Source organism: Xanthomonas sp. CFBP 8443, from assembly GCF_025666195.1.
Taxonomy (GTDB): Bacteria; Pseudomonadota; Gammaproteobacteria; order Xanthomonadales; family Xanthomonadaceae; genus Xanthomonas_A.
In genome coordinates this window covers 1770829-1886171 of sequence record NZ_CP102592.1, presented here as the reverse complement: position 1 = coordinate 1886171, position 115343 = coordinate 1770829, and the positions used below count along the sequence as shown (strand labels likewise).

The 115343-nt window shown below is 70.3% G+C and carries 96 protein-coding genes and 2 pseudogenes (1 of these 98 running past the window's edge); 56 read left to right on the top strand and 42 right to left on the bottom strand.

Annotated elements, in window-relative coordinates; translation table 11 throughout:
* Positions 1–18: 18 nt before the first annotated feature.
* The 4 genes and pseudogenes from NUG20_RS08110 to NUG20_RS08095 all read left to right on the top strand — a co-directional run.
* Positions 19–672, top strand: a complete 654-nt coding sequence (locus NUG20_RS08110) for an SCO family protein (RefSeq protein ID WP_263397850.1) — start codon at positions 19–21, stop codon at positions 670–672.
* A complete protein-coding gene (gene asd / locus NUG20_RS08105; protein ID WP_263397849.1) occupies positions 669–1517 on the top strand; it encodes an archaetidylserine decarboxylase in 849 nt (282 codons plus the stop codon). The genes NUG20_RS08110 and asd overlap by 4 nt, the downstream gene beginning before the upstream one ends.
* A 50-nt stretch (positions 1518–1567) precedes the next feature.
* Positions 1568–1696 (top strand): annotated as a pseudogene (locus NUG20_RS08100) (phosphatidylserine decarboxylase); the annotation flags it as partial.
* 50 nt (positions 1697–1746) lie between these two features.
* Positions 1747–1875, top strand: a pseudogene (locus NUG20_RS08095) (phosphatidylserine decarboxylase); the annotation flags it as partial.
* A gap of 259 nt (positions 1876–2134) precedes the next feature.
* Here NUG20_RS08095 and NUG20_RS08090 read toward each other — a convergent pair.
* Complete coding sequence (locus NUG20_RS08090; protein ID WP_263397848.1) at positions 2135–3733, bottom strand: transglycosylase SLT domain-containing protein; 1599 nt, start codon at positions 3731–3733, stop codon at positions 2135–2137.
* A gap of 197 nt (positions 3734–3930) precedes the next feature.
* Between NUG20_RS08090 and NUG20_RS08085 the strand changes: the two genes are divergently transcribed.
* Together NUG20_RS08085 and NUG20_RS08080 are read left to right on the top strand one after the other, a co-directional pair.
* Positions 3931–5436 carry a helicase HerA-like domain-containing protein gene (locus NUG20_RS08085; RefSeq protein WP_263397847.1) on the top strand — a complete coding sequence of 502 codons (1506 nt, stop codon included), beginning with the start codon at positions 3931–3933 and terminating at the stop codon, positions 5434–5436.
* Between the two features lie 30 nt (positions 5437–5466).
* Positions 5467–5985 (top strand): hypothetical protein, encoded by a 519-nt coding sequence (locus NUG20_RS08080; protein ID WP_263397846.1) that lies wholly within the window; start codon positions 5467–5469, stop codon positions 5983–5985.
* Between the two features lie 150 nt (positions 5986–6135).
* Here the strand turns inward: NUG20_RS08080 and nudK are convergent, their stop codons facing one another.
* Entirely contained in the window at positions 6136–6735 is a 600-nt protein-coding gene (nudK, locus tag NUG20_RS08075) for a GDP-mannose pyrophosphatase NudK (RefSeq protein WP_263397845.1), read from the bottom strand.
* A 352-nt stretch (positions 6736–7087) separates the two neighbouring features.
* Here nudK and NUG20_RS08070 point away from each other — a divergent pair, with 352 nt between their 5' ends.
* A complete protein-coding gene (locus tag NUG20_RS08070; RefSeq protein ID WP_263397844.1) occupies positions 7088–8365 on the top strand; it encodes a hypothetical protein in 1278 nt (425 codons plus the stop codon).
* Positions 8366–8410: 45 nt separating this feature from the next.
* On the opposite strand, the gene NUG20_RS08065 is transcribed toward NUG20_RS08070, so the two are convergent.
* Positions 8411–9865, bottom strand: coding sequence for a rhomboid family intramembrane serine protease (locus NUG20_RS08065; protein ID WP_263397843.1), 1455 nt, complete (start codon positions 9863–9865; stop codon positions 8411–8413).
* A gap of 126 nt (positions 9866–9991) precedes the next feature.
* Between NUG20_RS08065 and greB the strand changes: the two genes are divergently transcribed.
* From greB to NUG20_RS08045, 4 genes are all read left to right on the top strand, one after another.
* A complete protein-coding gene (greB, locus tag NUG20_RS08060; RefSeq protein WP_263397842.1) occupies positions 9992–10498 on the top strand; it encodes a transcription elongation factor GreB in 507 nt (168 codons plus the stop codon).
* Between the two features lie 358 nt (positions 10499–10856).
* Positions 10857–11519, top strand: coding sequence for a dienelactone hydrolase family protein (locus NUG20_RS08055; protein ID WP_263397841.1), 663 nt, complete (start codon positions 10857–10859; stop codon positions 11517–11519).
* Between the two features lie 9 nt (positions 11520–11528).
* Positions 11529–11936: an HIT domain-containing protein gene (locus NUG20_RS08050; protein ID WP_263397840.1), complete on the top strand. Its 408-nt coding sequence runs from the start codon at positions 11529–11531 to the stop codon at positions 11934–11936.
* 28 nt (positions 11937–11964) lie between these two features.
* The gene (locus tag NUG20_RS08045) at positions 11965–12132 is read left to right on the top strand and encodes a LiaI-LiaF-like domain-containing protein (RefSeq protein ID WP_003467495.1); all 168 of its coding nucleotides are present in this window, start codon (positions 11965–11967) and stop codon (positions 12130–12132) included.
* Positions 12133–12231: 99 nt separating this feature from the next.
* Here NUG20_RS08045 and NUG20_RS08040 read toward each other — a convergent pair whose 3' ends face one another.
* From NUG20_RS08040 to apbC, 3 genes are all read right to left on the bottom strand, one after another.
* A complete protein-coding gene (locus tag NUG20_RS08040; protein ID WP_263397839.1) occupies positions 12232–12759 on the bottom strand; it encodes an RDD family protein in 528 nt (175 codons plus the stop codon).
* Positions 12760–12787: 28 nt separating this feature from the next.
* The gene (dcd, locus tag NUG20_RS08035; protein WP_053834874.1) at positions 12788–13360 is read right to left on the bottom strand and encodes a dCTP deaminase; all 573 of its coding nucleotides are present in this window, start codon (positions 13358–13360) and stop codon (positions 12788–12790) included.
* A 130-nt stretch (positions 13361–13490) separates the two neighbouring features.
* Positions 13491–14342: an iron-sulfur cluster carrier protein ApbC gene (gene apbC, locus NUG20_RS08030; protein ID WP_263397838.1), complete on the bottom strand. Its 852-nt coding sequence runs from the start codon at positions 14340–14342 to the stop codon at positions 13491–13493.
* A gap of 782 nt (positions 14343–15124) precedes the next feature.
* Here apbC and NUG20_RS08025 point away from each other — a divergent pair.
* Positions 15125–17872, top strand: a complete 2748-nt coding sequence (locus tag NUG20_RS08025) for a TonB-dependent receptor domain-containing protein (RefSeq protein WP_263398419.1) — start codon at positions 15125–15127, stop codon at positions 17870–17872.
* A gap of 189 nt (positions 17873–18061) precedes the next feature.
* Here the strand turns inward: NUG20_RS08025 and NUG20_RS08020 are convergent, their stop codons facing one another.
* Together NUG20_RS08020 and NUG20_RS08015 are read right to left on the bottom strand one after the other, a co-directional pair.
* Entirely contained in the window at positions 18062–19651 is a 1590-nt protein-coding gene (locus tag NUG20_RS08020) for a tetratricopeptide repeat-containing sulfotransferase family protein (RefSeq protein WP_263397837.1), read from the bottom strand.
* Between the two features lie 228 nt (positions 19652–19879).
* Positions 19880–21472, bottom strand: a complete 1593-nt coding sequence (locus tag NUG20_RS08015; protein WP_263397836.1) for a phytoene desaturase family protein — start codon at positions 21470–21472, stop codon at positions 19880–19882.
* A 212-nt stretch (positions 21473–21684) separates the two neighbouring features.
* Here NUG20_RS08015 and NUG20_RS08010 point away from each other — a divergent pair, with 212 nt between their 5' ends.
* The gene (locus NUG20_RS08010) at positions 21685–23826 is read left to right on the top strand and encodes a M13 family metallopeptidase (protein ID WP_263398418.1); all 2142 of its coding nucleotides are present in this window, start codon (positions 21685–21687) and stop codon (positions 23824–23826) included.
* Positions 23827–24119: 293 nt separating this feature from the next.
* Positions 24120–26129, top strand: coding sequence for a M13 family metallopeptidase (locus NUG20_RS08005; RefSeq protein WP_263397835.1), 2010 nt, complete (start codon positions 24120–24122; stop codon positions 26127–26129).
* Positions 26130–26506: 377 nt separating this feature from the next.
* On the opposite strand, the gene NUG20_RS08000 is transcribed toward NUG20_RS08005, so the two are convergent.
* The 6 genes from NUG20_RS08000 to NUG20_RS07975 all read right to left on the bottom strand — a co-directional run bounded on the left by NUG20_RS08000 (position 26507) and on the right by NUG20_RS07975 (position 32374).
* Positions 26507–27163: a rhomboid family intramembrane serine protease gene (locus NUG20_RS08000; RefSeq protein WP_263397834.1), complete on the bottom strand. Its 657-nt coding sequence runs from the start codon at positions 27161–27163 to the stop codon at positions 26507–26509.
* Between the two features lie 40 nt (positions 27164–27203).
* Positions 27204–27569 (bottom strand): MGMT family protein, encoded by a 366-nt coding sequence (locus NUG20_RS07995; protein ID WP_263397833.1) that lies wholly within the window; start codon positions 27567–27569, stop codon positions 27204–27206.
* Complete coding sequence (locus NUG20_RS07990) at positions 27566–28501, bottom strand: DMT family transporter (RefSeq protein WP_263397832.1); 936 nt, start codon at positions 28499–28501, stop codon at positions 27566–27568. The genes NUG20_RS07995 and NUG20_RS07990 overlap by 4 nt, the downstream gene beginning before the upstream one ends.
* Positions 28502–28832: 331 nt before the next feature.
* Positions 28833–30191: a glutathione-disulfide reductase gene (gene gorA / locus NUG20_RS07985; RefSeq protein ID WP_263397831.1), complete on the bottom strand. Its 1359-nt coding sequence runs from the start codon at positions 30189–30191 to the stop codon at positions 28833–28835.
* Between the two features lie 262 nt (positions 30192–30453).
* Positions 30454–31731 (bottom strand): DUF418 domain-containing protein, encoded by a 1278-nt coding sequence (locus tag NUG20_RS07980; RefSeq protein ID WP_263397830.1) that lies wholly within the window; start codon positions 31729–31731, stop codon positions 30454–30456.
* Between the two features lie 163 nt (positions 31732–31894).
* The gene (locus NUG20_RS07975) at positions 31895–32374 is read right to left on the bottom strand and encodes an FKBP-type peptidyl-prolyl cis-trans isomerase (RefSeq protein ID WP_263397829.1); all 480 of its coding nucleotides are present in this window, start codon (positions 32372–32374) and stop codon (positions 31895–31897) included.
* A gap of 110 nt (positions 32375–32484) precedes the next feature.
* Between NUG20_RS07975 and NUG20_RS07970 the strand changes: the two genes are divergently transcribed.
* Both NUG20_RS07970 and NUG20_RS07965 read left to right on the top strand, forming a co-directional pair.
* Positions 32485–33027 carry a C40 family peptidase gene (locus NUG20_RS07970; RefSeq protein ID WP_263397828.1) on the top strand — a complete coding sequence of 181 codons (543 nt, stop codon included), beginning with the start codon at positions 32485–32487 and terminating at the stop codon, positions 33025–33027.
* A 107-nt stretch (positions 33028–33134) separates the two neighbouring features.
* Entirely contained in the window at positions 33135–33959 is an 825-nt protein-coding gene (locus tag NUG20_RS07965) for a C40 family peptidase (protein WP_263397827.1), read from the top strand.
* Between the two features lie 97 nt (positions 33960–34056).
* Here NUG20_RS07965 and NUG20_RS07960 read toward each other — a convergent pair whose 3' ends face one another.
* The 3 genes from NUG20_RS07960 to NUG20_RS07950 form a co-directional block, all read right to left on the bottom strand.
* Positions 34057–34536 (bottom strand): acyl-CoA thioesterase, encoded by a 480-nt coding sequence (locus NUG20_RS07960; protein ID WP_263109976.1) that lies wholly within the window; start codon positions 34534–34536, stop codon positions 34057–34059.
* Positions 34537–34710: 174 nt separating this feature from the next.
* Positions 34711–35547 carry a class I SAM-dependent methyltransferase gene (locus NUG20_RS07955; RefSeq protein ID WP_263397826.1) on the bottom strand — a complete coding sequence of 279 codons (837 nt, stop codon included), beginning with the start codon at positions 35545–35547 and terminating at the stop codon, positions 34711–34713.
* Between the two features lie 7 nt (positions 35548–35554).
* Positions 35555–36895, bottom strand: a complete 1341-nt coding sequence (locus NUG20_RS07950; protein ID WP_263397825.1) for a dicarboxylate/amino acid:cation symporter — start codon at positions 36893–36895, stop codon at positions 35555–35557.
* A 151-nt stretch (positions 36896–37046) separates the two neighbouring features.
* Here NUG20_RS07950 and NUG20_RS07945 point away from each other — a divergent pair, with 151 nt between their 5' ends.
* From NUG20_RS07945 to NUG20_RS07925, 5 genes are all read left to right on the top strand, one after another.
* Positions 37047–38750, top strand: coding sequence for an alkaline phosphatase family protein (locus NUG20_RS07945; RefSeq protein ID WP_263397824.1), 1704 nt, complete (start codon positions 37047–37049; stop codon positions 38748–38750).
* Entirely contained in the window at positions 38747–39310 is a 564-nt protein-coding gene (locus tag NUG20_RS07940) for a WG repeat-containing protein (protein WP_263397823.1), read from the top strand. The genes NUG20_RS07945 and NUG20_RS07940 overlap by 4 nt, the downstream gene beginning before the upstream one ends.
* Positions 39311–39930: 620 nt before the next feature.
* Positions 39931–41241, top strand: a complete 1311-nt coding sequence (tilS, locus tag NUG20_RS07935; RefSeq protein WP_263397822.1) for a tRNA lysidine(34) synthetase TilS — start codon at positions 39931–39933, stop codon at positions 41239–41241.
* A gap of 31 nt (positions 41242–41272) precedes the next feature.
* Positions 41273–41536 (top strand): exodeoxyribonuclease VII small subunit, encoded by a 264-nt coding sequence (locus NUG20_RS07930; RefSeq protein ID WP_263397821.1) that lies wholly within the window; start codon positions 41273–41275, stop codon positions 41534–41536.
* Positions 41526–42407, top strand: a complete 882-nt coding sequence (locus NUG20_RS07925) for a polyprenyl synthetase family protein (RefSeq protein ID WP_263397820.1) — start codon at positions 41526–41528, stop codon at positions 42405–42407. The genes NUG20_RS07930 and NUG20_RS07925 overlap by 11 nt, the downstream gene beginning before the upstream one ends.
* Before the next feature lie 131 nt (positions 42408–42538).
* On the opposite strand, the gene NUG20_RS07920 is transcribed toward NUG20_RS07925, so the two are convergent.
* On the bottom strand, positions 42539–44092 hold the full coding sequence (locus NUG20_RS07920; protein WP_263397819.1) for a GH39 family glycosyl hydrolase: 1554 nt from the start codon (positions 44090–44092) through the stop codon (positions 42539–42541).
* 287 nt (positions 44093–44379) lie between these two features.
* Here NUG20_RS07920 and NUG20_RS07915 point away from each other — a divergent pair, with 287 nt between their 5' ends.
* Positions 44380–45471, top strand: coding sequence for a M35 family metalloendopeptidase (locus NUG20_RS07915; RefSeq protein ID WP_263397818.1), 1092 nt, complete (start codon positions 44380–44382; stop codon positions 45469–45471).
* A 172-nt stretch (positions 45472–45643) separates the two neighbouring features.
* Here NUG20_RS07915 and NUG20_RS07910 read toward each other — a convergent pair whose 3' ends face one another.
* From NUG20_RS07910 to pmbA, 4 genes are all read right to left on the bottom strand, one after another.
* Entirely contained in the window at positions 45644–46783 is a 1140-nt protein-coding gene (locus NUG20_RS07910; RefSeq protein WP_263397817.1) for a DUF1501 domain-containing protein, read from the bottom strand.
* A 34-nt stretch (positions 46784–46817) separates the two neighbouring features.
* A complete protein-coding gene (locus NUG20_RS07905; RefSeq protein WP_263397816.1) occupies positions 46818–48239 on the bottom strand; it encodes a DUF1800 domain-containing protein in 1422 nt (473 codons plus the stop codon).
* Between the two features lie 238 nt (positions 48240–48477).
* The gene (locus tag NUG20_RS07900) at positions 48478–48855 is read right to left on the bottom strand and encodes a DUF4870 domain-containing protein (RefSeq protein ID WP_263397815.1); all 378 of its coding nucleotides are present in this window, start codon (positions 48853–48855) and stop codon (positions 48478–48480) included.
* 264 nt (positions 48856–49119) lie between these two features.
* Positions 49120–50484, bottom strand: a complete 1365-nt coding sequence (pmbA, locus tag NUG20_RS07895) for a metalloprotease PmbA (protein WP_263397814.1) — start codon at positions 50482–50484, stop codon at positions 49120–49122.
* A 97-nt stretch (positions 50485–50581) separates the two neighbouring features.
* Between pmbA and yjgA the strand changes: the two genes are divergently transcribed.
* Entirely contained in the window at positions 50582–51187 is a 606-nt protein-coding gene (yjgA, locus tag NUG20_RS07890; protein WP_263397813.1) for a ribosome biogenesis factor YjgA, read from the top strand.
* A 138-nt stretch (positions 51188–51325) separates the two neighbouring features.
* On the opposite strand, the gene tldD is transcribed toward yjgA, so the two are convergent.
* The 4 genes from tldD to NUG20_RS07870 all read right to left on the bottom strand — a co-directional run bounded on the left by tldD (position 51326) and on the right by NUG20_RS07870 (position 58937).
* Positions 51326–52768, bottom strand: a complete 1443-nt coding sequence (tldD, locus tag NUG20_RS07885; protein WP_263397812.1) for a metalloprotease TldD — start codon at positions 52766–52768, stop codon at positions 51326–51328.
* 63 nt (positions 52769–52831) lie between these two features.
* Positions 52832–56734, bottom strand: coding sequence for a YhdP family protein (locus NUG20_RS07880; RefSeq protein ID WP_263397811.1), 3903 nt, complete (start codon positions 56732–56734; stop codon positions 52832–52834).
* A 146-nt stretch (positions 56735–56880) separates the two neighbouring features.
* On the bottom strand, positions 56881–58371 hold the full coding sequence (gene rng / locus NUG20_RS07875; protein ID WP_263397810.1) for a ribonuclease G: 1491 nt from the start codon (positions 58369–58371) through the stop codon (positions 56881–56883).
* Complete coding sequence (locus NUG20_RS07870; protein WP_263397809.1) at positions 58371–58937, bottom strand: Maf family nucleotide pyrophosphatase; 567 nt, start codon at positions 58935–58937, stop codon at positions 58371–58373. The genes rng and NUG20_RS07870 overlap by 1 nt, the downstream gene beginning before the upstream one ends.
* A gap of 131 nt (positions 58938–59068) precedes the next feature.
* Here NUG20_RS07870 and NUG20_RS07865 point away from each other — a divergent pair, with 131 nt between their 5' ends.
* The 3 genes from NUG20_RS07865 (at position 59069) to NUG20_RS07855 (ending at position 63695) form a co-directional block, all read left to right on the top strand.
* Positions 59069–59806 carry an SIMPL domain-containing protein gene (locus NUG20_RS07865; RefSeq protein ID WP_263397808.1) on the top strand — a complete coding sequence of 246 codons (738 nt, stop codon included), beginning with the start codon at positions 59069–59071 and terminating at the stop codon, positions 59804–59806.
* A gap of 283 nt (positions 59807–60089) precedes the next feature.
* Positions 60090–60761 carry an energy transducer TonB gene (locus NUG20_RS07860; protein ID WP_263397807.1) on the top strand — a complete coding sequence of 224 codons (672 nt, stop codon included), beginning with the start codon at positions 60090–60092 and terminating at the stop codon, positions 60759–60761.
* Between the two features lie 216 nt (positions 60762–60977).
* A complete protein-coding gene (locus NUG20_RS07855; protein WP_263397806.1) occupies positions 60978–63695 on the top strand; it encodes a TonB-dependent receptor in 2718 nt (905 codons plus the stop codon).
* 259 nt (positions 63696–63954) lie between these two features.
* Here the strand turns inward: NUG20_RS07855 and rlmH are convergent, their stop codons facing one another.
* Positions 63955–64425, bottom strand: coding sequence for a 23S rRNA (pseudouridine(1915)-N(3))-methyltransferase RlmH (rlmH, locus tag NUG20_RS07850; RefSeq protein WP_263110001.1), 471 nt, complete (start codon positions 64423–64425; stop codon positions 63955–63957).
* A gap of 205 nt (positions 64426–64630) precedes the next feature.
* Here rlmH and NUG20_RS07845 point away from each other — a divergent pair, with 205 nt between their 5' ends.
* Positions 64631–66172, top strand: a complete 1542-nt coding sequence (locus NUG20_RS07845; RefSeq protein WP_263398417.1) for an alkaline phosphatase PhoX — start codon at positions 64631–64633, stop codon at positions 66170–66172.
* Positions 66173–66523: 351 nt separating this feature from the next.
* On the opposite strand, the gene NUG20_RS07840 is transcribed toward NUG20_RS07845, so the two are convergent.
* The 7 genes from NUG20_RS07840 to NUG20_RS07810 form a co-directional block, all read right to left on the bottom strand.
* On the bottom strand, positions 66524–67690 hold the full coding sequence (locus tag NUG20_RS07840) for a J domain-containing protein (protein ID WP_263397805.1): 1167 nt from the start codon (positions 67688–67690) through the stop codon (positions 66524–66526).
* Positions 67683–68099: a ribosome silencing factor gene (gene rsfS, locus NUG20_RS07835; RefSeq protein ID WP_263397804.1), complete on the bottom strand. Its 417-nt coding sequence runs from the start codon at positions 68097–68099 to the stop codon at positions 67683–67685. The genes NUG20_RS07840 and rsfS overlap by 8 nt, the downstream gene beginning before the upstream one ends.
* A 56-nt stretch (positions 68100–68155) precedes the next feature.
* Positions 68156–68893: a nicotinate-nucleotide adenylyltransferase gene (nadD, locus tag NUG20_RS07830; protein ID WP_263397803.1), complete on the bottom strand. Its 738-nt coding sequence runs from the start codon at positions 68891–68893 to the stop codon at positions 68156–68158.
* A gap of 50 nt (positions 68894–68943) precedes the next feature.
* On the bottom strand, positions 68944–69978 hold the full coding sequence (gene holA, locus NUG20_RS07825; protein ID WP_185823949.1) for a DNA polymerase III subunit delta: 1035 nt from the start codon (positions 69976–69978) through the stop codon (positions 68944–68946).
* A 185-nt stretch (positions 69979–70163) separates the two neighbouring features.
* Positions 70164–70748 (bottom strand): LPS-assembly lipoprotein LptE, encoded by a 585-nt coding sequence (lptE, locus tag NUG20_RS07820; RefSeq protein WP_263397802.1) that lies wholly within the window; start codon positions 70746–70748, stop codon positions 70164–70166.
* 151 nt (positions 70749–70899) lie between these two features.
* A complete protein-coding gene (gene leuS, locus NUG20_RS07815; protein ID WP_263397801.1) occupies positions 70900–73542 on the bottom strand; it encodes a leucine--tRNA ligase in 2643 nt (880 codons plus the stop codon).
* 267 nt (positions 73543–73809) lie between these two features.
* Positions 73810–74382, bottom strand: coding sequence for a DUF998 domain-containing protein (locus tag NUG20_RS07810; protein WP_263398416.1), 573 nt, complete (start codon positions 74380–74382; stop codon positions 73810–73812).
* A gap of 285 nt (positions 74383–74667) precedes the next feature.
* On the opposite strand from NUG20_RS07810, the gene trxA reads away from it, so the two are divergent.
* From trxA to NUG20_RS07680, 26 genes are all read left to right on the top strand, one after another.
* Positions 74668–75531 carry a thioredoxin gene (gene trxA, locus NUG20_RS07805; RefSeq protein ID WP_263397800.1) on the top strand — a complete coding sequence of 288 codons (864 nt, stop codon included), beginning with the start codon at positions 74668–74670 and terminating at the stop codon, positions 75529–75531.
* 160 nt (positions 75532–75691) lie between these two features.
* Positions 75692–77371 carry a FecR family protein gene (locus NUG20_RS07800; RefSeq protein WP_263397799.1) on the top strand — a complete coding sequence of 560 codons (1680 nt, stop codon included), beginning with the start codon at positions 75692–75694 and terminating at the stop codon, positions 77369–77371.
* On the top strand, positions 77368–79020 hold the full coding sequence (locus NUG20_RS07795; protein ID WP_263397798.1) for a CHASE2 domain-containing protein: 1653 nt from the start codon (positions 77368–77370) through the stop codon (positions 79018–79020). Before NUG20_RS07800 ends, NUG20_RS07795 begins: the two co-directional genes overlap by 4 nt.
* 200 nt (positions 79021–79220) lie before the next feature.
* Entirely contained in the window at positions 79221–79670 is a 450-nt protein-coding gene (locus NUG20_RS07790; protein WP_263397797.1) for a DUF4442 domain-containing protein, read from the top strand.
* Between the two features lie 333 nt (positions 79671–80003).
* Complete coding sequence (locus NUG20_RS07785; protein ID WP_263397796.1) at positions 80004–80681, top strand: DUF502 domain-containing protein; 678 nt, start codon at positions 80004–80006, stop codon at positions 80679–80681.
* A gap of 10 nt (positions 80682–80691) precedes the next feature.
* On the top strand, positions 80692–81465 hold the full coding sequence (locus tag NUG20_RS07780; RefSeq protein ID WP_263397795.1) for a queuosine precursor transporter: 774 nt from the start codon (positions 80692–80694) through the stop codon (positions 81463–81465).
* Positions 81466–81759: 294 nt separating this feature from the next.
* Positions 81760–83637, top strand: coding sequence for a DUF885 domain-containing protein (locus NUG20_RS07775; protein ID WP_263397794.1), 1878 nt, complete (start codon positions 81760–81762; stop codon positions 83635–83637).
* A gap of 236 nt (positions 83638–83873) precedes the next feature.
* Positions 83874–84239 carry a VOC family protein gene (locus NUG20_RS07770; RefSeq protein WP_263397793.1) on the top strand — a complete coding sequence of 122 codons (366 nt, stop codon included), beginning with the start codon at positions 83874–83876 and terminating at the stop codon, positions 84237–84239.
* On the top strand, positions 84236–84631 hold the full coding sequence (locus NUG20_RS07765; RefSeq protein ID WP_263397792.1) for an SMU1112c/YaeR family gloxylase I-like metalloprotein: 396 nt from the start codon (positions 84236–84238) through the stop codon (positions 84629–84631). The genes NUG20_RS07770 and NUG20_RS07765 overlap by 4 nt, the downstream gene beginning before the upstream one ends.
* Before the next feature lie 152 nt (positions 84632–84783).
* The gene (locus NUG20_RS07760; protein ID WP_263397791.1) at positions 84784–85677 is read left to right on the top strand and encodes an ABC transporter ATP-binding protein; all 894 of its coding nucleotides are present in this window, start codon (positions 84784–84786) and stop codon (positions 85675–85677) included.
* 13 nt (positions 85678–85690) lie between these two features.
* Positions 85691–89296 (top strand): ABC transporter permease/M1 family aminopeptidase, encoded by a 3606-nt coding sequence (locus tag NUG20_RS07755; protein ID WP_263397790.1) that lies wholly within the window; start codon positions 85691–85693, stop codon positions 89294–89296.
* Between the two features lie 198 nt (positions 89297–89494).
* A complete protein-coding gene (locus NUG20_RS07750; protein ID WP_263397789.1) occupies positions 89495–89947 on the top strand; it encodes a DUF2147 domain-containing protein in 453 nt (150 codons plus the stop codon).
* Between the two features lie 205 nt (positions 89948–90152).
* Positions 90153–92222 (top strand): methionine--tRNA ligase, encoded by a 2070-nt coding sequence (gene metG / locus NUG20_RS07745; protein WP_263397788.1) that lies wholly within the window; start codon positions 90153–90155, stop codon positions 92220–92222.
* A gap of 96 nt (positions 92223–92318) precedes the next feature.
* On the top strand, positions 92319–92921 hold the full coding sequence (locus NUG20_RS07740) for an HAD family hydrolase (protein ID WP_263397787.1): 603 nt from the start codon (positions 92319–92321) through the stop codon (positions 92919–92921).
* A 49-nt stretch (positions 92922–92970) separates the two neighbouring features.
* On the top strand, positions 92971–93381 hold the full coding sequence (rnfB, locus tag NUG20_RS07735) for an Rnf electron transport complex subunit RnfB (protein WP_263397786.1): 411 nt from the start codon (positions 92971–92973) through the stop codon (positions 93379–93381).
* 92 nt (positions 93382–93473) lie between these two features.
* Complete coding sequence (locus NUG20_RS07730) at positions 93474–94259, top strand: hypothetical protein (RefSeq protein ID WP_263397785.1); 786 nt, start codon at positions 93474–93476, stop codon at positions 94257–94259.
* Between the two features lie 72 nt (positions 94260–94331).
* The gene (locus tag NUG20_RS07725; protein WP_263397784.1) at positions 94332–94703 is read left to right on the top strand and encodes a DUF4345 domain-containing protein; all 372 of its coding nucleotides are present in this window, start codon (positions 94332–94334) and stop codon (positions 94701–94703) included.
* Between the two features lie 58 nt (positions 94704–94761).
* Positions 94762–95319 carry a sigma-70 family RNA polymerase sigma factor gene (locus tag NUG20_RS07720; RefSeq protein WP_263397783.1) on the top strand — a complete coding sequence of 186 codons (558 nt, stop codon included), beginning with the start codon at positions 94762–94764 and terminating at the stop codon, positions 95317–95319.
* On the top strand, positions 95316–96098 hold the full coding sequence (locus NUG20_RS07715) for an anti-sigma factor (RefSeq protein ID WP_263397782.1): 783 nt from the start codon (positions 95316–95318) through the stop codon (positions 96096–96098). Before NUG20_RS07720 ends, NUG20_RS07715 begins: the two co-directional genes overlap by 4 nt.
* Before the next feature lie 928 nt (positions 96099–97026).
* Complete coding sequence (locus tag NUG20_RS07710) at positions 97027–97968, top strand: acyl-CoA desaturase (RefSeq protein WP_263397781.1); 942 nt, start codon at positions 97027–97029, stop codon at positions 97966–97968.
* Positions 97965–99215 carry an NAD(P)/FAD-dependent oxidoreductase gene (locus NUG20_RS07705; protein ID WP_263397780.1) on the top strand — a complete coding sequence of 417 codons (1251 nt, stop codon included), beginning with the start codon at positions 97965–97967 and terminating at the stop codon, positions 99213–99215. Before NUG20_RS07710 ends, NUG20_RS07705 begins: the two co-directional genes overlap by 4 nt.
* Positions 99212–100075, top strand: coding sequence for a DUF1365 domain-containing protein (locus tag NUG20_RS07700; protein ID WP_263397779.1), 864 nt, complete (start codon positions 99212–99214; stop codon positions 100073–100075). The genes NUG20_RS07705 and NUG20_RS07700 overlap by 4 nt, the downstream gene beginning before the upstream one ends.
* The gene (locus NUG20_RS07695) at positions 100072–101388 is read left to right on the top strand and encodes an SAM-dependent methyltransferase (protein WP_263397778.1); all 1317 of its coding nucleotides are present in this window, start codon (positions 100072–100074) and stop codon (positions 101386–101388) included. Before NUG20_RS07700 ends, NUG20_RS07695 begins: the two co-directional genes overlap by 4 nt.
* Entirely contained in the window at positions 101385–101936 is a 552-nt protein-coding gene (locus NUG20_RS07690) for a DUF2878 domain-containing protein (RefSeq protein WP_263397777.1), read from the top strand. Before NUG20_RS07695 ends, NUG20_RS07690 begins: the two co-directional genes overlap by 4 nt.
* Entirely contained in the window at positions 101933–102715 is a 783-nt protein-coding gene (locus tag NUG20_RS07685) for a DUF1295 domain-containing protein (protein WP_263397776.1), read from the top strand. Before NUG20_RS07690 ends, NUG20_RS07685 begins: the two co-directional genes overlap by 4 nt.
* A 23-nt stretch (positions 102716–102738) precedes the next feature.
* Positions 102739–103815, top strand: a complete 1077-nt coding sequence (locus NUG20_RS07680; RefSeq protein ID WP_263397775.1) for an SAM-dependent methyltransferase — start codon at positions 102739–102741, stop codon at positions 103813–103815.
* A 161-nt stretch (positions 103816–103976) separates the two neighbouring features.
* Here NUG20_RS07680 and NUG20_RS07675 read toward each other — a convergent pair whose 3' ends face one another.
* Both NUG20_RS07675 and NUG20_RS07670 read right to left on the bottom strand, forming a co-directional pair.
* A complete protein-coding gene (locus NUG20_RS07675) occupies positions 103977–104321 on the bottom strand; it encodes a RidA family protein (protein WP_263397774.1) in 345 nt (114 codons plus the stop codon).
* Positions 104318–105004, bottom strand: coding sequence for a DUF998 domain-containing protein (locus tag NUG20_RS07670; protein ID WP_263397773.1), 687 nt, complete (start codon positions 105002–105004; stop codon positions 104318–104320). Before NUG20_RS07670 ends, NUG20_RS07675 begins: the two co-directional genes overlap by 4 nt.
* Positions 105005–105528: 524 nt before the next feature.
* Between NUG20_RS07670 and mprF the strand changes: the two genes are divergently transcribed.
* A complete protein-coding gene (gene mprF, locus NUG20_RS07665) occupies positions 105529–108096 on the top strand; it encodes a bifunctional lysylphosphatidylglycerol flippase/synthetase MprF (RefSeq protein WP_263397772.1) in 2568 nt (855 codons plus the stop codon).
* A gap of 54 nt (positions 108097–108150) precedes the next feature.
* On the opposite strand, the gene NUG20_RS07660 is transcribed toward mprF, so the two are convergent.
* The 5 genes from NUG20_RS07660 to NUG20_RS07640 form a co-directional block, all read right to left on the bottom strand.
* Entirely contained in the window at positions 108151–109611 is a 1461-nt protein-coding gene (locus tag NUG20_RS07660) for a virulence factor family protein (RefSeq protein WP_263397771.1), read from the bottom strand.
* 166 nt (positions 109612–109777) lie between these two features.
* Positions 109778–109972, bottom strand: a complete 195-nt coding sequence (locus tag NUG20_RS07655; RefSeq protein ID WP_263397770.1) for an oxidoreductase-like domain-containing protein — start codon at positions 109970–109972, stop codon at positions 109778–109780.
* Positions 109973–110040: 68 nt separating this feature from the next.
* Complete coding sequence (locus NUG20_RS07650) at positions 110041–110643, bottom strand: HD domain-containing protein (RefSeq protein ID WP_263398415.1); 603 nt, start codon at positions 110641–110643, stop codon at positions 110041–110043.
* 8 nt (positions 110644–110651) lie between these two features.
* Complete coding sequence (locus NUG20_RS07645) at positions 110652–111290, bottom strand: 2'-5' RNA ligase family protein (protein ID WP_263397769.1); 639 nt, start codon at positions 111288–111290, stop codon at positions 110652–110654.
* Between the two features lie 243 nt (positions 111291–111533).
* Positions 111534–111989, bottom strand: coding sequence for a PA2169 family four-helix-bundle protein (locus tag NUG20_RS07640; RefSeq protein WP_263397768.1), 456 nt, complete (start codon positions 111987–111989; stop codon positions 111534–111536).
* Positions 111990–112448: 459 nt separating this feature from the next.
* Between NUG20_RS07640 and NUG20_RS07635 the strand changes: the two genes are divergently transcribed.
* Positions 112449–113528, top strand: coding sequence for a tetratricopeptide repeat protein (locus NUG20_RS07635; RefSeq protein ID WP_263397767.1), 1080 nt, complete (start codon positions 112449–112451; stop codon positions 113526–113528).
* A gap of 99 nt (positions 113529–113627) precedes the next feature.
* Here NUG20_RS07635 and NUG20_RS07630 read toward each other — a convergent pair whose 3' ends face one another.
* A complete protein-coding gene (locus tag NUG20_RS07630) occupies positions 113628–114833 on the bottom strand; it encodes an MFS transporter (protein ID WP_263397766.1) in 1206 nt (401 codons plus the stop codon).
* A 267-nt stretch (positions 114834–115100) separates the two neighbouring features.
* Between NUG20_RS07630 and NUG20_RS07625 the strand changes: the two genes are divergently transcribed.
* Positions 115101–115343 carry the beginning of an alkene reductase gene (locus NUG20_RS07625; RefSeq protein WP_263397765.1) on the top strand. Its footprint extends 846 nt past the window's final position, so 243 of the gene's 1089 nt are visible here — the first part of the coding sequence; the start codon lies at positions 115101–115103; the stop codon falls past the right edge of the window.

Here is a 115343-nt window from a genome sequence, read left to right as displayed (position 1 = left end):
GTTGCATGGGAAATCAGTATGTTCAACCGCAACTTCGGCATCGTTCTGGTGGTCGCGCTGGCCGCCGGCCTGGGCTTGCTGCTGGCCCAGAAGTATTTCGGCGGCAGCGCCGCCGTCCCGGCCTGGCCGGAGACGCGCGCGGTGCGCCTGTACCCGCAGCCTCGCACCCTGCCCGACTTCCACCTGCGCCAGTCCGACGGCACGCCGCTGGTCCCGGGCGAGCTGAAAGGCCACTGGACGCTGGTGTTCCTGGGCTTCACCGCCTGTCCGGACGTGTGCCCGACCACCCTGGCCGACCTGGCCCGGGCGCAGAAACAGTGGGAAGCGATTCCGGAGACGCTGCGCCCGCGGGTGCTGTTCGTCTCGGTCGATCCGCAGCGCGACACCCCGGCGCGGCTGGGCGACTATGCGCATGGCTTCCACAAGGACACCCTCGCCGCCACCGCCGACGTGCCGGAGCTGGAGCGCTTCGCCACCGCGCTGGGCTTCGTGTTCCAGAAGGTGCCCGGCACGCGTTTCCAAGAGAACCCCAACGACTACAGCATGGACCACTCCGCCGCGATCGCCGTGCTCGACCCGCAGGGCCGCCAGACCGGGCTGATCCGTCCGCCGTTCGAGCCGGCGGCGATCGCCGCCGACCTGCAGGCGCTGACCGAGGCGACCGCGCCGTGAGCCTGGTGACCTCGCTGACCTATGTGCTGCCGCACCGGCTGCTGTCCTCGCTGGCGCGGCGCCTGGCGTATTCGTCGCGGCCGGGCCTGAAGCAATGGCTGATCGACACCGTGGTGCGCCGCTTCGGGGTGAACCTGGCCGAAGCCGCCGAACCCGACCCGCGCGCCTATCCGACCTTCAATGCGTTCTTCACCCGCGCGTTGAAGCCCGGCGCGCGCGTCGCCGATCCCGACCCGCAGGCGCTGCTGATGCCGGCCGACGGGCGCATCAGCCAACTCGGCCCGATCCAGGACGGGCGCATCTTCCAGGCCAAGGGCCAGTCGTTCACCGCCGCCGAACTGCTCGGCGACGACGCCGCGGCGGCGCCGTTCGCCAATGGCGTGTACGCCACCGTGTACCTGTCGCCACGCGACTACCACCGCGTGCACATGCCCTGGACCGGCACCTTGCGCGAGACCGTGCATGTGCCGGGACGTCTGTTCAGCGTCGGCCCGGACGCGGTGCGCGCCGTGCCGCGGCTGTTCGCGCGCAACGAGCGCCTGGTCTGCCATTTCGACACCGAGTTCGGCCCGATGGCCTCGGTGATGGTCGGGGCGCTGCTGGTCTCCGGCGTGGAAACGGTGTGGAACGGCGTGGAGATCCCGCGCTACGGCGACCGCATCACCCGCAAGGACTGGCGCGGCAAGGGCATCGTGCTGGAGCGGTTCGCGGAGATGGCGCGCTTCAACTACGGCTCCACCGTGATCGTGTTGTTGCCACCGGGCGTGGCGACGCTCGATCCGGCACTCGCCGCGGAAACGCCGGTCCGGCTCGGCCAAGCCCTGGCACGGCGGTTGGATCGCTGACGCGCGGCGGCGCGCCAAGCTGACGGGCGCACCACATCCACTGCGGCGCGGCGCGCTTCAACTACGACTCCACCGTGATCGTGCTGTTGCCACCGGGCGTGGCGACGCTCGATCCGGCACTGGCGGCGGAAACGCCGGTGCGACTCGGCCAGGCCCTGGCATGGCGGTTGGATCGCTGACGCGCGGCGGCGCGCCAACCTGACGGGCGCACCGCATCCACTGCGGCGCGGCCCGCTTCAACTACGGTTCCACCGTGATCGTGCTGTTGCCACCTGGCGTGACGCAGCTCGATCCGGCACTGACCGCGGAAACGCCGGTCCGGCTCGGCCAGGCGCTGGCGCGGCGGCTGCAAGGCTGACGCACGTAAGCGTCAGCCAAGCATTGCGGACGACGCGGCGCTTTTTGCAGGAGGGGCTTCAGCCCCGACTGGACGTTACCGGCAATGCCCGGTCGGGGCTGAAGCCCCTCCTACAAACAAAAGAACCTACTCCTTGTGGGAGGGACTTCAGTCCCGACGCATTGCCGCCAGTCCCGCGCCAACACCAAGCGCCGGCTATGCGGGAGGCGAAACGCGGACAGCGTCGCGTCGACGCCGCTTTCCAACGACCTGCAAGCCGTCACTTATCGCACCCGGTCATCTTCAGCGACTGCCCCGGCTTCAACGCATAGCCCGGCGCGCGCAGGCCGTTGGCCTTGGCCAGTTGCTTGATGTCGCAGTTGTAGCGGTCAGAAATGCGGCCCAGCGTGTCGCCCTTGGCCACGCGGTAGCTGCGCACCTGCTTGGGCTTGGGCTTGACCGGCGCCGGGCGCCCGGTGGCGACCGTGGTCGGCACGCCGGCCACCGGGGTCACGTCGCCCACCGCCACGTTGCCGGTGGGATCGGCCAGCACCGGCGTGCTGCTGCGGATCGCGGCGTTGACGTCGGCGGTGATCAGTGCGCGCGCCAGGTCGGCGCGCGGGCCGCTGACGCAGTAGCGGTTGTACAGGCCGACGATCTTGGTGGTGGCGTTGAGGGTGACCCCGGCCGGGATCCAGCCATCCGGCTCGTAGCGCGGGTTGAGGTTGCGCAGCGCGCGCATGTAGCCGTCGCGGGTGCCGTCGCTGCCCAGGCAGATGGTCAGTTCGTAGATCGTGGTCGACTTGGCCAGGCGCAGCGTCGCCGGCTGCGCGTTGATCTTCGGGAACGCCACGCCGTACTGCTGCGGGTGCAGGAAGATCCACGCCGCGGCGATCACCATCGGCACGTAGTCCTTGGTCTCGGCCGGGAACTGGTTATACACCGAGGCATCCCAGAAACCGCGCCCCTGCATCTGGTTGTACACGCGCGCGGCGCGGCCCTCGCCGCCGTTGTAGCCGGCCAGCGACAGCTCGATGCTGCGGTTGAGCCCGGCCATACGCTCGTTGATGTACACCGCGCTGGCCTCGGCGGCGCTGCGCGCGTCGTAGCGGGTATCGAAGCCGGTGCCGTCCGGGCCCAGCCCGAAGCGGCGCCCGGTGGCCGGCATGAACTGCATCAGCCCTGCCGCGCCGACCCGCGAATTGGCGTGCACGCGGCCGTTGGATTCCTTGGCCATGATGCCGAACAGCAGCGCCTCCGGCAGCCCGCGCTTTTCCCATTCCGGCCACATCACCGCACGCAGGTTCTGGTAGTTCTCGTAGCTGTTCATCAGCGACGGGCGCATGTCGGTGAGCCAGCGGCGGATGCCGGCCTGTACCGCCGGGTTGTATTCGACCATCGCGTCGAAGGCATGGCGCTGGTCGTTGAGCAGGCTGGCCGCGCGCGCGGCTTCCGGCACGTTGGCCGCCAGCGGGCTGATGTGGTCGGGATCGGCCTGCAGCGGCGCGGCGCCGTCGTCGACCGCATCGGCATCGGTTGCCGCATCCTGCGCGTCGGCCTTGGCCTTGAGCAGGCGCTTGTAGGCGCTCAGGTAGGTGCCGACCTGGCAGCCGCGCTGCTTGATGCAGGCATCGACCACGTCCTCGATGTCCTCCAGCGCCGCGTCGCTTTCCTGGGTGCCCTTGGGGTCGCTGTTGCCGACCAGCACCATCGCGTCGTTGTAGCGCTTCTCGGCCGCCGCCAGGCGCTGGTCGAGGACGGCGATGGCGGCCTTGTCGCGCGTGGAGACGCGTTCGGCGTGGGCGGCGGGCGCGGCGCAGGCCAGCGCCAGGGCAGCCACGGCGGGCCATCCATGGGTGATACGGAACGAAAGGGGCATGATGGGACGCGACGACGGAAAGGCCGCAGGGTAGCCGCCGCTGTCACATCGCGGCAAGGTCGGGCCAGCGCCGGCACCGCGCCGGCGGGGCATTCGTTCATCGCTGCGGCCCGGCAAATCAGGCCATTGACGCCTCCGCGGCGAGCGGGCGCCGGCGCGAACGCCTAGAATCCGCCCACCTCACCGCGGAGCTGTTCATGGACCCGATCCTGCTGGGCAAAGGCGTGACCGACGACATCGCGGTGCTGCTGCAGCCGCGCCTGGGCAATCGCCACGGGCTGGTCGCCGGGGCCACCGGCACCGGCAAGACTGTGACCCTGATGACCCTGGCCGAAGGCTTCTCGCGGATCGGCGTGCCGGTGTTCATGGCCGACGTGAAGGGCGACGTGGCCGGGCTGGCGGTGGCCGGCGACGGCAGCGAGAAAGTGCTGCAGCGCGCCAAGGACATCGGCGTGGCCGACTACGCCCCGGCGGCCAACCCGGTGGTGTTCTGGGACCTGTACGGCCAGCTCGGGCACCCGGTGCGCACCACCGTCAGCGAAATGGGGCCGACCCTGCTGGCGCGGATCCTGGAACTCAACGACACCCAGGCCGGGGTGCTCGACATCGTGTTCAAGCTGGCCGACGACCGCGGCCTGCTGCTGCTCGACCTGGACGACCTGCGCGCGCTGCTGGCGCTGGTGGTGGAGCAGCGCAAGGACATCTCCACCGAATACGGCCTGGTCGGCGCGCCGTCGGTGGCGGCGATCCAGCGCGCGCTGCTGCGCCTGGCGCAGGACGGCGGCGAAGGCTTCTTCGGCGAACCGGCGCTGGACCTGGCCGAGCTGATGCGGGTCGGCAGCGACGGCCGCGGCGTGATCGGCATCCTCGCCGCCGCACAACTGGTGCTCAAGCCACGCCTGTACTCGACCTTCCTGCTGTGGCTGCTGTCGGAGCTGTTCGAACGGCTGCCGGAAGTGGGCGACCTGGACAAGCCCAAGCTGGTGTTCGTGTTCGACGAGGCGCATTTGTTGTTCGACGACGCGCCGCCGGCGCTGGTGCAGCGCATCGAGCAGGTGGTGCGGCTGATCCGCTCCAAGGGCGTGGGCGTGTACTTCTGCTCGCAGTTCCCGGACGACGTGCCGGACAACATCCTCGGCCAGCTCGGCAACCGCGTGCAGCACGCGCTGCGCGCCTATACCCCGCGCGACCAGAAGGCGGTGCGCACCGCCGCCGAGACCTTCGTTGCCAATCCCAAACTGGACGTGGCCAAGACCATCTCCCAACTCGGCACCGGCGAAGCCCTGGTGTCGACCCTGCAGGACAAGGGCGTGCCGTCGCCGGTGCAGCAGACCCTGATCGCCCCGCCGCGCTGCCGGATGGGCGCGATTACCGACGCCGAGCGCGCGCAGGTGCGCGCCGGCAGCGTGGTCGGCAGCCGCTACGATACCGCGGTCAACCGCGACTCGGCGGCGGAGATGCTGGCGCGCCGGGTCGAGCAGGTGGCCGAGAAGACGGCGGCGCCGGCGGCGCGCACGCGCGAGCAGGACGACGCGCAGGACAGCGGCTTCGGCCAGGCGGTCAAGGACGCGGTGTTCGGCACCAAGCGCCGCCAGGGCATGCTGGAAACGATGGCCAAGCAGACCTCGCGCACCGTCGGCAACCGCATCGGCCAGCAGATCGTGCGCGGCATCTTCGGCAGCATCTTCGGCGGCAAGCGCTGAGCGCAGCCGACCACCACAAGGAGCTCCACCATGAACAAGGAAGCGATGAGCGCCCTGCTGCTCGGCTTGGCGGCCGCCACAGCCGCAATGGCCGCCGATTCCCCGCAACCGGCGTCGGGCGATGACTGGCCGCCGCAACGGCAGAAACTGCTGGCCGGCCGCTACGTCGGCAAACTCCAGGGATACACGCGGGATTGCGAGACCGTTCGCGCCGATCTCAGGCTCGAGGTGGGAGCGGCGAGCGAGACGGTCCATCGCTATACGCTGACGACCACCTGCATCACCGGAGCCGGGCGGCAGGTCGCGCCCAGGACCATCACCGGCGTGTGGGGAATCGACCAGATGGCCAGCAGTTGCCTGACGCTCGGCTTCGAGGACCCCGACGATCCGCAGGTGGGGCCCAACATCTACGGGTTCCGTGTCGAAGAGGCCCAGGCGCGCGGCCGCCGCGCCGCTGCCGCCGACTACGATCTGGCCCAGGACGGCATCAATTGCCATAGCGGCATGCCGCCGGAGCATGCCGACAAGCGCCTGCGGCGCGTGCGCTGACCCGATCGGCGCAGCGCGCCCAAAACCAGGGCCACGCGGCGCGGGTCACGCTGCGGCGCAGGTGCGTGTACAGCTCGCGCCGACAGGCACGGCAGGCCACCTTCGATCCAGGCGTTGCCACGCGCAGATACAAAAACCGACAGCACTCCGCTAGGCCAGCAACCCCTTCAGCTTTGCGTATTGGAGCAACATGATCGTCTTGCCGTCGGCGATCTCGCCCGTCTCGATCATCGCCAGCGCCGCGTCGAGCGCCAGCTCCAGCACCTCGATCTCTTCGCCTTCGGCCGCCACGCCGCCGCCGGCGCCCACCTTGTCGCGATCGGAATACTCGCCCACGAAGAAGTACAGCCGTTCGGTGACCGAACCCGGGCTCATGAACGCCTCGAACACCTTGCGCACGTTATCGACCCGGTAGCCGGTCTCCTCTTCGGTCTCCTTGCGGATGCAGGTCTGCGGATCGTGCTGGTCCAGCAGCCCGGCGCAGGCTTCGATCAGCATGCCGTCGGGGTTGCCGTTGAGCAGGGTCGGCAGCCTGAACTGCCGGGTCAGCAGCACCGTCTGCTTGGCGCGGCTGTAGAGCAGGATGGTGGCGCCGTTGCCGCGGTCGTAGGCCTCGCGCGACAGCGTCTGCCAGCTGCCGTCGTTGCGCTGGAAATCGAAGGTGACCTTGCGCAGCACATACCAGTTGTCGGACAGCACCTCGACCTTGCCGAGACGCACCCGCGGATTGCCTGTGGCGGATGGATTCAAGCGACACTCCATGCGATGAAAGGACAGCGGCGGCGGCAACAGCAGCCAAGCGCAGAATTCGCCGCCGACCAGACATTCTAGAGGCCCGTGCTGCGTGCCCCGCCAGAACCGCGCGCAATGCGCAGTACCGCACGCAGCCCATCCGGTCGCAACCCCAGCCGCCGTTGCGCCGGCGCCGCGTCTTGTACACGCCGGCCACGCCGGCACCAGCACGACAGCCGCCAATAACCGGAAGAACGCCGCAGGAGGCCTCCCCGCACGGCCGCGCCTGCCAGTGCATGCGCTTTCGCGCCCGATTGCGCGCACGCCTGCCCCGCCGCACAATCGGCGCACATTGAACGCAGGGGGCGTCATGGAAGACCGTCATCGCGCCGGCGCAAGCCGCGCGCGCCGCAACACACCCGAACCTTTCTGGGCGCGCACCCGCGCCATCGCGCTGTACCCGCTGCGCGGCGGCGCGCTGTTCGCGCTGATCGCGCTGACCCTGTGCCGCCTGCTGGGAATGCTGCCCGGCATCGGCTGGATCCTCGGCATCGTTACCACGCTGGCGATCTACAAATACGCCTTCGAGATCCTGCGGCATACCGCCGACGGACACATGGATGCGCCCGAGCGCGGCTTCGACATCGGCGATGGGGTGGTGCTGCGGCTGCTGGCGCTGATGATCGTGCTCGGCATGGTGGTCGCCGCCGCGGCGCTGCTCGCCGGCCCGGTCGCCGGTTTGCTGATGTTGCTGGCAGTGGTGCTGCTGCAGCCCGGCTTCCTGATCTCGCTGGCCATCGACGGCAGCCTGCGCCGCGCCCTGAATCCGGCCGTGTCGATCGGCCTGGCACTGCGCATCGGCTGGCCGTACCTGGCCGCGTTCGGCCTGCTGTTCGTGATCCAGGCCAGCGCGCTGACCGCGGCCCGTTGGCTGCAGCACTACCTGCCGCCGTTGGCCAGCGATCTGGCGGTCGGCGTGGTGACGATCTGGGGCCTGTTCGCCACCTTCCACCTGATGGGCTATCTGGTCTACCAGTACCACGAAGTGCTGGGCTACGAACCGGCCAGCATCGACGACGGCGCGCGCCGCCACGATCCGGACCAGCGCGTGCTCGACGAGGCCGAGCAGTTCGTGCGCGATGGGCATACCGCCGAAGCGCTGCAGCTGCTGCGCGGCGAAGTGCGCACGCGCGCGGTGAGCCTGGCGGTGCACGAGCTGTACCAGCGCCTGCTGCGCACCGGCGGCCGCGCCGACGACCTGCGCGAGCACACCCGCCAGTACATCAACCGCCTGCTGCAGGAGAAGCAGGAACGGCGCGCGCTGGCGCTGCTGCGCGAGGCGCTGGACGCCGATCCCGACTTCGTCCCGTCGCTGCCGGAGCAAGCCACCTTGATGACCGAGCGCGCGCAACTGGCGGGGCAGTCCAAGCTCGCGCTCGACGGCTTGCTGGCCGCACTGCGCGCCTGGCCGAAGGCGGCCGAATTCGGCGCCTGGTCGCTGAGCGCGGCGTTGCTGCTCGCCGAGCGCTACGGCGACGACGCGCAGGCGCGCGCGTTGCTGCAGGACGCGCTCGCGCATTGCCAGGACGACGCGCAGCGCAGCAAGCTGGAGGCGGCGCTGAAGGCAGTGACGATCGCGCCGGCCTAGCGGCTGGCGGCGCGATCGGGCCGACCGCACCGCCGCGGCCGCCGCTCAGGCGTTGGCGAGCAGGAATCGCGCCTTGTCCGCCTGCGGCAGGTCCGGGTAGCGCTCGATCACCGCGAGCAGCAGGCGCCGCCATTCGGACGCGGCGTGTCGCTCGCCGTGGCCCAGCGCCAGCCGGAACCAGTGCTGCGCCTGTTCGCTGCGCGGCAGCGCGGCGGCATCCTGCGCCAGCAGCGCTTCGGCATCGCGCAGCCGCCCCAGCGCCAGCCAGCGGTCGAACAACAGCGCTCGCGTCGCCGCGTCCACGGCGATGGCGCCGGCAGCGCAGTCGCCAAGCAACGCCGCCTGCGCTCGCGTCTCCTGCTCCGTGGCCGCCGGCAGGCGCAGCAGCTCGATCGCGCGCGCCTGCGCGGCACGCGCGTCGCCGGCATTGCGCGCGACCCGGTAGCGCGCCTGCGCCACGTCGAAGCGGCGCGGCTGCTCGGCGGCGAGTTCGTCGAGCAGCCGCGCCGCCTCCCGGTTCTCCAGCCGCCCCAGGTGCCGCTGCGCGCGCTCCCAGCGATCGTCGGCGGCGACCGTGGCCTCGTCGCACATGAACGCCTCGCGGGTCTGCCGCGCCGCCACCAGCGCCGCGCCGAGCAGCGCACCGACCACGATGCCGCCGGCATGCGCATCGAAGCCGACCCCGGCATCGCCGTTGGCCAGCAGGTTGTACAGCTCCCAGCCCAGCCACACCGGCAACAAGGCGATCGCCGGGCCGCGCACGTAGTCGAACACCACCGCGAACCAGTAGAAGAAGCGCACCGGCCGCCGTCCCCAGACCACGCAGAACGCTCCCATCAGCGCGGCGATGGCACCGGACGCGCCCAGCCCGCCGCCGGCCTCGCCCCAGCGCCACCACAGGCTGACCGCGCTCGCCCCGAACCCGCCGAGCAGGTAGACCAGCAGGAACCGCCAGCGGCCGATCGCGCCTTCCAGCAAGGTGCCGAGCACGACCAGGAACAGCATGTTGCCGAACAGGTGCAGCGCATCGCCGTGCAGGAACGTCGCCGACAGCATCCGCGCCGGCGACCACTCCGAGCTGCGCTGGACATGGCGCAGAGTGAACACGCGGTCCAGCAGCGCGTCATAGCGGGCGCGCAGCGGCGCCCAGGCCTGCTGCGCGTCCGGGTCCGCGAACGCCTCGCCGCTGCGCAGCGCCTGCACGAAGCGCACGTCGTTCAAGCTGGCGGTGCCGACGAACTGCGCCCGCTGCGCCGCCGGCACGCGCTCGAACTGGACCAGCGCGTCCTTGCGTCCGCCGCGCTGCAGGTAGCGCGCATAGGCCGGCGCTTCGTAGTCAGCGAGTCCGGAATCAAGGTAGTAGCGTTGCGCCTGTTGCAGCGGCGCCACGTCCTGGCGCTGCCAGCCGAAATAGACCGCCGCATTGAGCAGCACCAGCAGCAGCGTGACCAGCGGAAAATTCTCCCGCGACAGCGGCTTGTGCAACGGCAGGATCAGCATCGAACAACGTCCGTGTGGATGGCCGCGCCAGCTTCGGCGATCGCCCGCGGGTGCGCAAGCCGGGCGCACGCGCTAGCATCGCCACCCCGCTCCACCGCAGTGCCCCAATCCGATGAACAGCTCCCGATGAGCCGCTGGCGTCCCCCTGCCGAGAAAAGCACCGCCCTGATCACCGCCGAAGGCCACGCCCGGCTCAAGGCCGAGCTGGAGGAGCTGTGGCGCGTGCGCCGCCCGGAGGTGGTCAAGGCGCTGGCCGCCGCGGCGGCCGAGGGCGACCGTTCGGAAAACGCCGAGTACACCTACCGCAAGAAGCAGCTGGGCGAGATCGACCGCCGCGTGCGCTACCTGAGCAAGCGCCTGGAAGCGCTGCGCGTGGTCGACACCGCGCCATCCGATCCGCAGGCCGTGTTCTTCGGCGCCGTGGTCGAACTGGAGGACGCCGACAGCGGCGAGCTGGTGCGCTACCGCATCGTCGGCCCGGACGAGACCGATGCCGGCCGCGGCTGGATCAGCATCGATTCGCCGCTGGCGCGGGCGCTGCTGAAGAAGCGCATCGACGACGACGTCGAGGCGCAGTTGCCCGGCGGCCGCCACAGCTTCGTGGTGGTGTCGGTGGACTACACGGCGCGCTGAGCGCCTCCATCGCGTCGACCACTGCCGATCGATGCAGCCCCGGCCGCAACGCGGCTGGGCACGATCGCATGGCGCTCTACGCGCAGTTGGTGAGGGGACGTTCCGACCTGGCCGCGCAGTGGACGCAGCCAGCTGGCGAAGCCAGACCTCGAGGTTCGCCAGTGGCATGCAGGACCTGGATCCAAGGGCCCTGGAGAAACTCCGCGGATCAGGGGTCAACCTGGCCGATAAGTTCAGCCTGCAATGCGACCGGCGAGCGGCGTGCCCCAGCACGGAGTGAACTGCCCGGATCTGTTAACCGGCCTTCGCAGCCAGCGTGGATAATCGGCGCCTCTCTCTTCCGCTGCAGGAACCCCCCATGGGCCATTGGACTACCCTCGATACCGCTCACGGCCAAGTCTCCGCCTGGCATGCCCTGCCGGAGGGCGTCCCGCGCGGCGGGCTGGTGATCATCCAGGAGATCTTCGGCGTCAACGCCTACATCCAGCAGGTCGCCGACGGCTACGCGGCGCAAGGCTATGAAGTGCTGGCCCCGGGCCTGTTCGACCTGGTGGAGAAGGACGTGCAACTGGAGTACGGCCAGGACGGCGTGCGCAAGGGCCTGGAGCTGGTCGGCGCGCTCGGCTTCGACAAGGCGCTGGACGTCGTGCAGGCCGCGGCGCAGGCGCTGGCGCCGGCCGGCAAGGTCGGCACCGTCGGCTATTGCTGGGGCGGCAGCGTCGCATTGCTGGCGGCGCTGCGGCTGGGCCTGCCGTCGGTGAGCTACTACGGCGGGCGCAACACCCAGTTCCTCGACGAGACGCCGAAGGCGCCGGTGCTGTTCCACTTCGGCGCGCAGGACAGCAGCATCCCGCCGGAGGCGGTGCAGCAGCATCGCGAGAAGCTGCCGCAGATGCAGACCTACGTGTATCCGGCCGGACACGGTTTCGACCGCCATGTCGATCCGAACCACCACGACGCCGACAGCGCCGACAGCGCGCGCCAGCGCAGCCTCGCCTTCCTCGCCGAACACCTGCGCTGAGCCGCGGCGATGGCCGACTTCGTACTCGACCCGCGGCTGCAGGCCGACAGCGCGTTCGTCGCCGACGGTCCGCTGTCGCAGGTGCGGCTGATGGACGACGCGCGTTTCCCCTGGCTGCTGCTGGTGCCGCGCGTCGCCGACGCTAGCGAATGGATCGACCTGGACGGGGGCCAGCAGCGCCTGCTGCTGGCCGAGATCAACCAGCTCTCGCAGTTGCTGCGCAACGAGCCGGGCGTGCGCAAACTCAATCTCGGCGCGCTGGGCAACATCGTGCGGCAACTGCACGTGCACGTGATCGGGCGCCACGAAGGCGATGCGGCCTGGCCCGGGCCGGTATGGGGCAGCGGCCCGGCGCAGCGGCTGGACGCCGATGTCCTGCAGACCCGTGTTGCGGCGTGGCGGCAACGGCTACGATAGGCGCCCTTTTAGCGGAACCCGCGTGCCCATGAAATCCAATGTGATCGCCGCCATCGTGCTGATCGTGATCGGCCTGGTGTTCCTGGCCAACAACCTGGGCTGGACCAACCTCAGCCTGGGCCGGTTGATCGCCACCTGGTGGCCGGCGATCCTGGTCGCGGTCGGCGTGGGCATGCTGTTCGGCCGCGGCAAGTAGTAACTGCCGGGATTGGGGATTCGGGATTGGGGTTTGGATCCGGCGATCTCCACCCCCCTGGCTGCCGGCCGCCGATGCGCGGCGGCCGGCACGTCCGCATCAACGGCGGACGTTGACCACCTGGGTGCCGGCGATCAGGTCGTGCAGGCAGCGCTTGTCCTGGCGGAAGATGAACAGCGCATCGATCAGCGCATAGAAGTTGCCTACGACCGGCACCAGCGACAGCAATTGGGTCGGCAGGTAACGCAGCACGATCAGCCGCCACAGCGGCGGCTGCGCGCCGTCCAGATCGACGATACGGATCCACAGCAGTTTCTTGCCCCAGGTCTGCCCGGTCTTGGCCAGCGGATAGCCCTGCACCACCACGAACGTCGCGAACGCCAACGCCACGTAGCCGGCCATGGTCAGGAACGACATCGCCTCGCCGCCGCGCGCCGCATCCATGACCTTGCCGAAATAGCCGGTGACCGCGGCCAGCGGCAGGAAGGTCGCCAGCGCGATCACGCCGTCGATCAGCGATGCGCCCAGGCGCTCGCCGCGGCCGGCCAGCACGTCGGCGCCGTCCAGCGCCAGCGGCGCCGACGGCAGCGGCGCGTCGGGCGCCTGGTAGGGATTGGGATCGTTCATTGCGCGCTCCGTGTGCTGTAGGGAAAAGTCAGGTTCTGGGCAGGGTCACGCCGGTCTGGCCCTGGTACTTGCCGCCGCGGTCCTTGTAGCTGGTCTCGCAGACGTCGTCGGCATCGGACTGGAAGAACAGCATCTGCGCCACGCCTTCGTTGGCGTAGATGCGCGCCGGCAGCGGCGTGGTGTTGCTGAATTCCAGGGTGACGTGGCCTTCCCACTCCGGCTCCAGTGGCGTGACATTGACGATGATGCCGCAGCGCGCATAGGTGCTCTTGCCCAGGCAGACCACCAGCGTGTCGCGCGGGATGCGGAAGAATTCCACCGTGCGCGCCAGGGCGAAGCTGTTGGGCGGGATGATGCATTCGTCGGCCTCGATGTCCACGAAGCTCTTCGGATCGAAGCGCTTGGGATCGACGATGGTCGAGTTGATGTTGGTGAACACCTTGAACTCGCGCGAGCAGCGCACGTCGTAGCCGTAGCTGGAGGTGCCGTAGCTGACGATGCGCTCGCCGTTGACCTGCTTCACCTGGCCCGGCTCGTAGGGCGCGATCATGCCGTGCTGCTCGGACATGCGGCGGATCCAGCGGTCGCTCTTGATGCTCATGCGTATTCCTGATGCCTGTGGCGGCAGGCCGAAAAACCCGCCTGCCGGGAGCGCGGCCGACGCCGGAGCGGGCCGCATTGACCGGCGATTCTAGCCGGTCGCGGAGCGTTCGCGGCAGCCGCGGCCCCGCTCACAGCAGCGAGGCGGAAATCGGGATCGATGCCCGCGGGCGCTTGCGCAGCTCCTCGGTCAGGCGCTGGGCGGTCGCCAGATAGGCCTGCGCGGCGGCCGAATCCGGGGCCGCGGCCACGATCGGGGTGCCGGCGTCGCCCTGCTCGCGGATCGCGATCGCCAGCGGCAGCGAGCCCAGCAGCGGCACGCCGTACTGCTGCGCCATGCGCTGGCCGCCGCCTTCGCCGAACAGGTGCTCGACATGGCCGCACTGCGTGCAGGTATGCACCGCCATGTTCTCGACGATGCCCAGCACCGGCACCTCGACCTTCTCGAACATTTTCAGCGCCTTTTTCGCATCCAGCGTGGCGATGTCCTGCGGCGTGGTGACGATCACCGCGCCGGCCACCGGGATCTTCTGCGCCAGGGTCAGCTGGATGTCGCCGGTGCCCGGCGGCAGGTCGATCAGCAGGTAGTCCAGGTCGTCCCACAGCGTATCGGTGAACAGCTGGGTCAGCGCCGAGGTCGCCATCGGCCCGCGCCAGATCATCGGCGTGTCCTGGTCCACCAGCAGCCCGATCGACATCGCCTCGATGCCGAACGCGCGCATCGGCTCGATCGACTTGTTGTCGGGGCTGTCCGGGCGTCCGCTCAGGCCGAGCATGGCCGGCACGCTGGGGCCATAGACATCGGCGTCCAGCACCCCGACCCGCGCGCCCTGGCGCTGCAGCGCCAGCGCCAGGTTCACCGCGGTGGTGGACTTGCCCACCCCGCCCTTGCCGGAACCGATGGCGATGACATTGCGGATCCGCGGCAACGGCGAAAGGTTGGGCTGGACGGCGTGGGCGGGAATGCGGGGGCGGTCGGTCATCGGAAAACTCGCAGAGGAAACGCCACAGCGCGCCGGGCGCGCGGCAGGAACAGGGATGGCAGCGGCGAGCGCCGCCTGTCGGGAGGGCGTCGCAGCGGATCGAATTGGGGCATGACTATACAAGTGCGGCGTGCCGTCCATGTCGGTGGAGCCGCCAGGCAGGCGCGCGAAGTCGGGCCAGCGCAGTCCTGTCCCGGCAGCGCGCAATCGCGGCCTCGGCCAGCGAGCCGGCAACCCAGGCATGGCCATCGGTCTTCTGCCAGGACGGTAGCGTCGGTCGGCAAGCGCGCCGCGATATGACCATTCGTTACCGATCAGGCGCCCCATTATGGCGAAGCGTACTCACCGAATTGGTGCGGGAGACCACCATCACTTGCAAGCCGTGCTCGGTCGCCGGATGCCCGGCTTGTCGCCCTTTCGGCCAATTGCCGCGCTATCACAAATGCCTATTCAGTTATAGGGCCGATGCCACGCCCCCGAATGGTGCAAAGCAGCGTGGAAGCTGTCGCGCCGGGCACGCAACGCCACATTTGGCGGGTGTTTACTGCCAGATCGCCGCAGATCCACCCTGTAGACGAAAAAGGTGACACGGCTGTACAAATGGCGTTAAGTTCATGTTACGTTTGGGTTGCTCGCATGGATGCGGAACCGATTTCAAGGCATATGTCGTGGCACGACGCCCCTCGCCTTTTCTTTATTGTTTTATGGGGATAGAGAGAATGACTGCTCGTCAGACACGTAGTTTCAAGCACAGCCGCCTGAGCGCGGCGCTGGTGACCGCCATGGTCGTGCCGGCCGCGTTCAGCGCCTTCGCGCAGGACAGCACCGACACCAAGGCGACCGACCTGGAAAAGATCACCGTCACCGGCTCGCTGATCCCGCAGACCGAGATCGAGACCGCCACGCCGGTCACCACGATCACCGCTGAGGACATCAAGGCCCGCGGCTTCAATTCGGTGGCCGATGTGTTGCAGAAGAGTTCGTTCGCGACCGGCGCGGTCCAGGGCGGCCAGACCTCCGGCTCCTTCACCCAGGGCGCGAAGACGGTCAGCCTGTTCGGCCTGTCGCCGGGCTACGTGAAGTACCTGATCGACGGCCGGCCGATGTCGAACTACCCGGCGCTGTACAACGGCAGCGACACTTTCAACAACATCAGCGGCATTCCGATCGACCTGGTCGACCGCATCGAGATCCTGCCGGGCGGCCAGTCGTCGCTGTACGGCTCCGACGCGATCGCCGGCGTGATCAACGTCATCCTCAAGAAGAAGATGGACGGCGCGGTGTTCAGCATCCGCGGCGGCGGCTTCTCCGAAGGCGGCGGCAGCAACTTCCGCGCCACCTTCGCCGATGGCTGGACCTCCGCCGACGGCCGCACCTCCGTGCTCGGCGGCGTGCAGTACGAAGAGAAGGACCCGATCTGGGCCTACGACCGCGGCCTGACCAGGCAATACAACACGCAGGGCTATAGCGCGCCGCTGATCAGCCGCGACTTCCTGGTGTACAGCCCGTTCACCAGCTACAAGTTCCTCGACCCGGCCAACTGCGGCAACGTCTCCGGCCTGTTCGGCGGCACCATGGCCCTGCAGCAGCGCCCGGGCTTCGGCGACGAGTACTACTGCGGCTCCAAGTACACCCCGGGCTACCGCACCCTGGACAACGGCCAGAAGTCGCTGCAGGCGTACGTGCACGGCACCTTCGACCTCAACGACAACGTGCAGTTGTACGGCGACGTGCTCTACAGCAAGGACCAGGTCAAGTACAACTCCGGCGGCAATTATCTGTGGTGGGGCACCGCTTCCGACTTCGGCTACTACTACGACCCGAACCTGGACGACCTGGTCAACCTGCAGCGCTCGTTCGCGCCTGAGGAAGTCGGCCCGAACGGCTTCAACGACACGATGAGCCGCGACACCAGCGAATCGGTGCGCGTGACCTTCGGCGCGCAGGGTACGCTCGGCCAGTCCAACTGGGACTACGACGCCGGCGTCACCTACACCCAGTACGAACTGGAAGAGCGCAACTTCGTCCGCCTCAAGGACCCGATCGACCAGTTCTTCATCAACAAGGTGCTCGGACCGCAGCAGGGCCTGGATCCGTACTACGACGCCTATCCGGTCTATACCCCCAACTACGCGGCGTTCTATTCGCCGATCACTCCGGAAGAATTCGCCAGCTTCACCGGCCACGCCACCAACAAGAGCAAGACCTCCGACGGCATGCTGCGCCTGCAGGCCACCAACGCCAAGCTGTTCTCCCTGCCCGGCGGCGACGCGGGCCTGGCGGTGGTCGCCGAGTACGGCAAGCAGAAGTGGAGCTACGATCCGGCGCCGGAAATCCTCAACGGCGAGGTCTGGGGCCTGACCTCGGTGGCCGGCGGCGGCGACCGCGACCGCTATGCGGTGACGTCGGAACTGCGCATGCCGGTGTTCGATCCGCTGACCATCACCCTGGCCGGCCGCTACGACGCGTTCAAGGCCAGCGGCACCACCGTCGACAAGCCGACCTACAGCGTCGCGCTGGAATACCGTCCGTTCCAGTCGCTGCTGCTGCGCGGCAAGTACGGCACCGCGTTCCGCGCACCGACCCTGTCCGACCAGTACCAGGGCGAGAGCGGCTACTACAACTCGGTGGTCGACTACTACCAGTGCGCGCAGCGCGGCTACCTGCCCGGCAACACCGACAACTGCCCGGCCGCCTACTCCAGCCGCCAGTTCTTCGGTACGCAGTCCGGCAACCTCGGCCTGAAGCCGATCAACGCCGATGTGTGGAGCGCAGGCTTCGTGTGGTCGCCGGTCGACCGCATGGCGCTGACCGTCGACTACCTCAACTGGGACATCAGCGATGAAGTCACCCAGCAGAGCGCCGACGCGCTGAGCCTGCAGGATTACCGTTGCCGCGCCGGCATCGACGACATCAGTTCGGCACTGTGCACCAGCGCGATGGCGCAGGTCACCCGCAACGCAGCGGGTCAGATCACGGAGATCTATACGCCGAAGATCAACGTCTCCAACCAGAAGCTGGAAATGGCCGTGGCCTCGTTCCGCTATGGCTACGACTTCGGACGTTGGGGCGACCTCAGCATGATCGCCAGCTACACGCAGAAGATCAGCCACGAGTACACGCAGTATGCCGGTGACGAACCGGTCGACCTGCTCAACAATCCGTACTGGAGCGTGGACCCGAAGCGCAAGGCCGACGCCTCGCTGACCTGGGAGATCGGCGACTTCTCGACCACCTGGTACGCCAGCTGGTTCGACAAGACCCCGAACTATGCGGCGAATCTCGCCGTCGCCGGCTACGATGCGCCGCGCGCCGGCAAGCTGCCGTCGCACATCACCCACAACGCCAGCATCACCTACACGGCGTTCGAGGGCATGGAGCTGTCGCTGATGGTCAACAACGTGTTCAACAAGATGCCGCCCTTCGACGCGTCCTACCCGGGCAGCGCGAGCTCGCCGTACAACTCGTACAACTTCGACGTGTACGGCCGCGCGTACTACCTGGAAATGCGTTACGCGTTCGGCAAGTAATCGAGCCTCAAGCGACACCAAAGCCCACCCGCGAGGGTGGGCTTTTTTTATGCGTGGCGCGTGCTGGCGGGATCTATGCGACAGCGGCTGCAAGTGCCCGTTTTGGCGTCCACAATGACCCACGGCCGCACGCGCAATGGTGCGGCCTTTGGCGTTCGGCCAGTTCGCTATCGGAAGATACGTGCCGCCTCAGCGGCTGCCTTGCTCCGTCGCTTCGAGCGATTGCGTATCGAGCAGCCGTTTCAGCTCGGCGAGATCCTCGCCGTAGCGCTGCCAACGCCCCATGTAGGCGCGGGTCATCGAGGTGCGCACCTGGACCACGCTGGCGGTGGCCACCGGCGCCTGATTCTGCTCGAAACGCAGGCAGGCCTCGTCCCACGGCAAGCCGCAGAACTCCAGCAAGCGGCGCGTGGTCGGCTCCTGCTCCAGCACCAGGTCTGCGTAGTCGATTTCCAGCAGACGCTGCGGGAACAGCGCGCGCCAATGCGCCATCAAACGCTCGAACATCAGGTAGTAGCGGCCGACGTCCATCAGGTCGAAGGAATAGTCGTAGTACGGCGAGGACAGCGCGAACAGCTGGCGGAAGTTGCTCAGGCAGGTGTCCATCGGGTCGCGCCGCAGGCAGACGATGCGCGCGTTCGGCAGCGCGCGCGCAATATGCCCCACGTACAGAAAATTGTGCGGCAGCTTGTCCACGAAACGCGGCTTGGCTGCGGTGCCGGGACGGGTGGACTCGACGTAGGCGCGGCCGAGTTCGCGCCAGTCCAGCCCCTGCAACCGGGTCAGCGTGGCCACGTCCAGGATCGCCGGCGATGGCGTGCGCACCAGGCGCTTGAGCGCCACCGAGAAATTCTGCAGCTCTCCCGCCGAATGCACCTGCGGATGGCTGGACAGGATTCGGTCCACCAGGGTGGTGCCGCTGCGCGGCATGCCGACCACGAAGATCGGCTCCTGGCTGTCGAAGCCGGACGCAGGCGCAGCGTCGGCGCGGAAGGCCTGCTGCAATGCCTCGAACAGCACCGCATCGCGTTCGGACGTATAGCCGCGCGCGCGCTTCTGCACCGCCTTGCCCTGCACGTAGCCACGGAACGCGGCATGGTAGTCGCCGAGATCCTCGTGTTCCTTGGCCAGTGCCAGGTTGAGATACAGCACCGCTTCCGGCGCGTCGCCGGCCGAAGCCAGCGCCTGCTCCAGCAAGGCCAGGTTGTTCTCGTCCGCGCTCCACTTGCGCAACTGCGACAGCGACAGATAGACCTTCCAGTAGCGCGGTTCCAGGGCCAGACAAGCCCGGTATTCCTGCTCGGCTTCCTGCAGCCGCCCGGAGAACAGCAGCGAGGTGCCTAGGTTGTAATGGAAGCTGGCGTGCTGCGGCGCGAGTTGCACCGCCTGGGTGAACGCCTCCAGCGCCGCGGCATGCTCGTTGACCTGGGTATAGACCACCCCCAGCGTATCCAGCGTATGCGCGTCGGTCGGCCGCAGCGCCATCGCCTTGTCGGCGAAGTGCTGCGCCTCCTGCATGAACCGCCCCATCGCCAGCACCTTGGCCAGCTGCGTGGCGTAGTCCGCGCGTTGCGGATTCAACGTCGTCGCCTGGTACAGATGCGCCGCGGCGGGCTGCATCTGCTTCAACTCCAGCGCGGCCACGCCGGCCACGAAATGCACGCCCGGATGCTGCGGCAACGACTGCAGCAGGTGCTGTGCGAGTCGCTGCGCCAGGCTCCAGTCGCGCTGGTTGAGCGCGGCGACGGCCTGGTTGTAGAGCTGAACCTGTTCGGTCATGGATGCGCCTGATGTCCGGAGTCGCCGGTCGTGAGCAGCCTCGCATTATGCCCGGCACGGACTTACCCGTAGGCGCGCCCGCCGTACATATCGCGCCTGTAGCTCGACAGTGCGAACGCCAAGGGTTGGGCCAGTGGTCTCGTCCCGATGTCCGTCCGCGTGCGCTCCAAACACCTCAGGGCCATTGCGACGCCGCGTCGCGCTGCGCGACCCGGCGCGCGCTCGACCTCACTTTCCCAGCAACGCCATCGCCGCATTGTGCCCGGGCGCACCGGTCACGCCGCCGCCCGGATGGGTGCCGGAACCGCACAGGTACAGCCCGGGAATCGCCCCGCGGTAGTTGGCCTGACCGAGCATCGGGCGTGCGCTGAACAGTTGGTTGAGGCTCAACGCGCCGTGGAAGATGTCGCCGCCGACCAGGCCGAAGGTACGTTCCAGATCCAGCGGGGTCAGCGCCTGCCGGCCCAGCACCGAGACCGCGAAACCCGGCGCGTAGCGTTCGACGGTGGCGATCATCAGGTCGGCGACCTCGTCGCGATGCGCGTCCCAGCTGCGCCCATCCGGCAGCTGCGGCGCCACGTGCTGGCAGAACAGGCTGGCCACGTGCTGGCCGGGCGGCGCCAGCGAGTCGTCCAGCGTGCTGGGGATCAGCAGTTCGACGATGGGGTCGCGCGACCAGCCGTGGTCGCGCGCATCGCGGTAGGCGCGGTCCATGTAGTCCAGGCTCGGCGCCAGGATGATGCCGGCGGTGAGATGGTCGCCCTGCCCCGGCAATGCGCGGAACTGCGGCAACCGCGACAGCGCCACGTTCATCCGGAACGTGCCCGAGCCGCAGCGCCAGTGCGCCATGCGCTCGCGGGTGGCGGCCGGCACGTGCGCCGGGTCGAGCAGGCGTTCGTACAGCAGCTTGGGATTGACGTTGGCGACGACGCGGCGCGCGTAGAGCCGCTCGCCATGTTCGGTGACCACGCCGACCGCGCGCCCGTCCTCGACCAGGATCTCGCGCACGCCGGCGTCGGTGCGGATCTGCGCGCCGGCCGCGATCGCCGCCTTGGCCATCGCCTGGGTGATCGCGCCCATGCCGCCGAGCGCGTGGCCCCAGGCGCCCTTGACCCCGTTGCTCTCGCCGAACACGTGGTGCAGCAGCACATACGCCGAGCCCGGCGTGTAGGGGCTGGCATAGTTGCCGACGATGCCGTCGAAGCCGAACAAGGCCTTGACCGGGTCGCTCTCGAACCAGCGCTCCAGGTACTCGGCGGCGGAGATCGTGAACAGGTCCAGCAGCTCCTGGCGCAGGCCGGGACCCAGCGCATGCAGGCGGCGGCCAAGGCGGCCGGCGCGCAGCAGTTCCGGCAGCGCCTGCCGCCAGCCACCATCGGTGACGTTCGGCGGCGGCTGCAACGCCAGCGCGCGCAGCACGTCGGCGATGCGTTCCAGTTGCGCTTCGTAGGCCGGCAGGCGTTCGGCGTCGCGGGCGGAGAATTTCGCCACCTGCGCCTGGGTGATGCCGGCGCCGGCCAGCAGGTAGCGATCGTCGGGCAGCGGCACGAAGTTGTTGCAGCGGCGCGGCACGATGCGCAGGCCATGCGCGGCCAGGTCCAGATCGGCGATCACCTTCGGCTGCAGCAGCGACACCGTGTAGGACGCCACCGAATTGCGGAAGCCGGGGTGGAACTCCTCGGTGACCGCGGCGCCGCCGACCACGCCGCGCCGCTCCAACACGGTGACCTTCCAGCCGGCGCGCGCCAGGTAGGCGGCGCAGACCAGGCCGTTGTGGCCGGCGCCGACGATCAGGGCATCGCAGGACGGTTCGCGCTTCATGCCGGCAATACTATGCGAGTTATATGCGAGTCCGTCGCAACAACCGGCCAGCGCAGCGCGGATTCAACGACGTGGTGCATGCGACCTGGCGGCAGCGACTGTCCCATCCAGCCCTGCGCTGGCTGACCGTCGCGCCCGGCCCATGACCTTCGACACCCCTGAAACCCGGGACAGCGGCGTACAGTCTCGCCACGGCCTGCGGGCCATCCCATATCACGGCTTGGAGCTTCCTTGTGACCTTTCGCAATCCCCAACTGCTGCTGTTGACCCTGGCCGTAAGCGCCGCGCTGAGCGGCTGCAACAAGCCCGACGCGGCAGCGCCCGCCGCCGACACCGCCAAGACCGAAGCCGCCGCATCGGCGCCCGCCGCGGCGCCGGCCGAGCTGAAGCTCGACGCCAGCAAGCTGCCGGCCTACAACGCGTTCAACGCCAACGACCTGGATCCGGCCAAGGACGCCTGCGGCGATTTCGCCGGCTACGTCAACGGCAAGTGGCTGGCCGCCAACGAGATCCCCAAGGACCGCAGCAGCTGGGGCGCGTTCTCGATCCTGGACGAGCGCTCGGTCGCCGTGCAGCACCAGCTGGCCAAGCAGGCCGCCGCCGCCAACGCGCAGGGCGTGGACAAGATCGTCGGCGACTTCTGGGCCTCGGGCATGGACGAAGCCAAGGTCAACGCGCAGGGCATCGAGCCGCTGAAGGCCGACCTGGCCGCGATCGACGGACTCAAGGACGGCCCGGCGGTGGCCGAATACCTGCGTCAGAGCGCGGCCAAGGGCGAAAACGGCCTGTTCGGCTTCGGCGCCGAGGCCGACTTCAAGAACTCGTCGATGAACATCGCCTACGCGATGCAGGCTGGCCTGGGCCTGCCGGACCGCGGCTACTATTTCGACGCCGACAAGAAGGACAAGCTCAAGGCCTACCAGGCGCACGTGGCCAAGGTGCTGGAGCTGTCCGGCGTGCCGGCGGCCGATGCGGCCAAGCAGGCGCAGGACGTGATCGCGCTGGAAACTCGCCTGGCCAAGGTCTCCAAGTCCAGCGAAGAGATGTCGCGCGACGCCGAGCTGGCCTACAACCCGATCAGCCCGGCCGAGGCCGACAAGCTGGCCCCGAACTTCCCGTGGACCAAGTTCTTCGAGTCGCAGGGCGTGGCGGTGCCGGAGAAGTTCTCGCTGGCGATCCCGGCGTTCCACCAGGAAGTGAGCAAGGCGCTGGGCGACGCCGATCCGTCGGTGTGGCGCGCCTACCTGCGCTTCCACACCGTCGACAGCGCCTCGCCGTACCTGAGCGATGCGTTCGCGCAGGAGAATTTCGCGTTCTACGGCAAGGAACTCAACGGCCAGGCCGAGATGAAGCCGCGCTGGAAGCGCGTGCTCGGCAGCATCGAGGACGGCGCCGGCGAGGCGATGGGCCAGATGTACGTCAAGGTCGCCTTCTCGCCTGACGCCAAGGCCAAGATGCAGCAGCTGGTCGACAACCTGCGCCAGGCGCTGAAGGGGCGCATCGAGCACCTGAGCTGGATGAGCGACGAGACCAAGGCCAAGGCGATCGCCAAGTGGGAGACCTTCACCCCGAAGATCGGCTACCCGGACAAGTGGCGCGACTACAGCGGCCTGAGCACGCAGCGCGACAGCTACCTGGACAACGTGCGCGCCGCCACCGCGTTCAACTACAAGTACAACCTGGGCAAGATCGGCAAGCCGGTGGACAAGACCGAATGGGGCATGACCCCGCAGACGGTCAACGCCTACTACAACCCGCTGCAGAACGAGATCGTGTTCCCGGCCGCGATCCTGCAGCCGCCGTTCTTCGATCCCAACGCCGACGACGCGTTCAACTACGGCGGCATCGGCGCGGTGATCGGCCACGAAATGACCCACGGCTACGACGACCAGGGCGCGCGCTTCGGGCCCAGCGGCAACTTCGAGAACTGGTGGACGCCGGCCGATGCCAAGAACTTCGCCGCGCTCACCGGCAAGCTGGTCAAGCAGTTCGACGAGTACAAGGTCGACGGCAAGCCGGTCAACGGCAAGCTGACCCTGGGCGAGAACATCGCCGACCTGGGCGGCCTGTCCACCGCCTACGACGCGTTGAAGAAGGCCACCGAGGGCAAGGACGATCCGAAGGTCGGCGGCATGACCCGCGACCAGAACTTCTTCCTCAATTGGGCCACCGTGTGGCGCACCAAGTACACCCCGCAGAACGCGATGGTGCGCCTGACCACCGACCCGCACGCCCCGGCGCAGTTCCGCGCGATGGGCGCGCCGTCGAACCTGCCGGCCTTCGCCGCCGCGTTCCAGTGCAAGGCCGGCTCGCCGATGGTCCGCGCCGGCGATCGGCAGGTCGTGATCTGGTAAGCACGCCGTAGCGACGCGACACGGAAAGGCCCGGCATGTCCGGGCCTTTTCTTTGGCGATGCGCGCGGACGGCGGTCCGGTCCGATGCCAAGCGTCCGCTGCGCCGCCGTCACTGCCGCACGGGCGGCGGCGGCCGCAGCGGCGCGGCCGATCGGCGATCCGGACGGCCGCCGGTCTTCCCCCTACCCGCCCATCTGAACAGATCAGGGATCAGGCGCGCCGCACCCGGACACAGCTGCGTGCCGCAGCTTGTTAAACTCCGCCGACTTTAATCCTGACCGGATTCGCTCCCGATGCTCAACGCCCGTCCGCTTGCCCTCGCTGTCGCCCTCGGCCTGATCGCCCTGGCGTCCACCGCCGATGCCGCGCCCAAGAAGAAGCGCGCCGCCGCCAAGGCGCCCGTCGTCAGCGCCGCCTGCACCGATTTCTACGACTACGCCAATGCCGACTGGCTGAAGAGCAACCCGCTGCCGCAGACCGGCGCGGTGACCGCGCTGGGCCAGTTGTCCGCGCGCGCGCAGCAACAGCAGCGCGACCTGCTCGACGCGTCGATGCGCGCGCCGCAGAACGACGTGCAGAAGGCGCTGGGCGATTTCTGGGCCAGCGGCCTGGACGAAGCGGCGGTGGAGAAGGACGGCTCCAACCCGATCGCGCCGCTGCTCAGCCGCATCGACGCGATCAAGAAGGCCAAGGACGTGCCGGCCTCGATCGCCGCGCTGCACCAGATCGGCATCCCGGTGGCCTTCAACTTCGGCGCCGACGTCGACCTGAAGGCGCTGGACCGCCACATCGGCTACTTCATGCAGGGCGGCACGGGCCTGCCCGACCCGGCCTTCTACACCCGCACCGATGCCGACACCGTGGCGCTGATGGGCCGCTATCGCGCCTACGTCAAGCAGATCCTGACCCTGACCGGTACCCCGGCCGCCAAGCTCGAGGCCGACGTCCAGTCGGTGCTGCAGATCGAGACCGCGCTGGCGCGCAGCGCCAAGTCGCTGTCCGGCATCAACAACCCGTTCAACAACTACGCGCCGATCTCCACCAAGGAGTTGAACAAGCAATACCGCAACCTGAAGCTGGACGCGTTCCTGAAGGCGCAGGGCGTCAACGACGACCTGGTGTCGCTGGCCGATCCGGAGATGTTCAAGCAGCTGGACGGCATGATCGCCAGCATCAAGCCCGAGCAGTGGAAGGCCTACCTGCGCTGGCGCGTGGGCGATGCGATGGCGCCGTACCTGTCCAAGAGCTTCCGCGACGCCAGCTTCGAGTTCCGCGGCCGCGTGCTGGAAGGCCAGACCCTGCCGCCGCAGCGCTGGACGCAGGTGCTGGACGCGATCAACGTCGCCGCCGGCCCGATGCTGGGCCGCGAGTACGTCGGCCGCTATCTCAGCGCCGACGCCCGCCGCCAGGCCGAGAGCATCGCCGACCAAGTGCGCGAGACGCAGATCGCCGCGATCAAGCGCAACACCTGGCTGAGCGAGCCGGCCCGCGCCGAAGCGCAGGCCAAGCTGGCCGCGCTGAAGATCGAGGTCGGCGCGCCGCGCCGCGACCTGGACTACAGCGTGCAGCCAATGGGCCGCGGCAGCTTCGGCGGCAACATGCTGATCGCCTCCACCTGGCGCCACCGCGAGGAAATGAAGCGCATCGGCAAGGGCAACGCCGATCGCCGCTGGGACGTGCTGCCGCAACAGCCGGCGCTGACCTACGACCTGGCCCAGAACCGCCTGATCGTCACCGCCGCGGTGCTGCAGCCGCCGGTGTTCGTCGCCGGCGGCGATGCTGCCGCGCTGTACGGCGGCTACGGCGCGCTGGTCGCGCACGAGCTGATCGGCGCGATCGACAGCAAGGGCAGCCAGGTCGACGCCAAGGGCGAACTGCGCAACTGGTGGACGCCGGAAGACAAGAACGCGTGGAACGCGCTGGGCGCGCGCGCCGCGGCGCAGTACGGCGCCTACGACTTCCCCGGTGTGAAGGGCGCCAAGGTCAACGGCCCGCTGACCCAGGAACAGGACCTGACCGACATCGGCAGCGTCGAACTGGCCTGGCAGGCCTACGCCGCCGCCCAGCCCGCCGCCGCCGACGCCGGCAAGCAGGCGTTCTACAAGGCCTGGGCCGGCCTGTGGGCGCAGCAGCTGTCGCCGAACGAAGCGGTGCAACGCGTCACCGCCGACGTGCACGCGCCGGGCCGCTGGCGCGCCAACGGCCCGCTGGCCAACCTTCCGTCCTTCGCCGCCACCTTCACCTGCAAGGCCGGCCAGCCGATGGTGCGCAGCGACGCCGAGCAGATCCGCCTCTGGCCGTAATCGGGGTTCGATAGGCAGTGCATGCACGACGGCGCGGGCAACCGCGCCGTCGTGCGTTTGGCGACGATCGACAGAGGACGCCAGCATCGCCGCGGTTGCCGACGGCCGACGGCTCATCCAAGGCATCGCGCCGAGCGAGACGCCGAAAACGTCCTGCAACGACGCCGCTCCTGCGGCAACGCGTTACCCGGAGATGCGCGAGCGGGGCGTGGCGGTGGCGCGGATACGCCAATTCTAGAAATGCGTGCACACGGGAGGTCGTTACCGACGCAGACCGCCGGCCACGCGATGGCCTACTCGGATCGCCTTCCACGATCGCGTGCGGCACACACCGGCGCGGGCTCGCTACGACGCCCGTCGATGCACGCAGGCGCCGCTCAGCGCACGATCCGCGGCCGCGGCGGCTTGCGCTTGCCGAACGGCGGTTGCCCGCGCCAGTAGCGGATCAGCAGCCAGCCGAACAGCATGCCGCCCAGGTGCGCGAAATGCGCCACCCCCGGCTGCCAGCCGGTGAAGCCCATGATCAGCTCCAGCGCGCCGAACACGATCACGAAGGTGCGCGCCTTCATCGGGATCGGCGGGAACAACAGCATCACCCGCTGGTTCGGGAACAGCATGCCGAAGGCCAGCAACAGGCCGAACACACCGCCGGAAGCGCCCAGGGTCGGGTACGGCTCGCCGCCGTTGCTGACCGTCCACCAGCCCACCAGCACCTGGCACAGGCCGGCGCCGGCCACGCACACCAGGTAGTAGGTCAGGAAGCGCTTGTTGCCCCAGGTCTGCTCCAGCGGGCCGCCGAACATGTACAGCGCGAGCATGTTGAACAGCAGGTGCGAGAAGCCGCCGTGCAGGAAACCGTAGGTCAGCAGCTGCCAGATCTGGAAGTTCTGTCCCGGCGAGAACGCATCGAAGGCGCCGATCGGCCACAGCATGAACGGTGCGAACGTGTCGTTGCCCAGCAGCATCTGCAGCAGGAACAACACCACATTGCCGATCAGCAAGGCTTGGGTAACGGGCGGAAGTCTGGGGAACATGGTCGTGTCCGTGGCAACTGCCGACCATCATAGCCGCTCGCTATTGCGGCCCCCATAACGCGGCGTCGAGGTCGCGCGCCTGCGTTGGGGCGCGCTTCACCCGCCCGCCCTGCACCGTCACGCCCTCGGCGCGCAGCCGCTGGCACTGCTCGCGAAAGCCACGCGAGCCTTCCGGAAAGGCGATGCGCCCGTCGCTGCGCAGCACCCGGTGCCACGGCAGCGCCGGGTCGTCGTTGCCGCCGAGCACGCGCGCGACCAGCCGCGCGCGACCCGGCAACCCGGCCAGCATCGCGACTTCGCCGTAGCCGCGCACCTGGCCGGACGGGATCGCGCGGATCGTCGCCAGGATCTTCGCCTGGGCCGCGGCCGACGCTTCGGCGCCCGGCGCGGGACGGCCCCCGCTCATGCCGCCACCGTGCGTACCGGCCGCGACACCATCAGCACCCCGCCCAGCACCAGCACCGTGCCGGCGATCTGCCACGGTCCCATCGCCTCGCCCAGCAGCAGCACGCTGAGCACGATGGTCGAGACCGGGCCGAGCATGCCGATCTGCGACGCCAGGCCCGAGCCGATCCGCCGCACCGCCAGCATCGTCGCCAGCACCGGCACCGCGGTGCACACAGTGCCGTTGAGCAGCGACAGCCAGTACACCTCGTGCGGCAGCACCAATGCCTGCAGCGGCCGCAGCAGCAGGAACTGGGCCATGCACAGCACGCAGGCGACGAGGCTGGCGTAGGCGGTCAGCCGCACCGCGCCGATCCGCTCCACCATCTGTCCGCTGCCGACCAGGTACAGCGCATAGGCCAGCGCGCTGCCGAACACCAGCAGGCTGCCCCAGGCGGTGCGCGCGCCGCCGACCTGCAGGTCGTGGCCGAAGGCGAGCAGCACGCCGACATAGCTCAGCGCCAGCGCCCACAGCTGGCGGCGCTGCGGCCGGCGGCGGAACGCCAGCACGCCGATCAGCAGCACCAGGGTCGGGGTCAGATACAGGATCAGCCGCTCCAGCGTGGCGGTGATGTAGGCCAGGCCGAGGAAATCCAGGTAGCTGGCCAGGTAGTAGCCGAGCACGCCGAGCACGCCGATGCGCCAACGGTCGCCGCGCTGCAACGGCGGCGCGCGGCGCGCGGCCCACAGCGCCATCGCCGCGAAACACGGCAGCGCCACCAGCATGCGCAACGCCAGCAGGGTCACCGCGTCCACGCCGTAGCGATAGCCGAGCTTGACGATGATCGCCTTGCCGGAAAACGCGATCGCGCCGCCGGCGGCGAGCAGCACGCCGCCCAGGTCGGCATGCGCCGTCGGCAACGCAGCGGAAGTCGGGCGTCCAGGCGCGTTCATCGCGGACCGGCGCCGAGGCGGAAACGGAGATCGGGCATGCGCCCATTCTACGGCCGCGGCACGCCATGCCCAGCGTTGCAGCGCTGCAGCAGTGCGAACGACAGCATCCATCTCAAGCACACAGGACGCCTTCGCGGCGTGCGGAACACCACGCGAACACGAAGGCAATGGCATCGGCGCACCCAGCCAGCTCGCCGCAAGCCCCCTGTGGGAGCGACTTCAATCGCGACGAGCGAATCCGTGGGGCGAATGGCTTCGGACAATGTACTGCCTCGCCGCCTTCCCCGCGGCGCCGCATCCAGCAGCGCCAGCGCCGCGCTGCCGTCGCGCCTCAGCGCATCAGCACCACTTCCTCGGCCGAGGTCGGATGGATCGCCACCGTGTCCTCGAGCTGACGCTTGGTCACGCCCAGCTTCAGCGCCACCGCGAAGCCCTGCAGGATCTCGTCGGCGCCGTCGCCGAGCAGGTGGAACCCGACCACCCGTTCGTCCTCGCCGACGCAGACCAGCTTGAACAGGCTGCGCTGCGGCGAGTCGGCCAGCGCATGCAGCATCGGCCGGAAGTTGCTGCGGTACACGGTCACCGCCTCGCCGTAGCGTTCCCGCGCCTGCTCCTCGCCGAGCCCGACCTGGCCCAGCGGCGGATGCGAGAACACCACGCTGGGCACGTTCTCGTAGTCCAGCCGCGCCTGCGGCCGGTCGCCGAACAGCCGCTCCATCAGCTTGCGTCCGGCGGCGATCGCCACCGGGGTCAGGCCGATCTTGCCGGCCACGTCGCCGATCGCGTAAAGCCCCGGCACGTCGGTGTTCTGGTAGTCGTCGACCAGCACTTCGCACTTGTCGCCCAAGCGCACGCCCAGCTCCTCCAGGCCGATGCCCTTGCTGTTCGGACGCCGCCCGATCGCGAAGAACACCTGGTCGACCGCCTCGCCTGGCTGCCCTTCCGCGTCGTACAGCTGCAAGCCCTGGTCGCTGCGGCGCAGGGCGCTGGCGCGGTAGCCGAAATGCAGGCGCACGCCCTGATGGCGCAGGTTCTCGCCGAGCTGGCGCGCCAGCTCCGCATCGAAGCGCTCCAGCAGGCGTTCGCCTTGCACATACAGCTCGACGCGGCTGCCCAGCGCCTGCAGCAGGCCGGCCAGCTCCACCGCGATATAGCCGCCGCCGACGATCGCCACCCGCGCCGGCGCCTCGCACAGGTTGAAGAAATCGTCCGACACCAGGCCCAGTTCCGCGCCCTCGATCGGCGGCCGCAATGCGTGCGCGCCGGTGGCGATCACCACGTGGCGGGCACTGACCCGCACGCCGTCGCCGCACTCGACCGTGTGCGCGTCCAGCAGCCGGCCACGCTGCGGGATCAGCACCACCCCGTCGGCGTCCAGGCGCCGCCGATAGCTGCCGTGGATGTTGCCGATGTAGCCCTGGCGATGCGCGACCAGTTCCGGCCACGACAGCGTGGAATCGGCAATGGAGAAGCCGATACCGCGCGCCAGGTCGATGCGCCCGACCAGATCGGCTGCCAGCCACATCACCTTCTTCGGCACGCAGCCGACGTTGACGCAGGTCCCGCCGAGCGCGTTCGGCTCCAGGATCGCCACGCGCGCGCCGAGACCGGCCGCGCGGAACGCGGCGGCCAGGCCGCCGGAACCGCCGCCAAGCACCAGCAGGTCGTAGTCGTAGAGCGCTGCGCTCACTGGAAACGCTCCACGCGGTACGGCATGGGGTCGATCGCGGGCATGCGCCCGCCTCTCAGGTCGGCCATCGGGTGTGTCCTGTCGCGCTGTCGATGCGGATTCCGAGCATGCCATGGGCCACGGCACGCCACATGTGAGGAGGTCGCGGCGAACGCGCGCATTCGCAGCCCATCGTGGGCGATCGGCCGCCGGCCGCGCCAGCGCGCGCAGCGCTACCGGCGCTGTGCAGCGCGTGGTAGCAAGCCGCGTTCACTGCGCTGCTTCAGCGCGCATCGCGACGCCGCAGCGGCTGCCAGCGCAGGTAGCTCGCCGAGCGCCACAGCCATTCCACCGGACCGAAGCGGAAATGCCGCAGCCACAGCTGCGACAGCGCCACCTGCAGCGCGAACAGCGCGAACGCGAACGGGATCTGCCAGACCCGCGACAGGCGCTCGAAATAGCCCAGGCCGTAGCCGTAGAACAGCGTGGTGCACAGCAGCGACTGCAGCAGGTAGTTGCTCAGCGCCATGCGCCCGGCCGGCGCCAGCCAGCGCAGCGCCGGAGTGAAACGCACGATCCAGGCCGCGTAGCCCAGCGCCATCATGCCGCTGGCCACCGTGGCCAGCGCGAACGCGCTGGCCAGGCGCAGATCCAGGCGCGCCGGATCCATCCACGGCTCCAGCCGGAAGCTCAGCAGCATCAGCGCCAGGCCCAGCGGCAGCACGCCCCAGCGCAGCGCCGCCAGCAACCGCGGACGCCGCTGCGGCTGCAGCGCCAGGCCGCTGCGCACGCACCACGCGCCGAGCAGGAACATGCCGAAGATGGTCGGCGCGTTGAACACCAGCACGCCCAGCGTCTCGACCAGGTCGCGCAGGCGCTGCGCGGTGGCCGCGGCGTAGCTGCCATGGCCGAACACCTGGCGCTGCTCGGCCAGTGCCGCCGCCGCGCGTTGCGCCTGCTCGGCCATGCCCTGCCGCCATTGCACGGCGGCGTGCGGATCGGCCTGCGCCGCCGAGCCCACCGCGCCGGTCAACAGCGACAGCAGCGGCGAACACAGGTACACCGCCAGCGCCATCCACGGCAGCCAGCGCGTCGGCGCCTCGCGGAAGGCGAGCAGCATGAACGCCAGCAACGCATAGCTGACCAGGATGTCGCCGGACCACAGCAACAGCGCATGCAGCGCGCCGATCAGCAGCAGCACCGCACTGCGGCGCACGAAGAAGCCGCCGAATTCGCGCCGTGCGGCCTCGGCGCGCTGCGCCATCACCGCAAAGCCCATGCCGAACAGCAACGCGAACAAGGTGTAGAACTTGCCCTGCACCAGCAGGTAGACCGCCGCGTCGGCGATGCGGTCGGCGCCGCGCAACGAAGGATCCAGGCCGGTCAGCGCTTCGTCGAGCGGACCGACGAAGCCCTCGATGTTCATCAGCAGGATGCCGAGCAACGCGAAGCCGCGCAGCACGTCCAGCGTGGCGATGCGCTCGGCGGGCGCGACGGGCTGCAGCACGGGAGCGGAGGAGGCCAAGGCGTGGCACCGGACGAAGGACCGGCGATTATCCATCGCCGCGGCGCGCATGCGCCGAGGCGCTGCGCGAAGAACAGGGCGACACGAACGGCGACCGCCGCGGCGCCGCCCGGCGACGCCGATCAGGCAGCGGGCGTGACGCAGCGCGCCGCCGCGCGGCAGGCACGGCTCCCGCGAGCGGAAGCCGCGCCGCGCTCACTCAATGGTGGTGGCCGCCATCGCCGTGCACGTGGCCGTGCTCGATTTCTTCGGCGCTGGCCTCGCGCACGTCGATGATCTCCACGTCGAAATGCAGGTCCTTGCCCGCCATCGGGTGGTTGAGGTCGACGTCGACCACGCTCATGCCGACCTTCTGCACGGTCACCGCGCGCGGGCCGAAGTTGGTCTGCAACACCACCTGGCTGCCCGGCTGCAGCTTGGTCGCACCGAAATGCTTCTTCGGCACCCGCTGGGTCAGGCCTTCGCGGTATTCGCCGTAGGCGTCGGTGGCGGCCACGTCGACGCCGAAGCTCGCGCCGGCTTCCTTGTCCAGCATCGCGTTCTCCAGGCCCGGGATGATGTTGCCGTGGCCGACCAGGATCACCAGCGGATCGCGGTCCTTGGAGGTTTCGATCGGCGCCTGGCCGGCTTCCGAGACGGTGTAGTGGAAACGGACGACGCGGTCTTTTTCGATCTTCATGTGCAACTCTGCGCTGTGGCTGCCGAAGGCAGACGGTGTGGACGGCTTGTCGGCCGACGGGAGCGCCGCCATGATGGCGGCCATCTGAGGTCGCGCATTATCCGGGCTCCATGCACAACAAGCCAGTTTCACCCGCCGCGCGCCGCCGTCTTGCGTCCTGGACCGCTCTGCTGTGCATCACCGTGCTGGCCGCCTGCGGCCGCCAGGAGGTGCGTCCGTCGCGGCCGCCGCCGGCGGCGATGCGCAGCTGGCCGCAGGTGGTGCCGGCCGATCCGGCCGCGGCCAACGCGGTGCTGATGCGCGCGCTGGGCCTGGTCGGCACGCCCTACCGTTACGGCGGCAACACCCCCGAATCCGGTTTCGACTGCAGCGGCCTGGTCGCCTACGTCTACCGCGACATGCTCGACCTGCAGCTGCCGCGGACCTCGCGCGAGCTGGCCGCGGTACAGGGTCCGCGGATCGATCCGCAGCGCCTGAGCACCGGCGATCTGGTGTTCTTCGGCAGCGCCGGCAGCGTCAGCCATGTCGGCATCTATGTCGGCGAGGGCCGCTTCGTGCATGCCCCGAGCAGCGGTGGAACGGTGCGCCTGGACTTCCTGGATGGGGCCTACTGGCGCGACCACTACACCGGCGCCAAGCGGGTCCTGCACTGAACTGTGGTTGCGCTCACATTCATAATTACGAAATATTAACGCTATTTGAACTTCGTCTTGCCGTCTACAGGGCATGATCGCCCATCGTTTGAATTTGTGATCAACGCGTGACGACTGAAGCCAAGACCTCTCCAGGCAAGACCACCGTCCCCCGCCGGGCCGCCTTCCGCCTCATCTGCACCGCCTCGCTCTGCCTTTCGGCCGTTCCGGCCCTGGCCCAGTCGGCTCCCGCCGACATCGTGATTCCCGAAGCCATCGCTGCCGCCGCGCCGGCGCAAGCGACCACCAGCACCATCAGCACCAACCCCAACGCTGCACAGCCCGCGACCGCCAAGCCGGTCGCCGCCTCCGCCCAGGCGCAGGCCCCGGCCCGCAGCAAGGCCGATGCCGCCGCGACCGCGACCCTGGCCGCCCTGCTCCCGCATCTGGCCGCCAACGACACCATTCCGTTGATGGACCGCTCGGCGATGTTCGCCGGTGACATCAGCCGCCTGCTGGCCAACTACGACGTGTCCCAGGCGCCGCTGCGCGAAGGCGTGGTGCCGGGCGGCGACAAGGTCCAGTCGGTGCTCAAGCGCGCCATGGCGCTGCTCGGCACGCCCTACCGCTGGGGCGGCGAGGACACCGAAGGCTTCGATTGCAGCGGCCTGGTCGGCTACGTGTTCCGCACCGCGCTGGGTATCGAGCTGCCGCGCGTGTCGCGCGAGATGGCGCGCGAGGCCAACGCCGAGCTGATCAAGGACCGCGCCGCGCTGGCGCCAGGCGACCTGGTGTTCTTCGGCCGCAAGGGCCGGGTCGACCATGTCGGCCTGTACGTCGGCGAAGGTCGCTTCCTGCACGCGCCGAGCCGCGGCAAGGACGTGCGCGTGGACACACTGGCGACCGGCTACTGGAGCGCCAAGTTCCTGCAGGCGCGGCGCGTGGCGATGTAAGCACGCCGCGGGCACATGCCAGGCAAGCGAAAGGCCGCTGGGGACAGCGGCCTTTTTCGTTACGGCGTGCCGGCCCGCGTCCGCGGCCGGCGCCAGCTCAGGCCTGGTAGTGCGAGATGGTGTCCTCGATCCCCTTGCTCAGCTCCATCACCTTCAGCGCGTACTCGGCCAGGCGGTGGTCCTCCGGCGTGTCCGGCTGCCACGACGGAACCGGCGTCGGCTTGCCTTCCACCCCGTCCAGGGCCACGAACACGATGATGCAATGGGTGCACAGCCGCGAGTCGCCGCCCATCGGGTCGCGCGCACGCACGTCGATCGCGAAATGCATGCTGGTGCTGCCGGTATAGACCAGCTTGGCGCTGACCGTGACCATGTCGCTGATCCGGATCGGCGACACGAAGCGGATCCCGCCGACCGCCACGGTCACGCTGTAGTGCCCGCTCCAGCCCACCGCCGCGGCGTAGCCGACCTGGTCGATCCACTTCATCACCACGCCGCCGTGGACCTTGCCGCCGTAGTTGACGTCGATCGGCTCGGCCAGGAAGCGGAAGGTCAGTTCGCGTTGGGTGCCGCTCATCGGGACTCCAGGGAAGAGAAAGAAGCGGAAGTCTGCCACGTACCGGTGCCGCAGGCGCCGCAGCGCCGCAACGCACGGATCGGCGGTTCAGGGCCAGCGACGGCGCCGCGCAGGAGCAGCCAGTGGCGAGCGCCCTCGCGTCGCCGGCAGCCCCCGCCGCGCGATCGCGACGGCCTAGGCAGCCGCCAGTCCCGGGTTGTCGCGCTTGCGGATGCACAGCCACGGAAAGTGCGGCTGCGGCCGGCGCAGCGCGCGCAGGCAACGCGCGCGCAGGCTGCGCGGATCGAACAACATGCGCAGCACAATGCCGTCGAGCGCGGCCCAGGTGTGCTGGTGGTACTGGCTGGCCAGTTCCGCACAGCCCAAGCCGCTGAAGTAGCGCAGGCTGCGCGCGGCGCTGGCCTGCGCCCGCGCGGCGTCGGCATAGAACGGACTGTCGATCACGTGCAGTTCGCCATCGTGCCGCAGCAGGCCGAGCAAGCGCGCGATCAGCGCGCGCGGGTCGGCGAAATACTGGATGCAGGCCGGCAGCACGACGACATCGAAGCGCTGCGGCGGCAGTGGCAGCGTGTGGATGTCGCCGGCGACGAAGCTCAGGCGCGGGCTGGCCGCGAACACGCGCGCGGCCTGCGCCAGTTCGGTGCGGTTGACGTCGACGCCGCAGACCTCGCGCTGCAGGCCGTCGGCCAGCCGCTGCGACAGCCAGCCGTTGCCGCAGCCCAGCTCGAGCAGCGGCCCGCCGCCGCCGCGCGCCTGCAGGTGGCGCAGCAGGCGCCGGCACGACTCGGCGCGCACCCGCCACTCGTGGCTCGCGGCCAGCGCCCCATCGGGATGCGGCAGCGTGCGCACCTGCGCGTCGCTGTAGACGCGGCCTTCCTGCTGCCGGACCGCCAGGTACTGCCGCTCGAACGGATCGGCAGCGAGCGCCTGCTGCACCAGCACGCCATCGATCGGCGTCAGCCCGGGAAGCTGTTGCAGCTGTTCGCGCAAGCTGGTCGCGGACGTGCTCACCGGAACATCAACGCATCTGTCCGGATCCGTCGGCAGGCGGATCTTCCAGGCCGACGTTGCTCGACGCCGCCTCGTACACGCTGCGGTCGAGCAGGCCGGTCTCCTTGGCTACCAGCACCGGCACCAGCATCTGCCCGGTGACGTTGGTCATGGTGCGCATCATGTCCAGGATGCGGTCGATCGCGTACAGGTAGCCGATCACTTCCAGCGGCAGGTTGGCCGCGCTCAGCACCACCGTGGCCATCACCACCGCAGTGCCGGGCACGCCGGCGGTGCCGAAACTGCCCAGCACCGAGGCGATCAGCACCACGAAATACTGGTTGCCGGTCAGCGGCACCCCGGTGTACTGGGCGATGAACACCGCGCACAGCGCCGGGAAGATCGCGCCGCAGCCATCCATCTTGATGCTGGCGCCCAGCGGCACCGCGAACGCGGCGTAGTCCTTGTTGACGCCCAGGTTGTGGGTGATGGAGCGCATCGCCACCGGCATCGCGGCGAAGCTGGAGGAACTGACGAAGGCCACCTGCATGCCCGGCGCGGCGCCGCGGAAGAACTTCCACGGGTTCAGCCCGTGCGCCAGCAGCAGGCCGCCGTACACCACCACAATGTGGATCGCGCAGGCCAGGTACAGCGCCAGCACGAAGTTGCCGAACGGCAGCAGTTTCTCGAAGCCGTAGGTGCCGACCAGCCCGGCGATCAGGCCGAAGGTGCCGAGCGGGGTCATCTCCAGCACGAAGCGGGTGACCTGGATCATGATGTCGCTCATCTGCGCGGTCAGCTGCCGCGCCTGCGCCACGCGCTCGCCGAGCTTGACCATCGCAAAGCCGAGCAGCGCGGCGAAGAAGATCACCGGCAGGATCGAGCCGCGTCCGGCGGCCAGCACCGTCTCGCCGGCGGCATTGGTTTTGGTGCCGATGCCGGTCAGCGCGTAGAACGGGTTGGACGGCACCACGTCCAGCAGCACCTGGATCGGGCTGGGCACGTCGCGCGGCTTCCATGCGCTGTCCACGCTCAGGCCGAAGTGGCCGGCGCCGGGCTGCAGCAACGTGCCCACGGCCAGGCCGACGCCAACCGCCAGCGCCGCGGTGAGCACGAACCACAGGAAGGTGCGCCCACCGAGCTTGGCCACCGACTGCTGGCCGTGCAGCGAGGAGATCGCATTGATCACCGCGAAGAACACCAGCGGCACCGCGATCATCTTGATCAGGGTCACGTACAAGTCGCCCAGCGGCCCGAACCAGGTCTCCGCCGCCGGCCCCATCGCCCAGCCGGCCAGCGCACCGAGCACGAAGCCGGCCACCACACGCTGCCAGAACGGAATGCGCAACCAGGCGGTCACCAGTTTCATCGAGACTGTCCACAAAAAACCCGAGATCCCGCACCATAGCGCAAGCCGACGCGGGCGACGACGCCATGGCTGGAAAGGCGCGATGTCATCGGCGTGCCTTGTCGCAGCCGGCATAATGCGTGGGACTTCGTCCCCAGGGCCCGCTTTTCGTATGCGCTACCTCGTTCCCGCCTTCGCCGCCGCCTCCACCCTGCTGCTGGCGGCCTGCGCCAGCGCGCCGCGCGCTCCCTCCGCTGCCGCCATCGCCCCGATCCAGGTGCCCGCCGTCGCACATCCCAGTGGCGAGACCCCGGACTGGTGGTACCGCAGCGGCGCGGCCAAGGCTGCCAACAACGGCGCGATGCGCGGCAAGGCCAAGAACGTGATCCTGTTCCTCGGCGACGGCATGAGCCTGACCACGGTCGCCGCCGCGCGCATCCTCGACGGCCAGCGCAAGGGCGCCTCCGGCGAGGAGAACCAGTTGTCGTGGGAAGCGTTCCCGGCCACCGCGCTGAGCAAGACCTACAACACCGATTCGCAGACCCCGGACTCGGCCGGCACCATGACCTCGATCACCACCGGGGTGAAGACCCACATGGGCGCGATCGGCGTGTCCGCCGGCAAGCGCGACGCCTGCGCCGACAGCCTCGGCAAGCAGTTGCTGACCTGGCTGGAACTGGCCGACAGCGCCGGCCTGAACACCGGCATCGTCACCACCACCCGACTGACCCACGCCACGCCCGCCGCGACCTACACGCACGTGCCCGAACGCAACTGGGAAAGCGATACCGACCTGCCGGAGAAAGCGGTGGCCGAAGGCTGCCGCGACATCGCCCAGCAGATGATGGGCGCGCGCTTCGGCCGCGGCCCGCAGGTGATGCTGGCCGGCGGCCGCAGCCAGTTCACCACCGTCGAGCAGCGCGACCCGGAATACGACGACAAGGTCGGCCTGCGCCTGGACGGCCGCGACCTGGTCGGCGAATGGCGCCAGCGCCACCCGCAGGGCGCCTACGCCTGGAACCGCGGCCAGCTGGAAGCGGCGCAGAACGCGCCGGCGCTGCTCGGCCTGTTCGAGCCGGACCACATGCAGTTCGACCACGACCGCGACCAGGGCGCCGGCGGCGACCCGAGCCTGGCCGAGATGACCCGCGCCGCGATCCGCACCCTGTCGCGCGGCAACGACGGCTACGTGCTGATGGTCGAAGGCGGCCGCATCGACCACGCCCACCACGCCGGCAATGCCTACCGCGCGCTGGACGAGACCATCGCCCTGTCGCAGGCGGTGCAGGCCGCGGTGGACGCGACCTCGGCCGAGGACACGCTGATCGTGGTCACCGCCGACCACTCGCACACGCTGAACTTCGTCGGCTACCCGCAGCGCGGCAACCCGATCCTGGGCAAGGTGCGCGGCACCAGCGGCGAAGACGCCAACACCGGCGAACTGGCGCTGGACGGCAACGGCCAGCCGTACGCCACGCTCAGCTACGCCAACGGCCCCGGCCACACCGGCGCCAGCAACCAGCAGCCGGCCGGGATCAAGCAGTTCCCGCATGCGCCGAGCAGCTTCGAGCCGGCCAAGGGCCGCCCCGACCTGACCCATGTCGACACCGAGCAGCCGGATTTCATGCAGGAAGCGCTGGTGCCGACCAAGTCCGAGACCCATGGCGGCGACGACGTCGGCATCTGGGCGCGCGGCCCCGGCAGCGACGCGTTCCGCGGCAGCCTGGAAGAGAACGTGATCTACCACGTGATCGTGCAGGCCACGCCGAAGCTGCGCAGCCGCCTGTGCCAGGCCGGCACCTGCAACGGCGATGGCGTGCCGGTGCAGCTGCCGAAGCCGGCCGCGTTCATGGCCGACGCCGCAACCGCGAAATGACGGCGATACGGCCGCAGCGCACGGTCGTCGGGCGCGCCGCAGCCTGGCTGCTCGCGCTGGCGGCGATCGCCGCGGCGCCGTCCGCCTGGGCGCAGGCCGACGCCGCCTGCCGGCTGGCCGATCCGAACGCCGACAGGGACGTCGTGCCCGGCTGCAGCGTCGGTGCCGACGGGCGCCTGGCGCTGTCGCCGCAGGCACTGCGGGGCCTGCAGTTCGATGCCGAAGGACTGTCCGTGCTGACCGTGAACGACCAGTTCTATTACGTGCGCGCCGACGGCAGCAGCCTGCCGGTGATCCTCTGGGACAACGGGCCGGACTATTTCGTCGAAGGCCTGACCCGCGGCATCTTCCATGGCCGCATCGGCTTCTACGACCAGCAGTTGCGCGAAGTGATCGCGCCGGTCCACGACTTCGCCTGGCCGTTCGAGAACGGCGTGGCGCAGGTCTGCGACGGCTGCCATCGCGGCACGCCCGGGCTCGACGGGCACACCCCGATGCTTGGCGGGCGCTGGTACTTCATCGACCGCGGCAACCGCGAAGTGCCCGAACCGGCGCGCTGACCGACGCGGCAGGTCCGCGCCGGTGGCGCGCTGTCGCGTCAGTGCACAATCGCGCATTGGTGTGGGCGGCGACGGGTCTTCGGCGTGCACAGCCGCTTGCTTCATCCCACCCCTGAACCTGCGGACCTGCTCGCCGCGGTTCGGTGCGTTGCGCAATGACCGACGGTCGAGATGCGACACGCACGCGGCGCGGCGATGGATCTTCGGCATGCATAGCCGCTTGCTTCCATCCCACCCCTGAACCTGCGGACCTGCTCGCCGCGGTTCGGTGCGTTGCGCAATGACCGGCGGTCGAGATGCGACACGCACGCAGCGCGGCGATGGATCTTCTACGCATGCGCACCGACGCACCGCCGTGCTCCGCTCCACGCCGTACTCTGGCGGGCCTATGCCCGGCCGCGCGCGCATTGCCGCACCGCCAGATGGGCGACGCGCCCGGCGCGCGACACGTCGTGCACGGCACAGACACAGCGCATCGCCCCCCGCACGCGATCGGCATGCAGGTCGCGTCGTACCGCACGCGCCGCGGCGCACCCGGCATGCTCCCAATCGCGCCGACCGGCGCCAGCCTCTAAAGTGACGCGATGACCGCCCGTTCCCACAGCGCACCGCCCTGCCCCGTGAGCGCCGCCCTGCCCGATCCGGCGCCGGCGGCGGTGCTGGTGGGTTTCAGCGGCGGGCTGGATTCGAGCGTGCTGCTGCATGCGCTGGCGCAGCAGCCGCACTACCGCCGCGCCGGGCTGCGCGCGGTGCACGTGCACCACGGCCTGCACGCCGACGCCGATGCCTGGGCCGCGCAATGCGCCGCGGTCTGCGCGGCGCTGGCGATCCCGCTACAGGTGCTGCGCGTACAGGTGCCGCGCGACAGCGGCCACGGCCTGGAAGCGGCGGCGCGGCAGGCGCGGCGCGCGGCCTTCGCCCAGGCGCTGGCCGCCGGCGAGTGGCTGGCGTTGGCGCAGCACCGCGACGACCAGGCCGAGACCTTCCTGCTGCGCGCGCTGCGCGCCTCCGGACCGGACGGGCTGGCGGCGATGCAGAGCCTGCGCAGTTTCGCCCACGGCATGCTGTGGCGGCCGCTGCTGGCGCTGCCGCGCAGCGATCTGCATGCGTATGCGCAGCGGCATGCGCTGCGCTGGATCGACGACCCGAGCAACGCCGATCCCGGCTTCGACCGCAATTTCCTGCGCCTGCACGTGCTGCCGCTGCTGCGCCAGCGCTGGCCGCATGCCGATGCCGCGCTGGCGCGCAGCGCGCAGCTGTGCGGCGAGGCCGGCGCCCTGCTGGACGACGGCGACCAGGCCGCGCTGGAGGCGCTGCGCGACGACCCTGCGGCGCCGTTGTCGCTGCCCGGTCTGCGCGCGCTGCCGGCGCCGCGCCGCGCGCGCGTGCTGCGCCGCTGGATCGGACAAGCGGGCCTGCCGCCGCTGCCGGCCGCCGGCCTGGCGGCGGTCGAACGCAGCCTGCTGCACGCGCGTGCCGACGCGTCCGCGCAGTTCGCCTGGCACGGCGCGACGCTGCGCAGCTGGCGCGACGCGCTGCATGCCGAACGCGATCCGCCGCCGCTGCCCGCCGATTGGCAGGCGCAGTGGGACGGCCACGCGCCGCTGGCGCTGCCCGACGGCCGCCGCCTGCGCCTGTGCGGCGCCGCGCCGCTGGGCTTCGATGCCCCGCTGCTGGTGCGGCTGCGCCAGGGCGGCGAACGCATCGTGCTGCCCGGTCGCAGCCACTCGCAGGCGCTCAAGCACCTGCTGCAGGAACACGCGGTCCCGCCCTGGCAGCGCGCGCGCCTGCCCTTGCTGTTCGAGGGCGATCGGCTGCTGGCGGCCGGCACCGGCCTCGTCGCCGCGCCGCTGCACGCCTGGCTGCAGGCGCGGCGCGCACGGCTGCTGCTCGACACCGCCGCGACGCCATCGTCACCTGCCTCGCATTGACCCTGCCGCCGACGCCGCGCACACTTCCGCGATGCCCAAGAAGTCCCTAGACGATGCCTCCCCGGTCGCCCGCTTCGAGCAATCGCTCGAGGAGCTGGAAGTGCTGGTGGAGAAGATGGAAACCGGCGACCTGAGCCTGGAACAGTCGCTGAGCGCCTACGAGCGCGGCGTCGGCCTGTACCGGCAGTGCCAGCAGGCGCTGGAACAGGCCGAACTGCGCGTGCGCCTGCTCAGCGACCCGGAGCAGCCGGACGCCGCCGAGCCGTTCGATCCCGCCCCGCTCCATGGCGGCTGATGCCGCCTTCGCGCGCTGGCGCCAGCGCGTGGAAGCCGGCCTGGATGCGCACCTGCCCGCCGCCACGGCCGCGCCGCAGCGCCTGCACGCGGCGATGCGTCACGCCACCCTCGGCGGCGGCAAACGCATGCGCCCGCTGCTGGTCTACGCCAGCGGCGCGTTGTTCGAGGTCGATGCAGCGCAGCTCGATGCGCCGGCGCTGGCGGTGGAACTGATCCACGCCTACTCGCTGGTCCACGACGACCTGCCGGCGATGGACGACGACGCCCTGCGCCGCGGCCGCCCGACCGTGCACATCGCCTTCGACGAAGCCACCGCGATCCTGGCCGGCGATGCGCTGCAGAGCCTGGCCTTCTCGCTGTTGGCAGGCGCCGGCACTGCCGATGCGGCATTGCGCGTGCGCTGGCTGCAGACCCTGGCCGAGGCCGCGGGCGCGGCCGGCATGTGCGGCGGCCAGGCGCTGGACATCGACGCCACCGGCGCGGTGCAGCCGCTGGCCGCGCTGCAGCGCATGCATGCGCTGAAGACCGGTGCGCTGATCCGCGCCAGCGTGCGCCTGGGCGCGCTCGGCGGCGGCGCCGACGACGGCGCGCTCGCGCGGCTGGACGCCTTCGCCACGGCGCTGGGCCTGGCGTTCCAGGTGCGCGACGACATCCTTGATGTCGAGGCCAGCTCCGAACAGCTCGGCAAGACCGCCGGCAAGGATGCGGCGCAGGCCAAGTCCACGTATCCGGCGCTGCTCGGCATGGACGGCGCCAAGGCCAAGCTGGCCGAACTGGCGGCAACGATGCGCGACAGCCTGCACGGCCACGGCCCCCGCGCCGATGCGCTGGCGGCGCTGGCACGGCTGGCGGTGGATCGCTCGCACTGACCGAATCGGGCGAGGCCCCCTCCCCTGTAGGAGCGGCTTCAGCCGCGACAGGCGTTACCGACAATGCCTGTCGCGGCTGAAGCCGCTCCTACAAAAGCGGGCATACCTGCGAACAGTGCAGAGCGATACCGCTAACGCGGGCGCAACTCCACCAGCACCACGTCGTTGGCGCGCATCGCAACCTCCACCTGCGCGTTGCCGTCCTTGCCCACGCGCACGCGGCGCAGCTCTGGCGTATCGGCGGTCATGCCCTGCAGCTTGCGCAGTTGCTCGGCGCTCAACGCCTTCGGCGATCCCATGCGCAGATATGCGCTGTACGCATCGTTGGCGTCGAAACCGGTGCGACGGATCGCCAACGCATACGTGCCCGGCGCCAGTCCGCGCAATTGCAGGCGCAGCGGCGCGGTCGCGGCCGCCGGCAGCACCTGGGTGAAGTACGGGCGGTTGCTCTTGTCCTGCTGCGGGGTGACGAAGTCCCAGGCCAGCACTTTCAGCACGCCGCCGTCGTAGGTGGCATAGCTCTGCGAATCGGTGTTGCGCAGCTGCCGCTCGCCCAGCGCGTTGAGGTACTTGTAGGCGAAGTACGCCGGCTTGCGGACGCCCTGCGGATTGAGCAGGCCGAAGCCGCCCTGGAACGGCGCGGTCGGCGGGCCCGGCTCCTCGAACAGGTCGCTGTAGGTCCAGTAGCTCATGCCCTGCACCAGCCCTTCGGTCGCCTTGAGCTTGCTCAGGATGTAGGCCGCGCTGAGGTAGGCGTCGTGCACCGGGTCGCGCGGCGTGTAGCTGCTGCTCCACTCGGTGAAGTACAGCGGCAAGCCCGGCATCGCCGAGGCCTGGATCTGCTCGCGCACGCGGCGCACGTCGCCGACCACCGCATCGGGCGATGGCGACAGCTTGGTGTCGCTCTCGCCCTTTTCGTCCAGGAAGCCGCCGTCCACGCCGTAGGTGTGGGTGGTGATGAAATCCAGCGGCGCGCCGGCGGCATGTGCATGGGCGATGAATTCCGGCACCCAGGCCGCACCGGCCGTCGACGGCCCGCCGACCTTGAGCTGCGGGTCGATGCGCTTGATCGTCTTGGCCGTGGCGGCGTACAGCGCGAAGTACGCCGGCTGGTCGGCGTTCTCCCAGAAACCGGCCAGATTCGGCTCGTTCCAGACCTCGAAATACCAGCGCCGCACTTCCTCTTCGCCGTAGCGTTCGCGCGCATGACGCACGAAGGCATCGACCAGCGCGCGCCACTTGTCCAGCTGCGGATGCGAGGTGTTGCCCTTCCAGTAGAAGATCCGCTGGTCGGAACGCTTCATCGCCTCCGGGGTGAAGCCCAGTTCGACGAAGGGTCGGATGCCCATGCCGAGCATGCGGTCGTAGAGCTGGTCGATCTTGCTCCAGTCGTAAACCGGGCGCCCATCGACCTCGCGATAGGTGCCGAGCACGTCGTGGAAGATCGCGTGGAAGCGCAGGTAGCGGAAACCCAGTTCGTCCCGGGCGGTGCGCAGCTGCGCCAGGCTGTCTTCGCGCAGCAGCGTGCCCGGATAGTCCGAGCCCACCGACAGATCGTAGAAGCGGTCGCGCGGCGTCGTCGGCCCCTGCACATCGAGCGCGATCTCGCGGGCCGCGGGCTGCGCAGCGGCCATCGCCGCCAGCGCAGTCAGTGCAACCGCCACCACCAGGCGCAGCAATCGCATGACGTTCCTTCTTCCAGGGCGCAAGCGACAGACTCTAGTGATCTGCATGCGAATCGGCAAACCGGCACCGCACGCATCGCCGTGCGATGCGGCGCAGCACCCGCCGGATTCGCGGCGGCGGATCGATGCCGGCAGCGCATGCGCGCACGCGCATTGTGGGATTCGCCGCCCGCTTCGCTGGACGAAATCGCAGACAAACGCGCAAATGCCGCTTGCCCGTGGCATGCCGGGCTAGTTTGCATACGCCCTCGCATGGGCGCCCCCTTTTCCGAATGGAGAGAGCCTGCATGAAACGCGCATCCCTGATCTCGGCGGCAATCGGCTTCAGCCTGGTCGGCAGCATCTCGGCGGCCACCGCGCAATCGCAGCTGTCGCGCAACGCCACGCCGTTGCAGGTCGAACTGGCGCCGGTCGCCGACGCCGACGGCCAGCACCGCGGCCAACTCGCGGTCACCGTGCGCAATACCGGCGAGCGCATCGCGCGCGTGCCTAGGTGGGAATTGCCGCTGGGCGAACTCGACGCCAGCCTGTTCGAGGTGGTGCGCGACGGCAGCGCGGTCGACTACGTCGGGCGCCTGGTCAAGCGCGCCGCACCGCGCGCGGAGGACTTCGTGATCCTGCAGCCGGGCGAAGCGCGGCATGCGCAGATCGACCTGGGCAGCGCCTACGACCTGTCGCGCAGCGGCAACTACAGCATCCATCTCAACGCCTCGCTGCAGTACGCCTCGTTCTCCGACGGCAACAAGATGCTGCGCGCCGACGGCCAGCCGCAGACGGTCTCCAGCGCGCCGCTGACGCTGAGGCTGGACGGCCGCGGCCGCGCGACGCGCAACGACCTAATGGCCGGCCCGCAGGCGGTGGTCAACGGCATCAACTACGCCTCGTGCAGCAGCAGCCAGATCAGCACCATCGGCAGCGCGGTCAACTCGGCGCGCACCTACTCGCAGAACGCCAAGACCTATCTCAACGGCGGCAGCACCGGCGCGCGCTACACCTCCTGGTTCGGCGCCTACAACGCCAGCCGCTACAGCACCGCCACCTCCAACTTCGTCAACATCGATGCAGCGATCGACCAGAACAACGGCCAGGTCACCATCAACTGCGGCTGCAGCGACAGCGCCTATGCCTATGTCTATGCCAACCAGCCGTACCAGATCTACGTGTGCAACGCGTTCTGGAGCGCGCCGCTGACCGGCACCGACTCCAAGGCCGGCACGCTGATCCACGAAATGAGCCATTTCACCGTGGTCGCCGGCACCCAGGACTACGCCTACGGCCAGAGCGCGGCGCGCAACCTGGCCACCAGCAATCCGGCGCGCGCGGTGAAGAACGCCGACAGCCACGAGTATTTCGCAGAGAACACGCCGGCGCAGAACTGAGCCTAGCCGCGTACGCAGTACACACGCGAACGGTGCCGGCAGGCCATGCCGGCACCGGTGTCGTAGCGCAGCACGAGGTAATGGCCGCCGCGTTGGACTCCGAGCGGCGGCCATGGTGGTCGTGCATGCAACAACGGGTTGGAAGCCGTAGCGTCCACCATCGGCATGCCTCTCAGCGCGACGCCACCAGCCCATCCATCGCCCGCACCGCCGCGCTGCCGGGAAACACCTGCGTTTCCAGCGCCGCTTCGGACACGCCCAGGTGCGCGCCCAGCAGATGCTTGAACAGGCCGCGCAAGTCGGCCGTGGCGCGCAGATCGCGGCCTTCGTTCAACGCGCGCGGCGACAGCCCCGGCCAGTCGCCGGCAATGCGCCCGCCGCGCACCGCGCCGCCGGCCAGGAACGCGACGCCGCCGGTGCCGTGATCGGTGCCGCCGGTCCCGTTGACCGCCGCGGTGCGGCCGAACTCGGTCACCACCGCGACCACGCTGCGCTGCCAGCTCGCGCCGGCGCCGTCATGGAACGCGCGCAATCCGGCATCGAGCTCGCCCAGCTTGCGCTGCAGCACCGCGGCCTGGTTGCCGTGCGTGTCCCAGCCCGAATCCTCGACGAAGCCAAGGCGTGGGCCATCGGCCGTGGCCATGAAGCTGGCGGCGGCGCGCATCGCCTGCGGCAGCTGCCCGCCCTTGACGCTGTCCACCTGCATGCCCTGCCCGCGCACTGCGCGCGCGAAGCCGTCGGCCAGCTGCGCATCGGCGGCGTACAGCGGCTGCAATCGCTGCAGCAGGATCGGATTGACCGCGCTCGGCAATGGCGGCGACCAGCTGCTGACCGCGCCCGGGCCGCGCATGATCAGCGGCGTCACCGCGCTCACCGACAGCGCCTCGGCCCCGTGCAGCGCCGCCGCACAGCGGTTGAGCCAGCCGCTGGAGGCGCCGCTGGGCCGCGCGGTGCCGTTCTCCAGGCAGTCCTGCGCTTCGAAATGCGAGCGGTCGCGATACGGCGGCGCCACCGCCACCACCGGCAGCCACTGCTTGCGCGCATACAGCTCGTGGGCGAAGCCCAGTGCCGGATGCAGCGCGAAGCTGCCGTCCAGGGCCAAGGTCTGCTGCGGCGCCAGCGCGCCGCGCAGCCGCGCGTAGTCGGCATCGCCCTGCGGCACCAGCGCATGCAGGCCGTCCAGCGCGCCGCGCAGCAACACCACCAGCAGCCGGGTGTCCGCGACCGGCGCGGCCGGGCCGGGACCGGACCACAGGCTCAACAACGTGGCCGCACCGCTGGCGGCGAGGAAACGGCGGCGTGTCAGCTGCATCGGGCGTTCTCCGCGATCGGTTGCGACGCGCCGCTCAGGCGCGCCATTGGAAGGCCGGGCTGGCCAGCAGCAAGGCCACGCCGTCGCGCGGCGATTCGGCGCGGCGCAGGGCACCGGTGGTGTCCTGGTCAAGACTGGTGGCGAACACGCTGCTGGCCAGGGCCAGCGGATCGGTCGGCGGTGCGAGGCCGGCCAGCGCCTCGGCCGCCTGCACCCGTTTCCACAATGCATCCGGCCCGCTCCACTCGGCAGCCGCGTCGGCATAGCCGGCCGGCGAGCGCGGCGTGAACGGCGGTTGCCCCATCCGCGCCAGCAATGCGAGCACCTGCTTCTGCTGCGCCGGCGCCTGCGGCCATTCGCCGCCGGCGCGCAGCGCCGACAGCACGAAATCCTGCGGCTGCTTGAACTTGCGCGCATCCGCGCTCCACGCCTGCGCGCTGTCGATCAGCGCGCGGTACACACTGGGCAAGTGGCCGTCGCTGCGCAGCCAGGCGTCGGCCATGCGCTGCACCAGCGCCGGCGGCGGATCGTCGCGGACGAAATGCCGCGCCAGCTTCAGCGACACGTGGCGTGCGGTGGCCGGGTGCCGGGCCAGTGCGGCCAGGATCGCCTCGCCCTGTTCCAGCCCGCTTTCGGCGTAGCGCCGGCCCAGCAGTTGGCGGCTGCCGGCGGCATGCGCCGCCGCGCGGAACACGAAGGCGCGCTCGGGTACGCCTTGCTCGAAATCGCGCGGCGCCGGCACGCCCCAGCCGGTGATCGCGCGCGCCAGTTCGGTGACGTCGGCCTGGGTGTAGCCGCCGTCCACGCCCAGCGTGTGCAATTCCAGGATCTCGCGCGCCAGGTTCTCGTTGAGGCCGGGACGGCGCGGCGGCGCCTCCAGGCCCTGCCGCGCCGCACGGCGCTGCGCGCGCTGCGCCAGCACCGAGTCGGGACCGATCGAGTTGGCGTTGTCCAGGTAGCGCAGCATCGCCGGATGCCGCTCCACCGCCAGCAACAGGTCGGCGAAGCGGCCCATGCAGTGCGGGCGGATTGCCTCGCGTTCCATCGGCGCGGCGTACAGCGCGGCCGCGCGCTTGTCGACCGACACCGCGAAATGGTTGGACCAGAAATGCACCAGGCGCTCGGCGAAGCCGTCCGCGCTGGCCACCGCGACGGCGTAACGCGCCGCCAGTTCCTGCGCCTGCGCCTGCCGGTACAGGCCGCGCGCGGCTTGCTGCGCGGGCTTGGCATCGGCTGGCGCCTGCCTCCGCGCCAGACGCCGCTCGCGCTGGTAGGCGGCTTCGCGACGCAGGTACTCCAGGCTGTCGGGCAGGTCCCGCATCGCCGGGACGGCGGCAGGCAGCGGGCGCAACTGCGCGATCAGCCACCCGCGCGGATCGTCGATGGCCGCCAGTTCGCCGGGGCGTGCGCCCAGGCCGAAGCGGTTCGCGGCGCTCAGGGTTTCGCGACGGATCATGCGGCGCTCCCGGTCGGTGTCGTCAATGCAAACGCGCGACGCCAGGCCAGGTTGACCTGCCGCGACACATCTGCCGCAACGCCATGCACGGCCTTTACCGGTGCGTGCGGTGATGGACTTCGTGGCCGCCGTCGTCGCGGCCACGCCTGGACTCGGCCTGGAACCCTCGGCGCAGTTGCAGACGCCATAAAAAAAGCCCGGCGAACGCCGGGCTTTTTTTTGCGAAGCGGTGCCGCGCTTACTTGATCAGGCGCAGCGCGAACGGGTAGCGGTAGGCCACGCCTTCGTTGGCCTTGATCCCGGCCAGGATGCAGAACACCAGGTTCACCACCCACACCACCGGCATCAGCAGCCCGCCGATCACGATGATGCTGAGCACCACGCAGATCACGTAGCCGATGGCGACGGTGATCTGGAAGTTCAGGGCTTCCTTGGCCTGGTCGTTGAGGAACGACTTGGCCGGGTTGTCCTTGTTGATGAGCCAGATGATCAGCGGCACGATGAAGCCGGCGATGATGCCCGACAGATGGGTGATCAGTGCGACCGTGCGGTCTTCCTGCGGGCCAGCGGCGGCCGGCGGCGGCGGCGGGGCGGTCACATTGTCGAATTCGCTCATCGGTATTTTCCCTTCCTATGGTGGTGAGTGGGCAAGGCCAAGGCGCCTGGCGCGCCACTCTCGGCGGCCTGCGCAAGCCTGTCAAGCCGTCGCGGCGCGGATCGGCGCTGGCGTGGACGCGCCGCCATGGCCAGGGACGGCCCGCGCCCGCCGGAACCGACCGTTCTGCGCTGCACCGACCCATGCTCCCTGCTCTGCCCGCAGCCCCCCCGCCGCCGCGCCACGGTTGCCGATCCGGACTGGATGGCGGCGCCGCGCGCGGGGTCAGGAGTTGCCGGCCACCGTCATCTTGCCGACCAGCACCGCGCCGATGTGTACGTGCGAGCGCACGTCGATGTCGCGGCCGACCGCCTCGATGCGCTGGAACATCTCGCGCAGGTTGCCGGCAATGGTCACCTCGTCCACCGGGTAGGCGATGGCGCCGTTCTCGATCCAGAAGCCGCCGGCGCCGCGCGAATAGTCGCCGGTGACCGGGTTGACGCCGTTGCCCATCAGTTCGGTGACCAGCAGGCCGCGCGGGATACCCGCCGCGATCGTGGCCAGGTCGTCCGCGTTGGCGGCGACCTGCAGGTTGTGCACGCCGCCGGCGTTGGCGGTGGTCTGCAGGCCCAGCTTGCGCGCCGAATAGCTGCCCAGCACGTAGCGCTGCAGCACTCCGTCGGCGACCAGCGGCGCGGCGCGGGTGGCCACGCCCTCCGCGTCGAAGGCGGCCGAGCGCAGCCCGCGGCGCAGATGCGGCAGTTCGTCGATCGCGAACCAGTCCGGGAACAGGCGGGTGCCGACGCTGTCGAGCAGGAAGCTGGCGCGGCGGTACAGCGCACCGCCGGACACCGCGCCGAGCAGGTGCCCGACCAGCGAACGCGCCATCTCCGGCGCGAACAGCACCGGCAGTTCGCCGGTCGGCAGCGAGCGCGGCTGCAACCGTGCCACGGTGCGCTCGGCGGCGCGGCGGCCGATCGCCGCCGGCTGCTCGAGATCCTCGCGCGCCAGCGCGCTGCTGTACCAGCCGTCGCGCTGCATGCCGTCGCCGTGGCCGGCGATCAGCGCGCAGCCGATCGAATGGTGGGTGCTGCGCTCGCGGCCGATGAAGCCGTGCGAGTTGGCGTACACCGACAGGCTCTCGCTGCTGCCGGCCGAGGCGCCGTCGGAGTTGGCCACGCGCGGGTCGGCGTCGCGGCCGGCGGCCTCGCAGGCCAGGGCCAGCTCGATCGCCTCCTCGGCCTCCAGCGCCCACGGATGCCAGCGGTCCAGCTCGGGCAGTTCGCGCGCCATCAGCGTCGCGTCGGCCAACCCGGCGGCGACGTCGTCCTCGGTGTAGCGGGCGATCGCGCAAGCCTGGGCGACGGTCGCCTCGAGGCTGGACTCGTGCAGGTCGGCGGTGCTGGCGCTGCCCTTGCGCTGGCCGAAGTAGACGGTGACGCCGATCCCGCGGTCGCGGGTGGCCTCGACCGTTTCCACCGCGCCCAGGCGCACGTTGACGTCCAGCCCGCGGTCTTCGCTGCAGCTGACCTCGGCCTGGCTGGCGCCCAGTTCGCGCGCCCGCGCCAGCAGGCGCTCGGCGGTGTCGGACAGCCGCTCCAGGCGTTCCAGGCTGTCGTCGCGGCGCAGTTCGGAGGTGATCGCGTTCAATGCTTTATCCTTGTTATGCGAGTCCCTTCGCAAGAGCCCGGCCATCCATGGCCGGACTTTCTAATTTGATGTTTCAGACTGATCGAGTAGTACGACCATGCGCGGACGCGACGAAGACACCGGTGAATTCCGCGGCGACAGCCGCAGCCAGCAGCGCCGCGCGGCGCTGGAAGTGCTGACCCTGGGCGAGAAGCTGGTGGCGCTGACCCCGGCGCAGCTGGCCAAGCTGCCGGTGCCCGAGTCGCTGATCCCGCATATCGAGGAAAGCAAGCGCATCACCTCGCACATCGCGCACAAGCGGCAGCTGGCGTTCCTGGCCAAGCAGATGCGCCGCGAGGACGACGCCACCCTGGACGCGATCCGCGAGGCGATGGATGCCAACAGCGACGGCGCGCGCCGCGAAGTGGCGGCGATCCACCGGGTCGAGGACTGGCGTGCGCGGCTGCTGGCCGACGGCGACAGCGCGCTGTCCGAGCTGCTCGCCGAATACCCCGAGGCCGACCGCCAGCGCCTGCGCCAGCTGATCCGCAACGCCAAGGAAGAGCGGCTGAAGAACAAGCCGCCGCATGCCTATCGGGAGTTGTTCCGGGAGTTGCGCGAACTGGTGCTGGGAGACTCGGGACTCGGGACCGGGGACTCGGAACTCGGAGAAGCGGACGCCGAAGACGACGATATCGACACCGAGGACGACGCGCGCGACTGAGCCGCGGCGGCGCACGGTCGCGCACCCGCGACCGCCTCGGCACGCTGGGCGGCGACGCCGACCAAGCGCATCGGCATCGCCACAGCGACCGCGCGCGGCTTTACCGAATCCCGAATCCCGAATCCCCACTCCCGGCTCCTACGCCGTTCCGCCCACGGTCAGCCCATCGATCAGCAGCGATGGCTGGCCGACGCCGACCGGCACGCTCTGCCCGTCCTTGCCGCACACGCCCACGCCTTCGTCCAGCGCCAGGTCGTGGCCGATCATGCGCACCTTCTGCATCGTCTCCGGGCCGTTGCCGATCAGCGTGGCGCCCTTCACCGGCGCGGTGACCTTGCCGTCCTCGATCAGATAGGCCTCGGTCGCCGAGAACACGTACTTGCCGCTGGTGATGTCGACCTGGCCGCCGCCGAAATTGACCGCGTACAGGCCCTTCTTCACCGAGCGGATCATTTCCTGCGGATCGTGCTGGCCGGCCAGCATGTAGGTGTTGGTCATGCGCGGCATCGGCAGGTGCGCGAACGATTCGCGGCGGCCGTTGCCGGTCGGCGCCACGCCCATCAGCCGCGCGTTCAGCGAATCCTGCATGTAGCCCACCAGCACACCGTCCTCGATCAGCGTGGTGCAGTTGCTCGGCGTGCCCTCGTCGTCGACGTTGAGCGAGCCGCGGCGGCCTGCGAGGGTGCCGTCGTCGACGATGGTCACGCCCGGCGAGGCCACGCGCTGGCCGATGCGGCCGGCATAGACGCTGGTGCCCTTGCGCGCGAAATCGCCTTCCAGGCCGTGCCCGACCGCCTCGTGCAGCAGCACGCCGGGCCAGCCGGAACCCAGCACCACCGGCATCACCCCGGCCGGCGCCGGCACCGCCTCCAGGTTCACCAGCGCCTGGCGCAGCGCTTCCTTGGCGAAGGCTTCGGGCCGGCCATCGGCGAACAGCACCTCGTAGCCGTAGCGGCCGCCGCCGCCGGAGTAGCCGGACTCGCGGCGCCCGTTCTGCTCGACGATCACCTGCACGTTCAGCCGCACCAGTGGGCGCACGTCGGCGGCGAGCACGCCGTCGCTGCGCGCCACCAGCACCGTGTCCACGCCGCCGGACAGGCCGACCATCACCTGCTGCACGCGCGGGTCGGCGGCGCGCAGGAACTGGTCCAGGCGCCGCAGCATCTCGACCTTGAGGTCGTTGCCCATGCCGTCCACCGGGTCCAGCGCCGGGTACAGCGCGCGCCCGTTGCCGCGCAGCAGCGACTGCGCCGGCTGCGCGCCGCCGTCGCGGGAAATCGCCCGCGCCGACTGCGCCGCGGCCAGCAGCGCGTCGCGGTGGATGTCGTCGGAATAGGCGAAGCCGGTCTTCTCACCGGAGATCGCGCGCACGCCCACGCCCTGCTCGATGGAATGGGCGCCGTCCTTGACGATGCTGTCCTCCACGCTCCAGCTCTCGCGCCGCGAATGCTGGAAATACAGGTCGCCGAAGTCGATGCCGGGGCCGAGCAGCGTGCCGAAGGCGCGCTCCAGGCTGGTGGCGTCGAGGCCGGCGGGAAGCAACAAACGGGTTTCGGCGAGGCTGAGGGCGTTTTCGGTCATGGGCTCAACATGGGGGACGGGGGCGCTCAGCGCAAGCGCGGGCGGCGCGGGACACGCGCCGATTCAGGGACTGCCGGAGGCGGCCGGCGGCGCCGGCGGGCGCGAGGCATCGCGCTCGATCACTTCCACTTTCGGATCCTTCCACGGGCCGGTGACCCGGTAGGTGCGCGCGCCGATCGCGCCCAGCGGCTTGCCCAGCACCGCGTTGGCGGCGGCGCCGACCGCCGCGCCGACCGGGCCGCCGGCGACCGCGCCGACCACGGTCAGCAGGTTGCCGGCCTTGGGATTGACGTCGATGGTCTGGTCGAACTGCTGCGCGCGCAGGTCGGCCTGCCCACGCACCTTGATTTCCGCGGCGGGGCCGTCGATCAGCATCGACTCGCTGCGCGCCACGCCGTCGCCGAACTGTACCTGGCCGTCGATGCGGTTGAAGGCGAAGCCCTTGGAGAAGAAGTCGCGGAAATCGAACATCAGCCGGCGCGGTAGCTGCGCCACGCTGAGCAGGCCGAGCACGCGTCCCGCGCCGGGGTTCAGTTCCAGCAGCTGGCCGTTGCGCGCGGCCACGTCGAGCTGGCCCTGCAGGGTCGCCAGCTGGAACCCGGCCGGATCGCCCGGCCAGGCGGCGCGCAGGCCCAGCGTGCCTTCGCCGCCGCGCAGCTGGCCGCCGAAATCCAGGCTCTGCATCAGCGCGCCCAGGTCCTGGCTGTCCACGCTGGCGATGAGCTGGGTGCGCGCGGTGGCGCCCTTGCCGCGCCAGTCGCCGCTGATGTCGATCTTCTGCTTGTCCGAGCGCAGGTGCAGCTGGTCCACGCGCATGCCGTCGATCAGCTTGCGGGTGCGCAGCGAGGCCGCGCCGAGCTGCATCGCACCGAAGCGCAGGTCGTCCACGTCCAGCGCCAGCGCCGGGATCGAGACCGGGTCGAGCGTGCTGGTCAGCGGCCGCACGGCGGCCGCGGCCGCTGCGGGTGTCGCCGGGTCTGGCGTGACGCTGGCCGCAGGAGTCGCGGCCGCAGCCGGAGCAGAGGCCGCCGCCGCGGTTGGCGCCGCGCGCCAATGCACCCGCGCCAGGCGGCCGCCGAGCACGCCGGCCGGCTTGCTCGGCACGCTGAGTTCGCCGGCCAGCGCCGGCCCGTCCAGCTGCACCGCCACCGTGTCGGCCTGCGGCTGCAGGCGCAGGCGGGTGTTGTCGAACACGCCGCCGAGCAGCAGCAGATGGTCGGCGAGCACGTCGATCTGGCGCAGCGGCATCGGCTCGGCGGCGCCCGGCGTGGCCGACGCGTCCGGATCCGGGCCGCTGACCAGGCCGATCCAGTCGATCGCGTTCAGCGAGGCGGTGCGCCCGCTCACGGTCAGGCCGTCGCCGGGCGGGTCGCCGACCACGTGGTCGCTGCCCATCACCACCTTAACCCCGGTCTTGCCGTTCTGGCTGCGCGCGACCAGCGACATCAGCTTGCCGAAGGCCACCTCGATGCGCCCGGTGCCGACCGGCAGCGGCACGTTGACCGAGGTCGCCAGCGGCGCCGCCACGCCCTTGTCCATCGGCGCCGGCAACAGCAGCTGGGTGCCGACCAGGTCCGAATGCAGTTGCAAACGGGTCGGCGGCTGCACCCCGCCATCGGCGGTCTTGGGCAGGCCCACGCCGATGTTCCAGCGCGAGCGGCCCTGCACGTAGGGCTTGAGCCAGGCCATTTCCGGCGCCCGGTCGAGCAGTTCGTCCGCATCCACCGAGGCGCTCAGCGCCGCCTCGAACGCCTGTTGCGGATCGAGCACGCCATCGCCGGCGCGCAGCGCCAGTTCGCCGGCATGGCCCTCGTGCAGCACCGCCAGCTGCGGCGCCTCGAAGCCGGTGTCGCGGTAGTCGGCGCTGCCGCGCATGTCGTCGAAGGCCACGTCCCAGCGGCGGTCGGCGATGTGCGCACCGAGCAGTTCGACCTTGCCGCGCAGGTGATGGCCGCCCACGTCGCGGCGCAACGGCTGCAGCAGGTCGAAGCTGACGTCGGCCGGACCGGACGCGCTGAGCGCGTCCAGGGTCTCGCCGTAGCGACGGCGCAGCGGGCTCTGCCGCAGCATCGCCAGCAGCTTACCGGTCTCGGCGCGGCTGCTGGCCAGTACGCTGAGCTGGCCTTGCTTGTAGTCCGGCAGCACCGCCGACAGCCGGTCCACCGGCACCCCGCCCATCTCGCCGCGGCCATGCACCTCGAAGCCGTTGCCGATGAAGGCGACCTCGGCGTCCACCTTCTCCACCGCCGGCCATTCGCGCTGGAAGCGGATCCTGGCGTCGTCCAGCCGCGCGGTGGCCTCGAAGCGACCGTTGTGGTCGACGAACGGCCACTGGTCCAGATCGCCGGAGACCAGCGCACGGCCGCCGCGCAGGCGCCCGCCCTGCAGCGCGGCGTCCAGCCAGTCGGTGGCCGCCTTGCTCATCTTCGAATGCACCCAGAACTTCTTCGCCGCCGTCACCGGCGCGTCCTGCAGGTCGGCGGCCAGGTCGATCCACGGCCGCGAACCGTCGGCCTGGAACCGCACCCCGCCGCGAAAATCGGCGCCGTAATCGCTGCCCTGCACGCGCAGCGCCGGGGTCGCCACGCGCAGATCTGTGCCGTCGCGGAAGGCCACGATGCGCCCGGCCAGCCGCACCTCGTGGACTACGCCGAAGCCGCTGGGCCAGTCGAAGCGCACCGGGCTGGCGGCGTCCAGCACCAGCTCCCCGCCCTGCGCGTCGCCATCGAAGCGACCGCGCAGGCCGCTCACCCCGGGCGACTGCCCGACCGGCGCGAACGCCAGCTCGGTCAGGCGGCCTTGCCCATACAGCGGCCCGCCGGCGCTGCCGGTCAGCGCCACCTGGGTCAGTTGCAGCCGCGGCCGCGCCGCGTGTAACCAGGCGCGCAGGTTGGGCGCCAGGCCGTCGCTGAGCGCGGCCACCGCCAGCAGCGGCGCCGCATCCATGTGCTCGCCGAGCAGCGCGAAGCGTCGCCCGCCGGCCACGGTCAACCCATCCAGGCGCTGTGTCGGCAGCCCGGCCTGGCCGATCTGCAGCCGCGGCGCATCCAGCCGCCAGCCGCCGTCGATCTGCCGCCAGCGCGCGGTGGCGCGCAGCGTGGTGAACGCGGTCTGCGGCCGCGCGCCGCCGGCGGCCAGCGCCGCGCCGCTCAGGCGCAGGTCGCGCAGCGTGGCCTCGACGCTGACCCCGACGATCCGGTGTCGCTGCAGCTGCGCCCAGCCCTGCACCGCGCCGGCGCCGCCTTCGACGCGAACCCCGGCGGCGTGCAGCAAGCCCGACCAACCGCCCAGTTCGGCCGCGCGCGCGGCCACGTAGGCTTGGCCGGTGCCGCGCCGGCGGTCCATGTCCAGCACCGCGGTCAGCGGCGCCTGCTTCAGGTCGATCCAGCCCTGCGCGCCGACGCGCAGGCGGTCGCCGTCCACGCGCAGGCGCAGGTCGATCTTCGGCAACTGCGCATCCAGGCCCAGGTCCGGCGCATGCACCGCCAGGCGGCCGTCGATGACCTGCAATTCGCCCAGGCCCTGCAGCGCGTCCAGCGGATCGCCGGCCGGCGCGGTCGGCAGACCCTGCACCGACCAGGTGCCGTCGGCGCCGCGCAGCAGGGTAAGCGCCAGCCCGCGCAGGCGCAGTTCGGTGAAGGAACGGCCCGGCAGCAGGCCGGCGTACATCGACACCAGCACCTCGGCCTGGCCGATGCGCACCCCGTCGCCGGCGCCGATGCGCAGGCCGTCCAGGCGCAGCAGCGGCCCGCGCCGGGTCCAGGCGGTCTCGACCCGGTCGAACTGGATCGGCCGCCCGGCACGCTCGCTGAGCCAGGCCTGGATCCGCTGCGGGTGCCGCTCCACGAACGGCAACGCCTGGCTCAGCGCCCCCACCAGCAACGCCACGCACACCAACCCGATCGCCACCGCGTAGAACGCGAAACGGCGGGCCAGGCGCAGGCGGCGGCGCAGGGGGGTGGGCATTCAGACGGGACCGGGGACCGGGGACCGGGGACCCGGGGAAAGCAGCGGCCATGGTGGTGGCGTAAACCAAGAGCACACGATGCCTAGGAAACTTGAAGCAGCAGTTGCGCCCCCCGGTCCCCGGTCCCCGGTCCCCGGTCCCTGCCTCACAACAACACCACGTCGAACTGCTCCTGCAGGTATTGCTCGTCGGCCTGGAAACGGATGCTCTTGCCGAGGAATTCCTCCAGCTCGGCCACCGCCGAGGATTCCTCGTCGGTGATCCGCGCCACCACCTTGGTCGAGGCGATCACCAGTAGCCGCGCCGCGTCGAACTGGCGCACCGCGCGGGTGATCTCGCGGAAGATCTCGTAGGTGACGGTCTCGGCGGTCTTGATCGAGCCGCGTCCGCTGCATTCCGGGCACGGCTCGGACAGCTGCCGCTCCAGGCTCTCGACGGTGCGCTTGCGGGTCATCTCCACCAGCCCCAGCGGCGAGAACTCGTACACCGTGGTCTTGGCGTGGTCGCGCGACAGCGCCTTCTCCAGCGTGCGCAGTACCTGGCGGCGATGCTCGGCATCGTCCATGTCGATGAAGTCGATGATGATGATGCCGCCCAGGTTGCGCAGCCGCAGCTGCCGCGCCACCGCCTGCGCTGCTTCCAGGTTGGTGCGGAACACCGTTTCCTCGAGGTTGCGCTGGCCCAGGAACGAGCCGGTGTTGACGTCGATGGTGGTCATCGCCTCGGTCTGGTCGATGACCAGGTAGCCGCCGGACTTCAGCGGCACCTGCTTGTCCAGCGCGCGCGCGATCTCGTCCTCCACGCCGTACAGGTCGAAGATCGGGCGGTCGCCGGTGTACAGCTCCAGGCGCTCGGCCAGCACCGGCATGTACTTGGCGACGAACGCCTGCAGGCGCTCGAAGGTCTCGTGCGAATCGACCTTGACCTTCTCCACGTCCTTGCGGATCAGGTCGCGCACCGCGCGCAGCGGCAGGCTCAGGTCCTCGTAGATGATGCTGGCCGGCGCGCCTTCGCGGCCGCGCCGTTCAACCACGTTCCAGACCCGCGACAGGTAGGCGATGTCCTCGGCCAGCGCTTCGGCCGGCTGGCCCTCGGCGTTGGTGCGGATGATGTAGCCGAAGCCGCCATGGCTGGCGGCCAGGTCGGCGACCAGGGTCTTCAGGCGCAGCCGCTCGGCCTCGTCCTCGATCCGCGCCGACACCCCGATCACCCGCGACTGCGGCAACAGCACCAGGTAGCGCGAAGGGATGCTGATCTGCGTGGTCAGCCGCGCACCCTTGCTGCCGATCGGGTCCTTGACCACCTGCACCACGATGTCCTGGCCGTCGCGCAGCAGCTCCACGATCGGCGCGCCAGACGCCACCGGCAACGGCGGCGCCTCGTCGGTGTCGCCGTGGGCCACCGGCGCCGGCCGCACCACGTCGTTGGCGTGCAGGAACGCCGCGCGCTCCAGCCCGACCTCGACGAACGCGGCCTGCATGCCCGGCATCACCCGCTGCACCCGGCCCTTGTAGATGTTGCCCACCACCCCGCGGCGCCAACCGCGTTCGATGTGCAGTTCCTGCAGCATGCCGTTCTCGATGACGGCCACCCGGGTCTCGCGTGGTGTGACGTTGACCAGGATCTCTTGCGACATCAAAGCACTCCGAAGGCGCGCAGCAGGTGGGAAGTTTGGTGCAGAGGCAGGCCCATCACCCCGGAATAGCTGCCGTCCAGACGGCTGACGAAGCGCTCGGCGCCGCCCTGGATCGCGTAGGCGCCGGCGCGCCCCATCGGTTCGCCGCTGGCCACGTAGTCGGCGATGTCCTGCGCCGACAGGACCGCGAAACTGACCGCGGTCGGCACCAGCAGCACCTCCTCGCGCGCCGCGCCGACCAACGCCACCGCGGTCATCGCCTGGTGCGTGCGCCCGGACAGCGCAGCGAGCATCGCCGCCGCGTCGTCGGCGTCGGCCGGCTTGCCGAACACGCGATCGTCCAGCACCACCTCGGTGTCGGCGCCGAGCACCAGCGCATCCGCCGCGGCGCCGAGCTGCGCCATGCCGGCGCGCGCCTTGTCCAGCGCCACCCGGCGCACGTAGGCCTGCGCCGGTTCGCCGGCCGCGCGCACTTCCGGCACCTCCAGATCGAGGATCCGGAACGGTACGCCCAGGCGCGTCAGCAGTTCGTTTCTGCGGGGGGAACGGGAAGCGAGATACAGCATGGCGGAAGGATAACCCGGCACGCCTGACTGAACGATCGCTAATTCCGGCACCATGCACGCGACCCCGGCACGCATCACGACGCGTTCATTGTCGCGGCAACACCCTCGCCCCATCTTCAAGGAGAACACCGATGCGTCCACTGTCCGTCCGTCCGCTGCTGCTGGCCCTGACCCTCGCCCTAGGAGGCACGATGACCGCCCATGCCCAACCCGCCGCGCCGGCCTATGCCGTGCCCGCCGACGGCACCATGCTCACCATCGCCGCCCAGGCCGAGGCCAGGCACGCGCCGGACGTGGCCACGCTGTCGGCCGGCGTGGTCACCCAGGCCACCGACAGCGCCGCGGCGATGCGCCAGAACGCAGAACAGATGACCAAGGTGCTGGCCGCGGTCCGCGCCGCCGGCATCGCCGACAAGGACGTGCAGACCAGCGGCATCAGCCTCAGCCCGCAATACAAGTACGCCGAGAACCAGGCGCCGCAGGTCATCGGCTACCAGGCCAGCAATTCGGTCAACCTCAAGGTGCGCGACATCGCCAAGCTGGGCAAGGTGCTCGACGCGCTGGCCGCGCAGGGCGCCAACCAGATCAATGGCCCCACCTTCGAGATCGACGATCCGGAGCCGCTGTACGACCAGGCCCGGGTCGATGCGCTGAAGAAGGCGCAGGCCCGCGCGCAGACCTACGCCAAGTCGCTGGGCCTGCGCGTGCGCCGCATCGTCAGCATCTCCGAAGGCGGTGGCGGCGGCGTGCGGCCGATGCCGATGATGCGCGCGATGGCGATGAAGGCGGAGATGGACAGCACCCCGGTGGCGACCGGCGAGAGCAGCGTGTCGGTCAACCTGGACGTGGTGTTCGAACTGGGCAAGTAACCCCTGCCGTCCATGTGTTCCGACGACGGCGCCTGCGGGCGCCGTCGTCGTTTCTGCACCACGAACGTCGGGCATCGGCCCCGCACGATGCGGGCACTGAGCGGCCGCCACGGCAGGGCAGCACCTCCCGCACGGCGCTGCCCTGAGGTGGCGCTTGCCAAATCGAGGGCAACAGGCTCAATGTCGGAGACGCGGACGGATGCCGCCTTGACCCCGTCCGCCGCGCTGGCGCGTTTGGTCGTACCGCAAGTCCACAAGACGCACATCATCATGGAGGTGGATCATGGTTCGCACGCAACTCCCCGCTCCCTCGTTCGGCATCGACCTGTCCCGGATCCTGGCGCTCAGCGCCGCGATCGGCCTGCACCTGCTCGCCTTGCTGCTGCTGTTGATCCCGCTCTCGCACGTGACGCCGCCACAGGAACAGACCAAGGCGGAACCGCGCTGGCAGCAGCCGATGGTGGTGCCGATCACCCCGGCGCCGCCGAAGCCCACGCTGCAGCCCGAGAAGCGGCCCATGACCCAGCCGCGGGTGCCGACCGCGGTGCCGACCCCGCTGCCGGTGCAGGCGCCGTTGGTCGATGCGAGCCCGGCACCGGTGCTGGCGGCGACCGCCGATCCGGCGCCTGCGCTGGCCGAACCCAGCGTGCCGCCCGGACCGTCCAGTGCACCGCTGGCCGGCATGCAGTTGCAGTACCTGCGCGCGCCGGCCCCGCCCTACCCGCGCGACGCCTTGCGTGCCGGCCTGCAGGGCAGCGTGCTGCTACGCGTGCTGGTCGGCGTCGACGGCCAACCGCTGGAGGTCAGCATCGCCAAGAGCAGCGGCCACCGGATCCTCGACCAGGCCGCGCGCGAGCAGGTGCTGAAGCGCTGGAAATTCCATGCTGCATTGCAGCAAGGAACCCCGGTTCAGGCTTACGGGCTGGTGCCGGTGGATTTTTCACTGGGCCGTTGAACGTAGGCGCGGCCCCGGCGGCGGAAGCGCTCGCCGGGGCCTTTTAATTCAAAATTCACAATTCATTCACGATAAATACACCTAGATGGGAGCCAGCCGGCCTTCATAAGCCGGCGCTTTTAGCAAAATTAGAAATCAAAACTTGCGCTTCCAGTTAGGAGAGAGACTGTGAACACCCTGAACCAACGGCGTGCAACCCGCCGCCATATCCTTTGCGTGTCCGTCGCTGGCGTCCTCGCCACCGCTGCCGCCGTCCCCGCCGCATTCGCGCAGGAGGCGGCGACCAACCTCGACCGCATCACCGTCACCGGCTCCAACATTCCCCGTACCAACACCGAGACCCCGTCTCCGGTGCAGGTGGTCACCCGCCAGGAAATCGACCGCACCGGCAAGTCCACGGTCGCCGAGTACCTGCAGACCCTGACCTCCGACGGCGCCGGCTCGATTCCCAAGAGCTTCGGCAACGGCTTCGCCGGCGGCGGCGCCGGCATCTCGCTGCGCGGCCTGGGCGCCGGCTCCACCCTGGTGCTGTTGAACGGGCGCCGCATGGCGACCTACGGCCTGGCCGACGACGGCCAGAAGGTCTTCACCGACCTGAGCACCATCCCGCTGGACGCGGTCGAGCGGATCGACATCCTGAAGGACGGCGCCTCGGCCATCTACGGCTCCGACGCGATCGCCGGCGTGGTCAACATCATCCTGCGCAGCGACTTCGAAGGCGCGATCCTGCGCGGCTCCTACGGCATGTCCGGCGACAGCGACGGCAATGCCCGCAAGGCCACCCTGACCGCCGGTACCGGCAACCTCGCCAACGACGGCTGGAACGCCTTCTTCAGCCTGGACGTGGGCAAGTCCGACGCGATCAAGATCAGCGACCGCAAGGACCGCAAGTGGATCGGCACCGGCGACATCCGCCGCTACGGCTACGACGCCGCCGACGCCCAGTTCCTCGGCGGCGCCTACCTCAGCGGCGGCACTGCCGGCGGCGTGGGCCCGAACGGCTCGGTGTTCGACAGCACCGCCCACCTGGTCGCCCTGCCCGGCTGCGCCGGCCTGACCACCATCCCCGGCCAGACCGATGCCACCGCGCAGGCCCAGGGCTGCCTGTGGGATCCGGCGCAGCAGTACCGCGACCTGAGCCCGGAAGAGAAGTACGTCAACGTGTTCGCCCGCGCCAGCTTCGCCTTCGGCGAGGGCGGCGAGATCTACACCGAGATCGGCTACTCGAAGAAGGAGACCGTGTTCTCCAACACCCCGTCCGGCGTGTCCGGCGGCTGGGGCTATCCCGGCGGCCCGGTCAACGCCAACAGCGGCGCCGGTGCCACCACGCTCTACGCCGGCCATCCGGACAACCCGCTGCCCACCGCCGCGCGCGTGCGCTACAGCGCCTGGGACGTGGGCCCGCGCGTGACCGACAACACCAACGAGTTCAACCGCTTCCTGGTCGGGGTCAAGGGCAACTGGGGCGAGTGGAGCTACGACACCGCCTACCTGCATTCGGGGACCGACCTGATCAACAAGCGCACCGGCTTCCTGCGCTACAGCGCCGTGCGCTGCGTGCTGGGCAACCCGGCCTGCCCGGCCGGCACCTGGCGCATCGGCGACAACGCCAGCCTGAACTCGCAGGCGCTGTACGACTTCATCTCGCCGACCATCAGCGCGACCGCCAAGTCCAGCCTGGACATGTTCGACTTCACCGTGTCGCGCAGCCTGGCCGACCTGCAGGGCGGCCCGCTGGGCCTGGCGCTGGGTACCGAATGGCGCAAGACCAGCAACAGCCTGACCCCGCAGACCTTCACCGACATCGGCGACATCATCGGCCTGGGCTACTCGGCCTATGACGGCACCCAGAACGTCTACGCCGCCTACGCCGAGCTGTCGGCGCCGGTGCTGGAGCAGCTGGAACTGTCGGCGGCGGTGCGTTACGACAAGTACGAGAGCGGCGACAGCAAGGCAACGCCGAAGCTGGGCGTGAAGTGGACCCCGACCGACTGGATCGCCCTGCGCGCCAGCTACGCCGAAGGTTTCCGCGCGCCGAACCCGGCCGAGAACGGCGACGGCGGCCTGGCCGCGTTCTCCAACGCGCGCGATCCGGTGCGTTGCGCCATCGATCCGGCCAACGAGTGCACCGCGCGTTCGGTGGCGATCATCACCCGTCCGAACTCGGCGCTGGAGCCGGAAGAGTCCAAGAGCTACTCGGTGGGCTTCGTGCTGCAGCCGACCGCCAGCACCTCGCTGACCGTGGATGCGTGGCAGATCAAGCGCACCAACGAGATCGCCCAGGGCAGCACCGCCGACGCGATCGCCTCCGGCAACGTGCTGCGCGACAGCAACAACATCGGCGGCGTGGCCAACAGCGGCACCATCCTGGCGGTCAACACCGCGTACGTGAACGCCAACTCCTCGCGTGTGCGCGGTGTCGATGCCGACGTCCGCCAGACCTTCGAGATCGGCCCGGGCCAGCTGGAAATGGACCTGCAGTGGAGCCACCTGCTCAAGTTCGAGCGGACCGAAGGCGACACCACGGTCGACTACGTCGGCACCCACGGCAACTGCGACGTGACCAACTGCATCGGCACCCCGCAGGACCGCATCAACTTCGGCACCACCTGGAAGCAGGGCAACTGGAGCGTCAGCGGCGTGGTCAACTACATCGACAGCATCGAGAACAAGGACCGTCGCGGCGGCGACTACCTGGCGTTCTACGCGGACGGCAGCCCGGTCGAGAAGATCGCCTCGTTCACCACCTTCGACATGTCGGGCCGCTGGAACGTGACCGACGCGTTCGAACTGAACGCATCGGTGCAGAACGTGTTCGACCGGATCGCTCCGCTGGATCCGGCCACCTACGGCGGCGTCAACTACAACCCGCTGCACTTCAGCGGCGCGGTCGGCCGCTACTTCACGGTGGGCGCCAAGTACACGTTCAACTGATCGAACGCGTTACGCTGTACACGAGAAGCCCGGGCGCAAGCCCGGGCTTTTTTTGTGCGCGTCGATGGCGGAGGCATGGCCTGCGGTTGCGATGTCGGCGCTACGGCTTACGACGTCGCAGCGATCAGCGCCATGCGCGTCCGCAGCCGCGCTGATCGGCCAGGCAAACGATCGCACTGCCGACAAACCGGCAGCAGCGGACCTTCTCCATTGGGATCCTGCGCTCGATCGAGCGAGGTATTGCGCCAGCGATCCGCGATCAGGCGCGATGGTAGGGATGGTTGGCCAACATCGCCGCGGCGCGGTACAGCTGCTCGGCCACCACCAGGCGCACCAGCATGTGCGGCAGGGTCAACGGCCCCAGCGACCAGGATTCGCTGGCCACGGCCAGCACCTCGGGCGAATGGCCTTCGGGGCCGCCGATCAGCAGCGCCAGGTCGCGCCCCTGCCCGCGCCAGTGTTCCATGCGCTGCGCCAGCTGCTCGGAACTGTGCGCCTTGCCGGGCACGTCCAGCGCCACCACCAGCGCGTTCTTCGGCAGCGCCGCCAGCACGCGGCGGCCTTCGTCCTCGATCGCGCGCTGCGCATCGCGGCCCTTGCCGCGCAGCCCGGGCTCGATCTCGACCAGTTCCAGCGGCAGCCAGTGCGACAGGCGCTTGCGGTATTCGGCGAAGCCCTGCGCGACCCAGGCGGGCGCGCGTTCGCCGGTGGCGATGAGTCGGCATTTCATCGGCACATGATAGCCGCCGTGCCGATGGCGGCGCGGCGCACGCATAGGCGGCTGCCAGTGTTTGGCCTCGCTCAACCGGAAAACCAGCGATGACGGCACCGGCTTCCCGCGCGAAGCCGCGCCGGGATTTGTCTACCGCGATGTCATACACGCGTTAGCCGGCCTGCCTAGGGTCGGGGCCACCTCAGCCAGCAGGAGCCGCATGATGCATGTCTTCGACCCCGCCCGCCGACACGTCCTCAAGAGCAGCGCCGCCGTGATGGCGATGGGCGCCATCGGCAGCCTGGGCGCGCTGCAGTCGCGCCAGGCGCACGCCGCCACCGCCGCGGCGCAGCTGTCGCCGGTACCGAGCCGCTACGGCCCGCTCGCCCCCGTCGCCGACGACAGCACCGGGCTGCCACTGCTGCAGCTGCCGCGCGGCTTCCGCTATCGCTCCTTCGCCTGGAGCGGCGACCGCATGGACGATGGCCAGCCCTGCCCCGATCGCCACGACGGCATGGCGGTGGTGGCGGTGCGCCGCGCGCGCGGCGGCGGTCGCGGCGACGAACGCGTTTATGGCCACGGCATGGAATACGTGCTGATCCGCAACCACGAACGCGGCGCCACCGCACCGATCCGGGCGCCGGCGATGTACGACACCGGCATCGTCGGCGACGGCCAGCCGGCCGGCGGCGGCACCACCACGCTGAGCTTCCGCAACGGCCGCTGGGACCGCCTGGAGCCGAGCCTGGGCGGCACCCTGGTCAACTGCGCGGGCGGTCCGACGCCGTGGGGCACCTGGCTGAGCTGCGAGGAGATCAAGAGCGATGCGGTGTCCAGCAGCGGCCGCAAACACGGCTACGTGTTCGAGGTGGACCCGGATAGCGCGCGCACCAGCGGCCGTCCGCTGCAGGGCCTGGGCCGCTTCAGCCACGAGGCGGTGGCGGTGGACCCGCGCACCGGCATCGTCTATCTGACCGAGGACGACCGCAACAAGGCCGGCCTGTACCGCTTCATCCCCAACGACCGCCGCGGCCGCTACGGTTCGCTGGAGAACGGCGGCCGGCTGCAGGCGGCGCGGGTCAAGGGTCGCCGCAACGCCGACCTCACCGTGGCCGCAGTCGGGCAGAGTTTCGACCTGGAGTGGGTGGACATCCCCGAGCCGGACCTGGACAGCATCGTCGCGCCGAGCGGCTTCGCCGACATCGGCGCCGGCGAGACCCTGAGCGGGCCGTTCGCGCAGGCCTGGAGCGAAGGCGCGCTGCGCATGAGCCGCGGCGAGGGCATCTGGTACAGCTACGGCAAGATGTTCATCGTCGACACCAGCACCGGCACCGACGCGCAGGGACGCAAGGGCCGCGGCAATGGCGCGGTGTGGGTACTGGACCTGCTGAGCCAGCGGCTCAAGGCGCTGTTCGTCAGCGGCGACCAGCTGGCCGCGCACAACCCCGACAACGTCACCGTCAGCGCGCGCGGCGGCGTGGTGTTGTGCGAGGACGGCGGCGAAAGCCCGGATGCATACGGCCCCGGCTCGCGGCTGATCGGCCTGACCCGCGCCGGCGAATCGTTCTACCTGGCCAAGAACAACATCGCGCTGACCTCCACCCAGCTGGCCAATGCCGGCAAGACCGTCGCCGAGGGCGACTACCGCGACAGCGAGTTCTGCGGCGCATGCTGGGATCCGCTGGCGCGCACGCTGTTCGTCAACATCCAGACCCCGGGCATCACCGTGGCGATCACCGGGCCTTGGGAGCGCGGGCCGCTGTAGGCGGCGCGGCGCCACAGATGCGACGGCCGCGCGCGCGATCGCGGCCGCCGCAAAGCGACGACGGCGCCCGCGAGGCGCCGCCGTCCCCGGCGTGCCGCCGGCGACGCTCGGCGCAGCGCCGATCCACCCGGCCAACGCATTTTTCGCGGATAGCGACGCACTCGCGAGCGTCTTCGACTCGCGCATTCGCAGCCGCAGGCGTTTGCTGAAGCGATTGTGGTCCAAGGATGCCGTACGGCATTCGTGCGCGTCCCGGTGATGACCATGACCTGCTGCGGCCAGACCGATGCCACATAGACGCAGGTCAGCGCCGTCGCCACGATCACGACACGTGTGCCGTCCAGCGCGCGCCTAGTCGTCGCGTTGCGCGTCGTCCAGCATGGCCTGGAACAGCAGGGCTTCGCGCGTCACCTCGGGCGGCTGCGCATCCTGTCGCTTGAGCCAGTGCCGCAGGCTCGGCGCGTGCTGCAGCTCGCGCAGATCCTCGGCCAGCGCGTCGATCTCGTCCTGCAGTGCGCGCTTGATCTCGGCCATCGCCGCCTGCAGCCGTTCCGGCTTGAGCCGGCGCGTGCCGAACACGGCGTAGTCGGCCTTGAACGCGGCGTCGATGCGCCGCAGTTCGTCCTGCGTGGCCTGTAGCTGCTCGCCGAGCATGCGGTTGTAGCGCTCGATGCGGGTATCGGCCATCGTCGCGAACGCGGCGGCGTCCAGCTGGCCGGCCTGCAGCTGCAATTCGAGCAGGCCGAGCAGGTCGGCGTCGGCATAGGCGGCGTTGAGCCGTTGCATCAGCGCGGTCTTGCGTTCGCGCTGCTGCGGATCGGCCTCACGGTCCGGGTGCAGCGCCGCCGCCAGCCGGCGGTACAGCTCGCGCAGCGCGGTCTGCGGATCGAATGCAGGCACCGGCGCGGCCGACGCCGCGCGCCGCGCCTGCTTCGCCTTGCGCGCGGACGCCGCGGCCTGGGTCTGCCGGCGGCGCTGCTGCAGGCGCTCGAACAGCGCCTGCGGCGTCGCCAGGTACGGCAGCGCGTCGGCGTCCTCGCCGAAATGCGCGGCGATCATCGCCCGCAGCGCCGCATCGGAGGCGGCGATGCGCTGGTCGAACGGCGTGTCCGCGTGGCGGTCGTGGAGCGGCTTGAGCTCGAGCAGGCCGGCATCCTCGATCAACGGCTCGGCCAACAGGCAGATCTGCGCCGACAGCGCGGCGCGGTCGGCCTTGCCCAGCTTCTGCGCCATGCACAGCGCGTCCAGCGCCAGCACGCGCTCGGCGTGCAGCTGGTCGCGCCGCTGCAGCAAGGGCTGCACCTGTTCGTGGAAGCGCTGCTGCCAGCGCGGCAAGGCCTCGCGCCAGGCGGCGAGTTCGCCGCGGCTGCGTTCCAGTTGCGCGACCAGCGTGTCGAAGCGCGCGCCCGCGGCGCTGCGCAGCGCGCTGCCGGCGCGGGCCAGCGCGGCCGACAGCACCAGGTCCGGGGTTGCATCCGCCACCGGCGCAGCGTCGCGCCGGTGCGTTGGATCAGGCATCGCGCGCGTCGTCGTCCGCGTCGCTCGGCGGCTGGTCGCCGACCGTCCACAACCGCTCCAGCGCATAGAACTCGCGCACCCGCGGCAGCATCACGTGCACCACCACGTCGCCGAGATCGACCAGCACCCACTCGGCCTCGCGCTCGCCTTCCACGCCCAGCGGCATCACGTCCAGCTTCTTGGCGTGCTTGATCACCTCGTCGGCGATCGACTTGACGTGGCGGGTGGAGGTGCCGGAGACGACGATCATGTAGTCGGTGACGCTGGACTTGCCGCGCACGTCGATTTCCACCGCGTCCTTGGCCTTGAGTTCCTCCAGCGCGTTGCGGACATGGGCCAGCAGCACCGGCAACGGCGGCGGCGGGTTGGGAAGTTGGGTCTTGATGACGTGGGCTTGTTGACTGGACAAAGGTGCGAACTCGATGGAATGGGGCGAATTATAGGGAACTGCGCGAAGACGCGTATTCAGCTGGCCGCGGCCGGGGCCGGCGCATACAGTCCGGCGGCACGGATGTAGTCCGCCACCGCGGCCGGCACCAGCGGCGCCCAGTCGCCGCCGGCGGCGATGCGCGCGCGCACCTGGCTGGCCGATTCGGTGCGCAGCGGCTGCCGCAGGCACCACAGCCGGCCGCCCGGCGCCGCGGCCAGCGCCTGCGGCGAGGACGCCCAGCGCCCCGCCACCGCCTGCGCCAGTTCGGCCGGCAGCGCGCGCTCCCAGCCGCTGCCGGCGCGGTCGGCGACGACCAGGTGCGCCGCGTCGAGCAGGCTGCGCCAGTCACGCCAGCCGTTGAAGCCGACGAAGCTGTCGGCACCGACCAGCAGCGCCAGCGGCGCGGCGGGGCCGAGTTCGGCGCGCAGCTCGCGCACCGTATCGATGCTGTACGAGGCCACGCCCGGCTGCGCCAGCGCGCGTTGCAGTTCGTGCCGGTCCAGCAGCAGCCCCGGCTCGCCGGCGATCGCCAGCGCCAGCATCTCGCAACGCTGCCGCGCATCGGCCCCGGGTGCCGGGCGATGCGGCGGATCGGCCGCCGGCATCAACCGCACCGGCACCCCGAACGCCTCGCGCGCCGCCCGCGCGATCGCCAGATGGCCGTTGTGGATGGGGTCGAAGGTGCCGCCGTAGATGAGGTGGAGCTTTGGGGACCGGGGACCCGGGACCGGGGACCCGGGAACAGCAAAATCTAGAGCGCGTGCCCTCGCCAAATTTCCGCTTTTCCGGGTCCCCGGTCCCCGGTCCCCGGTCCCGCCCCTACTCATACCACCAACAACCGCACCGCCCGCGCTTCGGCGATGGCCAGCAGCAGGCGCTCCAGCGCGATCCAGGCGTCGCCGTCGGCGCGGCCCTTGGCGATGCGGTCGATGCGTCCGGCCTCGGCGGCGAAGCGTTCCCAGCGGCGCGGTTCGGCGTGCCGCTGCAGGGCGCGCTTGAACGGCGCCTGGCGCGACTCCCAGATACCCTGCCCCTTCATCTCAGCGGCCAGGTTGCCGCCGGCGGCCTGGACCTTGGCCAGCGCCGCGGTGCGCAGCAGTTCCTTGATCAGGATTGGCAGCAATGCCGCCACCGCTTCGCCTTCGGCGCGCAGCCCGGCGAGCATGCGTCCGACCGCCGGCGCCTGCCCGGCCAGGGTAGCCTCGGCCAGGCGGAACACGTCGTAGCGCGCGGCATCGGCGACCAGCGACTCCATCGCCGCCACATCCAGGCTCTGCCCGTCGGCCAGCAGCGCCAGCTTGTCGATCTCCTGCGCGGCCGCCAGCAGGTTACCCTCGACCCGCTCGGCCAGGCGCTGCACCGCGCCGGCATCGGCGCGCAGGCCCTTGCTGCGCAGGCGGCGCTCGATCCAGTCGCCCAGTTCGTGCGGCTTGATCGCCCAGGCCACCGCGATCACCCCGAGCCGGCCGACCGCGTCGGCCCACTTGCCCTGGTGCGCCTTGCTCCATTCGTTGCAGGTGATCAGCAGCACCACGTCCGGCGGCGGATCGGCGCAGAACGCGCTGATCACCTCGCCGCCTTCCTTGCCCGGCTTGCCGCTGGGCAGGCGCAGTTCGATCAGCCGGCGCGGGCTGAACAGGCTCGGCGCGTTGAAGCTGGAATACAGCTGGCTCCAGTCGAAATCGCGGCCATCGGCATCGAACACCTCGCGTTCGCCGATGCCTTCGGCGCGCGCGCGTGCGCGCACCGCGTCGGCCGCCTCGAGCACGCGCAGGGTTTCCGGGCCGGCGATCAGGTAGACCGGGTGCAGCGGCTGCGAGGCCGGCTGGGTGACGAGTTGTTCGGGGCGCAATTCCATGGCGGCAGCCTACGCCCTGTCGGCGCGGTTGGGAGCGGCCATGCCGCCGCATCCGCCGTTCGGGCGCGCCGCTGCGCCGCAGGTGCGCTGCCGCTGCCAAGCGTGCAGCGCCCGCGCGCCGGGCCTTGTGCGCGCGCAAGGCGCGCCGCCGGCCACGGGCGACGGCGACAGCATGACCCAGGCGGTCAAGGCTGCGGCGTGGTCGCCGGCTTGCCTTCGACCGGCGTTCCGGTCGCCGCCGGCGGCGCGGCGTTGACGTCCTTGCCGGCGCGCACTTCGGCGCGCACCACGCTGTCGATCCGGCGCAGCATCGAGGCGGACATCTCGCGGCGCAGTTCGTCGGCCAGGATCTCGCGCTCGGTGGTGGTACCGGTGGCGTCGGTCGGCGGCGACACGTAGTCGCGCGACAGCTCGATCACCTGCTGCGGCACCAGCTCGCTGCCGTCGGCGCGGCGGAACACGAAGATCGCCGCGTAGCGCAGGCTGTATTCCTGCGCGCGGCCTTCGGCGTCGAGCGCGATCGGCAGGTCGCCCCAGCGTTCGGACAGCACTTCCAGGCGCGCCACGCCGGTGTTGACGTCCTTCGGCGCGATCTCGGCGCCGGCGGCGCGCAGGCCGCGCTCGAGCAGCTTCACCAGCTCGCTGTACGGCGCCGAGGAGACCACCTTCACCGATGGCGTGCCGGCCGGCAGGGTCAGCTTGTCGCGCAGGTGGAAACCACAGGCGGTCAGGGACGTCGCAAGGACGAGGGCGAGCAGGAGTCGGGTCATGGGCACAGTCTGGAGGAGCCGGCTGGGCGCGGCAACAGGCGGCTAGCCTGCCGGATGCCGCGTGAACGAGGGTTGAGACGTGCAGCGGCGTGCGCGGGCGCACACGGCGCCGGAGCGCGGTGTGCGCCGGCGACGCGCGCGGCGCGAGGGTTCACGCCGCCACCAGGTTCACGATCTTGCCCGGCACGATGATGATCTTGCGGATGCTCAGGCCCTCCAGGAACTTGGCGGTGTTGGGTTCGGCCTGGGCCAGCGCCTCGATCTGCTCGCGCGGGGCGTCGGCGGCGACCTCGATGGTGCCGCGCAGCTTGCCGTTGACCTGCACCGCCAGGGTCAGCGCGTCGCGCACCAGCGCGGCCGGGTCCGGCTGCGGGAACGGCAGGTCTTCCAGCAGCGTCGGCGCATGCCCCAGCGCCTGCCACAACGCATGGCTGGCATGCGGGGTGATCGGATTGAGCAGCAGCACCGCCGCTTCCAGCGCTTCCTGGCGCACCGCGCGGCCCTGCGCGCTGGCATCGTCGAACTTGGCCAGCGCGTTGGTCAGCTCCATCACCGCTGCGATGGCGGTGTTGAAGCTGTGGCGGCGGCCGTAGTCGTCGGCGACCTTGCCGATGGTCTCGTGGGTCTTGCGCCGCAGCGCCTTGTGCTCGGCGCCCAGCGCGGCCACGTCCAGCGTCGGCGCGGCACCGTCGGCGACGTGCTTGTGCACCTGCGCCCACAGCCGGCGCAGGAACCGCGCCATGCCGTCCACGCCGGCCTCGTTCCACTCCAGCGACTGCTCCGGCGGCGCGGCGAACATCGAGAACAGGCGCACCGTGTCGGCGCCGTACTTGCCGACCATCGCCTGCGGGTCCACGCCGTTGTTCTTGGACTTGGACATCTTCTCGGTGCCGCCGATCTGCACCGGCTGGCCGTCGGCGATCAGGCTGGCGCCGACGATGCGGCCGCGCTCGTCGCGCTGCACGTCCACCTCCGCCGGGTTGATCCACTCCTTGGAACCGTCGCCGTTGTCGCGGTAGTAGGTCTCGGCGATCACCATGCCCTGGGTCAGCAGGTTGGTCGCCGGCTCGTCGCTGTCGACCAAGCGCGCATCGCGCAACAGCTTGTGGAAGAAGCGGAAGTACATCAGGTGCAGGATCGCGTGCTCGATGCCGCCGATGTACTGGTCCACCGGCAGCCAGTAGTTGCCGCGCTTGTCGACCATGTCCTTGGCGCCGGGCGAGGTGTAGCGCGCGTAGTACCAGCTCGACTCCATGAAGGTGTCGAAGGTGTCGGTCTCGCGCTCGGCCGCCGCGCCGCACTGCGGGCAGGTGGTCTTGCGCCATTCCGGATCGGTCTTCAGCGGCGAACCGGTGCCGCTCAGCGCCACGTTCTCCGGCAGCAGCACCGGCAGCTGGTCTTCCGGCACCGGCACCGCGCCGCAGCTGGCGCAATAGATCACCGGGATCGGGCAGCCCCAGTAGCGCTGGCGGCTGACGCCCCAGTCGCGCAGGCGGTAGTTGATGCGGCGCTGGCCCTGGCCCTTGCGCTCGAAGCGCTCGGCCAGCGCCTCGAACGCGCCGTAATAATCCAACCCGTCGAACTCGGCCGAGTTGACCAGTTCGAACTCGCGGGTCTTGTCGGTGTACCAGTCGCGCCAGACGCTCGGTTCCCAGCTGCGCTCCTCGTCGTTCTTCGGCGCCTTCAGCGCGATCACCTGGCGGATCGGCAACGCATACTTGTTGGCGAACTCGAAGTCGCGCTGGTCGTGGCCGGGCACCGCCATCACCGCGCCGGTGCCGTAGCCCATCAGCACGAAGTTGGCGACCCACACCGGCACCTGCTCGCCGCTGACCGGATGCACCGCCACCAGGCCGGTGTCCATGCCGCGCTTTTCCTGGGTCTCCAGTTCCGCCTCGGACACCCCGCCCTGCTTCAGCTCGGCCAGCAATGCGGCCAGCTGCGGGTTGGACTTGGCCGCATGCAGCGCCAGCGGATGCTCGCTGGCGATGGAGACGAAGGTGACCCCCATCAGCGTGTCCGGGCGCGTGGTGAACACGCGCAGCGGATCCAGCGCGGCGCCGTCGGCGTCGCGCACTTCGAACTGGATTTCCAGCCCTTCGGAGCGGCCGATCCAGTTGCGCTGCATGGTCTTGACCGATTCGGGCCAGCCCGGCAGCTGGTCCAGGCCGTCCAGCAGCTCCTGCGCGTAGTCGGTGATGCGCAGGAACCACTGCGGGATCTCGCGCTTCTCCACCAGCGCGCCGGAGCGCCAGCCGCGGCCGTCGATGACCTGCTCGTTGGCCAGCACGGTCTGGTCGACCGGGTCCCAGTTCACCACCGCGTTGCGGCGGTAGGCCAGGCCCTTGCGCATCAGCCGGGTGAACATGCGCTGCTCGTGCACGTAGTACTCGGGCCGGCAGGTGGCGAATTCGCGCGACCAGTCGATCGCATAGCCCAGCGACTTGAGCTGGCTGCGCATGTGCTCGATGTTGGCGTAGGTCCACTTCGCCGGCGCGGTCTTGTTCTTGATCGCGGCGTTCTCGGCGGGCAGGCCGAACGCGTCCCAGCCCATCGGCTGCAGCACGTTCTTGCCGTTCATGCGCTGGTAGCGGCTGATCACGTCGCCGATCGTGTAGTTGCGCACGTGGCCCATGTGCAGCGCACCGGACGGATACGGCAGCATCGACAGGCAGTAGAACTTGGGCTTGTCGGAGGTCTCGTTGACCTCGAAGGCGCGGGTGGCGTCCCAGAACTGCTGGGCGGACGATTCGACCTGCTGCGGGTCGTAGGCGGTGGGCTCGACGGCGGACATGGAAACGGGCAAGGGCCAGGCGGCAACAAAGCGGACAAGGGTACCGCAGCGCAGGAAGCGGCTCCAATCCCGGCGACGAGCGGCGGCGGCGGCGCCTGCCCGGACGCGGCGCGGCGCCGCGCACGCCGATGGCCGCCAGCGCGCCCGCTGCGGGGAAATCCACGCTCGCCACGCCGCTCGCAGCGGCATGCCGGCAGCGCGCCAGCCCGGTCCAGTGCCGCGTCGCAACCGCCCGCGACCGGCACCGATTGCGCAACGGCCAGGGTTTCAGCGGTCGCCCGGCAGCGCCTGCGGACCTGGCCAGCAGGCCAACAGCGCCAGCCACGCCCACCACAGCGCGAACACCAGCCGCTGCGCCACCGCCGCCGACAGCAGCGCGTCCAGCGCGAACGCCCCGAGCGCGGCCAGCGCCGCCACCGCCAGCGCGGTACGCGCCCAGCCGCGCGCGCCGGGCTGGCGCCACGCGCCGGCGGCCAGCAGGCTCGCCGCCGCCACCAGCGCTACCACCCACAGCAGCCAGACGCTGGCATGCAACTGAGTGGCGCGCGATTCCAGGTCGGCCGGGTCCAGCGGCAGCAGGCCCATGCCGGCGAAGGCCAGCCCGGCCAGCAGCAGCGCCTGCCCGCCGACGCGCAGCGTCCACGGCGCACCGCGGCCGGCGCGCTGCAACAGGCGCAGCGCCAGCAGCGCCGCCAGCGCCCCGGGCGACACGAACGCCAGCAGGTCGAAGGCCCAGGCATGCGGTATCCCGCGGGCACCGAGCAGCGCGACCGGGTGCGACCACGGCAGGTAGCCCGGCAGCGCCAGCCCGAAGCCCACCACCGCAGCGACGGCGGCCATCGCCAGTAACGGCCCCGCGTAGCGCAGCGCCTGATCGTATCGGTTCGTCACCTTGTCTCCCGGCACTGCGCCGCCACGCCACTGCGGCGCGCCAAACGCCCATTGTCGCCGCTGCGGCCGCGGCTGGCACCCTCCCCGCCCGGCACGGCGGCAAGCGCCGCGGCGTCCGCGAACGCTGCCGGCACGGTGCGCCGCGGGGACCGCGCAGACCGCCGCCGCTCCCCCTTGCGCCGCCGCCGGTCTGTCACCATAGAAGCCATCTTCTTCGCCTGCCACGATGCCCCCATGTCCGACATGCCCCACGTTTTCGACGCCAAGACCGAGACCTTCGAAGCCGAGGTGCTGCAGAAATCGCTGCAGACCCCGGTACTGGTGGATTTCTGGGCGCCCTGGTGCGGCCCGTGCAAGACCCTGAGCCCGATCCTGGAGAAGCTCGCCGCCGAGTACCACGGCGCGTTCGAACTGGCCAAGGTCGACGTGGACCAGGAGCAGCAGATCGCCGCCGCCTTCCAGATCCGTTCGGTGCCGACCGTGTTCCTGGTCAAGGACGGGCAACTGGTCGACGGCTTCCCCGGCGCCATGCCCGAAGGCCAGCTGCGCGAGTTCCTGACCCAGCACGGCATCGTGCCGCTGCCGGCGCCGGCCGAGGTCGAGGAGGACGCGCCCGCCGCGCCGCTGGACCCGCACGCCGAGGTGCTGCGCCTGCGCGAGGCGGTGGCGGCCGAGCCGGACAAGGACGAACTGAAGCTGGACCTGGCGCTGGCGCTGGTGAAGACCGGCGCCGCCGCCGAGGCGGAGGCGCTGATCGATGCGCTGCCGGCCAACCTGGCTACCGACGAGCGCGCGGTGCGGGCGCGGGCGCGGCTGGGCTTCGTCAGCGCGCTGCAGGCGGCGCCGCCGGCGGAGGCGCTGCAGGCGGCGATCGCGCAGGACCCGGCCGACCTGAAGGCGCGCTACCTGCTGGGCGTGCATCGGCTGATCGCCGGCGACGACGAGGCGGCGCTGGAGCAGTTCCTGGACATGCTGCGCCAGGACCGCGCGTTCGAGGACGGCCTGGCCAAGAAATCGCTGATCGATGCGTTCCGGGTGATCGAGGACGAGGACCTGGTCGGGCGCTATCGGCGTAAGATGTCCGCGCTGTTGTTCTGAGATTCATGTCACGGACGGGATCGGTTGGCGATGATTCCGCGGTTCGGCCACCCAGTGGCCGGACGAGTCGTCCGGCTCCCTCCGCGACATCACGACCAGGGGAAATCCACAGGCCCGGCCCGTCCGGCGTCGCGCACCCGGTCCTTGCCAGGGCGAGACGTTGAGCAGCCAGAACCGCATCCCCTCCCGTCGCCGCCTGCCGATGCCCGTGTGGCGGCTGCTCGCCTTGCTGCTGCTGGCCTGCGCAGGCCTGGCGGCTCCGCCTCTGGCGGCCGCACAGGACTGGGTCTACCGGGTCCGCCCCGGCGATACGCTGTGGCAGCTGCGCGATCTCTACCTCAAGCCCGGCGTGGACTGGCAGCGCCTGGGCCGGCACAACGCCGTGGCCGATCCCTATGCGCTGCCGCCGGGGCAGCCGTTGCGCTTCCCGATCGCCTGGCTGCGGGTGCAGCCGGCGCCGGCGCGGGTGATCGCGCTGCGCGGCGGCGCCAGCGTGCTCGGCATCGGCAGCGCGACGGCGCCGGTGCGTGAGGGCATGCTGCTGCCGATCGGCACCACGTTGCAGACCGAGGCCGAGGCCAGCGTGACCGTGCAGTTCGCCGACGGCTCGCAGATGCAGGTCCGCGAGAACAGCCGCGTGCGCTTCGACCAGCTCGCCCGCTACGGCGCCACCGGCATGGTCGATACCCGGGTGCGGCTGGAACAGGGCCGCGCCAGCAACGAGGTGGTCCCGGCCCAGGGCCCGGCCTCGCGCTACATCATCCAGACCCCAGCCGGCACCAGCAGCGTGCGCGGCACCCGCTTCCGCGCCGCCGCCGGCGGCGACGGCCAGCTGGCCGCCACCGAGGTGCTGCACGGCGTCGTGCAGGTCGGCAACCCCCATGGCCGGCAGGTGCTGCATCCCGGCGAGGCCTCGCGCATGGCCGCCGACGCCTCGCCGCTGCAAGAACGGCTGCTGCCCGCGCCGGTGCTGGACGAGCAGCGCAGCCGCCTCGACCACGCGCCCTACCTGCTGGCCTGGCAGCCGCTGCCAGGCGCGGCCGGGTACCGGGTCGAAGCGGTGGATGCCGAGCAGCGCCAGGTGCTGCGCTTCGCGCGCCAGACCGCGCAGGCGCAGATCGCGCTGGACGATCTGCCCACCGGTCGCCTGCTGTTGCTGGTGCGCGGCATCGCCGCCACCGGCGTGGAAGGCGAGGACGCCGAACGGGCGCTGCAGGTCTGGGCCACGCCGCTGCCGCCGCTGACGCTGCAACCCTTGCAGCAGCAGCAACTGCGCACGCCGCATCCGCGCTTCGAATGGACCCGCAGTGCCGACGCCACCGCCACCGTGCTGCAACTGGCGCGCGATGCCCAGTTCGGCGAGCTGGTGTTCGAACGCACGACCGACGCCACCCGGCTGCGCGCACCGCTGCCGTTGCCTCCGGGCGACTACTTCTGGCGCGTGGCCTCGCGCGATGCGCAGGGCCGCCAGGGCCCGTTCGGACAGCCGCTGCAGCTGCAGATCAGCGACGCGCCGCTGGACCCGTCGCTGCAACCGCCGGAAGCGGCCAAGGGCCAGTTGACCCTGCGCTGGCAGGCCGGCGAGCCCGGGCAACGCTACCGCGTGCAGATCGCGCGCAAGCCGGACTTCGCCGCGCCGCTGCTGCTCGACCGCACCCTCGACACCCCGCAGATCTCGTTGCCGCGACCGCGCGGCGGCACCTGGTACGTGCGCGTGCAGCAGGTGGACGACGACGGCTACGCGGCGCCGTTCTCGCCGACCCAGGTGATCTCGCTACCGTGCCGGGGCTGTTACCTGGGCGGCGGCGCCGGCGCGCTGCTGTTGTGGTTGCTGCTGTGAAGGCGCCCACGCCGCTACGCTGGCTCGCGGCCGCGGCGGCGGCGGCGCTGGCCGCCGGGTTCGGCCTGTCCGACGGCCTGTGGCGGCTGGACAACACGCTCTACGACACCCTGGTGACGCACTGGCGCTACACGCCCGATTCCAGCGTGGTGCTGGTGATGGTCGACGACCGCAGCCTGCAGGCGCTCGGGCAATGGCCGTGGCCGCGCAGCACCCACGCGCGCCTGCTCGACCGGCTGAGCGAGGCCGGGGTCAAGCGCGTGGCGCTGGACCTGGTGCTGAGCGAACCCGACCAGGCCGACCCGGACAACGATGCGCGGCTGGCCGCGGCGCTGCGCCGCAACGGCAACACCGTGCTGCCGGTGACCACCAGCAGCACCGACGCCGGCGAGATGCCGCAGGAACTGCTGCCGGTGCCGGCCATCGCCCGTGCCGCAGCCGGGCTGGCGCATACCGACATCGAGATCGATGCCGACGGCGTGTCGCGCGGCATCTACCTGCGCGCCGGCCTGGGCAATGCGCACTGGCCGGCGCTGGGCGTGGCCCTGGCCGGCCTGGCCCCGCCGTGGCCCGGACTGGCCTCCGACGCCGGCCCGGCCGCCGACGCGATGCCGTATCGCTGGCACCGTGACGACTACGTCGGGGTCCGCTACGCCGGGCCGCCCGGCAGCTTCCCGCAGCTGTCCTACGTCGACGTGCTGGAAGGCCGCGTGCCGGCGCAGGCGCTGCGCGGCCGGCGGGTGATCGTCGGCGTCGGCGCCACCGGCCTGGGCCAGCGCTTCCTGACCCCGATGTCGCACGAAAGCTGGATGAACGGCGCCGAATACCAGGCCAACGTGGCCGCGATGCTGCTCGGCGGACATGCGATCACGCCGCTGTCGAAGAACCAGCAGATCGGCACCTCGGCGCTGCTGGCCCTGCTCGCCGTGCTCGGCATGACCTATTCGGTCCGCCACCGGCGCTGGCCGTGGTTGGCGCTGCCGGTCATGCTGGCGCTGATCGTGGCCGGCAGCCTGCTGTGCGCGCTGGCCAGCGGCCGCTGGTTCGCGCCGACCGCCTGCCTGGCGGCGGTGACGCTGGTGTCGGCCGGCTGGCTCGGCCTGCGCATCGCGCACTGGCAGCGCCAGGCCCACCGCGACGGGCTCACCGGGCTGGCCAACCGCCACAGCTTCGAACTGGCGTTCCGCCAGGAACTGGCGATGGCCCAGCGCAGCGGCAAGCCGTTGACCCTGATCGTGGTCGACATCGACCACTTCAAGCGCTACAACGACGCCCTCGGCCACCACAGCGGCGACCGCGCGCTGACCCTGGTCGCCGCGGCGGTGGCACGCCATGCGCGGCGCGCGCACGACGTGGCCGCGCGCTTCGGCGGCGACGAGTTCGCGATGATCCTGCCCGACACCGCGCTGGACGACGCGCGCCAGATCGCCGAAGCGCTGCTGGAGGACATCCGCCAGCTGACCGTGCCAGGGCCGCAAGGCCCGGTGCCGATCACCGTCACCCTCGGCGTGCACAGCACCACGGTCGACGCCGAGACCCGCAACCGCGACTTCTTCGCCCAGGCCGATGCGGCGCTGTACCGGGCCAAGACCGCCGGCCGCGACGGCTATGCCTGCAGCACCCCCGGCCAGAGCCTGGCGAAGCGATGAACCAGTAGCCGCGCCATGGTTCGGCGTGCGCTCGGCAAGCAACAATGGGCGCCGCCCGGCGATAGGCGACCGCGACGCCGGCGCGTACGCACCCCGGCGTGGAATTTTGCGCTGCCGCCACCCGCTGGCACCGCAGGCCTGGCGCACCATACCCATGCGAATGGTAAGCTCGCCGCTCCGCGTCCTGCCTTCCATCCGCCATGAATGCTTCGTTGTTCCGTCTGGGCCTGAACCTGTGGCCGCCGTTCCTGTTCGCCGGCATCCACCTGGTGGAATTGAGTGCGGACTACCGCTACGCGCGGGTCGAACTGCGCATGCGGCCGTGGAACCGCAACTACGTCGGCACCCATTTCGGCGGCAGCCTGTTCGCGATGACCGATCCGTTCTGGATGCTGCTGGCGATGCAGAACCTGGGCGGCGCCTACTACGTCTGGGACAAGGCCGGCAGCATCGAGTTCGTGCGCCCGGGGCGCGGCACGGTGACCGCGCAGTTCCGCCTCGACGACGCGCTGCTGGACGAGATCCGCACCGCCACCGCCGGCGGCGAGAAATACCTGCGCTGGTTCGACAACGAGATCCTCGACGCGCACGGCGAGGTGGTCGCGCGCACGCGCAAGCAGCTGTACGTCAAGCGCAAGCCGGCGCGGTAACGGCGGCGCGACAGCGACACCTGCCGCGATCGCGGCTCGGTCGATCGCGTAGCCGCCTAGCTGGAAGAGTTCCATGCGGCGTCGAGCCGAACAGCTCCGACGACTCCCGACGTCCGCAGGCCATCCGCTGCGCTCGTCGCGACTGAAGTCGCTCCCACAGGGACCGGCGCCAGCCCACGGGCGTACCGCGGGAAGGGCTTGCGTTCGCTGCGACCGGTGGCCCGAAGCCAGCGCGAAGCGCGCGTCGCTGTTTCCCCAATCGCACCTGCACGGCGTGCGCCATCCTGGTCGCCGGGCGCAGCGGTCGGCGCAACGCTCCACTACACTAGGCCGATGTCGCCCGAAACCCCCGCTCCGCACCCGCGCCCGTCCCTGCAACGGCTGTTCCTCACCGGCCTGCTGACCCTGCTGCCGATCTGGCTGACCTGGGTCGTGGTCAAGTTCGTGTTCGTGCTGCTGTCGGGCATCAGCAGCCCGTGGGTGGTGCCGCTGTCGGCGCGCATCGCCGCCTCGTTCCCGCGCGAGATGGGCTGGGCCACCGCGCTGTGGGTGCAGAACACCATCGCCCTGATCGCCACCCTGGCGGCGATCCTGCTGGTCGGCATCCTCAGCCGGCGCGTGATCGGGCAACGCCTGCTGCGCTGGTTCGAGGCGATCATGCGCCGCATCCCGCTGGCCAGCGTGGTCTACGACAGCGCGCGCAAACTGCTGGACATCCTGCAGACCCAGCCCGGCAGCACCCAGCGCGTGGTGCTGATCGACTTCCCGCACCGCGACATGAAGTCGGTGGGCCTGGTGACGCGGGTGATCAAGGAACAGGGCACCGGCCGCGAACTGGCCGCGGTGTACGTGCCGACCACGCCGAACCCGACCTCCGGCTACCTGGAGATCGTGCCGGTGGAACTGCTGACCCCCACCGACTGGAGCGTGGACCAGGCGATGAGCTTCATCATCTCCGGCGGCGCGGTGGCGCCGGACAGCGTGCCGTTCACCCGCACCATGGACCGCTGAGGGAAGGCAGATGCGCAACGGCACGCTCGACGATCGCGCCGTTCGCCTGTTCATCGGCCTGGCCGCGTTCTTCTGCGTCAATGCCGCGCTGGCCGAATTCATCGGGGTCAAGATCTTCGCGCTGGAAGACACCCTGGGCATCGCGCCGCTGAACTGGAACCTGTTCGGCCAGGCCGGCTCGATGAACTTCACCGCCGGCACCTTGTTGTGGCCGCTGGTGTTCATCCTCACCGACACCATCAACGAATTCTTCGGCCGGCGCGGGGTGCGCTTCATCTCGTGGCTGGCGGTGGCGCTGATCGGCTACGGCTTCCTGTTCGCGTTCGCCGCCATCGCACTGGCGCCGGCCGGATTCTGGGTGGGCGCGGCGCAGGCGCAGGGCGTGCCCGACTACCAGGCTGCGTTCGCCGCGGTGTTCGGCCAGGGCCTGTGGACCATCGCCGGCTCGCTGGTCGCGTTCCTGGCCGGGCAGCTGATCGACGTGGCGGTGTTCCACCGCATCCGCAACGCCACCGGCGAAAAACACGTGTGGCTGCGCGCCACCGGCTCCACCGCGGTGTCGCAGCTGATCGACAGCTTCGTGGTCATCTACATCGCCTTCGTGCTCGGCCCGCAGCACTGGTCGATCCCGCTGTTCCTGGCGGTGAGCACACTCAACTACATCTGCAAGATGCTGCTGGCGGTGCTGCTGATCCCGCTGCTGTACCTGATGCGGCGGCTGATCACCGACTACCTCAGTCCTGCCCGCGCCGCGCAACTGCGCGAGGAAGCTGCGGCCGACTGAGCCGGCGCCCGGCCGCGCAGGCGCGGCGCCGCGCCCGGCATTTGCGCATCCCGGCGCGGGCCCGTTCGCACGCCGCCAGCGTCGCCGCTGCGCTGCGGCGACCACGCACGCACGGCCGCCGCAAACGCCGCAGACATCCGCCCGGCCTGCCCTGCGCACCGCCGCAAGCAGGCCGCACAGGCGCCGGCCGCGTGGCGCCGCACCGGCTTTTTGCTGACCGCGGATGCGGCGATGGGTGGCCTCCACGGTGCGGATCGGGCAAGCTCCCGTGCTCGCTTGTCGTTGGAGCCCGCAATGCCGCCCAGCTTTCCCCGTCTGCTGTCGCTCGCCATCGCCGCCGTCCTGAGCCTGTCGCTGGCCGTACCGGCGGACGCGGCCAAGAAAAAGACCGCCAAACAGCAGACTGCGCAGACCCGCGCCAAGGCCAGCAAGGCCAGGAAGGCGCGCCCGGCCGCAGCGCCGGTGGTGCGCAGCAAGGCCGAGCAGCTCAATCGCCTGTACGACGACTACTGGGAAGCCTCGCTGAAGTTGAACCCCCTGCAGGCCACGTTCCAGGGCGACAGCCGCTACAACGACCAACTGCCGAACTTCCTGTCGCCCGCGTTCCGCCAGCAGTCGCACGACTTCACTGTGCAGTGGTTGGGCAAGGCCGAGGCGATCGGCAAGGACGGGCTCAGCGGGCAGGACCTGCTCAGCTACGAGATCTTCGTCGGCGACGCGCGCAACGCACTGGAGTCGGAGAAGTACCCGAGCTGGATGCAGCCGGTGAACCAGTTCTACAACGTCGGCAGCATCATGGTGATGCTCGGCTCGGGCACCGGCGCGCAGCCGTTCCGCAATGCCAAGGACTACGACAACTGGTCGCGGCGCGCGCTCGGCATCCCGGCCCTGTTCGACCAGGCCATCGCCAACATGCGCGAGGGCATGAAGGCCGGCGTGGTGCAGCCGCGCGCGCTGATGGAGAAGGTGCTGCCGCAGCTGGACGCGATCATCAAGCCCACCGCCGAGGAAAGCCTGTTCTGGGGCCCGGTGCGCAACCTGCCGGCGGACATGCCCGAGGCCGAGAAGCAGCGCATTACCGCCGAATACAAGCGCATGATCGAATACCGGATCATGCCGGCGTACCGCTCGCTGCGCGGCTTCATCGCCACCGAATACATGCCGGCCACGCGCAGCACCGCCGGCGTCGGCGCGCTGCCCGGCGGCGCGGACTGGTACGCGTACAACGTGCGCCAGAGCACCACCACCGAACTGAGCCCGGCGCAGATCCACCAGATCGGCCTGGACGAGGTCGCGCGCATCCAGGGGCAGATCCAGGCGGTGATGAAGCAGGTGAAGTTCCGCGGCTCGATGCCGAAGTTCTTCAAGTTCATGCAGACCGACAAGCGCTTCACCTTCAAGAGCGAGGACGAACTGCTGACCTACTACCGCGGCCTGGAGACGCGGGTGGACGCGGCGGTGCCGCGCATGTTCTCGCTCAAGCCCAAAGCGGCGTTCGAGATCCGCCCGGTGGAACCGTACCGCGCGCAGTCGGCGGCCGGCGGCTCGTACATGCGTCCCAGCGAGGACGGCTCGCGCCCGGGCATCTTCTACGTCAACACCTACGACCTGCCCAGCCGCAAGACCTGGGATGCGGAAGACCTGTACCTGCACGAGGCCATTCCCGGCCACCACTTCCAACTCGGCCTGCAGCAGGAACTGACCAACCTGCCCAAGTTCCGCCGCTTCGGCGGCGAGACCGCCTACATCGAAGGCTGGGGCCTGTACACCGAATCGCTGGGCAAGGAGCTGGGCCTGTACCAGGACCCGTACAACTACTTCGGCTACCTGCAGAACGAGTTGTGGCGCGCGATCCGCCTGGTGGTGGACACCGGCCTGCACAGCAAGGGCTGGACCCGCGAGCAGGTGATCGACTACATGCTCGAGAACTCGGCCACCAGCCGCACCGATGCCGAAGCCGAGGCCGAGCGCTACATGGCCATTCCCGGGCAGGCGCTGTCCTACAAGATCGGCGAGATGAAGATCATGCAGCTGCGCGACTACGCGCGCGCGCAGCTCGGCGCCAAGTTCGACATCCGCGAGTTCCACGCCGAGATCCTGAAGGACGGCTCGGTGCCGCTGGACGTGCTGCAGGAAAAGATCGAACGCTGGGTGGCGAGCAAGAAGGGCTGAGCACAGCGGCGATCCACATCGCTTCCGTGGGAGGGGCTTGGGCCCCGACCGGGCGTTACCGGCACAAGCCCCTCCTGCAGCGCATCGGCGACGTGCTGCAGCGGCCAACGCACGCTGCAGATGCGCGCGCCGCGCACGCCAACGTCGCCATGCCCGCACGATTCAGGGCCGGATATCCGACGCCGCGCTATGCTTCTTGCATGGCTCATCTCCTTCCCTCCGCAACGCAGCAGCGCATGGCCTTGACCGCGTTGACCCCGATGCTGCGCAGCGCCGACCTGGGCGCGGCGCTGGCGTTCTACACCGGCATGCTGGAGTTCCGCATCGAAAGTGGCGGCGCGGACGCCGGCTGGGCGTCGCTGCGGCATGGCCCGCTGGCGCTGATGCTGGCCGCTCGCCAGGCGCAGGGCGATGCCGCGGTTTCCGGCTTCCCCGGCTCGCTGTACTTCCGCACCGACGACGTGGACGCGTGGTGGCAGCGGCTGCAGCCGCATGCGCGCATCGCCTACCCGCTGGAGGAGTTCGCCTACGGCATGCGCGAGTTCGCGATCCACGATCCGGACGGCCACCTGCTGCAGTTCGGCCAGGCGCTGTGCCGATGAGCCTGACCCTGCGCGGCCTGCACCATGTGGCGATCATCGCCTCCGACTACGCGCGCTCGAAGGATTTCTACTGCCGCGTCCTCGGCCTGCGCGTGGTCGCCGAGGTCTACCGCGACGCGCGCGACTCCTGGAAGCTGGACCTGGCCCTGCCCGACGGCACCCAGATCGAACTGTTCTCGTTCCCCGCGCCGCCGCCGCGGCCGAGCCGCCCGGAAGCCTGCGGCCTGCGCCACCTGGCGCTGCGCGTGAGCGACCTGGACGCGGCCATCGCCCACCTGCAGGCGCACGGCGTGGTCACCGAGCCGATCCGCATCGACGAATACACCGGGCGCCGCTTCACCTTCTTCGCCGACCCGGACGACCTGCCGCTGGAGCTGTACGAGGGCGGCTGAGCGGCGCCATGCCTGGGCCGTCCGACCCCGTTGCACATCCACCCGCAGCCGCACTAGCCAGCTCGTAGCGTCGCCGCTGGCAATGACTTCCGGCGCATGCGGCAACGCGCGATCGCACCAATACTCGGGTATCGACCAGGGGAAGGTGCGCCATGCTGCAGATCCGCGAGCTGTCCAAGACCTACGCCAATGGCGTCCATGCGCTCAAGGGCGTCACCCTGGACATCCCGCACGGCATGTTCGGCCTGCTCGGCCCCAACGGCGCCGGCAAGTCCTCGTTGATGCGCACCCTGGCCACGCTGCAGGAAGCCGATTCCGGCAGCGCCACGCTCACCACCGCCGATGGCCAGACGATCGATGTGCTGCGCGACAAGGACGCGCTGCGGCGCAAACTCGGCTACCTGCCGCAGGATTTCGGCGTCTATCCCAAGGTCAGCGCGCTGGACCTGCTCGATCATTTCGCGGTGCTGAAAGGGCTCACCGAGCGGCGCCAGCGCAAGGAGCTGGTCGAGGGGCTGCTGCAGCAGGTCAACCTGTGGGATGCGCGCAAGCGCAAGCTGGGCACCTATTCCGGCGGCATGCGCCAGCGCTTCGGCATCGCCCAGGCGCTGCTCGGCAATCCGCAGCTGGTCATCGTCGACGAACCCACCGCAGGCCTGGATCCGGAGGAACGCAACCGCTTCCTCAACCTGCTGGCCGAGATCGGCGAGAACGTGGTGGTGATCCTGTCCACCCACATCGTCGAGGACGTCACCGACCTGTGCCCGGCGATGGCGATCATGAACAAGGGCCAGGTCCTGCTGACCGGCCGTCCCGCCGACGCCATCGCCACGCTCAGCCAGCAGGTCTGGCGCAAGCAGGTGGCCAAGAGCGCGCTGGCGGAGTACGAAGCGCGCTTCACCGTGCTGTCCACGCGGCTGGTGGCCGGCAGCCCGGTGATCCATGTGTTCAGCGCCGAGTGCCCGGAAGCGGGCTTCGAACCGGTCTCGCCCGACCTCGAGGACGTGTATTTCCAGCGCCTGCGCCAGCAGGCGCGGGCCGCCTGACGGAGCGCCGACCATGATCCTGGCTTTCCTGCGCTTCGAGCTGCGCGAGCAGTTGCGTTCCCCCCTGCTGTGGCTGCTGGCCGCGCTGCTCGCCCTGCTCGCCTTCGGCGCCAGCTCCAGCGACGCGGTGCAGATCGGCGGCGGCATCGGCAACGTCCACCGCAATGCGCCCTCGGTCGTCGCCACGATGATGACCGCCTTCACCCTGATCGGCTTGCTGGTGGCCACGCTGTTCGTCAGCAATGCGCTGCTGCGCGACTTCGAGCTGGGCACCGCCGAACTGGTGTTCTCCAGCCCGGTACGGCGCCGCGACTATCTGGTCGGACGCATCGGCGCAGCCTTGCTGGCCTGCATGGTGATGTACCTGATCGTCGCGTTCGGCATCTTCATCGCCCAGTTCATGCCGTGGATCGATCCGGTCCGGCTGGGGCCGGTGGCCGTCTCGTCCTACCTGTGGACGCTGGCGGTGATGGTGCTGCCGAACGTGCTGTTCGCCACCGCGCTGCTGTCGCTGCTGGCGGTGACCGCGCGCAACATCCTGTGGGTGTATGTCGGCGTCATCGTGTTCCTGGTGCTGTACGGGGTCAGCCGCGCGGTGCTGGCCGACCTGGACAACGTCTGGGCGGCCACCCTGTCCGACCCGCTCGGCATCCGCGCGCTGGCGCAGACGCTGCGCTACTGGTCGGCGGAAGAGCGCAACCACAACCTGCCCGAACTCAGCGGCTACCTGCTGGCCAACCGTGCGCTGTGGCTGGGCGTGTCGGTGCTGCTGTTCGCGGCGACCTTCGCCCTGTTCCGCACCGAACGCAGCGGTACCCGCCGCCGTTTCGGCCGCAAGCAGCCGGCGCCGGCCGTCGCGGCGCCCGTGGCCGCAGCCGCGATCGCTGCGCGCGCCGTGCGACTGCCGGCAGCCGTCCCGTTCGCGCAGAACGGCGCCGGCTGGCGGCAATTGCTGCGGCAGGTGCGCTTCGACACCCTGGGCGTGTTCCGCAGCGCGCCGTTCGTGGTCCTGCTGCTGCTCGGCATCGCCAACTTCGTGCCGCAGGCCTTGTTCGGCGGCAACTACTACGGCACCGACATCTGGCCGGTGACCTCGATCATGCTGCAGGGGCTGCAGAACAGCTACAGCTTCCTGCTGGTGATCATCGTGCTGTTCTATGCCGGCGAACTGGTGTGGAAGGAACGCGGCGTGCGCATCGACGGCATCACCGATGCGATGCCGGTCCCGAACTGGGTGCCGCTGCTGGGCAAGCTGTTGACGCTGATCGCGGTGATCGCGGCGTTCCAGGCGGTCGGCGCGCTGGCTTCGGTCGCGGTGCAGCTGGGCAAGGGCTATACCCAGATCGAGCCGCTGCTGTATCTGAAGACGCTGGCGCTGGGTTCGGTGTTCTACGTGTTGATGGGCGGCATGGCGCTGGTGCTGCAGGTGCTGAGCAACAACAAGTTCTTCGGCTATGCGCTGCTGATCCTGCTGCTGATCGGGCAGGTGGCGCTGTCGATGCTCGACTACACGCAGAGCCTGTACAACTTCGGCAGTTGGCCGAATGCGCCGTATTCGGACATGAACGGCTTCGGCCACTTCCTGCCGGGGCAGCTGTGGCTGCAAGGCTATTGGGGCCTGTTCCTGCTGACCTTGCTGTTGCTGGCGGCCGCGTTCTGGCCGCGCGGCGTCGGCAACGGACCGCGCCAGCGGCTGCGGCTGGCACGGCAGCGCCTGCGCGGCGGCGCCGGGGTCGCGACCGCGCTGTCGCTGCTGGCGTTCGCCGCGGTCGGCGGCTGGATCTACTGGAACACCAATATCTACAACACGTTCCGCTCGCCCGACCAGGAACTGGACCTGCAGGCCCGCTACGAGCGCGAGTACCGCAAGTACAAGGACCTGCCGCAACCGCGCATCGTCGCGGTGACCAACCAGGTCGATCTGCACCCTGAAACGCAGTCGGTCGTCGTGGACGCCACCTGGACCGTGCGCAATACCCACGCCACGCCGATCGGCGACGTGCACCTGGGCATGAGCGGCGAGGATGGCGACGACACCTTGGTCGCGGTGGACCTGGGCGGGCAGACCCTGGTCAAGCACGACAAGGCGCTGGGCTACCGCATCTACCGGCTGAGCACCCCGCTGCAGCCCGGCGAGCAGCGCACGTTCCGCTTCCGTGTCGATCGCCATCCGCACGGGCTCACCGTGCGCCAGGCGCAGACCGAGATCGTGGGCAACGGCAGCTTCTTCAACAGCAGCATGCTGCCGTGGTTCGGCTACAACGAGCAGCAGCAGATCGAGGACCGCAACGAGCGCCGCAAGCGCGGGCTCGGCGAACCCACGCGCATGCCCAAGCTAGAAGACCAGGCCGCGCGCGCCAACACCTATATCAGCGACGATGCCGACTGGATCGATTTCGCCACCACCATCTGCACCGCGCCGGACCAGATCGCGCTGGCGCCCGGCTATCTGCAGAAGGAATTCGTGCGCCAGGGCCGGCGTTGCTTCAGTTACGCGATGGACCGGCCGATGCTGAACTTCTACGCCTACCTGTCGGCACGCTGGCAGGTGAAGAAGGCGCGCTACAAGGACATCCCGATCGAGGTCTACTACGACGCCAAGCATCCGTACAACGTGCAGCGGATGATCGAGGGCGTGCAGAAGTCGCTGGCCTACTACGAGCAGCACTTCACCCCGTACCAGCATCATCAGGTACGCATCATCGAGTTCCCCGGCTACCAGAGCTTCGCCCAGTCCTTCGCCAACACCATCCCGTACTCGGAGTCGATCGGCTTCATCGCCGACCTGCGCGACCCGGACGATATCGACTACGTGTTCTACGTCACCGCGCACGAAGTGGCGCATCAGTGGTGGGCGCACCAGGTGATCGGCGCCAACGTGCAGGGCGCGACGATGCTGTCCGAATCGCTGGCGCAGTACTCGGCGCTGATGGTGATGGAGCAGGAGTACGGACGCGCGCACATGCGCCGCTTCCTGAAGTACGAACTGGACCGCTATCTGAGCGGACGCGGCGGCGAAAGCCTGGAGGAGCTGCCGCTGTACCGCGTGGAGAACCAGCAGTACATCCACTACCGCAAGGGCTCGCTGGTGTTCTACCGGTTGCGCGAGGAGATCGGCGAGCAGGCGCTGAACCGCGCGCTGCACAAGTTCCTGCTGGCCAAGGCCTTCCAGCAGCCGCCATACACCACATCGGCCGAGTTGCTGCAGTTCATCCGCGCCGAGGCACGCCCCGAGCAGCAAGCGCTGATCACCGACCTGTTCGAGAAGATCACCTTCTACGACAACCGGGTCGAAGCGGCGACCGCGCGCAAGCGTGCCGATGGCCGCTACGACGTGACCCTGCAGTTGCACGCCGCCAAGCACTATGTGGACGGCAAGGGCAAGGAGCGCGGCGGCGCGCTGGACGACTGGATCGAAGTCGGCGTCTTCGCCAAGGGACCGTCGGGCAAGGAACGCGACGAGCAGGTGCTGTACCTGCAGCGCCTGCACGTGACCACCGCCGCGCCGACGATCACCGTGACCGTGGAGCGCCTGCCCAGCGAAGCCGGCTTCGATCCGTACAACAAGCTGATCGACCGGGTCTCGAACGACAACCGCAAGCAGGTGACGCTGCAGTAACCGGCGCCGCCGCTTCGGCGGCGGGGTGCCGCGCGCCGCAGTCTGGCCGCGCGGCCGCCCCGGCCGCCAGCCCGGCAGCGCAGGCGACTCGCTGAACCGCCTGCGGCCGGCGATTCCCAGCACCATACGCTTGGGTATACAGTCGGCTCCAGGTCGGCATCGCGCCGACCGCTTCGCACACACCCTGGGAGGGGACACATGCGCACCACCTTCAAGACCCTGATGCTGGCCCTGCCGTTGAGCCTGGCCGCGTTCGTCGCGCAGGCCGCCGACACCTCGCCGGTCGGCCGCTGGCAGACCATCGACGACGAAACCGGCAAGCCCAAGTCCATCGTGCAGATCGAGCAGGCCGGCAACGGCACGCTCAGCGGCAAGGTGATCGAGATCCTGCAGTCCGACAAGGGCCCCAACCCGCTGTGCGACAAGTGCGACGGCGCGCAGAAGGGCAAGCCGATCAAGGGCATGACCATCCTGTGGGGGCTCAAGCCGGACGGCACCGCGACCTGGAGCGGCGGCTCGGTGCTGGACCCGGCCAAGGGCAAGACCTACAAGGCCAAGGTCACCCTCAGCGACGGCGGCAAGAAGCTGCAGATGCGCGGCTACATCGGCATCGAGGCGCTGGGGCGGACGCAGACGTGGGTCAGGGAGTGAAGCCGGGACTCGGGACTCGGGACTCGGGACTCGGAAAGGCGGGCTAAAGCAGGCGTCAACGACATCACCTGGTTCCCACCCAGCTCCAAAGTCAAAAAGGCGCCGCAAGGCGCCTTTTTTGACTTCCGAGTCCCGAGTCCCCAGTCCCGAGTCCCGGCTCCACGACTAATGCGATAATCGCGATCCCCCTGGATCGCCGTTCGCCATGACCCGCACCGCTCTCGTCACCACCGCCCTGCCCTACGCCAACGGCCCGCTGCACCTGGGCCACCTGGTCGGCTACATCCAGGCCGACATCTGGGTGCGCGCGCGGCGGCTGCGTGGCGACCGCACCTGGTTCGTCTGCGCCGACGACACCCACGGCACGCCGATCATGCTCGCCGCGGAGAAGGCCGGGGTCACCCCGGAAAACTTCATCGCCAACATCCAGGCCAGCCACGAGCGCGACTTCGCCGCGTTCGGGGTGGCCTTCGACCACTACGACTCGACCAACTCGGCCGCCAACCGCGCGCTGACCGAGGCGTTCTACGCCGGGCTCGACGCCGGCGGCCACATCGCGCGGCGCTCGGTGGCGCAGTTCTACGATCCGGCCAAGGGCATGTTCCTGCCCGACCGCTACATCAAGGGCATCTGCCCCAATTGCGGCAGCGCCGACCAGTACGGCGACAACTGCGAGGTCTGCGGCGCCACCTATGCGCCGACCGAGCTGAAGGAGCCGAAGTCGGTGATCTCCGGCGCCACGCCGGAATTGCGCGACTCCGAGCACTTCTTCTTCGAGGTCGGCCGCTTCGACGGTTTCCTGCGCGAATGGCTGGCCGGCGACGTGGCCCTGCCCGGGGTCAAGGCCAAGCTGATGGAGTGGCTGGACAGCGAGGGCGGGCTGCGCGCCTGGGACATCTCGCGCGACGCGCCGTACTTCGGCTTCGAGATCCCGGGCCAGCCGGGCAAGTACTTCTACGTGTGGCTGGACGCGCCGATCGGCTACCTGAGCAGCTTCCAGACCCTGTGCGCGAGCCTGGGCGAGCCGTTCGAGCCGCACCTGGCTGCCGGCACCGCCACCGAACTGCACCACTTCATCGGCAAGGACATCGTCAACTTCCACGGCCTGTTCTGGCCGGCGGTGCTGCACGGCACCGGCCACCGCGCGCCGACCCGGCTGCACGTCAATGGCTACCTGATGGTCGACGGCGCCAAGATGTCCAAGTCGCGCGGCACCTTCGTGATGGCACGCACCTACCTGGACGTGGGCCTGGAGCCGGAAGCGCTGCGCTACTACTTCGCCGCCAAGTCCTCCGGCGGCGTCGACGATCTGGACCTGAACCTGGGCGACTTCGTGGCGCGGGTCAACGCCGACCTGGTCGGCAAGTTCGTCAACCTGGCCAGCCGCTGCGCCGGCTTCATCGACAAGCGCTTCGGCGGCAAACTGGCCGACGCGCTGCCGGACCCGGCGCAGTACGCGCGCTTCGCCGCCGCGCTGGCGCCGATCCGCGAGGCCTACGAGCGCAACGACCCGGCCAGCGCGATCCGCCAGACCATGGCCCTGGCCGACGAGGCCAACAAGTACATCGACGAGCACAAGCCGTGGGTGATCGCCAAGCAGGAGGGCGCCGAGGCGCAGCTGCAGGCGGTCTGCACCCAGGGCCTGAACCTGTTCCGGGTGCTGGCCGGCGCGCTGAAGCCGGTGCTGCCGCGCACCAGCGCCGAGGCCGAGGCGTTCCTGTCCGCGCCGCTCACCGCCTGGGAAGACCTCGACGCGCCGCTGCTGGCGCACGTCATCCAGCCCTACGCCCCCCTGTTCATCCGAATCGACCCCAAACTGATCGATGCCATGACCGACGCCTCCAAGGACACCCTCGCCCCCGCGCCCGCCGCCGCCAAGCCGGCACCGGCCAAGCCCGAAACGAAGGCCGCCGCGAATCCCGAATCCCCACTCCCGAATCCCGGCCTCATCGGCATCGACGACTTCGCCAAGCTCGACCTGCGCATCGGCAAGGTGCTGGCCTGCGAATTCGTCGAAGGTTCGGACAAGCTGTTGCGCTTCGAACTGGATGCCGGCGAGCTGGGCAAACGCCAGATCTTCTCCGGCATCCGCGGCAGCTACGCCGAGCCGGAAACGCTGGTCGGCCGCAACGTGGTGTTCATCGCCAACCTGGCGCCGCGCAAGATGCGCTTCGGCCTGAGCGAAGGCATGATCCTGTCGGCCGGCTTCGACGGCGGCGCGCTGGCGCTGCTCGACGCCGACAGCGGCGCGCAGCCGGGCATGCCGGTGCGTTGAAGGCCGGGATTGGGGAGTCGGGATTGGGGATTCGTTGAAGCGGGTCCCTTGCTCGATCCGCTGCATGAGCTGCCTTTGCGAATCCCGAATCCCCAAGTGCCCAATCCCGGCTCCCTGGCCCTGTTCGACTTCGACCACACGGTCACCATCGCCGACAGCTATGCGCGGTTCCTGCGCCGCGTCGCCACGCCGCAGCAGTTGGCGCGGGCGAAGTGGTCGGTGGGACCGTGGCTGGCCAGCTATCGGCTGGGCCTGGTGTCGGCGCAGGCGATCCGCAGGCGGGTCACCCGGGTCGTGTTCGCCGGCCGTGCGGCCGACGAGATCGCCGCGCAGGCCGACGCGTATGCGCGCCAGGTGCTGCCGACGCTGCTGCGGCCGGAGATGATGCAGCGCATCGCCTGGCATCGCACGCAGGGCCACCGGATCGCGCTGGTGTCCGCGTCGCTGGACCTGTACCTGCAGCCGTGGTGCGCCGAACACGGGCTGGACCTGATCTGCAACCGCCTGGAGGCGCGCGACGGCCGCCTGACCGGCCGCTACGCCGATGGCGATTGCGGGCCGCACAAGGCGCGGCTGATCCGCGCGCGCTACGATGTGGGCGCCTATCCGCGCGTCTACGCCTACGGCGACAGCCGCGAGGACCGGCCGATGCTGGCGCTGGCCCACGAGCGCTGGTACGGCGGCCACCGCGTCGCCTGACCCTGACCCTCGTCCTGCAGCGCGTCGCATCCGACGCGCCGAATCCGTCATGAAGCCCATCCAAGACATCCTGCTCGAACGCCTCGATCGCCTGCTGCCGCAGACCCAGTGCGGCCAGTGCGGCTTCGACGGCTGCCGTCCGTACGCCGAGGCGATGGCGCACGGGCAGGCGCAGGTGGACCGCTGCCCGCCCGGCGGCGATGCCGGCGCCCGCGCGCTGGCGCGCGTGCTCGGCACCGCGGCGCTGCCCTACGACCGCAGCCGCGGCACGCACAAGCCGGCGCAGGTGGCGTTCGTGATCGAGGCCGACTGCATCGGCTGCACCAAGTGCATCCAGGCCTGCCCGGTCGATGCCATCGTCGGCGGCGCCAAGCACATGCACACGGTGCTGGCGCCGCTGTGCACCGGCTGCGAACTGTGCGTGCCGGCCTGCCCGGTGGACTGCATCGAGCTGCGCTGAGCGCGGCATGCGTCGCCGACGCGACCGCCGGCGCATCCGGATCGGCGCCCGCCGCGTATTGCTAGCTGTCATCCACCTCGGAAGCGCCGCGCATGCCCATGCCGACCGCCCGTTCCCCGTTCGTCCCGCCGCCGCGCGCGCTGGCGCTGCTGGGCCTCGTCGCGCTCGGCGCCGCTGTCCCGGCGCAGGCGATGCTGCAGTACGACGGGCTGGCCTACGCCGCCGACGGCGGCCAGCTGCTGTACCGCGAACGCCATTGGGTGCGCGACGACGGGGCGCGGCTGGTGCTGTACCGCTGCGCCGACGGCACGGCCTTCGCGCGCAAGCGCGTCGCCGACGGCGGCATCGCTCCGGACTTCGAACTGGTCGATGCGCGCAGCGGCTATCGCGAAGGCGTGCGCCGGGCCGGCGCCGGCCGCGAGATGTTCACCCAGGCCAAGGGCCAGGCGGAACGGCGCGCGCCGTTGCCGGCGGCGGACACCCCGCAGGTGATCGATGCCGGGTTCGACGCCTATCTGCGCATGCACTGGGACGCCCTGGGCAGCGGCGCGCCGCAACGCATCGCCTTCGTGCTGCCCAGCGCCTTGCGCACGCTCGACTTCCAGATCAAGCCCGGCGCCGCCGATGCGGGCGTGCAGCGCTATACCCTGGCGCTGTCCGCCTGGTACGGCGGCCTGCTGCCCGACATTGCGGTCGCCTACGCGCGCAGCGACCGGCACCTGCTTGAGTTCCGCGGCGTCGGCAACCTCCGCGATGCGCAAGGCCGCTATCCGCGGGTGCGCATCGAATTTCCCGAGCGCCTGCGTGCGCAGGCCGGCGACGACGCCTGGGACCAGGCCCTGCAGCGCCCCCTGGTCGCGCAATGCGGCGCGCGCTGAGCGCGACGGCAGCACGCCCACGGCGACCGGCCTATCCATGCACGCATGTCCATCCCACGACGAGGAATATCCATGGCCAAGGCCTACCTGTGGTTCAACGCCGCGCTCTATGCGGTCCTGGCGCTGTGGTGCACGCTGCTGCCGGCGCAGACCGCCGCCGCGGTCGGCTACGTCGGCCTGGACCGCTCCGGCCAGTCCGAGTACCTGGTCATCTACGGCGGCCTGCAATTGGGCATGGCGTTCCTGTTCGGCTACTTCGCCCGCACCGGACAGCTGCGCACCGGGCTGCTGCTGGCGCTGGCGTTCTACGTGCCGATCGTGCTCTACCGCAGCGTCGGCCTGCTGCGGCTGTGGCCGGTGGGCCCGACCACGACCGGACTGGCCGTCTTCGAGATCTTGCTGCTGCTCGCCGCACTGGCGCTGTGGCGCGGACAGCGCCGTTGAGCGACGTCCACGCCGAAAGCCTGTAGCATCGCCGCGACCTACGCCACCGCTGCCCGGCATGACCGAGACGCCAGACCACGACGAAGCGGGACAACTGCTGGTCGCCACCGCGGCCGGCGACAGCGTTGCGTTCGAGCGCCTGTACCGGACCACCTCGCCGCGCCTGTTCGGCGTGTGCCTGCGCATCGTGCCGCAACGCGGCGACGCCGAAGACGTGCTGCAGGACGTGTTCGCCTCGGTCTGGCGCAAGGCCGCGCAGTTCGATCCGCTGCGCGCGCGCGGCCTGACCTGGCTGACCATGATCGCCCGCAACAAGGCCATCGACCATCTGCGCGCACGCGCGCCGGCACGGCAGTCGGTGGCGCTGGACGATGCCGGCGAACTGCACGACGAGGGCCGCGATCCGTTGGCCGAGACCGAATGGCGCGTCGCCGGACGGCGCCTGGACGTGTGCATGGGCGAACTGGAACCGCCGCGCGGGGACCTCATCCGCACCGCGTTCTTCGAAGGCATCACCTATGAGGAACTGGCCGCGCGCAGCGGCACCCCGCTGGGCACGGTCAAGAGCTGGATCCGCCGCGGCCTGGCCAAGCTGAAGGCGTGCCTGGAACGATGAACGCCTCCGTGCCCGATCCGCAGGAAACCCCGCCGTCGCGCGACGTACTGGCCGGCGAATACGTGCTCGGCGTGCTCGACGCGCACGAGCGCCGTGCCGCCGAGCAGCGCATCGACAGCGATGGCGACTTCGCCGCATCGGTGACGCAATGGCAGCAGCACCTGATGCCGCTGGCCGACGAGATCGCGCCGGTGCCGGTGCCCGACCGCGTGTGGGTGCGCATTCGTGCCTCGTTGGGACTGGATGCGCCAGCGCCACGTGCGCCGACGGCAGCGCCTGGCTTCTGGGAAAACGTGCGCGCCTGGCGTTGGCTGAGCGCTGGCGGCTTCGCCACCGCAGCGGCGTGCATGCTCACGCTGATGGTCGCGCGTCAGCCGCTACCGCCGCAAACGCCCACGCCGCCGGCCGCGACAGTGCCAACCGATACCGGCATCGCGATGACCTCGACGCTGATGCAGGACGACGGCAAGCCTGGCTACGTGGTGCTGATGGACGCCGACAAGAAGCGCATTACCCTGACCCCGCTGGCCGGCCGCCGCGATGCCGAGCGCGTGCCCGAGCTATGGCTGATCCCGGCCGACGGCAAGGCACGCTCGATGGGCGTGTTCGACGACGCGCAGGCGCGCGCGGCGCGCATTCCCGATGCATTGATGCCGTTGCTCAGCGATGGCGCGGTGCTGGCGGTGACGATGGAACCGCCTGGCGGCGCACCCGGTGGCGTGGCCACCGGCCCGGTCGTCGCCAAGGGCGGCATCAGTACGCTGCGCCTGGCGCCGTAGGCAGGCCACCGCGGTGCCAGCTGTTCCTTCTCCCATCGGGAGAAGGTGCCCCGAAGGGGCGGATGAGGGTATGGGCGAAGCCTCACAGATCCAGGTGCGCCAGGCTGTGCGTGCCGACGCACCCTCACCCCAACCCCTCTCCCGGAGGGAGAGGGGCTAACCGCGGGCGCTCTCTGCACAGCCTGACAACAGCTCCCTTCTCCCCACGGGACCATGGCCCCCTTTTCGTGGGAAGGTGCCCCGCAGGGGCGGATGAGGGTACGGGCGAAAGCCTCGGAAATTTCGGTGCGCCAGGCTGTCCGTGCCGACGCACCCTCACCCCAACCCCTCTCCCGGGGGGAGAGGGGCTAACCGCGGCGCTCGCTGCACTGCCTCGCAGTTCCCCTTCTCCCCACGGGAGAAGGTGCCCCGCAGGGGCGGATGAGGGTACGGGCGAAAGCCTCGGAAATTTCGGTGCGCCAGGCTGTCCGTGCCGACGCACCCTCACCCCAACCCCTCTCCCGGGGGGAGAGGGGCTAACCGCAGCACTCGCTGCACTGCCTCGCAGTTCCCCTTCTCCCCACGGGAGAAGGTGCCCCGCAGGGGCGGATGAGGGTACGGGCGAAGCCTCGGAAATTTCGGTGCGCCAGGCTGTCCGTGCCGACGCACCCTCACCCCAACCCCTCTCCCGAGGGGAGAGGGGCTAACCGCGCGCGCTGACAGCCCGACACCCATGGGGGAAGGTGCCCCCAGGGGCGAATGAGGGGACGGGCGAAGCTCGGAAATGCGCGTGCGCCAGGCCGCCCAGCAACGCCATGCATGAAAGACACGTCACACGTGCATCCGATCTGCGGCTTTGCCCGTATCGGTATCCGAATCCCCACGAGATGCACCTGTGACGAACGCCGTTCCGGACCCTCCCCGTGCACCCGTCGCTACGTCTGCCGCGGTGCCATTACCGCACCGCGGCAACGTGGCGCGCACGCTGCGCCGCTGGTTCGATACCGGTGCGGAGATCGAATTGGACGAGGCCCGCGCCGATCGCATCGACTGGTTGCGCGCCGCACCCTACCTCGGCCTGCACCTGGCCTGCCTGGGCGTGTTCTGGGTCGGCGTGTCCTGGTTCGCGGTGGGCATGGCACTGGCGATGTACGCGCTGCGCATGTTCGCGCTCACCGGCTTCTACCACCGCTATTTCGCCCACCGCGCGTTCAAGACCTCGCGACCGGTGCAGTTCCTGTTCGCCGCGCTCGGCGCCACCAGCGTGCAGCGCGGCCCGCTGTGGTGGGCCGCACACCACCGCAACCACCACCGCCACACCGACACGCCGACCGACCCGCACTCCCCGCGCCAGCACGGCTTCTGGTGGAGCCATAGCGGCTGGTTCCTGACTCCGCGCGGCTTCCGCACCGACTGGGAGGCGATCCCGGACCTGCGCCGCTTCCCGGAGCTGCGCTTCCTCGACCGCTTCGACCTGCTGCTGCCGGTGCTGCTGGCGCTGGCGCTGTTCCTGCTCGGCGGCTGGCTGCAGCGCCACCATCCGCAGCTGGGCACCGATGGGCCGCAGTTGCTGGTGTGGGGTTTCTTCGTCTCCACCGTGGCCCTGTTCCATGCCACGTTCACCATCAACTCGCTGGCGCACCGCTTCGGCAGCCGCCGTTTCGACACCCGCGACGACAGCCGCAACAATGCCTGGCTGGCGCTGCTGACCTTCGGCGAGGGCTGGCACAACAACCACCACTTCTTCCCCGGCGCGGCGCGCCAGGGCTTCCGCTGGTGGGAGTGCGACCTGACCTGGTACGGCCTGAAGGTGCTGTCGTGGACCGGATTGGTGCGCGAGCTGAAGCCAGTGCCGGCCGGGCTGCTGCGTGCACAGGCGCGCGCACGATGAGCCGCATCGCCGTGATCGGCTCGGGGATCGCCGGGCTGGGTTCGGCATGGCTGCTGTCGCAACAGCACCATGTGACCCTGTACGAGGCCGCCAACTACCTGGGCGGGCATACCCACACCCATACGATCGAGCTGGACGGCGCGCAGTACGCGGTGGACAGCGGCTTCATCGTGTTCAACCCGCAGCACTATCCGCTGCTGAGCCGGCTGTTCGCGCAACTGGAGGTGGCGGCGCAGCCGACCACGATGAGTTTTTCGGTGCACGAGGCGCGCACCGGGCTGGAATACAACGCCGGCAGCCTGGGCGGGCTGTTCTGCCAGCGCGGCAATCTGGCCAACCCGCGCTTCTGGCGCATGCTGCGCGACCTGCGCCGCTTCTACCGGCAGGCGCCGCAGGTGCTGAGCGACGCTGCGCAGGCGCAGCTGACCCTGGGCGAGTTCCTGCGGCGCCACCGCTACTCGGACGTGTTCCGCGACGCGCACCTGGTACCGATGGCGTCGGCGCTGTGGTCCTCGCCCTCGCAGCGGATCCTGCAGTTCCCGATGCGCCAGCTGGTCGGCTTCATGGCCAACCATCACATGCTGCAGCTCAGCGGGCGGCCGCAATGGCAGGTGGTGCGCGGCGGCTCCAGCAGCTACGTACATGCGCTGCGCAGCCGCTGGCGGGTTGAGGAGCGCGTGAGCACGCCGGTGCGCTCGGTGCAGCGACTGTCGCAAGGCGTCTCGGTGCTGACCGATGCCGACACCGAGCACTACGACCATGTCGTGCTGGCGTGCCACGCCGACGACGCGCTGCGTCTGCTCAACGACGCCAGCGCCGCCGAACGCGAGATCCTCGGCGCGATCACCTATCAGGACAACGACACCGTGCTGCACACCGATGCGCGCGTGCTGCCGCGCAACCGCCGCGCCTGGGCGGCGTGGAACGCGCACGTGCCGGCCGATGCGGAGGCGCCGTGCACGGTCAGCTACTGGATGAACGCGCTGCAATCGCTCGACGCGCCGCAGCCGTTGATCGTCAGCCTCAACCGCAGCGGCGACATCGACCCGGCCAAGGTGCTGCGGCGCATGCGCTACCGGCATCCGCTGCAGACCCAGGCCGCGGTGGCCGCGCAGGCGCGCAAGCACGAGATCCAGGGCCGGCGCGGCACCTGGTTCGCCGGCGCCGGCTGGGGCTTCGGTTTCCACGAGGACGGCCTGCGCAGCGCGGTCGACGTCGCCGCCGGGCTGGGGATACCCTGGCCATGAATCTGCTGCGCAGCGCTACCGTGTCCGCCCCGCCGGCTGGCGCCGTCCCGACAACGCCGGCGGCGGCGGGCACGACCACGCACGGCCTGCACAGCGCGCTGTACAGCGGCTGGGTCCGGCATCGCCGCTACGCGCCGAAAGCGCTGGCGTTCCGCTATCCGCTGTTCCTGATGTACCTGGATCTGGCCGAACTCGACCAAGTGTTCGCGCGGCGCTGGCTGTGGTCGGTGGGCCGCCGCAACCTGGTCGAATTCCGCCGCAGCGACTACCTGGGCGATCCGGCGCAGCCGCTGGACGAGGCGGTGCGCGACCGCGTGCAGCAGCACACCGGCGAGCGCCCGCTCGGCGCGGTGCGCATGCTGACCCACCTGCGCTACTTCGGCCATTGCTTCAACCCGGTCACGTTCTACTACTGCCACGACATGCAGCAGCGCCTACACAGCATCGTCGCCGAGATCACCAACACGCCGTGGCGGCAGCGCCACGCCTACGTGCTGCCGGTGGCGGCGGCGCGCAGTCACGGCAGCGTGCATGCGTGGCGCTTCGACAAGCGCTTCCACGTCTCGCCGTTCATGGCGATGGCGCACGACTACGCGTGGCGCTGCAGCGCGCCCGGCGCGCAGCTGCGCGTGCACATGGAGGTGCTGGACGCCGCGCCGGCGGCCAGGCGCTTCGACGCCACGCTGGTGCTGCAGCGGCGCGAGATCGGCGGCGCCAGCCTGGCGCGCGCGCTGCTGCGCTACCCGGCGATGACCCTGCAGGTCGTGGCCAAGATCCACTGGCAAGCGCTGCGCCTGTGGCTGCGCGGCAATCCGGTGCACGACCACCCCGACCTTCCCCTTCCGCGAGAACGCCGATGAACGCTCCGCACGCGCCCTCTTCCGACGCCGTCGCGCTGGCCCCGGCGGCACCACCGCTGCGCGGCCTGGACCGCCTGCTGCGACGCCGCCTGTTCGCCACGCTGGACGGCCTGCGCGATGGCCAGTTGCGCATCGAGGAGCCCGGCGCGATCACCACGCTGGGCAGCGCCGCGGCCGAGGGCGAGGCACTGCAGGCGCACCTGCGCATCCACGACCCGCGCTTCTACCGCCAGGCCGCGCTCAACGGCAGCGTCGGCGTCGGCGAGGCGTACATGGACGGGCTGTGGGACTGCGACGACCTGGTCGCGCTGGTGCGCCTGCTGGTGCGCAACCGCGACCGCCTGGATGCGATGGAGTCCGGCCTGGCGCGGCTCGGCGGGATGACGATGCGCGGCCTGCACGCGCTCACCCGCAACACCCGCGCCGGCAGCCGCCGCAACATCGCCGCGCACTACGACCTGGGCAACCCGCTGTTCGAGCTGTTCCTGGACCGCAACCTGATGTACTCCTCGGCGATCTTCCGCGACGACGACGCCGCGCTCGGCGACGCCGCGCTGGAACGCGCGGCCGAACGCAAGCTGCAGCGCATCTGCGCCAAGCTCGACCTGCAACCGCACCATCACCTGGTGGAGATCGGCACCGGCTGGGGCGGCTTCGCGCTGTACGCGGCCACCCACCACGGCTGCCGCGTCACCACCACCACCATCTCGCGCGAGCAGTACGAGCTGGCACGCCAGCGCGTGGCCGCGGCCGGCCTGGGTGAGCGCGTCGAGGTGCTGCTGCGCGACTACCGCGACCTGGATGGCCGCTACGACCGGCTGGTGTCGATCGAGATGATCGAAGCGATCGGCCACCAGTATCTGGACACCTACTTCGGCAAGGTCGGCGCGCTGCTGAAGGACGATGGCCAGGCATTGATCCAGGCGATCACCATCGAGGACCACCGCTACGCGCAGGCGCTGCGCTCGGTGGATTTCATCAAGCGCCACATCTTCCCCGGCAGCTTCATTCCGTCGGTGGCGGCGATGACCGGCGCGATCGCGCGCGCCAGCGACCTGCGCCTGTTCAACCTGGAAGACATCGGACCCAGCTACGCGCTGACCCTGCGCGCCTGGCGCCAGCGCTTCATGGCCAAATTGCCGCAGGTGCGCGCGCTGGGCTACGACGAGCGCTTCATCCGCATGTGGGAGTTCTACCTGGCCTATTGCGAAGGCGGCTTCCTGGAGCGCTCGATCGGCGACGTGCACCTGTGGCTGAGCAAGCCGGGCGCGCGCCCGGCGCAGTTCGCGCCGGCGCTGGCGGGCGACGCATGAGCAACCTCGCCAACTACGTCGCGTTGCAGCTGCTGTGGCTGGCGGCGGTGATCGGCGCCGGACATGGGCTGGCCTGGTGCGGACCGGCGGCGCTGCTGTTGTTCGCGCTGTACCAATTGCAGCCGCGCCGGCGCGCGCATGGCGATGCCACGCTGATGGCGCTGGCGCTGCTGCTCGGCGCCGGCGTCGACACCGCGCTGGCCGCCGGCGGCTGGGTGCGCTATGCGGCGGCGCTGCCGCCGGCGCCATGGGCGCCGCTGTGGATCCTGGCACTGTGGGCTGGCTTCGCGCTGACCTTCAACCATTCGCTGGCCTGGGTCATGCACCGCCCGTGGCGCGCGGCGCTGTTCGGCGCGGTATTCGGCCCGCTCGGCTACGTACTGGCCGCGCGCGGCTGGCAGGCGGTGACGCTGGGCGTGCCGCTGCTGCACGCCGTACTCGCGTTGGCGCTGGCCTGGGCCGCAGCGCTGGCCGTCCTGAGCCTGGCGACGCGGCGTCTGTCGGCGAGGGCGCAGCCTGCGCCACGCATCGCCGGAGCCGCGCCATGAATGCCTGGCCGCTGTTGCACGTCGGCCTGTTCACCGTGGTGGCGATGCTCGCCGGCTGGGCCTGGCAGCGGCGTACGCGCAACGCCGGCGTGGTCGACGTGCTGTGGGCCGCGTGCATGGCGCTGGCCGCGGCGTACTGCGCCTGGCGCGCCGACGGCGCGCTGCTGCCGCGGGTGCTGACCGGTGCCATGGGCGCACTGTGGGGCGCACGCCTGGCCTGGCACCTGGGCGTGCGCGTGTTCGGCGACGCGCACGAGGACGGCCGCTATCGCGCGCTGCGCGAACACTGGCACGGCGACCAGCGCCGCTTCCTGGCGTTCTTCCTCGGCCAGGCGCTGGTGGTGGTGGCGTTCGCGGTGCCGCTGTCGGTCGCCGCGCACAATCCGCTCCCGCAGTGGACGGTGTGGACGACGCTGGCGCTGCTCACCTGGCTGCTGGCGGTGGGCGGGGAAAGCCTGGCCGACCGCCAACTGGCCGCGTTCCGCGCCGATCCGGGCAACAAGGGCAAGACCTGCCGCCGCGGCCTGTGGCGCTACTCGCGGCACCCGAACTATTTCTTCGAGTTCGTGCACTGGTTCGCCTACGTGTTCCTGACGGTGGGCGGCGGCGCGCTGTGGGTCGGCGTCGCCGCGCTGGGGCCGCTGCTGATGTTCGCATTCCTGTACCGCGTCACCGGCATTCCCTACACCGAACAACAGGCGCTGCGTTCGCGCGGCCAGGACTACGCCGATTACCAGCGCCGCACCAGCGCCTTCTTTCCGTTGCCGCCGCGGCAATGATCCCGCTTCCAGGAGAACCGCCGATGTCCAGCACCTTCGCCACCTCGCCCCCGCCGTCGCTGCCGGCCGAACCGCTGGTCACGCGTATCGCCGAGTCCGGCCTGCTGCCCGATGCGCTGCTGCGCAGCGCGATGCGCAGGCTGTGCACGCAGCGCCTGCGCGAGGAGCGCAGCGGCGGCGCGGATGCGGCGTGGGAGCGCCAGCGCGGTTTCGTCGAAGCGCTGCGCACCAGCGCCATCGCGATCGAGACCGACGCCGCCAACCGCCAGCACTACGAGCTGCCGCCGCGCTTCTTCGAGCTGTGCCTGGGCAAGCGCCTGAAGTACAGCAGTTGCTACTGGGACGCCGACACCGCCGACCTGGACGCGGCGGAAGAACGCATGCTGCAGCTGTACGCCGAGCGCGCGCAGCTGCGCGACCGCCAGCGCATCCTGGAACTGGGCTGCGGCTGGGGCTCGCTGACCCTGTGGATGGCCGAACGCTTCCCCGGCGCGCGCATCACCGCGGTGTCCAACTCGCGGCCGCAGCGCGAGCACATCGAGGCGCAGTGCCGCGCGCGCGGCCTGGACAACGTCAAGGTCGTCACCCACGACGCCAACACGCTCGCCTTGCCGACCGCCAGCTACGATCGCGTGGTCTCGATCGAGATGTTCGAGCACATGCGCAACTACCGCGAGCTGCTGGCGCGGATCGGCCACTGGCTGGTGCCCGGCGGCAAGCTGTTCGTGCACATCTTCTGCCACCGCGACCTGGCCTACCCGTTCGAGGTGCAGGGCGAGGACAACTGGATGGGCCGGCATTTCTTCACCGGCGGGCTGATGCCGGCGGCCGACACCCTGCTGCAGTTCCAGGACGACCTGTCGATCGAACGGCGCTGGCTGCTGTCCGGCGAACACTACGAGAAGACCGCCAACGCCTGGCTGCGCAACCAGGACCGGCACCGCAACGAACTGATGCCGCTGCTGGAAGCCACCTACGGCGCCGACGCCAGGATCTGGTGGCAGCGCTGGCGCATGTTCTGGATGGCCTGCGCGGAACTGTTCGGCTACGACCAGGGCCAGCAATGGGGCGTGGCGCATTACCGGTTCGTCAGGCGCTGAGGGGCCGGGATTCGGGATTGGGGATTCGGGATTGGCAAAAGCAGGGCGCGTGCACTGAAGCGCGACGTGATGCGGATTGGCCCTTGGACCGATCGCATGGTCAAGCAGCTGGAAGTAGGGATCGAATCCCGAATCCCCACTCCCCAATCCCGACCTTCAACTCACACCGCCGCAGTAATCACGATCTCGACCTTCCACTCCGGATTGGCCAGCTTGGCCTGCACGGTGGCGCGGGCCGGGGTGCTGCCCGGGCAGACCCAGGCTTCCCAGACCTTGTTCATTTCGGCGAACTCGGCCAGGTCGGTCATGAAGATTTCCGCGCGCAGGACCTTGCTCTTGTCGCTGGCCGCACGCGCCAGCAGTTCGTCGATCGCCGCCAGCACCTGGCGGGTCTGCCCGGCGATGTCGGCGCTGGTGTCGTCGGCGATCTGCCCGGCCAGGTAGGCCACGCCGTTGTGCACGGTCATTTCCGACATGCGCGGGCCGGTATCGAAACGCTGGATCATGATGGGCTGTCCTGAAGAGGGGAAACGCGGCCATTGTCGCGCGATTGCGCCGCCGCTGCAGGACGCCACAACCGATACGCGGCCAGCAGCAGCCAAGCCAGGATCAGCACGATCGCCAGTTTCTGGGTCAGTCCGCGCGGCGGCGCGCGCCACAGCACGTGCACCCACAGCGCCACGAACGCCGCGACTGCCAGCGCTGGCAAGGCGACGGCGGCGCCGCGCCAGCGCGGTTGCCGACGCAGCCACGCGCTCTGCAACAGCATGGCCGTGGTCACGCACAGGAACGCGGTCTGTGCCGATACCGCGTGCAGCAACGGCGCCAGCAACGGTGCGCGCTGCGGCAGGTAGCTGTCGCCGATCGCCACGCCGCACAGGCCCAGCGCGGCCACCGCGAACAGCAGCGGCGGCGCGGCGCTGCGTGCCGGCGGCGGAGCCTGCGCGTACAGGCCGGCCGCCAAGGCGACGATGCCCGCCGCCAGCAGCACGTAGACCACGCGCAGCAGCAGCCCGCCGGGACCGTGCAGGTACAGGCTCAGCGTCGCCTGCTGCCAGTGCAGGTCGGTGCGCAGCAGTTGCAGCGCCAGCGCGGTACCGAGGAACGACAGGCACAGCACCGTGGCGAGCGCGCCAGCGGCGCGCGGCCAGTGCGGCGGTGCGGGGGCGAGGTCCATGGGCGACGGCATGGGCAGGGCTCCGGGATCGGATCGGGGATGCGACGCGTGCGGCAGGTCCGCGCCGGCACCGTCGGCGCGCACCGACGCGGTACCGACGTGCGATTCCACTATGATGCGCGACGCCGGCGCCGCCGGCACAGCCCCACAGGGCCGGTCGACGCCGTTGCAACAGGCCGCGCCATGTCTGGGCACGTATGGGTAAGGAAGAACGAGTTGATCGTATGCCGACAAGCCAGCACAGGATGACGCGGCCCGATGCGCGCCCAGGCACGGCCGGTCGGAGTGCCGCAGCCGGTGCCCGGGCGAGCGTGCGCGGCGCGAGCCGGCGGGCATGTTGCCGCGGCGCCGCGCACGGCAACATGGTCCGCCGCGGCCGCGCCGACCAGCCTTAGGCGACCCGACATCGCGATGGACCAGCCCCTCCCTGCTTGCAGGCTCGCCCCAGTGGCGGCCCGCACCGCCAGCGCCCCACTGCACAACGCCACCGGCGCCCGTGCGCTGCCGCCCCTCTTCTTCGCTTACGCTGCCCTGCAATGACCGACGCCGCACCTCCCGTTTCCTCCTCCCCGGCCGCTGGCTGGCGCCGTGCGCTGCCGGTGGTGATCAGCCTGGTGATCCTGGCGCTGGCGCTGCGCGCGCTGGCCACCGAGTTCAGCACCCACGGCTACGGCGCGATCCGCCACGCCTTCAACCAGCTCGGCGCCGGCCAGATCGCGCTAACCCTGCTGCTGGGCCTGAGCAGCTACGCCTGCCTGATCGGCTTCGACGCGGTCGGCCTGCACCGCAGCGGACGCAAGCTGCATCCGATGCGGATCGGCGTCACCGCGTTCCTGGCGCATGCGGTCGGCCAGACCCTGGGCTTCGCTGCGCTCACCGGCGGCGCGGTGCGCCTGCGCGGCTACGGCCGGGTCGGGCTGAGCCTGGCCGAGATCGGCCAGGTGGTGCTGATGAGCACGCTCGGCTTCGTGTTCGGCGCGTGGCTGCTGCTGGCGCTTGCCCTGACCCTGGAGCCGGCGTCGGCCGCGCTGGCGCTGCCGCTGGCCGCGCCGGCGGTGCGCGCGATCGGCATCGCGCTGTTGGCCGGCTTCGGCCTGATGCTGCTATTGGCCGGACGCGAGGGCCGCACGCTGCGCTGGCGCACCCACGAACTGTGGCTGCCGGACCGGCGCACCACCCTCGGCGTGACCGCACTGAGCGTGGTCGAACTGGGCCTGGCCAGCGCCGCGTTCTACGTGCTGCTGCCGAACGAATCGGGCATCGAGTTCGTCGGCTTCGTCGGCCTGTACCTGGTCGCGGTGGTGGCCGGGCTGATGTCGACCGTGCCGGCCGGGCTGGGCGTGTTCGAATGGAGCCTGCTCAAGCTGCTGCCCGGCGTGGCCCCGGCGGCGCTGCTGGCGGCGGCGCTGATCTATCGCATCACCTACTACGTGGTGCCGCTGCTGCTGTCGGTGCTGATGGCCGCGGCCTCCGGCCTGCGCCGGCCGCTGGCGGCGAGCGCCGGCGGGGTGCGCGTGGCCTGGGGCACGCTGCGCCCGTGGCTGCCGCAGATCATCGCAATGGCGGTGTTCGCGGTCGGCGCGGCACTGGTCATCGACGGCACCCTGCCGACCCCGAAGCGGCGCCTGGGCATGGCGCCGCTGTCGATCGTGGAGACCTCGCACCTGCTGGCCAGCCTCGGCGGCGTGGTGCTGCTGCTGATCGGCCAGGGCCTGCAGCGGCGCAGCCATGTGGCGTGGATGCTGGCGATCGGCATCTGCGTGCTGCTGCCGTTGCCGGCCTGGCTGCGCGGCGGCCACGCCTCGGTGGCGCTGTCCTCGCTGGTGGTGGCGGCCGGGCTGTGGGGCGCGCGCCGCGAGTTCTACCGCCAGGGCGCGCTGCTCGACGAGGCCTGGTCATGGCCATGGATCCGCAACCTGGGCCTGGTGCTGATCGCGACGGTGTGGCTGCTGTTCTTCGTCTACAGCCATGTCGAATACCAGAACGAGCTGTGGTGGCAGTTCGCCACCTCGGCAAACGCGCCGCGGGCGCTGCGCGCGGTGCTGCTGGTCAGCGTGGCGGTGGTGGTGTTCGGGTTGGCGCGCTTGCTGCACAGCACGCGCTCGCCGCTGCCGGCCGCCGACGCGACGCAGCTGGACGCGCTGGCGCCGGTGCTGGCCGTGGCCACCGACACCCAGGCTTGCCTGGTGCTGACCGGCGACAAGGCGCTGCTGCCGGCCGAGGACGGCCGCGGCTTCGTGATGATGCAGCGCTACGGCGGCTCGCTGGTGGCGATGGGCGATCCGGTGGGGCCGCAGGACGTCGCACGGGCGCTGATCTGGCGCTTCCGCGAGGAAGCCGACCGGCTCGGCCTGCGCCCGGTGTTCTACCAGGTCGGCGAGCAGCACTGGCAGACCTACCTCGACCTGGGCCTGACCCTGGTCAAGCTCGGCGAGGAAGCGATGGTGTCGCTGGAGGGCTTCCACCTGGAGGGCCGCGACCGCGCCGACCTGCGCCAGGCCTGGAACCGCGGCAAGCGCAGCGGACTGAGCTTCCGCATAGTGCCGCTGGAGGAGATCGATGCGCTGATGCCGGCGCTGGCCGAGGTCTCGCAGCAATGGCTGGAGGAAAAGGCCGGCGAGGAGAAGGGCTTCTCGCTCGGCAGCTTCGACCCGGCCTATCTGCGCCGTTTCCCGATCGCGGTGGTCGAGGCCGAAGGCAAGATCGTCGCCTTCGCCAACCTGTGGCAGGCGCCGGCCGGGCACGAGCTGTCGGTGGACCTGATGCGGCACATCGCCGACGCGCCGAAGGGCACGATGGATTTCCTGTTCATCGAGCTGTTCCTGTGGGGCCGCGACCAGGGCTACCAGCGCTTCTCGCTGGGCATGGCGCCGCTGTCGGGCCTGGCCCAGCATCGCCTGGCCGGGCGCTGGAACCGCTTCGGCAACCTGATCGTGCGCCACGGCGAACGCTTCTACGGCTTCACCGGGCTGCGCCGCTTCAAGTCCAAGTTCGCCCCGGTCTGGCGCACCCGCTACCTGGCCGCGCCCGGCGGCATGCACCTGCCGGCGGCGCTGCTGGACGTGACGCGGCTGATTTCGCTGGATCCCAGGAAACCGGAGTGAAGCCGGGACCGGGGACCAGGAACCCGGAAAATCAAACGAAAAAGCTTTGGGGCCTTACCGGGAGACGTTCTTCGGGTCCCCAGTCCCCGGTCCCCGGTCCCGGCTTTCCACCCCGATCCGCTGCAATATCTGCTTGGCCAACTCTGCGTAGTCGCCCTCGAAGTGATGGTCGCCGGGCAGCTTCACCAGCTGCGCGCCGCCGCGCGGCAGGTCCGGGCACAGCGCGTCGTCGTCGTCCTCGCCGTAGATGCACAGGGTCTGCGCGCCCGGCATCTTCGCCACTTCCGGCGCGATCGGCAGGCCGTCGTCGCCGGAGCTGATCCAGTTGGAGACGTGGAATTCATAGTCGGCGGTCTTGCCCAGCGACAGCAGCGCGGTGGCCTGCACCTGCGCGCGCATCGGCGCCGGCAGCTGGTTGTAGGCGGCCGGCAGCACGTCGGCGCCCTGCGAGAAGCCGATCAGCACCACCCGCCCGCGCCGCCACAGGCGGCTGTAGTGGCGGTAGATCCGGTCCAGGTCGGTGGCGAAGCCCTGCGGCGTGCGCTCGCTCCAGAAGTAGCGCAGCGAATCCACGCCGACCACCGGAATGCCGGCCTGCGCCAGCGCGCCGGCGACCTGCTGGTCGAGTCCGGCCCAACCGCCGTCGCCGGACACGAAGATCGCGAACACCTCGCCATTGCCGGCCGCGGCGGTGTCGGCCGCGACCGGGACTTCCACCACCGGCAGCCCGGCCAGGTCGGCCGGCGTCGGCGGCAGGCTGACCCCGGGTTGCGCGCCCAGCGAACGCACCGCCGCGCGCAGCCCGGGCAGCGCATCGCCGCTGGCACTGCGACGGAACTGCCGCGCCTGCGCCACCTTCTGCACGAACGCATCGCTCTGCTGGCTGCAGCGCGTCGCCGGCTTGGCCGCGGCCGCCGCCAGCCACGGCAACGGCAACGTCGCCGGCTGCAGCGCGCGCGCCGGCGCGGTGATGCCGGCGCCGCAGATCTGGTCGTCCAGCACCTGCACCGGGCAGAAGTCCTCGGTGACCATGCCGGCCAGCAACTGCTTGGGCGCCTGCGCCGCGATCGCATAGGCCAGCGCGGCGCCGTCGCCATCGCCGACCAGCAGCGGCAGGTGGTAGGTGGGCATGTGGTAATAGGCCTGCACGTAGCGCGAGAAGTTCTCCACGTCGCCCGCGGAAAAACCGCAGGTGCCGTCGATCTTGGCCAGCACCGCCTGCAGGTGCGCGCTGTCGATCACCGCGACCATCGCGCCGTCGTGGCGCAGCGCCTCGATCTGGCGCGCGCGCGCGGCGGCATCGCGCTTGCCGCCGGCGAACCACAGCACCACGCGCTGCGCGTCGCCCTGCGGCAACAGCACCGGCACCTGTTCGAAGCGGCCGTGGCTGAGCTTTTCCGGGGCGGCGGCCGGCGCTGCAGGCGTCGCTGCGCCAGGCGCCGCCGAGGCGGCCGCCGACGCGAGCAGCCAGGCCAACGCACTTCCCCACATCCATCCGCCACGCATTCGCATCATCCGGCAATCCTGAAAAGGCGTGTAAAGATAAGCCCGAACGGCGGCAGCGCGAAGCGCGGCGCCGGCGCCGGTTCATGCGAGGTACGTGAGCGCACCGCCACGGCTTGGCCGCTGCGGCCGCCGCACCGCGGTGCCGACGCGGATGGCGGCGGCGCGCAGCGGGCGCTCACCCGTCCGGCGCGGCCTCGGGATGGCGTAGCCGCCATGCCGCCAGCGCCTGCCGATAGCGCTCCAGCTCCTCGTTGTACAGGTCGTGCACGCACAGCGGGCAGCCGCTGTTGCAGCAGTCGCCGGGCGCCGGCGGCTCGGGCGGCTGCGGGCGCGGATCGGCCATGGCGGGGTCGGACGCGGGATCGGGCATCACGGTGCGCGGCGGAGGGCACGCCGGAGCGTACGCACAGAGGCAAGTGTCGAGCGCACGGCCACGGCTCAGCCGATCGCCTGGCGCAGGTTGGCGCGAGCGGCCGCGTCGTAGCGCGCATGGAACCAGTCGCTGAGGAAGATGCGCGGCTGCGCCAGCACCGTCTTCAGGAACGCGCGGCGCTTGCGCCGGTACAGCCAGCCCGGCACCACCCCGCGGTACTCCTCGGCGATGGCGGCATCGTAGGCGGCGAACGCGGCGGGATCGGCGCCGAGGATGGCCATGTCGCAATCCAGGAACAGCGCCGCCTCGGCGTCCACCGCATCGGCGGCCAGTTGCCCGTGGCGCGCGGTCAGCTCGATCAGCGCGGTCACGCGCGCCGCGTCCAGCCCGGCATCGGGCAGCCATTGCGCGATCGCCGCCTGTGCCAGGCGCGCCGACTGCGCCTCGTTGTCGCCGCGCCCGGCCTGGTACACCGCGTCGTGGTACAGCACCGCCAGGTAGACCTCGCGCGGCTGCCGCCAGCCCAGCGCGCGCGCGATGTCGGCGTAGTGTCCCAGCACCGCCTGCACATGGCCGAAGTGGTGATAGGCGCGCGGCGGCGTGGCATAGGCCGCTTGCAGCTCCGCCCATTGCGCGTCGGGCAGCGCCAGCGGCGCCGGTTCGCGCATCGGATCGCTCATCGGTTCGCTCCGCCGTCGCCCGCTTCGCAGGCTGGGTCCGCGCGCAGCGGCCAGGTCGCTTCGTGCAGATAGCGCCCCTGCCCCTGCACGCTGCGGATCAGGCTCAGCGTGGCGACCGTCCAGCGCAGTTCCGGCAGCGGCTGCGGCGGCACCTCGCGCTCGTCGTAGGCCAGGGTGAGGTGCGGGACATAGGCCGCATCGGCGCGCGTGGCCAGGCCGTGGCGGCCGAGCTGCCGCTGCAGCGCCTCGCGCAGTTGGCACAGCGCTGCCGGCTCGGCGTCGCCGAGCAGCACCAGCGGCCGCGCACCGGTCCGGTTGCCGAAACTGGCGACCCGGTCGAAACACAGCTCGAACGGCGCCGACGCCAGCGCCTGTCCGGCGCCGTGCGCCTGCTGCAGCAGCCGCGGCGGGATGCCGGCGTATTCGCCGAGATAGTGCACGGTGACATGCAGGCGTTCGGGCGGCAGCGCTCGCCCGCGCAGGCCGTGCGCCGCGCGCAGACGCTCGCCCAGCGCGAACGCGCGCTGCGCGGTCGCCGGGTCCGGCAGCAGCGCGAAGAACAGGCTCTCGCGCGGTGCCGGCGCGGCGAAGCCCAGCGAGAACTGTGCGCCTGCGGGGGAAGCATCGTAGGCCATCGGCATGGTGCGGCGAAAACCGCGAACGCTCGGCAATGGATCGGGCGGCCATGGTAGCAAGCGCGCAGTCGCAGGCGCATAGCGCGAACCCGCGATGCGGCGGTGGCCTGCCCGCAACGCAAGAAGGCCGACCGGACGGATCCGGTCGGCCTTCGCCTGTACTGCACCGGCGCGATACCGCCCGTAAAGGCAGCACCATGCCGAGCCGCTGAAGTCGGCCGGACGCGCGGTCCGGCCGGCGGCTTACGCCGCGTTCTTCATCGCCAGCTTGCGATTGCGCATCACGTCGTGGCAGGCGCGCACTTCCGGCAGCAGGCGGGTGGCCGCATCGCGCGCGGCGACCGGGGTGTCGCTGTCCGCGATGGTCTCGTTGAACGCCTTCACCAGGCGATCCTCGGACTCTTCCAGTTCGGCCACGTAGCCGTACTTGGTGTCGCCCAGCGCGGCGCGCAGCTTGCCGTACATCTGCTGCATGCTGCCGACCATGGTGCCGTGTTCCTCGGGCTTGCCGCCGACCGCCTGCACCACCGCGCTGAGGCTGCTGACGATGTCGGACTTGACCCCGGCGATGCGCAGGAACAGCGCCGACAGCTCCGCGTCGCCGACCTTCTGTGCGGCTTCTTCGTAGAACTGCTTGCCGTCACGGGAAATGGCGATGAGGTCGTTGAGGCTGTGGGTGGTCTTGCTCTGAATGCTCATGGATGGAACTCCTTGCTGCGGTGGGCCGGCGACATCGCGCAACGGGCACGTCGGGTCGTGTTCCCCTGGATGTCGTTCGGCCGCGAATGAAGAGTTTGCCGCGTTGCGTCTTGAGGGCGATGCTGGGCGCGGCGGCATAAAGCGCACGTGAGCCGCAGCCGCATCGTCGTCACGCACCGTTGCCGGCGATGAACAGGTGTTCATCGCTGCACGCAGACAGCTTGGTGATGTTTTCGCCAAGGCAGGGCGCCACTTGGGCGTGAGTGGACGCGAAGCCGGTTATGCACACGGCTGCGCGGGTTTCGTCCACAGCCGCTGTGGATGAATACGCGCGACCGGGCCGCGGTCACGCCGCGCGCCTACCCGGCTTCGAGGCAATGCCTTCAGGCACATCCAGGGCGGCGGCGAAGGTCTATATTGGCGGGGAGGCCCACTGCCGGGTCGCTGCAGAGGTGCGCCATGTTCGGTTGGACCGCATTCGCCCTGGTCGCCGCAACGGCGATCGCACCACCGCCGCCGTCACCGCCCTCGCCCGAGCAACTGCTGCAGATCCCGCCTGCCCTGCACGCCTTGGTGCAACAGCGCGTGGATCCCCGCGCCTCGCGCGAACACCGCCTCGAGCAGCTGGTGCAACTGGCGTTCGACGCCGATGGGCTGAACCTGCAATACGACGCCAAGGCCACCCACAGCGTCGCCGAGAGCTACGCCACCCGCCGCGTCAACTGCCTGGCCTTCACCCTGCTGTTCGTGGCGCTGGCGCGCGACGCCGGGGTCGAGGCGCAGGTGCAGGAAGTGGGCCGCGTGCTGAGCTGGTACGAGGACGGCGACGCGCTGTACAACGCCGGCCACGTCAACGTGGGCGTGCGCATCGACGGACGCCGGGTCAGCATCGACCTGGACCGCAGCGTGCTGATGGAACGGCGCGGGCCGCAGCCGATTTCAGACCGCCGCGCACTGGCCCACTACTACAACAACCGCGGCGCCGAGCTGATGGCCGACGGCGCGCTGCCTGCCGCGCAGCAGCATCTGGCGATGGCGCTGCAGATGGACCGCGACTTCGCCGCGGCCTGGAACAACCTCGGCGTGCTGGCGCTGCGCCAGGGCGACACGCAGGGCGCCGCGGCCGACTACGCCACCGCGCTGTCGATCGATCCCGGGCATGTCTCTACCCTCTCCAACGCCGCCAGCCTGTACCGGCGCCTGGGCGACAGCCGCCGCGAGGCGGCGATGCTGGAGCGGCTGCAGCGCGTGCAGCTGACCGATCCGTTTCACCAGTACCTGCTCGGCAACGAGGCCGAACGGCGCCAGGATTATCCCGCCGCCATCGGCTACTACCGGCATGCGCTGCGCCTGTACGACAGCGCGCACCTGCTGTACTTCGCGCTGGCCCGCGCCTACCTGCTCAACGGCGATCCGCGCCGCGCCAACTGGGCGATGCAACAGGCCCTGGAGCACGCGGACAAGACCGCGCAGCCGCGCTACCAGTCCAAGCTGGATGCGTTGCGGCGGCTGTCGCACAACGCGCAGGCGCGGCGCTGAGCAAACCGGCGCGTCGCTCGGCGCAGAACATGTGCCGCCAGTTCGCATGCAGGCGCCACGCGCACCGCAGCGCGCGCTGCCCATGGCCGTCGATGCGCGCTAGCTGGCGGTCGCCAAACGCGCGCGGCGCGCGTCGTGGCGCGCCCACAGGTACACCAGCAGCCCGCCCAGCGCCGCCGCCGCGCCGACGTAGCCGGTCGAGGTCCAGCCCAGCCCGGCGCTGATCGCGATCCCGCCCATCCACGGGCCCAGCGCGTTGGCCAGGTTGAACGCGGCATGGTTGGAGGCCGCGGCCAGGGTCTGCGCCTCGCTGGCCACGTCCATCAGCCGGGTCTGCAGCACCGGCGCCAGCGCGCCCATGGTGCCGACCGCGACCACCGCCGGCAGCACCGCCCACGGCGACTGCGCGGCCAGCGGCCAGGCCAGCAGCACCGCCATCGACCACAGCAACACCAGCGGCACCGCACGGAACTGCAGGCGGTCGAACAGCCAACCGCCGGCGAGGTTGCCGAGCAGGCCGCCGAAGCCGAACGCGCCCATCGCGAACGGAATCCAGCGTTCGGAGACGCCGGTGACCTGGGTCAGGGTCGGCGCCAGATAGCTGAACACGCAGAACATGCCGGCGAAGCCGACCGAGCCGATGCCCAGCGCCAACCACACCTGTGGACGGTTGAACGCGCGCAGTTCGCGCAACGGCCGCTGCCGCGGCTCGTCCGGATCGGCCGGCAGCAGGCGCATGACCAGCACCACGGTCAGCACTGCGATCGCCGCGACCAGCGCATAGGCATAGCGCCATTGCGCCACCTGCCCGAGCCAGGTCGCCAGCGGATTGCCGATCAGCACCGCCAGGTTCAGCCCGAGCAGCACCCGGCTCACCGCCGCGCCGCGTTGGTCGGCAGGGCTGATCGACGCGGCGACCAGCGTGGCCACGCCGAAATAGGCGCCGTGCGGCAGGCCGGCGATGAAGCGCACCAGCAGCATGCTGTGGTAATCCGGGGCCAGCGCGCTGGCCAGGTTGCCGACCGCGTAGAAGCCCATCAGCGCCAGCAGCAGCGTGCGTCGCGGCCAGCGCGCGCCGACGATCGCCAGCAGCGGCGCGCCGACCACCACGCCCAGCGCATAGGCGCTGATCAGGTGCCCGACCTGCGGCTCGTCGATCGCCAGCCCGCGCGCGATGTACGGCATCAGGCCCATCGTGGAGAACTCGCTGGTGCCGATCGCGAAGCCGCCCATCGCCAGCGCGAACAGGATCAGCACGTAGCCGCGGCGCGACAGCGGCGCCGGGGAAGTGGCGGGAGTGGACATGCCCGAAGCCTGATCGAAGAGGGCCGCCCATTATTGTGCATCGCAGCACGCGATTGAACCCACGCCCGCGCAACACCGCGTTGCAGCGCTTTCCAGGCGGCCTCAACACGGCGACGGCCTCGCCGGCCAGACCTCTGCCGGTAACGCACTGTCCTACCGCGCCCGTGCGCAATCGGCCGCAGCCGTCCCCATCTGATCGAGGGCACGCCTGCGCCGCCGGCGCTGCGTCGCCCTTGCCTCCCCCAATTTCTACGAGAACACCTGCCGATGACCGCTACCGCTTCCCCGCTGTTCACGCCGCTGCGCCTGGGCGCGATCGAACTGGCCAACCGTATCGTGATGGCGCCGCTGACCCGCAACCGCGCCGAAGGCGACGGCCGCATCCCCTCGCCGCTGGCCATCGCGTACTACGGGCAACGCGCCGAGGCCGGGCTGATCGTTGCCGAGGCCACCCAGATCAGCCCGATGGGCCAGGGCTACCTGGACACGCCCGGCATCTACAGCGACGCA

Excerpts from the sequence above, each read along its gene's own strand:
- NUG20_RS07840 (WP_263397805.1), bottom strand. The coding sequence starts at position 67,690 with ATGCCTGATCCAACGCACCGGCGCGACGCTGCGCCGGTGGCGGATGCA.
- NUG20_RS08110 (WP_263397850.1), top strand. The coding sequence starts at position 19 with ATGTTCAACCGCAACTTCGGCATCGTTCTGGTGGTCGCGCTGGCCGCC.
- NUG20_RS08080 (WP_263397846.1), top strand. The coding sequence starts at position 5,467 with ATGAACAAGGAAGCGATGAGCGCCCTGCTGCTCGGCTTGGCGGCCGCC.
- NUG20_RS07905 (WP_263397816.1), bottom strand. The coding sequence starts at position 48,239 with ATGATCCGTCGCGAAACCCTGAGCGCCGCGAACCGCTTCGGCCTGGGC.
- NUG20_RS08025 (WP_263398419.1), top strand. The coding sequence starts at position 15,125 with ATGGTCGTGCCGGCCGCGTTCAGCGCCTTCGCGCAGGACAGCACCGAC.
- NUG20_RS07700 (WP_263397779.1), top strand. The coding sequence starts at position 99,212 with ATGAATCTGCTGCGCAGCGCTACCGTGTCCGCCCCGCCGGCTGGCGCC.
- NUG20_RS07760 (WP_263397791.1), top strand. The coding sequence starts at position 84,784 with ATGCTGCAGATCCGCGAGCTGTCCAAGACCTACGCCAATGGCGTCCAT.
- NUG20_RS07640 (WP_263397768.1), bottom strand. The coding sequence starts at position 111,989 with ATGAGCATTCAGAGCAAGACCACCCACAGCCTCAACGACCTCATCGCC.
- NUG20_RS07635 (WP_263397767.1), top strand. The coding sequence starts at position 112,449 with ATGTTCGGTTGGACCGCATTCGCCCTGGTCGCCGCAACGGCGATCGCA.
- NUG20_RS07845 (WP_263398417.1), top strand. The coding sequence starts at position 64,631 with ATGCATGTCTTCGACCCCGCCCGCCGACACGTCCTCAAGAGCAGCGCC.
- NUG20_RS07810 (WP_263398416.1), bottom strand. The coding sequence starts at position 74,382 with ATGGCCGCCGTCGCTGCGGTGGTGGGCTTCGGGCTGGCGCTGCCGGGC.
- metG (WP_263397788.1), top strand. The coding sequence starts at position 90,153 with ATGACCCGCACCGCTCTCGTCACCACCGCCCTGCCCTACGCCAACGGC.
- NUG20_RS07695 (WP_263397778.1), top strand. The coding sequence starts at position 100,072 with ATGAACGCTCCGCACGCGCCCTCTTCCGACGCCGTCGCGCTGGCCCCG.
- NUG20_RS07785 (WP_263397796.1), top strand. The coding sequence starts at position 80,004 with ATGTCGCCCGAAACCCCCGCTCCGCACCCGCGCCCGTCCCTGCAACGG.
- NUG20_RS08020 (WP_263397837.1), bottom strand. The coding sequence starts at position 19,651 with ATGACCGAACAGGTTCAGCTCTACAACCAGGCCGTCGCCGCGCTCAAC.
- NUG20_RS07775 (WP_263397794.1), top strand. The coding sequence starts at position 81,760 with ATGCCGCCCAGCTTTCCCCGTCTGCTGTCGCTCGCCATCGCCGCCGTC.
- NUG20_RS07915 (WP_263397818.1), top strand. The coding sequence starts at position 44,380 with ATGAAACGCGCATCCCTGATCTCGGCGGCAATCGGCTTCAGCCTGGTC.
- NUG20_RS08000 (WP_263397834.1), bottom strand. The coding sequence starts at position 27,163 with ATGTTCCCCAGACTTCCGCCCGTTACCCAAGCCTTGCTGATCGGCAAT.
- rng (WP_263397810.1), bottom strand. The coding sequence starts at position 58,371 with ATGTCGCAAGAGATCCTGGTCAACGTCACACCACGCGAGACCCGGGTG.
- NUG20_RS07960 (WP_263109976.1), bottom strand. The coding sequence starts at position 34,536 with ATGAGCGGCACCCAACGCGAACTGACCTTCCGCTTCCTGGCCGAGCCG.
- NUG20_RS07770 (WP_263397793.1), top strand. The coding sequence starts at position 83,874 with ATGGCCTTGACCGCGTTGACCCCGATGCTGCGCAGCGCCGACCTGGGC.
- NUG20_RS07755 (WP_263397790.1), top strand. The coding sequence starts at position 85,691 with ATGATCCTGGCTTTCCTGCGCTTCGAGCTGCGCGAGCAGTTGCGTTCC.
- NUG20_RS08055 (WP_263397841.1), top strand. The coding sequence starts at position 10,857 with ATGGGCCATTGGACTACCCTCGATACCGCTCACGGCCAAGTCTCCGCC.
- NUG20_RS07720 (WP_263397783.1), top strand. The coding sequence starts at position 94,762 with ATGACCGAGACGCCAGACCACGACGAAGCGGGACAACTGCTGGTCGCC.
- NUG20_RS07630 (WP_263397766.1), bottom strand. The coding sequence starts at position 114,833 with ATGTCCACTCCCGCCACTTCCCCGGCGCCGCTGTCGCGCCGCGGCTAC.
- NUG20_RS07670 (WP_263397773.1), bottom strand. The coding sequence starts at position 105,004 with ATGCCGTCGCCCATGGACCTCGCCCCCGCACCGCCGCACTGGCCGCGC.
- NUG20_RS08090 (WP_263397848.1), bottom strand. The coding sequence starts at position 3,733 with ATGCCCCTTTCGTTCCGTATCACCCATGGATGGCCCGCCGTGGCTGCC.
- NUG20_RS07940 (WP_263397823.1), top strand. The coding sequence starts at position 38,747 with ATGACGGCGATACGGCCGCAGCGCACGGTCGTCGGGCGCGCCGCAGCC.
- NUG20_RS07705 (WP_263397780.1), top strand. The coding sequence starts at position 97,965 with ATGAGCCGCATCGCCGTGATCGGCTCGGGGATCGCCGGGCTGGGTTCG.
- NUG20_RS07690 (WP_263397777.1), top strand. The coding sequence starts at position 101,385 with ATGAGCAACCTCGCCAACTACGTCGCGTTGCAGCTGCTGTGGCTGGCG.
- leuS (WP_263397801.1), bottom strand. The coding sequence starts at position 73,542 with ATGTCCGCCGTCGAGCCCACCGCCTACGACCCGCAGCAGGTCGAATCG.
- NUG20_RS07950 (WP_263397825.1), bottom strand. The coding sequence starts at position 36,895 with ATGAAACTGGTGACCGCCTGGTTGCGCATTCCGTTCTGGCAGCGTGTG.
- NUG20_RS07725 (WP_263397784.1), top strand. The coding sequence starts at position 94,332 with ATGGCCAAGGCCTACCTGTGGTTCAACGCCGCGCTCTATGCGGTCCTG.
- NUG20_RS07715 (WP_263397782.1), top strand. The coding sequence starts at position 95,316 with ATGAACGCCTCCGTGCCCGATCCGCAGGAAACCCCGCCGTCGCGCGAC.
- NUG20_RS07970 (WP_263397828.1), top strand. The coding sequence starts at position 32,485 with ATGCACAACAAGCCAGTTTCACCCGCCGCGCGCCGCCGTCTTGCGTCC.
- NUG20_RS07980 (WP_263397830.1), bottom strand. The coding sequence starts at position 31,731 with ATGGATAATCGCCGGTCCTTCGTCCGGTGCCACGCCTTGGCCTCCTCC.
- NUG20_RS08085 (WP_263397847.1), top strand. The coding sequence starts at position 3,931 with ATGGACCCGATCCTGCTGGGCAAAGGCGTGACCGACGACATCGCGGTG.
- NUG20_RS07865 (WP_263397808.1), top strand. The coding sequence starts at position 59,069 with ATGCGTCCACTGTCCGTCCGTCCGCTGCTGCTGGCCCTGACCCTCGCC.
- yjgA (WP_263397813.1), top strand. The coding sequence starts at position 50,582 with ATGCGCGGACGCGACGAAGACACCGGTGAATTCCGCGGCGACAGCCGC.
- NUG20_RS07790 (WP_263397797.1), top strand. The coding sequence starts at position 79,221 with ATGAATGCTTCGTTGTTCCGTCTGGGCCTGAACCTGTGGCCGCCGTTC.
- holA (WP_185823949.1), bottom strand. The coding sequence starts at position 69,978 with ATGGAATTGCGCCCCGAACAACTCGTCACCCAGCCGGCCTCGCAGCCG.
- NUG20_RS07975 (WP_263397829.1), bottom strand. The coding sequence starts at position 32,374 with ATGAAGATCGAAAAAGACCGCGTCGTCCGTTTCCACTACACCGTCTCG.
- dcd (WP_053834874.1), bottom strand. The coding sequence starts at position 13,360 with ATGAGCATCAAGAGCGACCGCTGGATCCGCCGCATGTCCGAGCAGCAC.
- NUG20_RS07900 (WP_263397815.1), bottom strand. The coding sequence starts at position 48,855 with ATGAGCGAATTCGACAATGTGACCGCCCCGCCGCCGCCGCCGGCCGCC.
- NUG20_RS07910 (WP_263397817.1), bottom strand. The coding sequence starts at position 46,783 with ATGCAGCTGACACGCCGCCGTTTCCTCGCCGCCAGCGGTGCGGCCACG.
- NUG20_RS07990 (WP_263397832.1), bottom strand. The coding sequence starts at position 28,501 with ATGAACGCGCCTGGACGCCCGACTTCCGCTGCGTTGCCGACGGCGCAT.
- NUG20_RS08065 (WP_263397843.1), bottom strand. The coding sequence starts at position 9,865 with ATGCTGATCCTGCCGTTGCACAAGCCGCTGTCGCGGGAGAATTTTCCG.
- apbC (WP_263397838.1), bottom strand. The coding sequence starts at position 14,342 with ATGACCGACCGCCCCCGCATTCCCGCCCACGCCGTCCAGCCCAACCTT.
- NUG20_RS08005 (WP_263397835.1), top strand. The coding sequence starts at position 24,120 with ATGCTCAACGCCCGTCCGCTTGCCCTCGCTGTCGCCCTCGGCCTGATC.
- tldD (WP_263397812.1), bottom strand. The coding sequence starts at position 52,768 with ATGACCGAAAACGCCCTCAGCCTCGCCGAAACCCGTTTGTTGCTTCCC.
- NUG20_RS07995 (WP_263397833.1), bottom strand. The coding sequence starts at position 27,569 with ATGAGCGGGGGCCGTCCCGCGCCGGGCGCCGAAGCGTCGGCCGCGGCC.
- NUG20_RS07870 (WP_263397809.1), bottom strand. The coding sequence starts at position 58,937 with ATGCTGTATCTCGCTTCCCGTTCCCCCCGCAGAAACGAACTGCTGACG.
- NUG20_RS07685 (WP_263397776.1), top strand. The coding sequence starts at position 101,933 with ATGAATGCCTGGCCGCTGTTGCACGTCGGCCTGTTCACCGTGGTGGCG.
- NUG20_RS07920 (WP_263397819.1), bottom strand. The coding sequence starts at position 44,092 with ATGCGATTGCTGCGCCTGGTGGTGGCGGTTGCACTGACTGCGCTGGCG.
- NUG20_RS07655 (WP_263397770.1), bottom strand. The coding sequence starts at position 109,972 with ATGCCCGATCCCGCGTCCGACCCCGCCATGGCCGATCCGCGCCCGCAG.
- NUG20_RS07750 (WP_263397789.1), top strand. The coding sequence starts at position 89,495 with ATGCGCACCACCTTCAAGACCCTGATGCTGGCCCTGCCGTTGAGCCTG.
- NUG20_RS07945 (WP_263397824.1), top strand. The coding sequence starts at position 37,047 with ATGCGCTACCTCGTTCCCGCCTTCGCCGCCGCCTCCACCCTGCTGCTG.
- NUG20_RS07765 (WP_263397792.1), top strand. The coding sequence starts at position 84,236 with ATGAGCCTGACCCTGCGCGGCCTGCACCATGTGGCGATCATCGCCTCC.
- rlmH (WP_263110001.1), bottom strand. The coding sequence starts at position 64,425 with ATGAAATGCCGACTCATCGCCACCGGCGAACGCGCGCCCGCCTGGGTC.
- greB (WP_263397842.1), top strand. The coding sequence starts at position 9,992 with ATGAGCCGCTGGCGTCCCCCTGCCGAGAAAAGCACCGCCCTGATCACC.
- rnfB (WP_263397786.1), top strand. The coding sequence starts at position 92,971 with ATGAAGCCCATCCAAGACATCCTGCTCGAACGCCTCGATCGCCTGCTG.
- NUG20_RS08045 (WP_003467495.1), top strand. The coding sequence starts at position 11,965 with ATGAAATCCAATGTGATCGCCGCCATCGTGCTGATCGTGATCGGCCTG.
- NUG20_RS07675 (WP_263397774.1), bottom strand. The coding sequence starts at position 104,321 with ATGATCCAGCGTTTCGATACCGGCCCGCGCATGTCGGAAATGACCGTG.
- mprF (WP_263397772.1), top strand. The coding sequence starts at position 105,529 with ATGACCGACGCCGCACCTCCCGTTTCCTCCTCCCCGGCCGCTGGCTGG.
- lptE (WP_263397802.1), bottom strand. The coding sequence starts at position 70,748 with ATGACCCGACTCCTGCTCGCCCTCGTCCTTGCGACGTCCCTGACCGCC.
- NUG20_RS07860 (WP_263397807.1), top strand. The coding sequence starts at position 60,090 with ATGGTTCGCACGCAACTCCCCGCTCCCTCGTTCGGCATCGACCTGTCC.
- NUG20_RS07660 (WP_263397771.1), bottom strand. The coding sequence starts at position 109,611 with ATGATGCGAATGCGTGGCGGATGGATGTGGGGAAGTGCGTTGGCCTGG.
- NUG20_RS07645 (WP_263397769.1), bottom strand. The coding sequence starts at position 111,290 with ATGGCCTACGATGCTTCCCCCGCAGGCGCACAGTTCTCGCTGGGCTTC.
- NUG20_RS08050 (WP_263397840.1), top strand. The coding sequence starts at position 11,529 with ATGGCCGACTTCGTACTCGACCCGCGGCTGCAGGCCGACAGCGCGTTC.
- NUG20_RS08070 (WP_263397844.1), top strand. The coding sequence starts at position 7,088 with ATGGAAGACCGTCATCGCGCCGGCGCAAGCCGCGCGCGCCGCAACACA.
- trxA (WP_263397800.1), top strand. The coding sequence starts at position 74,668 with ATGTCCGACATGCCCCACGTTTTCGACGCCAAGACCGAGACCTTCGAA.
- NUG20_RS07680 (WP_263397775.1), top strand. The coding sequence starts at position 102,739 with ATGTCCAGCACCTTCGCCACCTCGCCCCCGCCGTCGCTGCCGGCCGAA.
- NUG20_RS07930 (WP_263397821.1), top strand. The coding sequence starts at position 41,273 with ATGCCCAAGAAGTCCCTAGACGATGCCTCCCCGGTCGCCCGCTTCGAG.
- NUG20_RS07780 (WP_263397795.1), top strand. The coding sequence starts at position 80,692 with ATGCGCAACGGCACGCTCGACGATCGCGCCGTTCGCCTGTTCATCGGC.
- NUG20_RS07730 (WP_263397785.1), top strand. The coding sequence starts at position 93,474 with ATGCCCATGCCGACCGCCCGTTCCCCGTTCGTCCCGCCGCCGCGCGCG.
- NUG20_RS07880 (WP_263397811.1), bottom strand. The coding sequence starts at position 56,734 with ATGCCCACCCCCCTGCGCCGCCGCCTGCGCCTGGCCCGCCGTTTCGCG.
- NUG20_RS08015 (WP_263397836.1), bottom strand. The coding sequence starts at position 21,472 with ATGAAGCGCGAACCGTCCTGCGATGCCCTGATCGTCGGCGCCGGCCAC.
- NUG20_RS07925 (WP_263397820.1), top strand. The coding sequence starts at position 41,526 with ATGGCGGCTGATGCCGCCTTCGCGCGCTGGCGCCAGCGCGTGGAAGCC.
- NUG20_RS07650 (WP_263398415.1), bottom strand. The coding sequence starts at position 110,643 with ATGCGCGAACCGGCGCCGCTGGCGCTGCCCGACGCGCAATGGGCGGAG.
- NUG20_RS08040 (WP_263397839.1), bottom strand. The coding sequence starts at position 12,759 with ATGAACGATCCCAATCCCTACCAGGCGCCCGACGCGCCGCTGCCGTCG.